Raw genomic sequence first — 110619 nt, forward strand, 5'->3', positions numbered from 1 at the left:
TCGTCGTCGTCGCCCTCGCCCGGCCCGAATGGCTGGTCGAAATCGACGCGACGGCCGTCATCCCGGACTGACGCCGCCGCAAGAACCGAAGTCTTGGGGGCCGGCCGCCCCCCCCTTGGGAGGATACATGACCTTTTCCATCGTCGGACACTGCACGGACACGGACATGTTCGGCATCGCGATTTCCTCGTCGTCCCCCGCCGTCGCCGCGCGATGCTCCTTCGCACGCGCCGGCGTCGGCGCGGTTGCATCGCAGAACGTCACCGATCCCCGGCTCGGCCCGCACGCGCTTGACCTGATGGAGCGCGGCGCGAGCCCGTCGGAAGCGCTGTCGATCATCGAGCGCAGCGGCTCCCACATGGCCTATCGCCAGCTCCTCGCCGTCGGGCGGTCGGGCGAGAGCGCGATCTATTCGGGCGGCCAGGTGCTCGGCCTGTGGTCCGAGGCGGAGGGACGGGACGCGGCTGCCGCCGGGAACCTCCTTGCCGATGCCGGCGTGCCCGAGGTCATGCTACAGAGCTTCGCCGCGAGCACCGGCCACCTCGGAGCCCGCCTGATCGGCGCCCTCCGCGCGGGCCTCGATGCGGGCGGAGAGGCAGGACCCGTCCATTCCGCCGGGCTCCTCGTGGTGGACAAGCAGGCCTGGCCGCTCGCCGAACTGCGTATGGACTGGACGGAAGACTGCCCCATCGCGGCGCTGGAGGCGGCCTATGCCGTCTACGCGCCCCAGATGAACGATTACGTCACACGGGCCCTCGACCCACGCGATGCGCCGTCCTACGGAGTGCCCGGGGACGATTGACCAGATCCACCGCGGGGCTGGCCGCGCGCCGGCCCGACGGGGGGATCACGACCGGTAAAAGGTCTGCCATGCCGCTGCGATTCACCCTCAGGCAACTGGAATATTTCATCGCCGTCGGCGAGGCGGGCAGCATCGCGCTCGCGGCGGAGAAGGTGAATGTCACCGCGCCTTCCATGTCCTCCGCGATCGCCCAGCTCGAAGCGGGGTTCGGCGTTCAGCTCTTCACCCGCCGGCATTCGCAGGGCTCGGTCCTGACCCCCGTCGGCGAGCGCTTCATCGAGCAGGCCCGCGCGGTCCTCGAGGCGGCGGACAAGCTCAACGACATGGCCAACATCTACACCGGCAGCGTGCGCGGCTCGCTGCGGGTCGGCTGTCTGCGAACCTTCGTGCAGTTCATGGTGCCGCAGCTGCGCCGCCGGTTCGAGGACAAGTACGAGAACGTCGATTTCAGCCAGGTCGAGCTCGACCAGGCGCAGATCTTCGACGGCCTGCTCTCCGCCCGCATCGACGTCGCGCTGACCTACGACATGTCGGTGCCGAGCGACATCGACTTCCGGCCGCTCCGCGCCCTGCCTCCCTTCGTGATGGTGGATATCGATCATCCCCTCGCCGGACGACGGGACCTGACCGTCGCGGACCTCGTGGAGCACGACATGGTCCTGCTCGACATGCCCCACAGCTCCGACTACTTCCTGTCGCTCTTTCGCGCCCATGGACACCGGCCGCGCATCGCCGAGCGCACGAGCGAGATCTCCGTGCAGCGCAGCCTCGTGGCGAACGGTTTCGGCTTCGGCATCTCCAACATGCGGACGGTGTCCGAGGGATCGATGGACGGAAAGCTGCTCCAGTTCATCCCGCTGCGAACCGAGATCCCGCCGCTGCAGCTCGGCATCGCCATGTCCCGCGCGGCCCACGTCTCCCGCACGATCCAGGCCTTCATCGACCATTGCCACGAGGCCGCAGATACGGGGAACCTGCCGGGTCTTCTGGTCTGACGGGGCCGCGCGGTTCCGCGCCGGTCGTGCGTGCCCCGCGAAGCCCCGCGCCGCCAAGGGGGCGCTTCCGCCGGTCCGGGGCCCGGCCTCCCGGCGCCGGATCAGGCTTTCACCATCTCATCGAGCGCCCGGCCGATGGTGCCGGCGTCATAGGGCTTCGTGAGGAAGCGGGCGTGCGGGAATTCCTCGACGATCGCCGGCTCCGGGCCGTAGCCGGTAGCGAAGATGAAGGGTATTTTCCGCTCCGACAGCACCCGCGCGACCGCCAGCGACGTGCCGGTGCCGAGGTTCACATCGAGAAGTGCGAAGGTCACGTCCCGGCTCTTGAGTTCGGCCAGCGCGGACTCCACCGAGGGCACCGCGACCACCCCGTCCGCCCCGAGAGACAGCAATGCCTCCTGCGCGTCCATCGAGATGATGAGGTTGTCCTCCAGAAGCAGAACGACCCCGCCGAGGCGCGCAGGCGCGATGCCCTCGGGCAGGTTCCCGGTTGCCGGCAGGGACGCCTCCTCCGTCGCCCTCCCGGCAACGAACCGGCTCGGCACACCGAAATGCGCCTTGAAGCCCGTCAGCGCGTAGTCGACGTCGGCCTTGCCGTGAAGCTCGAACGGGATCGAGCGCTCGATGATGGTGGAGCCGAAGCCCCTCCTGGTCGGCGGCGCGACCGGCGGGCCGTCCCGCTCGGTCCAGTCGAGGGAGAGCGCACCGTCCGCCTCGAGCGTGGCGCGGATCGTGACCGTGCCGTGGCTGTCCGAGAGCGCACCGTACTTGGCGGAGTTCGTCACCAGTTCGTGGAAGACGAGCGCAAGGGTGGAGAAGCCCTGCGGCTCCAGCATCACGTCATCCCCCTGAAACCGGATGCGGCCCGCCTTGTCGCCGATGAAGGCCAGCGTTTCCGTGCGGATGAGCCCGGCGAGGGAAAGCGCGCCCCACGCGCCGACGGTCAGCTGATCGTGGGCCCGGGCCAGGGCCTGGATGCGCCCGCCCAGGACGTCCGTGAACTGCTCCACGGACCCGACGCCGCTGCGGCTCTGGGCCACGAGCCCCTGTATGAGGTTGAGGATATTGCGGACGCGGTGGTTGAGCTCGCTGATCAGCAGGTCCTGCTTGTTGCTCGCGCGCTCCCGCTCCTGCCGCGCATCGTCGCTCATCTTGAGAACGACCTCGAGGAGCGTCACCCGAAGCGATTCCGCCGCCCGCAACTCGCGCTCTCGCCACGGCCTGGAGCGGTCATGCACCACTTCCTGCCATGCCTCGAAGCTCTTGCGCGGCGTGAGGCGGATGCCGTTGGGACCCGTCTCCACCGGTTTTTCGGGGTTGCCGGCCCAGGTCACCGTCTGCGCGATGGGCCGCCGGAAGAGGACGATGTAATCTCTCGGGGACCGCGAGACCGGAAGCGCCAGGATCCCGGCGGCGCGGTCTCCGAAATTCTCCGCCTTGTCGTAGACGCCGGCAACATGATCCGTGGCGAAGACGCGGCTCGCGCCGGCCGTGTTCAGGAACCGGGCGAGCCCGAGGAATTCCTCCCGCGTCGGCGTCGAGCCGAAGGCCTCGAAAGCGCCCTCCGAGTAAAGGACGATGCCGTCGTGGGGGATGACCTCCGAAATATCTCCGGCGAGATCGCTGAAGGTGCTGCTGAGGGAATTGCCGGAGGAGAGGGTGGTCAGGATGACGTCGTGCAGCTCCCGCGCGGTCTCCGCGAGGGACAGCTCCGCGTCCTGCCACCTCTGCGCCAGTTCGTACGAGAAGAGCTGCCCGAAGAGTTCCGCCGCGGTGCGCGTCTCGACGTCGACGGCGCGAGGGTCCTTGCCGTGGCAGGCGATCAGCCCCCAGAGCTTGCCGCGCACGATGATCGAGATCGACATGGAGGCGCAGACGCCCATGTTCTTCAGGTATTCGATATGGATCGGCGAGACCGCGCGCGTCGCGGCCATGGACAGATCGAGCGGCTGTCCGTCGGCGCCGATCCGGGGGACGATCCCGTGCGTCGGCGCATCGACATCCGCGATGAGGCGGATGCGGTTGCGCAGGTAGAGCGCCCGGGCCTGTTTCGGAATGTCGCTCGCGGGGTAGCGCAGTCCCATGAACGGATCCATTCCCCGCGTCGTCGCCTCGCCCACGACCTCACCCGTCTCGTCCTCGTGGAACTGGTAGACCATGACCCGGTCGAACCCGGTGAGCGCCTGAACGCAGCGCGCGGTATCGTTGAAGAAGCGCCGTTCGTCGGTGAGGCCGCTGAGCCGCGCGATCAGCGAGCGCACGGTGGACGCGGTGTCGGTCCGCCGCTTGCTGCCGGCGCGCTCGAACTCCACGATGATCGCCTGCGGGCTGACGTTGACCAACAGGTCGAACAGCTGCCCGTCGCCCAGTGCATCGACGGCGAAGATGCGCGATCCCTCCCCGTGGCGACCGGAGACCTGCACCTCGCCGCGGATGTGGTGAAGCCCCTCCCCGCCCAGAAGCTCCGACAGATGCGTGCCGACGAGATCCTCGGCTTCGCGGCCGAGGAACGTCTCCGTGTTCGCGGAGGCGTGGCGGATCATCCAGTCCGACGACAGGGCGAGAAGGCAGCCGAAATCCTGAACGTGACCGAGGAACTGAATGGGCTCCCGGTCGCAATTCGTAAGATCGACGGTGGTGTAGTCAGGCTGGCTCAAGGCGATCGGTCGTCCCGTGGCTGGCGTGCAAGGCAAAGATGGCGAAGATGGCGCGGGCATCGTCCAGGATCCGCGCCGCGCGAGGGCTTTCTGGATCCAGGGTGGCCAGAACGCCGAGGAGGCCTCTCCACTCCTCCCCCGGCCCGGTTTCGTCGAAAAGCGGCTCGTTTGCGGGTCCACCGGCCTCGATCCACTGCCGCTTCAGAACGCCGAGGCCGAACCGGGCCCCGAGAAAGACATAGCGGATCGCAAGCGGGTCGAATCCGCCCCGGGAAACACGCCCCGAACCGCCGCCTGCAAGCCGCGCGACCATGTCGAGGCACTCCGGCTCGGACCTGGCACCGCGGGCGAGACAGTCCGCCGACGCCCCTCTATGCGCAGCCAGAAAACCGGCGCGCCCCTCGGCGCCGGCGAGGTCGAAGCGGGAGAACGCCTCGTCCACCTGCGCGTGATCTTGCGCGGTGGCGGTCCTCAACAGGTGTCTCATGGTTACGTTCACGGCGACCCAACCTGCCTGCGCTCAGCGCGTTAAACAACAGCATCACGAGGCCCAAAGACCGCCTGAGCAAACCAGTTTAACCCGACGTCGCATGCCGGGCGCATTCGTCCTAGATCCAGACACCGGCGGAAAGAAGTTGCGTCGTGCCTCACGCCGGGTCACTATAGCGTCATTGATTGTAGTTTTAAGTGGGTCGTCAGATGGTGGGCCTGTTCAGACCGGCGACGTTGGTGCTGGTCCTCATTCTTTTTTTCTCCGGGAGTGGTGCGGCTTTGGCTAAGGACTTCATTCTCTGCTCGCCGGTCGACGGCCGCCTGGTCTCCGAAGACGGGGCCCCCGTTTCAGGCGCGGACGTGACCCGCGCATGGACCTGGGGCAAGAAGACCGGCGCGGATACCGTCACCACGGACCCATCCGGCGGCTTCAGCTTCGGCACCGTGACCGGACGGAGCTTCCTTGCCAGCCTGCTGCCCCACGAACCCGTCGTGGAGCAGGTTTTCACCGCGGTGGCGGACGGTTCCGCCACGACGATACTCACGCTCTACAAGCATGACTACAATCTGAACGGCGAGCTCGACGGAGCCCCTCTCCGCATGGAGTGCACCGCTGGAGCAGAGCCGGCTGCCGGAGGCTTTTTCTACGGCACCTGCCGCCCGATGGGCGACTGACCAAGGCCGGATCGGGCCTCTCGCCCGGCCCGGACAGACATATTTCCAGATCAACCCGTTTTTCCTCGGAGTTCAAAGGATGACACTGCTTTCCGGCGCCATGGCCGCGCAACTTTCCCAAGCCGTTTACAACCTCCGCATGAACGAGAACCTCGTTGCATCGATTGCCGGCAACAGCGCCAATAGCTCGATCCTCGACGCGTTCGACATCGACCAGAGCGCGACCCGTCTGACCGGTCGCTCCGGCGCATTCGTCCGGCCCGAAACGGGCTTCGGCATGCTGCTGAAGAAGCGCGGGACCCAAGGAGAATACGCCCTTGTCTGCCGCGGCACGCATTTCTCCTCCGGAGCGGACTGGGCCTCCAACTTCAACATCGCGCTCGACCGGGGGCCCGGGGGCTACCCCGTGCATGCCGGCTTCCACAGGGTCTACAAGTCCATGGCGTTGCAGGTGCGGGAGGCGCTTCGCGGCAAGAACCTCACGACGCTGCATGTCTGCGGACACTCCCTCGGCGGGGCCATCGCGACGATGTTCGCCGCCGAGTACGGCTTCGCCGAGCGGGCGGACGTCAAGCTCTACACCTTCGGCGCGCCGCGGGCGGGAACGGCGTTCTTCACCCGCCCGCTGACCCGCAAGCTCGGCACCCACAATGTCCGCCGTGTCTACGCGCTGGCCGATCCCGTGCCGATGATCCCGGTCTTTCCGTTCTGCCATCCAGAGGATTGCGACTATTCCGTCGACGGCGGGCAGGGCACGATCAGCGTCGACGCGCATTCGATGAAGCAGACCTACATCCCCGGAATGCCGGCCTCGGGCTGGCCGGTGCGGGTGAACGTTCCGAACTTCCACGATGTTAATTACTGGCTGAACAAGGCCGAGGGGCGGAACATGTTCTCCTCTGCCGCCTTCTGGGCGCTCGGCAAGGCGTTGAAGGGCATCATCGCCCTGGCGGAGGTCGTGCTCGGCAGCGTCCTGACCGCCGCGATGACCATTCTCGACCAACTCGCGGCGATGCTCGTCCACGCCGCCCGGCTCTCCGCGAAGATCGGCTCCTACCTCTTGCGCTTCGTGAAGGCGGTGATGAAATTCGTCGGCCGCAGCACGACCACGGCCCTGAACAGCTCGGCCGACGTGACCTCAGCCTTCCTGCGCTACGCGCTGGAGTTGATGATGCGCGGCGTGGGTGCCGCCGCCTCCCGAGCGGTCAACCTGCTGACGTGACCTGAGGCGGGGGCGCGCCGCACTCATTGCGGCGCGCCCCCCGCTTTCCTCACTGCTCGACCAGTTCCCAGGGCCGGGTATAGGCGCTGAGGGCCCGCTGGACATCTTCGGCGCCAGCGCCGTCCCCCACCTTCAGTCGCGCGACGAGACCGCGTTTCTTGTCCTCGACGACCTCGACCACCTCGGCGCCCACCCCGGCCTCGGACAGGGCGGCGTCGTAGACGCGGGCGATGGCCCGCTTGCGCAGCTCCGGCTTGAAGATCTTGCCCACCGCCGTCTTCGGCAGCTCGTCCATGATCTCGAGATACTTCGGCACCGCGGCCCGCTCGGAGATGCGGTCGCGCGCGAAATCCAGCAGCTCCGCTTCCGTCACCGTCGCGCCCTTGACGAGCTCGACATAGGCGCAGGGCAGCTCGCCCGAATGCGCGTCCGGCTGGCCGATGGCACCGCTGAGCGCGACCTCCTCATGGGCGGACAACGCTTCCTCGATCACGGCGGGATCGATGTTGTGACCGCCGCGGATGATGAGGTCCTTCGCGCGCCCGGTGATCCAGAGATAGCCATCCGCGTCGAGGCGCCCCAGATCGCCGGTCCTGAGATACCGATCGTAGTGGAACAGTTCCTTGTTCTTGGCCGCCTCGGTGTAGGTCGAGCCGGGGAAGACGCCCGGATTGGCGACGCAGATCTCGCCCACCACATCCGTCTCGCACTCGGTCACCTCGCCGCCCTTGTGCACCAGGATGCGAACGTCGGTATAGGGGAACGGCACACCCACGGAGCCGATCTTCTTCTCCCCCTCAACCGGGTTGATCGAGACGAGACAGGTCGCCTCCGTCAGGCCGTAACCCTCGCAGATCGTCACCCCCGTCGCCTTCTCGAACCGGCGGAAGAGTTCGACCGGAAGCGGGGAGGAGCCGGAGAAAGCGGTCTTGAGGGTGGACAGATCAGCATCCACCGGGCGCTGCATCAGTGCGGCGAAGGCGGTCGGAACGCCGACGACGAAGGTGACCTTCCAGCGCTCGACCAGCTTCCAGAAATTGTCGAACGTCCCCTCCCCGCGATAGCCGGCGGGTGTCGGGAAGACGACATGCGCGCCGGAGGAGAGCGCTGACATCAGGATCGGATACACCGCGAAGACATGGAAGACCGGCAGCGGGCAGATCACGACGTCCCGGTCGTCGAACAGCAGCTCGGAGCCGAGCCAGCCGTTGTAGATCATGCCCGAATGAAGGTGCTGGGCCACCTTGGGCATCCCGGTCGTACCGCCGGTATGGAAGTAGGCCCCGACACGGTCGCCATCACTTTCGGTGAAATCGAGCGCGCCCGCGTTCTGCGTCGCGATCGCCTTGCGGAACTCCTGGACGGTGGCGTTGTGGGTCGCCTTGTTCTTGGGACGGATCGCCGGGATGATGAGCTTCTTGAGGCCCGTCACGTAGCGCAGCAGATCGACTTCCAGAACGTGCTTCACGTTCGGTGCATGGGCGACGGCCTCGGCGGCCTTCTGGGCGACGTCGGTCTTGGGGAAGGACTTCAGCGTGACCAGAACCTTCGCCCCGGTCTCCCGCAGGATCGATGCGATCTGCTGCGGCTCAAGAAGCGGGTTGATCGGGTTCACGATCCCGGCCGTCGCGCCGGCCAGAAGCGTGACGACGGCCTCGTTGCAATTGGGCAGCAGGAACGCGACGGCGTCCGTTTCCCCGACGCCGAGGGAGCGGAAGAGATTGGCGGCCTGCGTGACCTGCGCCCGCAGCTCCTCCCAGCTGAGCGTCTCGGCCTTCGCGCCGGGATCCGAGAAGAGCTGGTAGCTGATCGCCGGCGCGGCGGCATAGGATCCTGCCGTCCGGGCCAGAAGGGCGTGGACGCTGACGGGGAGGTCGCGCGCCTTCCACGGCATTTCATCGGTGTAACGGCGCGCATCTGCGGCACTGGCGAACGGCATGCTGATCTCTCCTCCCAGAACCCCAGCAGGTGGCCGGGTTCATCCCACAGTCAAGTCTGGAAGGCTTGCGCCGAGCCGGCAACCCTGACGCGGCGACAGACTAGGCCGCGCTCGCGCCGTCGGTGAACTGGAGCCGCGCGAGGCGGGCATAGAGGCCCCCTTCGGCGACGAGCGCGTCATGGGTTCCGGACGCGACGATCCGGCCGCTTTCGAAGACGAGGATCCTGTCCGCCTGCTTCACCGTGGCGAGGCGGTGCGCGACGATGATCGTCGTCCGGCCCTGGGACAGCGCGCCCACCGCATCCTGAACCGCCCGCTCGCTTTCGGCATCGAGCGCGCTCGTCGCCTCGTCGAGCAGCAGGACCGGCGCGTCCCGCAGGATCGCGCGGGCGATGGCAATGCGCTGCTTCTGCCCGCCGGACAGCATCACCCCGCGTTCGCCGACCTCCGTATCGTAGCCCTCGGGCAGATCGAGAACGAAATCGTGCGCCGCGGCGGCCGCGGCGGCCGCCTCGACCTCGGCGTCGCCTGCCTCGGGCCGGCCGAAGCGGATGTTGTCCCGCACGGAGCCGGAGAAGATCACGGGATCCTGCGGCACCAGCGCGATGGCCCGGCGGAAGGCGGCGCGCGTCATGTCCGACAGCGGCACCCCGTCGAGACGGATCCGGCCGGAGGCGGGATCGTAGAACCGCAGGAGAAGCTGGAGCACCGTGCTCTTGCCGGCGCCGGACGGGCCGACCAGCGCGACCGTCTCCCCCGGCGCAATGCTGAAGGAGACCTCGTTCAGCGCCCTCTCGCCCGGGCGGGACGGATAGTGGAAGGAAACGTCCTCGAACGCGATCTCCCCCCTTGGCGCGGCCGTCATGATCTGCGGCACGTCGGGATCGTGCACGCTGTCGGCCGCGGCGAGGAGTTCGATCAACCGCTCGGTTGCGCCGGCTGCGCGCTGGAGTTCGCCCCAGATTTCGGACAGCGCGGCGACGGAGCCGGCCATGATCCCCGAGTAGATCAGGAACTGCACCAGCTCGCCCCCTGTCATGGCGCCCGCGCCGACATCCCGCGCTCCGATCCAGAGCGTGCCGAGGATCCCGGAGAAGACGACGAAGATGATGATGACGGTCAGGAGCGCGCGCACCGTGATCCGCGCCTTGGCGGCGACGAAGCTTTTTTCCGTGACTTCGGCGAAGCGCGCACTGGTCGCGCCTTCCGCGCTGAAGGCCTGGACCGTCTGCGCGGCCTGCAGGGCTTCGGAGGCCCGGCCGGAGCTTTCGGCGATCAGATCCTGGTTGTCGCGGCTGAGATGCCGCAGCCGGCGGCCAAGCGCCACGATCGGCAGCGCGACAAGCGGCACGATGCCGAGCACCATCAGCGTCAGCTTGGGCGACGTGACGAGCATCATCACGAGACCGCCGGCGAACAGAAGGACGTTGCGCAGGAACCAGGAGACGGAAGAGCCGACGACCGAGAGGAGGAGCGTCGTGTCCGTCGTGATCCGGCTCAGCACCTCGCCCGTCATCAACCGCTCGTAGAAGGTCGGGCTCATCCCGATCATCCTGTCGAACACCGCCATGCGGATGTCCGCCACGACCCGCTCGCCGAGGCGTGTGACCACGAGATACCGAAGGCCCGTCCCCATGGCGAAGATTGCGGCGAGCAGGAATGCGGCGAGGAAGTACCGGTCGAGGAGGGCGAAATCCCCGCCGGCAAAGCCGTCCACCACGCGGCGCGCGGCGAGCGGAAGAACAAGCGAGACCCCCGCAGTCAGGCACAGGGCGAAGAGTGCGAGAGCGACCTTGCCGCGATAGGGGGCGAAGAAGGGGGCCAGTCCGCGCAACGCTCCCACCCGGCGCGAGCCCGCGCGTTCTTCCGTCTGACCTGACATGCTGGCTCCTGCTCTTTCGGGCGCGGATAGCCCCCCGGGCGCTTCGAATCAACTCGCCCCCGGACCCTTGCGTCCCTATGGCGCGGGCGAATCGGTTCCCGGCTACCCGAATCGCGGCCCGGATCAGGTCAGAATTCCTGACAGTCTTTTAAACAGGTCTTGCAAGCTTGAATTGCGAAATGCAAATTGGACTTCGGAATTGCAATAACCGTGAAAAAGATCACAGCCAATTTGAAACTACCTTAGGTTGATCGTCTCTGCACTCTGAGAAAGATTGTGTTGAAAATATGTCTCAGCGCACACGTAGGGCGCCGCATTTAAGTTAACCTTACGTTTACCTCTTCCCCGAATGCGGAAGTTGTGGTCAATGACGGTCAGGCCCGGCGGATTTTCGCACATCGCTCGGGCAGTGTTTTTTGACCGAGTTCCAGGGTACCGTGCATGTGTATTTTTGCGCAGCCGCTTCCCGTGTCGTTTTGGGAGGCCGCCTTATGAAACTTCGCGCTTTTACCTATATCCTGTGCGGAGCAATGCCTCTTGTCTCCGCGTGCGACGAAGCCCGCGTCTCCAGGGACGTGAATTCTCCCTTCGCCGCCGTGGACGATGAGGGCCCCCTTTCATGTGACGACCGTGAAACGGCCGTGATGTACACCAAGGAAGGCGCGGCCATTCCGGTCGAGCCCCTGATCGACGGAGACGATTGCGTCGCCGCCGTCGTCGTTGCCGCCTGCCCCGATGGCAGCAGCCCGGGGGCGGGCGGCACCGCAGGCCTCGTGAGCGGCAATTGCGGGTCCGAAGAGGACGACGACGACGACACGTCTCAGAACCCCGAAGACCCGGAAAACCCTGACAATCCAAGCGGTCCGGACGACGAGGAGGAGGAATCCTCCGCCGAAGCCGGTGGCGGCTCGTCTGGCGCAAGTGCCAGCCAGGGGGACGAAAACAGCGCGGCCGAGGCCGGCGGCGGGTCCGCCGGGGCCTCCGCCAGCCAGGGCAACCAGGCCTCCGCGGCCCGGGCCGGCGGCGGGCGGGCCTCCGCCAGCGCAAGCCAGGGCGGCCAGAGATCCGGGTCCCCGAGCTCTCCGACATCCCCCACGGCGCCGACGGCACCGTCCTCCCCCAATACCAGCTCGCTGAATTGATGAGATAGCAAAGACGGGCCCAGGCCCGATTATAATTATCCCGGGCGGAATGGGCGGCATTAAACGACCGCTGGAACCTGGGAAATCGCAACGAGGGTGACAAGATGAATAAGGCATTTAGTGCCGTGGTTCTGCTCGGCCTGATGACAGCCAGTGCAACCGCGACGGCGCAGGAACTTTCGGCAGGCCGGTCGTGGTCCGGAAGCTGGGGCTTCGGAAACAGCAGCGAAAAGAACTACCGCCTGACAGTGGCCGATACGCAGAAGAAGCTCGAAGAGGGCTACTACGACGCAATCGGCCGCAATACGCTCAACACCTATTACGACCATTCCGTCGGCGCGATGTCGGTTGAGGCGGCCGAAGGGTCCTCCGTCACGGTCGAGCAGCGCACCGCGGACGGTACCGGCAACACCACGTCGACCACCACCATCGGCGCCCAGACCAACACCACGACCGACATCAGCATAGACGGCAGCGGAAACACCATCGGCATCGGCTCCTCCGCCGATTCGAATGGCTGCCAGGATGGCTCCATCCAGATGTCGACCTCCGTCGTCGACGGGATCGACATCTCCTCGGGCACGTCCTCGTCGGCATCCAACTCCGGCGGAATGACCTGCTGAGCCCCCCATGATCAGGCCAGCCAAAATAGTCGCCACCCTCGCTCTCTGCGCAGCCACCGCTGCGTGCAGCATGGGTGCGGGAGTGAAGAAGGACATGTCCCTCATCGAGGGGCCTGCCATCGTCGATATCGTGACGCCCTTCGACGACGCGCTCGCCTGCCTCAAGGGGAAGGTCAACGGCTCCCTCACCTTCGCTGTCGGAGGGATTCCGGACCAGACCGGCACCTACCAGAACAACTCCGAAGGGACCGGCAAGTTCGTCACCCAGGGCGCGGGTGACATCGTCCAGTCCGCCCTCTTCAAGACCGGCGTCACGCTGATCAACCGGCGCGACATGGGCACATCCGCCCTCGAGGGACAGTGGGGCCTGATCGACCTTCAGCGCCAGATCCCTGCGACCTTCGTCATCACCGGCTCCATCAACTCGCTGGACTTCATTCCCGGCGGCGGCGCGGGCGTCTCGATCGCCGGCGTCGGCCCGAACTATCGCCAGAACCGCGTCCTCGTCGGCCTCGACCTGGCCGTGACCCATGTCCCGACCGGGCGGATCTACGGCAACGTCGCCCTGCGCAAGCAGATCTTCGCGGACGAGTACAACCTCTTCGGCACCAGGCTGACCGGCGGCAACGTCGTCGATATCGAGGCGGGCTCGTCCCGGCGCGAGGCGGTCAACTATGCCCTCCGGCAGATGCTCCAGCTCGCGACCTTCGAGCTCCTGGCGCAGATGATGCCGCCCGAGAAGTACGAGTTCTGCGTCGACCTGCTGGACGAGGAGGTCGGCTCCGTCACCGGCATCGCAACCACGGGCGAGCAGCTCCGCGACCTCAATGCCAAGCGGCGCGAGCAGTACACGGCCCTGTCCTCCTCCGGCGCCGACGCGCAGATCGCCCCGACGGCGGCGAGCGCCCCTGAGACAGCGGCGGCACCGGCAGCAGCGGCACGGCCGGCGGCGGAGCGCACCGCGGCGCCGGCGGCGGTCCGAACGAGCCCCCTTGCGGCGAAGCTCGAGGATCCCGCCAGGGACAAGACCCGCGCCCATCTCGCGCGGGAGCAGCAGGCACGGGAACTCGCCGAGAAAGCGGAGGCCGAGCGCCGCGACCGGGCGGAGATCGAGGCACGGGCAGCCGCCGCCAAGGCGTCGCCGGCCTGCGTCGGTCCCCGGCTCGACTGCGTGCCGCGGCAGCCGCAACCCGTGAAAGCCGGAGCGGTCAACGCCGCCCCGCAGCAGACATCGCCGGCAACGCCAGAAGAGGCCGAGGCGGCAGCGAACGAGGGACTGTCCGGGGAGGAGATCGCCGGCTGACCACGCGAGAATGCGCGATCCTGAAAGGACCCGCATAGGTGCCGCCGCACCCTTTATCAGTGACCCAACCAGCATGGCGGAAGGCTGGACGGAGCGAAGGGACTTTAAAAAATGACCACGAAACTTCTCCTCAGCGCGGCCACGGCCGCCCTTCTGACCGCCGGCGGCGCCTCCGCCCAGGTCGTCGACGCGTTCAACGGCCTCAGCGATGATGTCCTTGCCAGCGTGCCGGCATCGTTCGCCGCCGTTGCGCTGAACGACATGGCCATCGACGGCTCCATCAACGTCACCGTCGACGGCGTTTCGGGCGGCGCATTCGACTTCTCGGGCTCCACGGCGTCCGAGAACGAAGAAGAGGCGTCCAACTCCTCGAGCGACAACTCGATCGATTTCGACATCACGAGCATCTCGAGCGAACTCAGCGCCGCTACTGATGGCGTGGCGTCCGATACGTTCGGCAACAACGTCGACGGCACCGGCGCGTTCGAAGGCTCCTTCGATGAGGACCTGACCAACGTGACCGACACCGCGAGCGAAGCGGCCAGCTCCGCGAGCAGCGCCTCGAACTCGACCACCGAACTCTCCGGCAACATCAACGCCTCGACCCAGTCGATCGGTGACATCAAGTCGCTGGCCGCCGGCGCCGTCAACACCGGCAACTTCGACCTGACCGAGAACGGTGCGATCATCGACTCCAGCTCGGCCGCCAACACGAGCAACACGATGTCCGAAGCCATGGCTTCCGCCACCTTCGGCTCCGGCATCGGCGTCATCAGCGCCGCGATCAACGACGACAGCGAGAACAACGGCGCCACGATCAACGGCTCGATCACCGCCTCCCTCGGCGCCGGCAACATCGGCGTTGGCGACATCGGCTCCACCGCCGCCGGTGCGATCAACACCTCCGAAGTCAACGCCACGTTCTTCGGCACGGGCTGCGGCGGCACCTGCCTCGACAACGACGACGACGACAACTGATCGAATACCGGGATCCGAGTAAGTCACCACTCGGGGACCACACCTGGGGCCGCGCATCGCGCGGCCCTTTTTTCGTGCCGCCGGACCGGGCGTCGATGCAAGAGCGCCGCCGAACGGGGCGTCGATGCAAGAGCGCCGCGGGGCGTATCGCGGCCGCATTCGGACGGCAGCCGTTTCGCAGCATCTAAAAAAAGGAAGTGGAGCGGGTAGCGGGAATCGAACCCGCACGACTAGCTTGGAAGGCTAGGGCGCTACCATTACACCATACCCGCGCTGACCCTTGGCTTAGGCCATGCCCCGGCCACGGTCAAGCGAGCGACCCCGCTACGACCTGTTCCATTCCCGGGCGCGGTCCTTGAGAAAGCTCGTGAAGGCATGGACGCGGGCGGTGCGGTGCAGATCGACATGGGTGACGAGCCAGATCGGCGTCGCCCAGTCCTCCCGAGGGGCCAGCATCTGGACGATGTCGTCCCGCTCATCGGCATCCCACTGGAACATGAATCCGCAGCCAAGGCCGGCCTCGATCGCGTCGCGGGACACCCGCGTGTCGTTGGCGCGGAAGACGATCTGCTCGACCGGGATCGTCGCATCCATCCAGCGCGCGAAGGGGGCCCTGCTGTCTTCCATGTCGGGCGAGATGAAGCGGTGCTTCGTCCACTCGCCCTCCTTCATCGGCCCGTATCGGTCCACGTAGGCGCGGGAGGCATAGAGGCCGATGGAGGTCTCCCCGATCTTCTGGACGATGTTGTCCGGCTCCTTGGGCTGGGCGCCGAAGCGCAGGGCGACATGCGCCTCGCCGTATTCGAGCCGGAAGAGACGGCTGTCGGTGATGAAGCGGATACGCACGCCCGGATGCTCTTCCATGAAATCCTGGAGGATCGGCGTCAGCCGGGGGGCGAGCGCGAGGATCGTGGTGACGACGAGTTCGCCGGAGACATCCGTCCCCCGCCCCTTCAGCCGCCCGGTGAGCTGTTCGAGCTGATCGTCGAGCGCGGCCGCGACCTTGAGGAGCTCCTCGCCGTTGTCGGTCGGCGTGTAGCCCCGCGCATGGCGCTGGAAGAGCTTGGTCGACAGGCGCGCCTCCAGTGCATCGACATGGCGGATCACCGTCGCATGGTGTACACCGAGGGCCTGCGCCGCACCCGATACGGTGCCCAGGCGGGCCACCTGGTAGGCGGTCCGGATTTCGTCCCAGCTTCCAGGCGTCATGCCGGAGGTCTCCTGAACAGAGGGATGCCGCGGCGGAGCCGCTGGCAGGGGATATGTGCAGATGTGCCCTAATATGTGCATCTGCGCAAGCACGCCGCGCGCGGGCGCACGAATCTGTCAGGAACGTCTTGACTCGACCGCCCCCGGCGGCGTATCGGCCCCGCAAACCCGGAGATCGCCAGATTTCCGGTCCCCCTCATATGGGGGATCGCCGCCGGTCAGCGCGTTGCGCCCACCGGCGTAGCTGGCGTTTGCGGGTCCGATTGAGCCGAGACGGCAAGGAGCCGCGCGATGTTCGAAAGCCTGTCAGACCGCCTGTCCGGCGTGTTCGAGCGCCTGACGAAACAGGGCGCCCTGAGCGAAGACGACGTCAAGACGGCGCTGCGCGAGGTTCGCGTCGCGCTTCTGGAGGCGGACGTGTCGCTGCCGGTCGCCCGGAACTTCGTGAAGGCGGTGCAGGACAAGGCGACGGGCCAGGCCGTCACGAAATCCGTCACGCCCGGCCAGCAGGTCGTGAAGATCGTCCATGACGAGCTGATCGCGGTGCTGACGGGCGAAGGCGAGCCGGGCAGCCTGAAGATCGACAATGCCCCTGCCCCGATCCTGATGGTCGGCCTCCAGGGCTCGGGCAAGACGACGACGACCGCCAAGCTCGCCAAGCGGCTCAAGGAGCGGCAGAACAAGCGGGTCCTCATGGCCTCGCTCGACGTGAACCGCCCCGCCGCCATGGAGCAGCTCGCGATCCTCGGCCAGCAGGTCGGCGTCGATACGCTGGCCATCGTTCCGGGCGAGCGCCCCGAACAGATCGCCCAGCGGGCCAAGACGCAGGCCTCCCTCGGCGGCTATGACGTCTATATGCTCGACACCGCGGGCCGCCTCCATATCGACGAGGCGCTGATCGCCGAGGCCGCCGCGGTCCGGGACATCGTGAAGCCCCGCGAGACGCTGCTCGTGGTGGATGGCCTCACCGGCCAGGACGCGGTGAACGTCGCCGAGGAGTTCGACGGCAAGATCGGTGTCTCGGGCGTCGTGCTGACCCGGATGGACGGCGACGGGCGCGGCGGCGCGGCCCTGTCCATGCGCGCCGTCACCGGCAAGCCCATCAAGTTCGTCGGCCTCGGCGAGAAGATGGACGCCATCGAGGAGTTCCACCCCGAGCGGATCGCCGGCCGGATCCTCGGCATGGGCGACATCGTCTCGCTGGTCGAGAAGGCGCAGCAGACCATCGAGGCCGAACAGGCTGAGAAGATGATGAAGCGGCTCCAGAAGGGCCACTTCTCCATGAACGATCTGCGCATGCAACTCGAACAGATGATGAAGATGGGCGGCATGGAAGGCGTCATGGGAATGATGCCGGGCATGGGCAAGATGAAGGGCAAGATGGGCGAGGCCGGGTTCGACGACCGGATGATCAAGCGCCAGATCGCCCTGATCCAGTCCATGACCAAGAAGGAACGCGCCAACCCCGCCATCCTGCAGGCGAGCCGCAAGAAGCGGATCGCCGCTGGCGCTGGCCTCGAGGTGCAGGAACTCAACCGTCTTCTGAAGATGCACCGCCAGATGGCGGACATGATGAAGAAGATGGGCAAGAAGGGCCTTCTGAAGCAGATGATGGGCGGCATGTTCGGCAAGGGCGAGCAGCCCGATCCGGCCGCGCTTCAGGGCATGGATGCGGCGACGATGCAGAAGGCCGCCCGCCAGCTTCAGGGCGGGATGCCCGGGATGGGCGGCTTCGGCGGCGGCGGGCTGCCCTCCGGTCTCAGCGGACTGGGGAAGAAGCGATGAACCTGCTCTCTCAGTCGCCCCGTCCGGGGACGATCGCGTCATGATGGCCACCGGCATGTCTTCTGGGGGCACGGCGCCCGGCGCCTATGATCACGCCGCCATGCTCGGCGCCGTGATGCCGGTCCTCTTGACCGCGCGCCTGCGCCTGCGCGCGCCGCGTCTCTCCGATTTCGAGGCGTGGCACATCGTGACGGGCGGATCGCGGGATGCGGCTCACGCGCGCTTCGGCTCCATGCTGGCCGGCTGGTCGCTGGACGGCACCGGGTACTGGGTGGCCGAGCGACGTCAGGGCGGCGGCATCGCGGGCTTCGTCCCCGTCGCGGCCGAGAGCGAGGGGCCCGGACCCGTCCGCCTCATGCGCCCGGCGGCCGAGCGCGCCGGCCTCGGCGAGGAAGCGTCCATCGCCGCCGCGGATCATGCCCGCGCCCTCACCGGCCCGCGGAACTACGTCTCGTACCTCGATACCGCGATCCTGCGCTCCGCCCGGCGCGCCGGCGCGGCTGCCCTTCCGTCCGGGAGGCGCGCATGAACGCGGATTCCGCCTCCCGCGCCGCGTCGCTGCTGCGCGAGCATCGCGAGAGCATCGACCGCCTCGATGCGATCCTCGTCTACACGCTCGGCGAGCGGTTCAAGCACACCCAGGCCGTGGGCCGGCTCAAGGCCAGCCACGACCTGCCCCCCTCCGACCCGGCCCGTGAAGAAGCGCAGATCGCACGGCTGGAGGATCTCGCGAAGCAGGCCGATCTCGACCCCGACTTCGCGCGCAAGTTCCTGAACTTCATCATTCAGGAAGTCATCAAGCACCACGAAGCCCACAAGGATTCCGCCGGAGAGACCGGCGCGACCGCCATCAAGGAGTAAACACCATGGCCATGAAGATCCGCCTGTCCCGCGGGGGCAGCAACAAGCGTCCGTTCTACCGCATCGTCGCCGCCGACAGCCGCATGCCCCGCGACGGCCGCTTCATCGAGAAGCTCGGCACCTACAACCCGCTCCTGCCCAAGGACAGCGAGGACCGCGTGAAGATGGACGTCGAGCGCGTGCAGCACTGGATCGCCCAGGGCGCCCAGCCGACCGACCGAATCGCGCGGATGCTCGAGGCCGCCGGCGTGCGCGACAAGGCCGAGCGCAACAACCCCAACAAGGCGAAGCCGGGCAAGAAGGCGCAGGACCGCGCCAGCGAGCGCGCTGCGCGCGACGCCGCGGCCAAGGAAGCGGCCGAGGCGCCCGCCGAGGAAGCCTCCGCGGAGTGATCCGAGCCGCCGGCCCGCGCTGATCATGGCGCGGGCCGGTCCGGGCGCCCGGCCGCCCCTGTCCGGAGGGACCCCCATGACTCATCCCGAGCGCGTCTGCGTCGCGGCAATCGCCGGCTCCTTCGGAGTGCGCGGTGAAGTGCGCCTCAAGAGTTTCACGGCCGATCCCGAGGCCGTCGCGGACTATGCGCCGCTGACCACCGAGGACGGCGCGCGCAGCTTCGATCTCACCCTCGGCAAATCGATCAAGGGTGCCTTTGCGGCGCGCCTCTCCGGCGTGCGCACCAAGGAGGAGGCGGATGCCCTCAAGGGCACGCGGCTCTTCGCGCTGCGCTCGAAGATGCCCGATCTGCCGGATGACGAATTCTATCACGCCGACCTGATCGGCCTCGAGGTCGTCGATACCGGCGGCACGGTGCTCGGACGCATCCGCGCGATCCACGATCACGGCGCCGGGGACCTGCTCGAGATCTACGGGCCGGGCCTCAAATCTACCGTCCTCGTCCCCTTCACCCGCGAGATCGTTCCGACAGTGGACATCGCGGCGGGGAGGATCGTCGCGGATCCGCCCGAGGGACTGTTCTGATCCCTCTGCCTGCCGCGGGGAACTCCGGAATGCGATCTGCCGTTGCCCTTCGGCCCGCGATCCTGCGGGCGGACATCAAAGGCAGGTCCCATGCTGGAAATCATTCTCATCCTTCTCGCCGTGGCCGCGATCGCGGCCTTGCTCGGCTTCAACTCCATTTCCGGCGTGGCCCTGACCGGCGCGAAGTTTCTGATCGGGATCGTCCTTGTCCTCTTCGTCCTGGTCGTCCTTGGAATTATCGCCATCGCGTGATCGCGCGGCGTTTCGCGAGAGCGGGCGGCACGCTATGTTGGGTGCCACCCGCTCTGCCCGAGGATCCGATGCGCCGGCCGCTGACCGTCATAGCAACGCTGCTGTTCTACGCCGCTCCCGTCGCGGCCGGCGCGGGAGGCGCGCCCTACTGGTCCATCGGTGTCTTCGCCGCCCTCGGCGCGGTCTGGCTCGGGGTGTCGCGCCCCGGCCGCCCGGCGGGCGCCCTGCTGCTCGCGTTTCCGGTCGTGGCGCTTGGCGCAGCTGTGCTTCTGGCCGCCGGCATCACCGTGCATGACGTTCTCGATTTGCCGGTCCTGCCCGTTCTTCCCTTTGCGGTGCTCTCCCTTCTTGCCATCGTCCTGATGCGCGCCGCGCGCCGCGGCGATGCAAGGATCGCACCGGTCGACCGGGAGATCGCCGCCCATGTGGACGGGGTGATCGTGAGAGCGGAGGCGGAGGGGCGCCAACCTTCGGAGCCGGTCCTCCGCGCCCTTGCCCGTCTCGACTCGCTGCCCGAAGTGGCTCCGCGCCTCGGTCACGTCGAAGACGCGCTGACCCCTCTGCTGCTCGATCCGGGCGAGGCTCCTGCCGGGATGGATCGCCTTCTTGCGCGCCATGACAGCACCCGTGCTCCGCGTGACCGCCTCGCAGTCGTCCTTCTCGCGACCCACCCCGTCGCCGTGCCGCGTCTGGCCGGCCGGGGTGACGTGCCGCGGGCGTTCGAAACCGTGGTCGGCGCGGCGGACGCGCCGCTTCTGTGGCAGTTCGCCGACTGCTCCGATGCGCTTCTGGACGTCCTGCCCGATGCGGCGGCCGGGATGCCCCGCCCCGCGCGGCTCGACGACATCGCAGGCCAGATCGCGGCCCGGCACCCCGAGGAGGCCGAAGCGCTGACCCGCCTCGCCCGCCGCCTGGAAACCCTGGGCGAGACGGCATGAGCGACATCGACGACCCCCGGAGCGACGGCGACCCGGTCATGCGCTCACACGGGCGGCTCGCGATCTCCGCAAGCGTGCGCCCGCGCGAGTTGATGACGCCCAATCCGCGCCTCAAGGACGCCTGGACGGCGCGGATCATCACGCTCTTTCCCGAGGCCTTCCCCGGCACGCTTGGCCTGTCCCTGACCGGCAAGGCGCTGAACGAGGGGCTCTGGGCGCTCGAGCCTATCGATCTGCGCGCCTTCGGCGTCGGCAAGCATCGCAACGTGGATGACACGCCAGCGGGCGGCGGCGCCGGCATGGTCCTCCGCCCCGACGTGGTGGATCGCGCCCTTGGGGTTGCCGCCGCGGGCACACCTGGGGACCGCGCCCGCTGGCCCGTCCTCTACCTGTCCCCCCGCGGCAAGCCGTTCCGGCAGGCCGATGCGGAGCGCTGGTCGAAAGCGGAGGGCATGACGCTTCTGTGCGGGCGGTTCGAGGGCGTGGACGAGCGCGTTCTGGAGGCGCGCGGGGTCGAGGAAGTCTCCCTCGGGGACTTCGTGCTGACCGGCGGCGAGATCGCCGCGCAGGCCTTGATTGACGCCACGGTCCGCCTTATACCCCGCGTGCTCGGGAATCGTGATTCCATCGAGGAGGAAAGCTTTTCCTCGGGGCTTCTCGAACACCCGCAGTACACGCGGCCGGCTGTCTGGAAGGATCGCGCGGTGCCCGAGGTTCTCCTCTCGGGGCATCACGCAAGGATCGAGACATGGCGGCGCGATGAGGCCGAAAGGCTGACGAAGCAACGACGCCCTGACCTCTGGCGGGCTTATCGCGGCGATGTGGCCGACGATGGGGACCCGGGTGGAGACCGAGAGCTCTGAGGGCGCATACACCTTCGCGGACAAAAACCGCGGGCAACATGAGGAGCGACAGATGAATCTGATCGCAGAACTCGAGGCCGAGCAGATCGCCGGTCTCGAAAAGACCATTCCCGATTTCAAGGCGGGCGACACCATCCGCGTCGGTTACAAGGTGACCGAGGGCACGCGTAGCCGTGTGCAGAACTACGAAGGTGTGTGCATCTCCCGCAAGAACGGCGCCGGCATCGCAGGCAGCTTCACCGTTCGGAAGATCAGCTTCGGCGAGGGCGTCGAGCGCGTCTTCCCGCTGTTCTCCACGAACATCGACAGCATCACCGTGATCCGCCGCGGCCGGGTGCGTCGTTCGAAGCTGTACTACCTGCGGTCGCGCCGTGGCAAATCCGCCCGGATCGCCGAGGACACCGGCTACAAGCCGAAGAAAGAAGCCTGAGGAGAGACGCGATGAAAAAGGAAATCCATCCCGACTACCATCTCATCGACGTCAAGATGACCGATGGCACCGTCGTTCAGATGAAGTCGACCTGGGGCGCCGAGGGCGATCAGCTCACGCTCGACATCGACCCGACGTCCCACCCGGCCTGGACCGGCGGATCGACCCGCCTGATGGACCAGGGCGGCCGCGTCTCCAAGTTCAAGAACAAGTACGCGGGCCTCGGCTTCTGAGAACGCCGTCCCACGTTGCAAGACCAGCGCCCCGGCGGATCTTCCGCCGGGGTGTCTTTTTTTTCGGCACCCCTCTCGCGTGATGCGTGGCCAGGGCCGGATCGATCGGGTATTTCCCGGCACGAAGACGAGCGACGCTGGATCCGGGTGACCGGCAGCGGCGTTGCAGAACGATGCACCACGGGCATGCTGCCGGCATCCCGTGGGCCCAGCCGCCCGGCATATGGCGATGGCCCATGCTTGATTTTCTCCAGACGATCCTGAACGTGCATGCCGACCTGGTGTCGCTCGGTCTACTCGTCGTGCTCTTCGCGGCCTTCATCTGGGAACGCTACCCGCCGGACGTCACGGCGGCGGCGGCCGCTGCGGTGTTCATCACGATCGGCTACGTCTCCGCGGATGACGCGATGGCGGTCTTTTCCAACTCCGCACCGATCACCATCGCGGCGATGTTCGTCCTGTCGGGTGCCCTTGTGCGCACCGGCCTGCTCGACGCGCTGGCCAACATCGTGATCTCGCGGGCCGGCACGCGGCCGATCCTGGCCACGGCGGGTTTTCTGTCCGCCACAATCGTCGCCTCGGCCTTCGTGAACAACACGCCGGTGGTCCTGGTGCTGATCCCGGTGGCGATCAGGCTCGCGACGAATCTCGGCATCGCGCCGACCAAGCTGCTGATCCCGCTCTCCTACGCCGCCATCCTCGGCGGCACCCTGACCCTCATCGGCACGTCGACGAACCTCCTGGTGGACGGGATCGCGCGGGAGGTCGGAATGGAGCCGCTTTCGATCTTCGCCATCGCGCCGGTCGGCATCGTCACGGCGATCGCGGGGACGCTCGTGATGGTCTTCATCGGCGGGCGACTCCTGCCGGACCGGGCCGGCACCGGCGCGTCCGCCATGCCCGAGGAGACCGAATTTCTCTCCGAGGTGCATATCATCGACGGCTCGCCTCTCATCGGCATCCTTTTGGGACAGGCGAAGCCCTTCCAGCCCAAGAACGTGCGCGTGACCGGCGTGCGCCGCGGCAAGACCACGGAGCGAACCAATCTCGAGGAACGTGAGCTGCGCAAGGGCGACGCCGTGATCGTCCGCGCGTCGACCTCGGAACTCCTGACGCTGTCGGAGACGCAGGGCCTGCGCGTCGGTTTTCGGGGTTTGGGTCGGCCGGAACGGTCCGAGGACCTGATGACAGCCGAGGCCATCCTGACGCCGCTTCGGACCAAGACACGTCCCCGGCTTGCCGATATCGCCATCGAGAGCCGGCTCGGCATCCGGATCCTCGGCGCGCACCGGCACCAGCACATCCCCGGCCCGGACCTTCTGACGCTGCGCCTGCGCCCGTCAGACAAGCTGTTGCTCCAGGGGCCTCCCGATGCGTTCGAGCGGCTCGGACAATCGGGGGACATGGTCTCGATCACCACGCCGGCGGGCCGGGCCTATCGCCGGAAGCAGGCGCCGCTGGCACTCCTGGCGCTCGGGGCGGTCGTGATCCTCGCCGCGCTCGGGGTGATGCCGATCGGACTTCTCGCGCTGATCGCGGTGGCCGGCATCCTCGTCATGCGGTGCATCGACAGCGACGAGGCGTGGGGATCCATCGATGCGTCGATCCTCGTCCTCATCTTCTCCATGCTGATCGTCGGCGCGGGCCTCGAGACCACGGGCGCGGTCGAGACGCTGGTGGGCTGGCTGATGCCGCTGATGCAGGGCCTCTCGCCGTTCATGACCCTTGTCGTCGTCTATTTCGTCGCGTCGGTGCTGACGGAGACGGTTACGAACAACGCCGTCGCCGTGATCCTGACGCCCCTCGTGATCTCCCTTGCGGCAGGTCTCGGCCTCGATCCCCGGCCCTTCGTCATCGCGGTGATGTTCGCGGCCTCCGCCAGCTTCGCGACGCCCATCGGCTACCAGACGAACACGCTGGTCTACGGCGCCGGCGGGTATCGCTTCACCGACTTCCTCAGGATCGGTGTCCCGATGAACATCATCGTGGGGTTTGCATCGCTTCTGGCCATCTCCATCTTCTTCCCGCTCCAGCCGGGCTGACGCGCCATCGCTGCAACGGGAGCGATTTTGGTTGCGGGTGCCCCCTTGCAGCCCCCGCCCGGCCGGCCGAAAACCGCTGAAAATCGCGGGGGACCATCTGGCCGTGGCGCATATCATCGTCGTCGGAAACGAGAAGGGCGGGTCGGGCAAATCGACCACGTCGATGCATGTCGCGACGGCGCTCGCACGCATGGGGCGCAAGGTCGGCACGCTGGACCTCGACCTGCGTCAGCGCAGCCTCGGGCGCTACATGGACAACCGGGCCGCCTTCGTGGCCTCGAGGTCGCTCGACCTCGCGATGCCGCTCCATGCCGATCTGCCCGAGGCCGAAGCCGCCCGGGAGGGAGAGAACCCCTCTGATCGCCGCCTCTCTGCCGCGGTGCAGGCGCTCGAAGGCGAGATGGAGTTCATCCTCATCGACTGCCCCGGCAGCCATACGCGGCTGAGCCAGGTCGCGCATTCGCTGGCCGATACACTGATCACCCCGCTCAATGACAGCTTCGTCGACTTCGACCTGCTCGCGCGGACCGGTCCGGATGGAAAGATCCTCGGCCCGTCGGTCTATTCGGAAATGGTCTGGTCGGCGCGGCAGGTGCGGGCGCAGGCGGGGCTGCCCCCCATCGACTGGGTGGTGACGCGCAACCGGCTCGGCGCGCAGCAGATGCACAACAAGAAGAAGGTCGGCGAGGCGCTGGAGCGTCTGTCCAAGCGGATCGGCTTCCGCGTGGCACCCGGCTTCTCGGAGCGGGTGATCTTCCGCGAGCTGTTTCCGCGGGGCCTGACCCTGCTCGATCTAAAGGATGTGGGTGTCGAAAAGCTCAACATGAGCAATGTCGCCGCTCGTCAGGAGCTGCGGGACCTGATCACCGCGCTCGATCTGCCTGACATCACGCCCGACTTCTGACTTACGTCATCCGCGCCAGGCGCTGAACGAAGGGGTCCTTGTCGAGCTTCGCACTTGCCCGGCGGGACAGCTTCGGCTCCGGCTCCGCCGGGGCGAGGCGCGCTGAGGAGAGGAACGCTCCGTCCACCTTGCGGCAGGGCTGCGGTTCGAAAGGGCCGGTCCGCGGCGTCGTCGCCCCGGATTTCGCGAGGCAGGCTGCCTCGGCCATGACCTCCGACGCGGCCGCCGTTCGGGGATGAGCGGCTGCGGGCGCGGCGGCGAGGCCGGCCGCGCCTGACTTCGGCTCCAGCATGGCCCGAACGAGGCCCGCGCCATCGGTCCCGGCCGCCATCTGGGGAACGTAGGGCGCGATCCTCTCGACGGGGATCTCCTCCTCGACTGCGGTCGTCCGGCCCGGCCGCGCGATGAGACCGACGAGCATCATGAGACCGGCAATCCCGAAGGCGGTCCCTGCAAGCCGCGTCCACACGGGAAAGCCGCCGGGCAGGATGGCGCGCGCGATCACGTGGGGCCCCGCTGCCGCGGCCAGCTCCGACGGCGCCGGAACAAGGCGCCCCATGGGACGCTGCACGACCGGGCCGCGCGGACCCGTGGCCCGAATGCCGCCGAGAAGCTGCCCGAGGGCCGCGTCCATCACGGGCTCGTCGAAGAGAAGCGCCCCCACGGCAGCGTCGGCCGCCGTGTCGTCCGGAGGGAGGAGGAGAAGCGCGGTCCGCCCGCCGGGCAAGGGCACCGGCGCGGACAGGTCAACCTGCACGACCTCTCGAGGCGCCATGCCCGCCGCCAGCCATGGCGCGACCTTCTGCGGAACCGGCACGTTCAGAACCGCAAGCACCGCAAGCGCGAGGGCGGACAGACCCGCCAGTCCCGCGATCGCGAACATCGTGCGGCGCAGACGTCCCCCAACGACCCTGCTCGACATGATCTCACCCTCGGAGTTGACCTATCGTCACCGTCTCTAGACCCAGAACCGGGCTCCTTTGTGGCAAATGCAGGGAGGGAATGAAGCGCTCGCTCCGCCGGAGCGATTGAAGCCGAGGGCCTGCACGGTCTATATGCCGTTCGACCACGGAGGATGCCGCATGACGAACTACCTCGAATTCGAGAAGGGCCTCGCCGAGATCGAAGGCAAGGCCGAGGAGCTGCGCGCGCTCGCCAGGTCCAACGAGGGCATGGATGTCGAAGCCGAAGCCAAGGGCCTCGACACCAAGGCCGCGACGATCAAGAAGGACCTCTATTCGTCCCTCACGCCCTGGCAGAAATGCCAGGTCGCGCGCCATCCGGAACGGCCTCATTGCCGGGTCTACGTCGACCGGCTGTTCGAGGAATTCACCCCCCTCGCCGGCGACCGGACCTTTGCCGACGATTATGCGGTCATGGGCGGCCTCGCGCGGTTCAGGGGCACGCCGGTCGTGGTTCTGGGCCATGAGAAGGGCCACGATACCCGCACCCGAATCGAGCACAATTTCGGCATGGCGCGGCCTGAGGGCTACCGCAAGGCGATCCGCCTGATGGACCTCGCCGACCGCTTCGACCTGCCCCTCATCACGCTGGTGGACACCCCCGGCGCCTATCCCGGCAAGGGTGCGGAGGAACGCGGCCAGTCCGAGGCGATCGCCCGGTCGACCCAGAAATGCCTCTCCCTCGGCGTGCCGCTGGCATCCGTGATCATCGGCGAGGGCGGCTCCGGCGGAGCCGTCGCCTTCGCCACGGCGAACCGCATCGCGATGCTGGAGCACTCGATCTACTCGGTCATCTCCCCCGAGGGCTGCGCGTCAATCCTGTGGAAGGATGCGGAAAAGATGCGCGAGGCGGCCGGCGCGCTTCGGCTCACCGCGCAGGATCTGCAGAAGCTCGGCGTCATCGACCGTATCGTGAAGGAGCCGCTCGGCGGCGCCCATCGCCACATCAAAGACGCCGTAAATGCCGTCGGCGATGCCATCGAGGCGATGCTGGAGGAGATGTCCGGCATGGATCGCAAGGCCCTGATCGCCGACCGCCGCCAGAAGTTCATCGGCATGGGGTCGAAGGGCCTCGCAGCCTGACGCCAGAAGGCGGCTCCGCTCAGGCGGTGGCCGCCTCGCGCGGGAAGGCGTCGATCGCGTCTAGGATCTGGAGCGCCAGTTCAGACGCGGAAGCCGCATTCTGCCCCGTGATCAGCCGCCCGTCGGACACGACGTAGGGCTCTCCCGGTGGGCCGTGGGTGCATGTCATCGTGGACTCCGCAAGGCTTCCCGGCAGGTTCACGGCGGCATCCGACTGCGCCGCGCCCATCTCGGTCAATTCGGCGGCCACCGGCCCGGTGAGGCTCTTGCCCGCGAGGAGAGGCAACCCGTCATGCCGGCGCGCTCCCAGCAGGCCCGCAATGCCGCAACCGATCCCGCTGACGATCGCGCCGCGGTCCCAGAGCGTCCCGGCAAGCCGCGCAAGGGTGCTGTCGCTTGCAAAATCGTGCAGCGCGCCCGGACCGCCGGCAAGGATCAGGGCGTCGAACCGCGTCGCGTCCACGTCCCCGAGGGTCGCCGTGTCGCTGAGGGCAGCAACCGCCCGCGCGTCACCGAGAAAAAGATCGACGGCGCCGGATCGTTCGAATGAATCTGTGCTGGAGCTGTTGGCCGACGGCTTGCCCCCCTTGGGGGATGCGAAGCGGACGGCCAGTCCGGCCTCGCGGAGCCGGATGTAAATGGCGGCGACTTCCTGGAAGTCGAAGCCGGTCTCGTGCCCGGACTCGCTCGTCTCGTCATGCGACGTGACCACGAGCAGGGCGGTATGTTTCATGAAGCGGCGTCCACCTGTTCCGGTTGTCGGTTCAGCGCACTCCTTCGGCGCCTTTCGGGGGGCCAAATGCCCATTCGCCCTTAAGGTTCCGACTCTCGTGAAAAAAGCGCGAGAAGTTCGGGCACCGTTTGATCAAGGATGCGCTGGACCTCGCCGCGGCGCTCGCGATACGCAGGTGAAAATACCTCAGGGGATCGTTCCATGATCGAAACACCGTACCTGCTGTTCCTCGGCGATGCTCCCGATCCGCTCGCCGCCAAGGTCGCCCAGGGCATTCGCGACTGGCGGCCCGACTACTCCATCGGCCAGCTTCGCCTCGATGGCTGCAAGGCGGACATGCGCCTGCCGGACATGACCCTCGAAGAAGCGCGCGATGCCGGCGCGAAGACGCTGGTGATCGGCGTGGCGAACCGTGGCGGGATCATCTCGGAGACGTGGCGCTCGGTTCTGGGCGACGCCCTGCGCGCCGGGTTCGACATCGCCAGCGGCCTGCACAACCTCCTGCGCGACGAACCCGAGCTGGTCCGCATCGCGAGGGAAGAGGGCCGCACCCTCCATGACGTGCGCGTGCCGACCGTGAAGTACCCGATCGCCAACGGCGAGAAGCGCAAGGGCAAGCGCGTCCTCGCGGTCGGAACCGACTGCTCCGTCGGCAAGATGTATACCGGCCTCGCCCTCGAGAAGGCGATGTCCGAGAAGGGGATGAAGGCAACCTTCCGCGCCACCGGTCAGACCGGCATCCTCATCACCGGCGAGGGCGTCCCGCTCGATGCAGTGATCGCGGACTTCATGGCCGGCTCCGTCGAGTGGCTGACGCCCGACAACGACGACGACCACTGGGATGTGATCGAGGGGCAAGGCAGCCTCTTCCACGCCTCCTATTCTGGCGTGACGCTGGCGCTGATCCATGGCGGTCAGCCGGATGCGCTCGTGCTCTGCCACGAACCGACGCGGACCCACATGCGCGGTCTGCCGGGATATGGCCTCCCCACTCTCGAAGAGGTGCGGGACCTGTCGCTCCAGATGGCCCGCCGGGTGAACGAGGGCTGCGAGGTCGTCGGCATCTCGATCAACACCTACGGAATGGACCAGGCCGCGGCGGACGCCTATCTCGCCGAGGTCGAGGACCGCATGGGCCTGCCCACCGTCGATCCGTTCCGGCAGGGCGCCGGACGGCTGGCGGACGCGCTGAAGGCCCTCGGCTGATGGCCATCACCGTCACCGAGGACACGTTCCGCCTCGCGGAGACCTTCACGATCAGCCGCGGCTCCCGGACGGAGGCGCGCGTCCTGACCGTGACGGTCGAGGAGGGCGGCCATCGCGGGCGAGGGGAATGCGTGCCCTACGCCCGGTACGACGAGACGCTGGAAAGCGTGCGCGCCGAGATCGAGGGCCTGCCGGCCGGCATCGACCGGGCCGCGCTGCAGCAGGCCCTGCCGGCCGGCGCCGCGCGCAACGCGGTCGATTGCGCGCTGTGGGATCTGGAAGCGAAGCGCGCGGGTCAGCCGGCATGGCAGATCGCCGGGCTCGCCGTCCCCCTTCCCGAGATCACGGCCTTCACCCTGTCCCTCGACACGCCTCAGAAGATGCAGGCGGCGGCGGCGAGACATGCCCATCGTCCGCTTCTGAAGATCAAGCTCGGCACACCCGACGACATGCCCCGCCTCGAGGCGGTGCGCGCCGGCGCGCCGGAGGCCCGCATCGTGGTCGATGCCAACGAGGGATGGAGCCCGGAGGTCTACAGGGACCTTGCGCCGCATCTGGTGCGGCTCGGCGTGACCCTCGTGGAGCAACCCGTGCCCGCGGGCGAGGACGAGGCACTGCGCGGGCTGGAGCGGCCCGTTCCGCTCTGCGCCGACGAGAGCGTGCACGACCGCGCCACGCTCGGCCGGCTCGAGGGCCTCTATGACCTCGTGAACATCAAGCTCGACAAGACCGGCGGCCTGACCGAGGCGCTCGCGCTTCGGGCCGAGGCGGAGCGGCTGGGCTTCGGCATCATGGTCGGCTGCATGGTCGGCTCCTCGCTCGCGATGGCCCCCGCGGTCCTTCTCGCGCAGGGCGCGGCCGTCACCGATCTTGACGGCCCGCTCCTCCTCGCAGAAGACCGCGACACCCCGCTGACATTCGATGTGGCGGGCGTCCATCCGCCCTCGCCCGAACTCTGGGGATAATGCACATGAGCCGCATCTGTTACGTCAATGGCGATTACGTCGCCGAGGAAGACGCGAAGATCTCCGTCTTCGACCGGGGCTTCCTCTTCGCCGATGGCGTCTACGAGGTGACGAGTGTTCTCGGCGGCAAGCTGATCGACTTCGACGGTCATGCCACGCGCCTGTCCCGCTCCCTCTCCGAGCTGGCGATGCCCTCCCCCGTCACGAGGGACGAGCTGCTCGATATCCACCGCGAGTTGGTGACGCGCAACGGCATCGAGGAGGGGCTGGTCTATCTTCAGATCACCCGCGGCGCGGCGGACCGGGATTTTGCCTATCCCACGGATGCCGCACCCGGCATCGTCCTCTTCACGCAAACGAAGACGCTGATCGAGAGCCCGGCGGCCAGGGCGGGCATCCGCATCGTCTCCCTTCCCGACGCCCGCTGGGGCCGGCGGGACATCAAGACGGTCCAGCTCCTCTACCCCTCCATGGCCAAGATGGAGGCGAAGGCCCAGGGCGCGGACGATGCCTGGATGGTCGAGGACGGCCACGTCACCGAGGGCACGTCCAACAACGCCTACATCGTCAAGGGCAGCACCATCGTGACCCGGCAACTGGGGACCGAGATCCTTGCCGGTATCACCCGCAATGCCGTCCTGCGATTCGCCCGCGAGGCGCAGATGAAGGTGGAGGAGCGCGCCTTCACTGTCGAAGAGGCCGAAAGCGCCGACGAGGCCTTCGTGACCTCCGCGACGACCTTCGTGCAGCCCGTGGTCTCGATCAACGGCAGCGAGATCGGGGATGGCACGCCCGGCCCCGTCGCCCGGCGCCTGCGGGAGATCTACATCGAGGAGAGCCGGAAGGCCGGCATCTGATGGCGCGCGGCAAGCTCCGTTTCGAGGGGGCTGGCGGGGATCTTCCGTTCTCCGAGCTCTTCGACGGAGCCGAGCCGCCCGCCCCCGACTTGCCGGACGGCCCCGTCGCCGTCACGCCGGCTTACAACGAGATGCTGCGTCTGCCGGACTGGTTCCGGCACCACCGAGCGCTCGGCATCGTCCACTTCATCATGATCGACAACGGCTCGACGGACGGCACGTCGGACTTCCTCGATGCCCAGCCGGACGTGACCCGGCTCGTCACGACCCAAGCATGGGAACGGGTGAAGCGGCCGGTGAGGCTATGGCCGTCGGACCGCTGGCTGACGGGCCGGTGGGTGCTTCACTGCGATTCCGACGAATTCCTGATCCCGCCCGGCTGGCCGGACATGTCCCTGCCCCGCCTGCTGGAGCACTGGGACCGGACCGGGATCGACGGCGCCTTCGCCCCGATGATCGACATGTACGCGGGCGGCCCTGCCTCGGAGGTCGAGGTCTCGCCCGGCATGCCCCTCCTGCCGGCCTTCCCGATGTTCGACGCAGAGGGCTACTGGGTCGCTCCGCCGCTGAGGGACAGGAAAGCCTACCCCTGCCCGCCCTACCTGCTCTTCGGCGGGCCGCGGGAGCGGCTCTTCAGGGAGCTTCGTGGCGGCGGCCTCCTGCCGGCGCCCCTGGAGCGACTGGCGATCCGCGCTGCGATGGCGCCCGCCCGGCCATCCCATCCCCGGCCCGGAGCGCGCAGGCTCCACAAGCTCATCGCAGGACGCACGCGGCCCGGTGTGCATTCCAAGGTCGCCCTCATGCGCTGGCGGCACGGGACCCGCTTCACCAGCGCGAATCACAGGATCAGTGAAGCCTACAAGCTCGCCGCGGACTGGACGCCGCTCCTCCATTTCCGCCTCATCCCCGACTTCGCCCAGCGGCAGGCGGAGCAGTCGCTTCGCAAGTCCGGCGAAGACGCCGCAGAGGGGGCTCGGGCCTTCGGCGAAGAGGTCACCCGCCGCGATCTGGTCTGGTCAGGCTCCCGGCGGATGACCGGCTGGCGGGACCTCTACGATGCCGGCCTCATGCGGCTGTCGAAGGAAACGCGGGACGCGCTCGGGCTCTGAGGCGTCAGTCGCGCTTGCCGACATTCGTGGCGTAGGCGCGGCCGAAATCCTCCCGGGTCTTCTCGTCCGCCGGGGCCTGATGCCGCGCGGTCCATTCCCCGTAAGGCATGCCGTAGAAGCTTTCACGCGCCTCCTCCTTGTCCATCTCGATCCCGCGCGCATTGGCGGCTTCCATGTACCAGCGGCTGAGACAGTTGCGGCAGAAGCCGGCGAGATTCATCAGATCGATGTTCTGCACGTCCGTCCGTTCCTGCAGGTGCTCGCGCAGGGCGCGGAACGCGGCGGCTTCGAGTTCGACTTGGGTCTGCGCGTCCATCGCGGATCTCCTGGATGATTGGGGGTGGCGCCTAGGTCAGACCTGTGCCTGAGCGACCGCTGCGTCAAGCGCGAGAGCGAGACGCTCGGCCCACTCCCGCTGCGCCGTCTCGTCCTCGATCAGATCCTGCCGCAGCTCGATCAGCGCGTTGGGGCGCCCGTGGGACAGCGCGTGCCGGTCCATGGAATCGCCCGGCAGATGCCCGCCATAGGGCTGGTTGTCCCCCACCGTCAGGCCTCCCTGCTCCTCCAGCGCATGAAGCAGAGGCATCGCAAGGCGCGTATCGCGGTGCGAATGCAGCACCCCCACCTGCCACGGCCGGAGCCCACGCCCCCGCAGCTGCGGCGTGAAGGAGTGGACGGAAACCATGACCGGATCCTCCCGCAGGACCGCCACGCGCTCCACCGCGTCGTGATACGGCAGGTAGCACAGGGACTTGCGTCGCTCGATCTCCTCCGGTCCCGCCTCCCGATTGGCGGGAATGATCGTCCCGTCATACAGCCGCATCACCAGCGTCGGATCGTCCTCGCCGCGGTTGGGGTCGATGACGAGGCGGGAGAAGTTGGACAGCACGGCCGGAGCGCCGAGGACCTCCGCGAGCGCGAGCGACACCGCCGCCGCGCCCGGATCGTAGGCGATGTGCCGCTGCATGTCCTCGTTCCGGAGGCCGAGGGATCCGCCGCCGACCGCATCAGGAACCGTGTTCGCGGCATGGTCGCAGATCACCACGAAACGCTTCGGAAGATCCTCGCCAACGATGCTGTAAGGCGCATATGTCATGGAGCGGTGACCTTGCCGTGAACAGAAGAGCCTCGGTTGGTGATAGGGCCGCGGACGCCAAAGAGCCAGCACCGGGCTTTAAAGCGCGCCTGTTTGGCGCTAACACCACTGGCAAGCAACCGATGGGACAGCGCCATGCGACGGATGAGAAACGTAAAGATCGTGGCCACGCTCGGCCCTGCCTCCAATGATTACGAGATGATCCGGGCACTGTTCGAGGCGGGAGCGGACGTGTTCCGTCTCAACATGAGCCACGGCGACCACGAGGAAATCCGCGCCCGGCACGAGATCATCCGCAAGATCGAGAAGGATACCGGCCGGCCGATCGCCATCCTCGCCGACCTGCAGGGACCGAAGCTGCGCTGCGGGGTCTTCGCCAGCGACGAGGGCGAGGATCTCGAGGAGGGCGCGAAGTTCCGCCTCGATCTCGACGAGACCGAGGGCGATTCGACCCGCGTCCAGCTCCCCCATCCCGAGATCTTCCAGGCCCTGGAGCCCGGTGCGCGCCTTCTCGTCAATGACGGCAAGATCCGCCTCAAGGTGGATGAGTGCGGGTCCGATTTCGCCGACTGCACGGTGATGGCCGGCGGCCGGATCTCCAACCGCAAGGGCGTCAACGTGCCCGACGTGGTCCTGCCCCTCGCCGCGCTGTCCGCGAAGGACAAGCGGGACCTCGAATTCGTCTGCGAGCTCGGCGTCGACTGGATCGCGCTGTCCTTCGTTCAGCGGGCCGCGGATGTCGAGGAAGCGCGCGGGCTGATCATGGGCCGCGCCGCCGTTCTGTCGAAGATCGAGAAGCCCGCCGCCGTCACCGCCTTCGAGGACATCCTGCGCGCCTCCGACGGGATCATGGTCGCGCGCGGCGACCTTGGAGTCGAGCTTCCGGTGCAGAACGTGCCGCCGATCCAGAAGCGCCTGACGCGGCTCACCCGCGCGGCCGCCAAGCCCGTCATCGTCGCCACGCAGATGCTCGAGAGCATGATCGAGAGCCCGATGCCGACCCGCGCCGAGGTCTCCGACGTCGCCACCGCGATCTACGAAGGCGCGGATGCAATCATGCTGTCGGCCGAAAGCGCCGCCGGTCAGTATCCCCTCGAGGCGGTCAAGACGATGGACAACGTCGCGCAGGAGGTGGAGGGCGACCCCACCTACCGCGACATCATCAACGCCTCCCGCAACGTACAGCGCCGCACCATCGCCGATGGCATCGTCGCCGCCGCGCGGGAGATCGCCGAATCGAGCGACGTGAAGGCGATCTGCTGCTTCACCCAGTCGGGCACCACCGCCGAGCTGACCGCGCGGGAACGTCCGCAGGTTCCGATCATCGGCCTGACGCCCCTCATCGGCACGGCGCGCCGGCTCTGCCTCTCCTGGGGCGTGACCTGCTACATCGCGGGCTCGGTGAACCGCTTCAAGATGGCCGTCGTCGGCGCCGCGCGCGCGGCCCGGACCGGCGGCTTCGCCGGGCCCGAGGACTTCATCGTCGTGACCGCGGGCGTGCCCTTCAACGTGACCGGCACCACCAACATCCTGCGCGTCGCGCCCTGCGACGAGCGCCTGATCTTCAACACCGACCCCGAATGAGGGCGCGCGGCCCGTCCCGTTCGGACGGGCCGCGTTAGGAGAACCCGAATGGGACCGGACCTTTGCCTGACGCTGGGGATCCTGCTCGGCCTGATCTCCGTGCCGTCCCTAGTGTCGGCCTTCTCGGACAGCCGCCCGCCCCGCGCGGCCGTGCTCCTGATCGTGGCGGCCACGGCCCTCATCGCCACCGCGACGACCCGGAAGCCCGGCGGATACCGGATCGAACAGATCCCCGACGTGATCCTGGAGACGATCGGAGCCGTGCTGACCTGACAGCCGCGAGACCCCTGCCTCCTGCAGCGCGCTCAGCGTCCGTCCGGCACGCTCCGCGCTTGCCAACGCCACCGCGATCCTCTATGCGGCCCACTCCACCAGCGCCAGCGGGCCGAATGGCATGCCTTCCGGCGCTTCATAACCGACCCCACACAAGCGGGAGCAACGGCAAAATGCCCAAGATGAAGACGAAGTCAGGCGCCAAGAAGCGCTTCAAGATGACCGCCAGCGGCAAGGTCAAATCTGCCCAAGCCGGCAAGCGGCACGGGATGATCAAGCGCTCGAACAAGTTCATTCGCGACGCGCGCGGCACCATGGTTCTCTCCGAGCCGGATGCCAAGATCGTCAAGAAATACATGCCCTACGCGCGCTGAGGAGAGCTGATCCATGTCCCGAGTTACCAGCGGCAAAGTCACCCACGCGCGTCACAAGAAGGTCATCAAGGCAGCGAAGGGCTATTACGGCCGCCGCTCCACCGCCTTCCGCACCGCGACCCAGGCCGTCGACAAGGCCAACCAGTACGCCACGCGCGACCGGAAGAACCGCAAGCGGCAGTTCCGTGCCCTGTGGATCCAGCGGATCAACGCCGCCGTCCGCGCGCATGACGAAGGCCTGACCTACAGCCGGTTCATCAACGGCCTCGCCCTCGCCGGGATCGAAGTGGACCGCAAGGTCCTCGCCGATCTCGCGGTGCACGAGCCCGACGCGTTCGGCTCCATCGTCGACCAGGCGAAAGCCGCGCTGAACTGAGGTTCACCGCGACACCAGAAGATCAGAAGGCCCGCCCGACCCGGCGGGCCTTTTTCGTGGGAGGCGCCAAGATCCGGGCCGCCCGTCTGGCCGTTGCCGCTGAGGACACCGGGCTGGCACCTTCGACGGCGCCACGCGCGCCTGTCGAACGTCGAGCGAAAGCGACCTGAAGCTACGGTTCTCTCGGGTCGTGACAGCGTGCCGTGGCACGCAATCCCCAACCAACCGCCGAGTATTCCGACCCAGACCTGACCTTGGACGCGGGACAGGCGAAGATTCACGATGCGGGACGAAGTGTGATTTCGCGGGACTTGCGCCACTGTCCGTTTTTGGAGACAACTTACGGACAATGACCCTTAAACAATTTCGCGTTTTCATTTGCGCCTTTTGCTTGCCCTTGGCGCTGTCTGGTTGTGCTTCACGGTACAACGCAGTCGTCAACCTTCCCGGCGGCGCGATTGCCAGAATGACCGTGACGCCCTTATTCGGTTTTCATAGTGACTGGGCCAGAGTATTTACCGTTGACGACGATGACACGGCGGCTTCCATCGACCTTTATAAAGATACGGGATGGTGGCGAGGCTCTCATTTATATCTCCACTCTTCAGGTACTTATGTTGTCCACGAAGGGCAAATGGGGTGCTTTGGCTTCACCCTCGAGCCTGTTTCGTTTGAAGTTGCCACCTCAATATCGTGCGTCAAGATGGCCGACACGGCGATCCGGCTCCCGGCAGACAGCCCCGAACTGAACGGATATCCAGCATCGAAATATTACGTCGGGCTGTTCTATGTCGGCAGGTTCGTTGAGGCGAGTAGGATACCAGAGTTGCTGGGCGCACGTGCCAAGACGCCAGTCGTCTTCCAAACATACGAGCAACAAGCCGAGCCAGAACTTCCAGAAATTCTCTGAACAGCCATTCATGCACCGCGCAGCATCGTTCAACTGGGCTCGCAGCCGACCTCCGCTGCATGGGACACGAACGGCAGCTCTTCCTTTGCACATGCGATCCGGGTCAGCCACCTGACAGGAAACTCGCTTTTGTCTGACAGCTGACAGCGCCCCTGCCCCGTCTCCGCTCCCCTCGCCGCCATCCGCATTTGCGCTCGGGCGCGGCTCCGTGATACCTCCCGCGCGCGGCGGCCAAGGGGGTCGCCCGAGGGCAGCGGACGGGACGCGAGAAGCATGGACGATCTTCGGCACAAATACCTCGCCGCCATCGCCGAGGCGAAGGGCGAGGGGCAACTCGAGGAGATCCGCATCGCGGCGCTCGGCAAGAAGGGTGAGATTGCCCTCGAGATGCGCAAGCTCGGGCAGATGAGCCCGGAGGAGCGCCAGACGGCCGGCCCCGCTCTCAACGCGCTGAAGGCCGAGGTGAACGACGCGATCCTCGCCAGGCGCTCCGGTCTCGCCGATGCCGCCCTCGACGAGCGCCTCAAGGCCGAATGGCTGGACGTCACGCTGCCGTCGCGGCCAGTGCGCTCGGGCACCGTACACCCCGTCAGCCAGGTGACCGAGGAGGTGACCGCGCTCTTCGCCGATATGGGCTTCTCCGTCGCCGAGGGACCGCAGGTCGAGACCGACTGGTACAATTTCGACGCCCTCAACATCGCGTCCCACCATCCCGCCCGTGCGGAAATGGACACGTTCTACATGGCCCGCGCCGAGGGGGACGATCGCCCGCCCCACGTCCTGCGCACGCACACGAGTCCGGTGCAGATCCGGTCCATGCTGGCGCAGGGGGCGCCCTTGCGCGTCATCGCGCCGGGCCGCGTCTACCGCGCCGACTTCGACCAGACGCACACGCCGATGTTCCACCAGGTCGAGGGCCTCGCTCTCGACACGGACATCTCGATGGCGAATCTGAAATGGGTCCTGGAGGAGTTCTGCCGCGCCTTCTTCGAGGTGGACGATGTCGAACTGCGCTTCCGCGCCTCGCATTTCCCGTTCACCGAACCTTCCGCCGAGGTCGACATCCGCTGCTCCTGGCAGGACGGTGCGCTGAAGCTCGGCGAGGGCGACGACTGGCTGGAGATCCTCGGCTCGGGCATGGTGCATCCCAACGTGCTGAAGGCCGGGGGGATCGACCCCGAGGTCTACCAGGGCTTCGCGTTCGGCATGGGGATCGATCGGATCGCGATGCTGAAATACGGCATTCCGGACCTTCGCGCCTTCTTCGAAAGCGACCTGCGCTGGCTGCGCCACTACGGATTCTCCAGCACCGCCGTTCCGACCATGCGCGGCGGCCTGACCGCCTGACCTAGAGCCCCATCCACCGTCCCAGGGGAATCTCGGCGCGCAGCAGTCGCGCCGGGTTCAATCGGCAGATGGACCGATTGAGCCCGGGATCGCCGAAGATCTGGATGCAGGTGGAGGAGCCGGCACGTCCGACAGGGCTGCCGGAGGCGGACACGACGCCAAGCCCGACAAGCACGATCAGTGCCACGATGATCGGTCGACCGAGACCGCAAAAGAAATCGTCAATTCTGTCCATAACAAGGCACCGATAGCGGGCCCCCACCCGATACGGGCATGTATGCGGCTCAATTGTGGCGGGATTTGGGCAAGCGCGGCGAAATGAGGGCGACAATCGCTCTCGTTCAAGGCGCATTCTTTCCCCTGCGAGACCAAAGCCGCCAGTCGCGACCTTCCGGCCCGGCAACGGCGCCCCACCTTTCGCCCCGTGTGCGATTCGGATATGTCCGGCTCGACCTGACACCACCGATGCGGACACACCGATGAAGTTCACCCTCGCCTGGCTCAAGGAGCATCTCGACACCGCGGCCACGCTCGTCGAGATCACCTTCGCGCTCAGCGACCTCGGCCTCGAGGTCGAAAACGTGACGGATCCCGCGGCGGCGCTTTCCTCGTTTTCCATCGGCAAGGTCGTCGCCTCCGAGAAGCACCCTGATGCGGACCGCCTGAAGGTCTGCCGCGTGGAGACGGGAAGCGGCGAGACGCAGATCATCTGTGGCGCGCCGAATGCCCGCGAAGGGATCACCGTGGTCGTCGCCGCCCCCGGTACCTACGTGCCCGGCATCGACACGACGATCCAGGTCGGCAAGATCCGCGGCATCGAGAGCCACGGCATGATGTGTTCCGAGCGGGAGCTGGAGCTCGGCGAGGGACATGACGGGATCATCGAGCTGCCCTCGGGCACCGCCGGTCAGCCGTTCTCCGACTGGCTCGAACAGAACGACCCCGGCCGGACCGATCCGGTGATCGAGATCGGCATCACGCCGAACCGGCCCGATGCGCTCGGCGTGCGCGGCATCGCGCGCGATCTCGCGGCGCGGGGCCTCGGCACACTGAAGCCGGCGCCCGTCCGGGAGGTTCCCGGGACCTTCCCCTCCCCCGTCTCCGTGACCATCGCCGAGGACGCGCGGGATGTGGCCCCGGTCTTCTGCGGGCGGCTGATCCGCGGCGTCCGGAACGGCCCCTCCCCCGACTGGCTTCAGGCGCGGCTGAAGGCGATCGGCCTGCGCCCCATCTCCGCCCTCGTCGACATCACCAACTTCTTCACCCATGACCGCGCGCGGCCGCTCCACGTCTTCGATGCGGGCAAGCTCGCGGGCGGGCTGACCGTTCATCCCGCGCAGGGCGGTGAGACGATGATGGGCCTCGACGACAAGGAGTACACCTTCGAGCCGGGCATGACGGTGATCTCCGACGAGGCCGGCATCCAGTCCATCGGCGGGGTGATGGGCGGTCTCGAGACCGGCTGCACGACGGAGACAACGGACGTCTTCGTCGAGAGCGCTTGGTTCGATCCCGTCCGCACCGCGTTCACCGGCCGCGCCCTCAAGATCAACTCCGATGCACGCTACCGCTTCGAGCGCGGCGTGGACCCCGCCTCCGCACGCGACGGCCTCGAGCTGGCGACGCGGATGATCCTCGATCTCTGCGGCGGCGAGGCGTCGGAGGCCGTGATTGCCGGCGCCGCGCCGGACACGACCCGCGCCTATCCGTTCGACCCGGGCCGCGTCGTCAGCCTCGTCGGGATGGACATCCCCGAAGCCGAGCAGCGCGGGACGCTCGAGGCCCTCGGGTTCCGGCTCGAGGCCGGCATGGCGCACCCGCCGAGCTGGCGACCCGACATCCAGGGCAGCGCCGACCTCGTCGAGGAGGTCGCCCGCATCGCCTCGCTCACCAAGCTAGAGGGAAAGCCGATGCCGCGGCCGCGGCCCGGCCTGCCCGCGCCCGTCCTGACCCCGCTGCAGCGGCGCGAGCGCACCCTGCGCCGGACAGTCGCCGGCGCCGGCTACAACGAATGCGTCAGCTATAGTTTCGTGGATCAGGCCTCCGCGGCGCTCTTCGGCGGCGGCGGCCCCGAAACGAAACTCGAGAACCCCATCTCCTCCGAGATGAGCCACATGCGACCGGCGCTCCTGCCCGGTCTCTTGCAGGCCGCGGCGCGGAACCAGGCGCGCGGCCAGGGCGAGCTGGCCCTCTTCGAGATCGGCGCGGTGTTCTCGGGCGGCGAGCCGGAGGACCAGTCCCTCGTCGCGAGCGGCATTCTCGTCGGAGACGCCACTCCCCGCGGCGTTCACGGTGCGCGCCGCGGCGTTGACCTGTTCGACGCGAAGGCGGACCTCGAACTGGCGCTCGCCTCCATCGGCGCGCCCGCGAAGGCGCAGATCAGGCGCGATGCGCCCGGCTGGTTTCACCCCGGCCGCTCCGGTGCGATCTGCCTTGGCAAGACCGTCCTCGGCGTCTTCGGCGAGTTCCATCCCAAGGCGCTCTCCGCGCTCGATGTGAAAGGCCCGGCCGTCGGCTGGACGCTCTCCCCGGGTGCCGTGCCCTACCCCCGCGCCAGCGGAACGGGCCGGCCGGCACTCCGGATCTCCGGGCTGCAGGCCGTCGAGCGCGACTTCGCCTTCGTCCTCGATCGTCAGGTCGCCGCGCTCGACGTGGTGAACGCGGCCGGCGGTGCGGACAAGGCGCTGATCGAAAGCGTTCGTGTCTTCGACGAGTTCACCGGCGAGGCCGCCGAGGCACAGATGGGCGAAGGGAAGAAGAGCCTCGCCATCGCCGTCCGCCTCCAGCCGATGGAGCGCACCCTGACCGACGAGGAGATCGACGCGGTCTCCAAGAAGGTCATCGAGAAGGTGACGAAGGCGACGGGCGGCACTCTGAGGGGGTGAGCCCCCACTCGCCGCGCCCGCTCACGGTCCGGCCAATGTAAAAAAAGGCGGCGCCCTTTCGAAGGCGCCGCCTTTCTTTTTTAACGGGACAGGCCCGTCAGAACGGCAGTGGCGAGCCGTTCGCGAGCACCTGACCATCTTCCGTGATCGTGATCTCCGAGATGAGACTGTCGGGCGTGTCGCCCGGTTTCGCGATCATCCCGGACATCATCCGCGCCATCATCGCCTGGTCCGACGGCAGGACCCCGAGCTCTACCAGCCGGTCGAGCAGGGCGTTGCCGCCCGTCATCGCGAGGTTCATCGTGCCCTCGGGGATAGGCATGGCCGCGAACGCATCCTCCTCGGAATTGTCGAAGGTGAAGGTTCCGCTGCCCAGAAGCTCGGCGCCGAGCGCGGAGACGACGAGTTCGTTCACCTCGAGGGATTCGACCCGGCCGGGGTCCTCGTTCTCGGCCATGTCTTCGCTCTCGGCGGGTTCGGCGAAGATGTCCTGCATCCACATGCCCATGCCGGACAGGTCGACGACGAGGTTGGCAGGATCGCGGGGCAGGATGCCGGCGGGATCGAACATCGACCAGAGGCTCTCGTCGAGCTCCAGCCCGCCGAGGCGCAGGGCGAAGTCGAACGGCTGCGCCTCTTCGGATTGAAGGACCGGCATCAGGAAGTCGATCCCGGCCTCCGCGAGGCTGACGGATATGCTGCCGCCCATGACGCCCTCACCGGCCACGTCGACATCCACGTCGGTATAGTCGATGCCGTAGGATATCCCGTCGCCGGACAGGCCGAATGCGATGCTGCCGGGGCCGGATGCGCCGGAGATATCGCTGTCGTCGCTTTCGCCGCCGGTCGTCACGACGGAGAAGGTGCTGGTGTCGTAGGCTGCGTCGAAATTCATCGACAGACCGCTCGCGAGGGCGTCCGAGGCCATCTCCTCATCGGCGAAGCGTGCGAAATCCCCGGTGCCCGCGGTCGTGCCGGACACGCCCGTCATGGAGAAGGAGGACTCGATCTCGCCCTTCTCCTCGTCGTCGCCCGACATCGTTCCGCGCAGCGCGGCCGCCGTGAAGGTGGAGGTGGAGGTGGTTTTCTCGCCGGAGCCGTTGAGCGCGCTGGCCGTTATGTCCTCGGCCACCAGTTCGAGACGGAACTCGTCCGGCACGTCCTCCCCCTCCAGGTCGTCGACGACGACGGAGATTTCGGGAGAGGCCAGATCGAATCGCAGGTCGTCGCCCGCTTCGTTGATCGTGATGTCCGCGTCTTCCTGGGAGACGGTCACGACGATGCTCGTCCGTTCATCTTCGTCATCGACCGTCGAGACAGTCACGTCGTAGCTGTCCGGCATCGAGACGGAGACGCTTCCATCGTCCTCTTCCGTCAGCGTGACCGTGCCGATCTCCGCGACGGCGGAGAACTCGTCTTCGTCCGGCGCATAATTCGCGACCATACCGGTCAGGGTCAGGGTGCCGCCGGAATACTCCTCGCTCTCGGTCGTGATCTCCTGGCCAAAGCTGTCGACGTACTCCTGGTAGCGGTCCCAGGCGTCTTCGGCGGTCAGGGAGAAGGAGGCGGTGGCCGAGACGGCAAGCGCCGCCGCAGAGGCACCGGCAGTGCGAAAGAGGGTCATATCAAGTCCTTTCATGCTGAAATACGCATCGATTGCCGAGACTCTCTGCCACCTCTCGCGGCACGGTCAAGTGACATGTCCGGGGCCGATGCGTGATGTCGCACCCCGCCGGGGAGGGCGATCAGATCGTATCCACGACACCGCCGTCGACGCGGAGCGACGCGCCCGAGGTCGCGCTCGAGAGTGGCGAGGCGACGTAGGCGATCATGTTCGCGACCTCCTCGACCGAGGCCGCACGACGGATCACGGAGGAGGGACGATTGGCCTTCACGAAATCCGCAGCGGCGTCCTCGATGGTCTGGCCCTCGGCGGGATCGAGGCCGGACGTCATCCCGTCGGACAGGGTCGGCCCGGGAAGGACGGCATTCACGGTTACTCCCGTCCCCGCCATGCGCTTGGCCAGACCGCGGGAGAGGGCGAGATAGGCGGTCTTCGTGACGCCGTAATGGATCATGTCGGGCGGGATGTTGATCGCGCTTTCGGAACTGAGAAAGATCACCCGGCCCCAGCCGCGCTCCGCCATCGCCGGGATGAGCGCGCGGGAGAGGCGCACGCCGCTCATCACGTTCGTCGACCAGTAGCCGTCCCAGTCCGCATCGTTCGTGTCGAAGAAGTCCTGCCCGCCGAACTTCCCGGCATTGTTCACGAGGATATCCACCCGGCCAGCCTCACGCGCGAGGCGGTCGCAATCCTCCGGCCGGGTCAGGTCCGCCGCGATACCGGTCGCGCCAGCGCCCAAGCGCTGCACGGCGGAATCCACATCGTCCTGCGCGCGGCCCGTGACGATGACTTCGGCGCCGCACTCCAGAAGCGCCGCCGCGGCGCCATGACCGATGCCCTTGGTGGAGCCCGTCACGAGGGCGCGTTTTCCGCTCAGGTCGAAGTTCATGGCAAATCCCTTTCCTGCATTCTTGCGGGGGAAACGGAAGGTCTCGCGGATCGGTTCATTCACGCAGGCGCGACATCCCGGCGCGTCAGCCGATTTCACCCGCGACGAGGAGACCGGAGCCGCCGGCGAGGCCCGGTCCGGGATGCGTCGAGGCGCCGATATGCCAGAGATTCCTGACGCCCGTGTCGTGGCGCTTGCTGTCCGCGAAGGGGCGGAAGGTGAAGAACTGGTCGATGGTGCAGGCCCCGCCATAGGGATCGCCGCCGACGAGGTTCGCGTTCATGCCCTCGAGATCGGCGGGAGAGATGGCGCGCCGGGCGACGATGTTCTCCCGCAGGTCCGGCATGTGCTGGACGAGGATGTCCTCCACCCGGTCCGCGAAGGCCTCCCTCAGCGCCTCGGTCCAGACCCCGTCCTGCGGCGTTTCGATCGCGCCCGCCGCATCGCCTTTGACGTGACGCGGGGCGTCGGGCATCTGGAGCCAGAGCACCGCGCCGCCCTCGGGCGCGCGGGTGGGATCGGCCGCCGACGGCTGGCCGACGCAGATCGTCGGCACGGCGGGCAGCAGCCCCCGCTCCGCTTCGTTGGACGCGCGGCTGACGCCATCGAGACCGGGGGTGAGGTGCAGGAGCTGAACGTTCTTCAGCCCCTCGGTCGCCCATCCGGGGGAGGTCTTCAGCGCGTAGTGGAGCTGGAAGTTACCGCGACCGTAGCGATAGCGGCGGAGGTCCTCCCCGCGATCCGGCGCGGCGCCCGGCTCCTGCAGGAGCGAGCCGTAGAGCTGGTGGGGCGTGGTGGAGGCCAGAACGCCGGCCGCCTCGATCTCCTCGCCGCTTTCGAGGCGGATCCCGGTCGCGGTGCCCTTGTGCGTCAGGATCCTCGCGACCGGCGCGCTCGTGCGGACCTCGCCGCCGTTCTCCTCGATGATTTCGGTCAGCGCGCGCACCATGTTCGCCGCGCCGCCCTTCACGATCGGTGCGCCGGCCGCCTCGAGGGCGAAGCCGATGATCTGGCCCATCTGGCCCGAGAAGGCGGCTTCGGGCGGAAGTCCGGCATGCAGCCCCCACGGCGCCCAGATCGCCTGGTTCAGATCTCCGGAGAAGGATGTCTCCAGCCAGCTACGCATCGGCTGAAGCGCCTTGCCCATGCGGGCGACGAGGCCGCGGGGGCCGCGCGACCACGCCTCCTTGCCGATCATCCTCGCGGTCTTGTTGGACCAGGGATCGCCACCCATCAGGCCGAAGATCAGCGAGGCGTCTGCGGCGAAGGCATCGAGATCGGCCGCGAGACGGTCCCCGTCCCCCGGCGCCACCTCGTTGAAGGCGGCAACATTCGCGGCCCTGTCCATCCGGTAGACCTGTGCGCTGCCGTCGGGCCGGAGAACGCCGGTGGGGGTGTCCGTCGTGCAGAACTCGACGCCGTGACGCGCCAGGTCCTCTCCGAGCTTTTCATGGGCGCCGCCGGTGACCCAGAGGACGAACGTGGTCGCGAGAGGGTCGTAGGTATAGCCCTCCGCCAGGGTCTCCGTGCGCATGCAGCCGCCGGCCACCGCCTCCCGCTCGAAGACGGCAACCGGCTTGCCCGCCTTGGCCAGAAGCGCGCCAGCGACGAGCGCATTGATACCGGATCCGACGATTGCATAGGGGCGAGACGACATCGGTGACCTCGTGATCTGGTGCAGGGGCCGGTCGCGCGCCGGCGTCGGGGAGCATGTGATCGCATGGGCCGCGATCGGTGCAAGCTTAAAATAGTTTTCAGTCGCGTCAGCCTCGATCCCGAGGCCCTTTGCGGTCTGCCTCGTTTCGAGGCATCGCGCGTCTCCGTGGCGGCGCACGCGCCGAGCGAGCGCTTGAAGCCTCAAACAAGATTGACAGCTCCGCCCGACTTGCCCGAACGTAATCTCTCGGACCGCCTCGGGGCCTCCTGCCGACGAGACTGTCACGGATGCGGCGCCGGGTCTGTCCGGAAGGCGCGGCGCCTGTCCGGAAGGCGCGCGGAATGTTCGAAAAGCGGAAGGACACGATGATGGAGCTCGCCACCGATCGCCTGCCCCTTGCCGGGTATCCCCTGTTCGAAACACGGGACCTCGACGCCGCGCGCCATGCGGTCGCCCAGGTCTATTGCGATCATCGGCTCGAGCGGCTCGGCAAGGGGCCCATTCATGCAAGGCAGAACCGTCTTCAGGGCCGGCGCCTGTCGATCAACACGATCCGCTACGGCGCCGCGGCCTCGATCGTGCCGGGCGCGCTCGGGTCCTTCTACCTGTTCCAGTTTCCCCTTCGTGGCAGCGCGGACATCCGCTGCGGCAAAGCCGGCTACCGGATCGGCGGTGGCACCTCGGGCATTCTCAATCCAAGCGATCCCATCGAGATGGAGTGGAGCGCCGATTGCGCGCAGCTCATGGTGCAGATCGACCGGGACGCGATGGACGCCGCCGCCCGCGATCACTGCGACATGGCAAGCGGCGCTCAGGTGACCTTCTCCGGCCCCGCGGATCTTACTCGCGGGCCGGGGCTGAGGCTGGCGGAGTTGCTGCGGTTCCTCGTCGCGCAGGCCGAAGGTGCACGGTCGCTCATCGGCGCGGAGGATCTCGTCGGCGCGCAGATCGAACAGGCGCTGCTTCTGGCGCTGATCGAGGCGCACCCCCACCAGTTCGAGATCGCCCTGCCCGCAGCCGCTACCGCGCCGCGCACGATGCGGCGGGCCGAAGCCTTCATCGATGCGCATCTGGGCGAGCCGATCACGCTCGATGAGATCGCCGCCGCCTCCGGCATCGGCCCGCGCGCGCTTCAGGAGGCCTTCCGACTGCACCGCGGCACCTCCCCGATGCAGTTCCTGCGGGACAGGCGGCTGGAGCGCGCCGATGCAGCCCTTCGCACCGGCGATCCGGACGTCACCGTGACGGATATCGCCATGACCTGGGGCTTCTTCCACCTCGGGCGGTTCTCCGAGCAGTATCGCCGCCGCTACGGCTGCACACCCGTCGAAACGCTGCGCCGGGCTCTCTAAAGCCGGGGGCGTCGCCTCGCGTATCGGCTTCCGGCCGCGCGGAGCGGATAGCGGGGGGCCGCGGCTCGTCTCACCATCGGCTGAACAAAAGCGACAGGGAGACGGACATGCGTGGATTGAAGGACAAGGTCGCCATCGTCCCGGGCGGCGTGACGAAGATCGGCCAGGCGGTCGTGGACGCGTTCCGGGAGCATGGCGTTCGCGTCATGATCGCGGATATCGATGCCGAAGGAGGCGCGGCCCTGAAGGCCGACGGCACGAGCTTCACCAGAACGGACCTGCGAAAGGACGAGGACATCGCCGCGCTGGTCGCCGCGACCCGGGAAGAGTTCGGCCGGATCGACTTCATCGTCAACGTCGCCTGCTCCTACGGCGACAACGGCGAGGCGTCGAGCCGGGCGGAGTGGCTGGATGCGCTTGACGTCAACCTCGTGGGCTCCGTCATGCTGATGCAGGCGGCGCGCGAGGAGCTGGCGAAGACCAAGGGCGCCATCGTCAATTTCGGCTCCATCTCCTCACGCGTGGCGCAGACCGGCCGCTGGCTCTACCCGGTCAGCAAGGCGGCGATCCTGCAACTGACCCGCAACCAGGCGATGGATCTCGCCCCTGACGGCATCCGTGTGAACGCGGTCTCCCCCGGCTGGACGTGGTCCAACATCATGGACCAGCTCTCCGGTGGCGACCGTGAGAAGACGGACCGCGTCGCCGGGACGTTCCACCTGATGGGCCGGGCGGGCGATCCCGAGGAAGTCGCGAGCGCGGTCATGTTCCTCTGCTCGGACGAGGCCTCGTTCATCACCGGGACCGATATCCGCGTCGACGGTGGGTACACCGCGATGGGCCCCGAGCGTGCCGCCCCCGCAATCCCGCTTCTGGAGGAGTGAGGTCATGAAAGTCGGTATCATCGGCGCCGGGTTCGCGGGACTGACCACGGCGAAGCATCTCATGGAGTTCGGCCACGACGTGACCGTGTTCGAGAAGGTCGGGGATGTCGGCGGCGTCTGGTCCGCGTCCCGAACCTATCCCGGCGTCTCGACGCAGAACGGCAAGGACACCTACTGCCTGTCCGATTTCCCCATGCCGCAATCCTATCCCGAATGGCCGAGCGGTCCCCAGGTGCAGGCGTATCTCGAGGCCTATGCAGAGCGGTTCGGCCTCATGGAGCACGTGCACCTGAATACGGAGGTGACCTCGGCCCGGCAGGAGGAGGACGGTGGCTGGACGCTGGAGACGAGCGCCGGCACCCACCGGTTCGACTTCCTCGTGGTGGCCAACGGCATCTTCTCCGAACCGGCCGTTCCGCGCTTCGAGGGGGCCGATGCCTTCGAGGCCGCGGGCGGACGGATCTGTCACTCCTCCCGGTTCACCCATCTCAACGATGCGGCGGGCAAACGTGTTCTGGTGATCGGCTACGGCAAGTCCTCCTGCGACGTGGCCGCGGCGGTCGCGGACAGCGCGAAATCCCTCGACGTCATCGCCCGGGAGCTCATCTGGAAAGCGCCGAAGAAGTTCGGCGGGGTGCTGAACTACAAGTATCTTTTGCTGACGCGCATGGGCGAAGGCCTCTTCAAGTACCGCAGGACGCGCGGCGTCGAGGCCTTCCTCCATGGCCGCGGCGCGCCGGTCCGCAACAGCATGGTGGGTTCGGTGCAGGCGCTGACCACGAAACAGCTCAAGCTGGCGGAACTGGACCTCGTGCCCCGCGGCCAGTTCGAGCGGATCGCCCGCTCCACCGTCTCCCTCGTGACGGACGGGTTCTACGACCATGTCCGCTCCGGCAAGATCGTCGTGCACCGCGACACGCAGATCGAGCGTTTCGAGGTGGAGGGAGGCGAGCGGATCGCCGTTCTTGCGGACGGCACGCGCCTGCCGGCGGATATCGTGATTTGCGGCACGGGGTGGACGCAGTCGGTGCCGTTTCTCGGTGAGGACATCCAGGACAGGCTCATGGACGCTAGCGGCAACTTCATGCTCTACAACTGCGTGAAACCCATCGGCGTCGAGAACCTTGCCTTCAACGGCTACAATTCGAGCTTCTTCAGCCCGCTCTCCGCGGAGATGGGCGCGCTCTGGATCGCCTCTTACCTGGCGGGGGACATGGTTCTGCCGGACGAGGCCGAACAACGTCGCATGACCCGCGAGCGGATCGACTGGATGGCCGAGCGGACCGAGGGGAAGCATGCAAGGGGCACCAACATCATCCCCTTCTCCATGCACCAGATCGACGAGCTTCTGAGCGATCTGCGGCTGGAGATCCCGAAGAGCCAGCGTTTCATGGAATGGCAGATGCCGGTGAAGCCGGCAAATTATGCAAAGGTTCGGCAACGCCTCAAGAACAGGCTCGGCGTCGCGTAAGGGCGGCGGCGTCGTGGACAGCCGGTCCATGCTGATGCATGTTTCTCCCGAGACCTCAGCCTGGAGTGAGCATGACTGACGCAATCATCATCGGCGCTGGCCACAATGGCCTGGCCGCCGCGGCGCACCTAGCCAGCAAGGGCTGGTCCGTCGAGGTGTTCGAGGCCTCGGGCACGCCCGGCGGCGCGGTGAAGACCATGGAGTTGACCGAGCCCGGGTTCCGCCACGACTGGGGCGCGATGAACCTGTCGCTCTTCGCCGGGTCGGACTTCGCTAAGACCCATGGCGATGCACTCGCGAAGCACGGCTTCGAGCCGGTCGCGGCCGCGGAGTGCTTCGCCAGCGTCTTTCCGGATGGGCGCTGGTGCGGCGTCTCGACCGATGCCGAGGCGACGGCGGCGCGCATCGCGGCGTTCTCCCCTCGGGATGCCGAAACGTGGCGTCGCCTCTCGGCCGAGTTTCCGGACATCGCGCCGCGTATCTTCTCCGTCCTCGGAGCCCCGATGAAGGTGAAGGACCTGATGCGCACGGCGTGGTCCACCTGGCGCAGTGCCGGCACAGCGAAACTCTACGAGCTGGTGCGCCTCATGCTGCTCTCCCCCCGCGCATGGGCCGCGGAGACGTTTCAAGATCCCCGCGTCCGCGCCATGTGCTGCGCTTGGGGGATGCATCTGGACTTCCCGCCCGATCAGTCGGGCGGCGCCGTTTTCCCGTATCTCGAGAGCATGGCAAGTCAGGCCTTCGGGCTCGTCATCGGCAAGGGCGGAGCGGATACGATGGTCGGCGCTCTCGTCGGCATGATCGAGGAGGCGGGCGGACGTGTCACGTGCAACGCCCCCGTGGCCGAGGTGCTGCGAAAGAGCGGGCGAGCGACCGGCGTGCGGCTGGCGGACGGGCGCGAGATCGAGGCCAAACGTGCGGTGATCGCCAACGTCGCGCCCTCCGGTCTGGCGCGGCTCCTGCCCGGCGGCAGCGGAACCGGGCGCTACGACGACGGGATCAAGCGGTTCCGCCACGCGCCGGGGACGTTCATGCTGCACCTCGCCCTCGACGGCCTGCCCGATTGGGCCGCGGGCGAGGAGTTGAAGCGTTTCGCCTATGTCCACCTCGCGCCGGATCTGAGGACCATGGCGAACGCCCATACAGAGGCGGTCGACGGGCTGTTGCCGCGCGCGCCGGTTCTCGTGGTCGGCCAGCCGACCGCGGTCGATCCCTCCCGTGCGCCGGACGGCAAGCACATCCTCTGGGTCCAGGCCCGCATGGTGCCGGGCGAGATCCTCGGCGATGCCGCCGGCGAGATCGACGCGACGGACTGGGCAAATGCCGCCGAACCGATGGCGGAGCGCGTGCTGGACATCATCGAAAGCTATGCCCCGGGCCTGCGTGCGCGCATCACCGGCAAGCGGATCGTGACCCCGGCCGATCTGGAAGCGGACAACGCCAACCTCGTCGGCGGAGACCAGATCGGCGGATCCCACCATCCGGCGCAGAATTTCCTCTTCCGTCCCGTGGCCGGCTATTCGGACTGGTCGACGCCGGTCAGGAACCTGCACATCGTCGGCGCCTCGACATGGCCCGGTGCAGGGGTCGGCGCGGGATCGGGCACGATGCTCGCCAAGAAGCTTGCCCGATAGGCAATGCGCGTCGCAAGCAGTCATATGCATTGACATGTTTCAAGCTTGAAGTAGCCTGAACATCCCAGAGGCCGCAAAGGTCCGGGTTCTGCGGCGGGGGAGCGCTTCCCCCACCGCTCACCGACAGGAGGTTCAGGAATGACGATTACCCGACGCACATTGCTCGGCACCGCAACCGCAGGGCTCGGCCTCGCCGTCGCCGGCATTCCCGGCCGGCTCCGCGCGCAAGAGAGCGGCGAGCTCACGATCGCCTACAACGTGAACCTGCCGTCCTTCGACCCGACGGTCGGACCCTCGGCGGTGAACCCGACGATCCAGGGCATCTACCAGACGATCTTCGACCAGTTCATCGCGCAGGACCCGGACCTCAGCTTCAAGCCGGGCCTCCTGACCGACTGGGGCTGGACGGACGACAACAGCAAGATCCGCATGGTCGTCCGCGAGGGCGCCGTCTGGCACAACGGCGATCCGGTCACGGCGGAGGACGTCGTGTGGTCGCTGGAGCGCGCCGCCGATCCCGAAGGCGGCAATCCGATCCAGTTCGTCTGGGCCAAGATCGGCAATTTCGAGATCGACGGAAACGTCATCACGGCGGACGTGCTCGAGTACGAGCCCACGCTCTTCAAGTGGATGGGCTTCCTGACCGGTTACGTCCTGCCCAAGAAATATTTCGAGGAGGTCGGCCCCGAGGGCTTCGAACAGAACCCGATCGGCTCCGGCCCCTACATGGTCGACCGGTTCGAGCGGAACGCGTTCCTGCGGCTGAAGGCACACCCCGACTACTGGGGCGAAAAGCCTGATTTCGAGACCGTGACGATCAAGTTCATCCCCGATTCCTCCGCCCGCGTGGCCGAGGTGGAATCCGGCGCGTCGGACATCACGCTCGAGATCCCCTACGAGGAATACGATCGCCTGCGCGCGAAGGACGGCCTCGAGGGTACCATCGCGCCGGTCTCCGATATCGGCATGATCTTCATCAACGACATCGACGTGATGACCGACCCGAACGTCCGCAAGGCAGCCGCGCTCGCCATCGACAAGCAGCTGATCATCGACCGGCTGCTGTCGGGTTACGGCGTTCCGATCTCCACCCTTCAGACCCCCGAATACGACGCTTACGACGCCTCCATCGAGGTGCCCTACGATCCCGAGGAGGCAAAACGCCTGCTCGCCGAGTCCGGCTACGGGCCGGACAACCCCGTGCGCTTCACGATCCAGACCACCCGCGGCTTCAAGCCGAAGGATTACGAGATGATCCAGGCCATCGTCGGGCTCTGGCGCCGGGTCGGCATCGAGGCGGAGATCGAGGTCTACGAGATCGCCAAGCACTACGAGCTGCGCGCCGCGGACACGCTGGCCCCGGCCGCGTTCTACAACTGGGGCAACGCCGTCGGCGATCCCTCGACCTCCACCGGCTTCACGCTCTTCGGCCCGTCGCCGCACTCGGTCTGGGACGGTCAGGAGATGATCGACATGATCGGCCCGCTCTGGGCCGAAGCCGACGAGGAGACGCGCATCGAAGGCTACAAGGCGGTGGATCGCAAGGCCGCCGAGGAGGCGCTGGTGATCCCGCTTCTGCAGTACATGCAGCCGATCATCTACCGCTCCGGCCTGTCGGTCACGCAAAACACGTCCGGCGCGCTCGTGCCGCAGAACGTGTCGCGCACCTGAGGCGAGATTTTCGGACGCCCCTCCGCTTGTTGTGGAGGGGCGACCGGGCTGACCCATGCAAGCTGCATTCATCCGTCTTCTGACCACGGCCCTCACGCTCTTCGGCGTGGCCATCGTGGTGTTCGTCGTCATCCGGGTCGCGCCCGGTGATCCCATCGCCATGATGCTTCCGCCCGGTGCCACCGAGGCGGATATCGACCGCCTGCGCGCCGCCTACGGTCTAGATCGAAGCCTGGCCGAGCAGTTCTTCATATGGATCGGCGGTGTCCTCCAGGGCGATTTCGGCACCTCCATCTCGCTGCGCCAGAATGTCGGTCGCATCGTCCTCGGACGCCTGCCCGCCACGCTCGAACTGGCGTTCTACGCGCTTTTCCTCGCCGTCCTTCTCGGCGGAGCCCTGGCGGTCATCGGAACGCTGCGCCGGCGTGGCACCGCGGAGGGCGCCGTCGATCTCTGGAACGGGATGACGCTGTCGATCCCGGATTTTCTCTGGGGCCTGATCTTCATCCTGTGCCTCGGGGTGCTCTGGCCCCTGCTTCCCATTTCCGGCCGGATCTCCCCCGCCCTGAACCCGGATTACGCGACCGGCTTCCTGCTGCTCGAATCCCTCCTGCGATTCGATTTCCGGGTGACGGGCGATCTTCTTGCCCACATGACCCTGCCGGCGCTGGCCCTCGCGCTGCCGCTCTCGGCGGTCATCGCGCAGGTGCTGAAACAATCGTTGAAGGAAGTGATGGAGCTCGACTACGTGAACCTCGCCCGCGCCCGCGGCTTCTCGGAGGTCGCCGTCCTCTTCCGGGAGGCGCTGCGCAACGCCGCCCTGCCGACGCTGACGCTGGTGGGCGTGCAGTTCACCTTCCTGATCGGCGGGACGGTGATCGTGGAGAAGCTCTTTTCCTACGAGGGCCTCGGCAACCTCGCCATCGACGCGGTGGTGAACCGGGACCTGCCGTTGATCCAGGGAATCGTGCTTCTGTTCGCGGTGCTCTTCATCGCAACGAACCTGATCGTGGACCTCGCCTATGCCGCCCTCAATCCGAGGCTGCGTCATGGCTAGACTCTGGCTCTCGGGCGGCTGGCTCGTCCTTCTCGCCCTCGCCGCGATCTTCGCGCCCCTCATCGCGCCGCATGATCCGCTGGCGCAAGATCTCTTCCTCGAGAAACTGCCCCCCTTCTGGATGGAGGGCGCCGAACCCGGCTACTATCTCGGCACCGATTCACTCGGGAGGGACGTGCTCTCCCGGCTGATCTACGGAGCCCGCGTCGCGCTCATCGTCGCCGTGCTCGCCGGGGGCTCGGCCGCGATCCTCGGCTCGGTCCTCGGCCTGCTCGCGGGCTATCTCGGGGGCTGGACGGATCGGGCCGTGGGCCGGCTCATCGACATCTGGATGAGCTTCCCGCCCGTCCTTTTCGCGATCCTCCTCGTCGCCGTCCTCGGCACCGGCCTTTCCTCCGTCATCATCGCCATCGCGGTGATCGACTGGACGCGCTTCGCCCGGGTGGTCCGGGCGGAAACCATGGCGCAGTCCCGCATGGATTACGTCGCCAGCGCCACCGTCGTCGGCCGCTCCCCCCTCGGCACGCTCTGGCACGAGGTGGTGCCGAACGTGCTGCCGACGATCCTCGTCCTTCTGTCCCTCGAAATGGGCATCACCGTCATCGTGGAGGCGATCCTGAGCTTCGTGAACCTGTCCGTCTCGTCGGACGATCCGACCTGGGGCGGCATGATCGCCGAGGGCCGGACGCAGATCCATTTCGCGCTCTGGATCCTCGTTGGACCCATGGTGGCGCTCTTCCTCACGGTCCTTGCCTTCTCGCAGTTCGGCGAAGGGCTGAAGGACAGGCTGGACCCGGCGGCGTCATGACGGGGATCCTTGAAATCGACAGGCTTTCAGTCCGCATCGGTCCGCGAGGGCCGCGGATCCTGAAGGATGTCAGCCTGTCCGTAGCGCCCGGCGAGATCCACGGTTTGATCGGGGAATCGGGCGCCGGGAAGAGCATGATCGGCAAGACCGTCGCCGGGCTCCTGCCGCGTGGGCTGAACGTGTCGGACGGGTCCGTCCGCTTCGACGGGCAGGAGCTGACCGCGCTTCCCCGAAGCAGGCTGCGCAAGCTGGTGGGAGAGCGTATCGCGATCATCCCGCAGGACCCGCTGACCGCGCTCAACCCCAGCCGCCGCATCGCGGGGCAGATCACGGACCGGCTCGTCCACACCCTGGGATGGGACCGGCGCCGGGCCCTCCTTCGCGCCGAGGAGACGCTGGACGAGGTGTCGATCCGCAACCCTTCGCAGACGCTCCGCAGCTATCCGCACGAGCTGTCGGGGGGCATGCGGCAGCGCGTCCTGATCGCCGCCGCCTTCGCCGCGGCGCCGGATTTCGTCATCGCCGACGAGCCGACCACCGCGCTCGACGTCACGGTGCAGCGACAGATCCTTCAGCTCATCCGCGCGATGCAGGCGCGGCACGGCACCGCCATGCTCTTCGTCACCCATGACATGGGCGTCGTCGCCAAGCTCTGCACCCGCGCGACGGTGCTCTACGCGGGACAAGTGGTGGAGACGGGCACGGCGGAGCATCTCTTCGGCCCGAACCCGCATCCCTACACGGAAGCCCTGATCGGGGCGACGCCGCGCTACGACCGGCCGGAGGAGTCGCTCCGCCCGGTTCCAGAGCACGTGATCGAGGCCCTGCGCGCCGAACAGGAGGCCACCCTTGGCTGAGCCATTGATCGAAGTGAGGGACCTCGGTCTCTCCCTGCCCGACATGAACGCCGGCCCCCGCCTCGGCCGCCGCCCCCGTCTGGAAATCCTGCGCGGCCTCTCGTTCGACGTCCCCCGCAGGGGCGTGGTCGGAATCGTTGGCGAATCGGGGTCGGGCAAGTCCACGCTGGGCCGCTGCATGGTGAGGCTCCTCGAACCGACCGCGGGCCGCATCCTGTTCGACGGGCACGACATCACGCACATGGCGCCGTCGGAGCTCACCGGGCACCGGCGCGACCTTCAGATGGTGTTCCAGGACCCGATGTCCTCCCTCAACCCGCGCCACACGATCCTGCGGCTGATCGCGGGACCGCTGAAGCTGCACGGGGTGGAGCAGGCCGAGGACAGGGCGCGGGACGCGCTCGACCGGGTGCATCTTGGCCGTGCCTTCGCGGATCGCTACCCGCACCAGCTCTCAGGCGGCCAGCGCCAGCGCGTCGGCATCGCCCGCGCCATCGCCCTCGGCCCCCGCTTCATCCTCGCCGACGAGATCACCTCGGGCCTCGACGTCTCGACACAGGCGCAGATCGTGGCCCTTCTGGAGGAGCTGGTCGAGGACATGCACCTCACCCTTGCCTTCATCAGCCACGATCTGTCGCTGATCCGCCGGCTGGCGGACACGATCGTCGTGCTCAAGGCGGGAGAGATCGTGGAGCAGGGCCGCATCGCGGACGTGTTCGACGCCCCGACGCACCCCTATACCGCAGCCCTCAAGGCCGCGATTCCGCTGCCGACGCTCGACGACGCATGGCTCGAGGATGTGCAGGAGGCCTGAGCGTCAGCCTCCCGCAACCTTCAGCGATATCTTCCCGATATGCTCGGAGCTCTCCATCCGGCGATGCGCGTCCGCCGCGGCTTCGAGATCGTACTCGCTGTCGAGAACCGGGGCCACGCGGCCGGCATCGAGCAGCGGCCAGACCCGCTCCCGCAGCTCCCGCGCGATCTTCGCCTTCGCCTCCACCGATTGGGGCCTCAGGGTCGACCCGGTGATGGTCTGGCGATTCACCATGAGGGGGGCGAAGTTGATCTCCGCCTTCGCACCGCCGAGGAACGCGATGATCACCAGCCGGGCATCCTGCGCCATCGCCTTGAGGTTTCGCGCGATATAGTCGCCAGCGACCATGTCGAGAACGACGTCGGCGCCGCCTTCGCCCTTGAGGATCGAGACGAAGTCCTCCTCGCGGTAGTTGATCGCGCGCTCGGCGCCGAGCTTCTCGCAGGCGGCGCATTTGTCGGCGCTGCCGGCGGTCGCGAAGACCCGCGCGCCGAAGGCGGAGGCGAGCTGGATCGCCGTCGTGCCGATCCCGGAGGAGCCGCCGTGAACCAGAAAGCGCTCCCCGCCTTCCAGGTGAGCGCGCATGAAGACATTGGACCAGACGGTGAAGAACGTCTCCGGCAGGCAGGCGGCCGCCCGCAGGGACATGTCCGTGGGCACGGGAAGGCAATGGCTCGCGGGACAGACGACATATTCGGCATATCCGCCGCCCGGCAGGAGCGCGCAGACCGCATCCCCCACGGACCATTCCCCGACACTCTCCCCCGTCGCCGCGACATGCCCGGAGGCTTCGAGCCCCGGCAAGTCGCTGGCACCCGGAGGCGGCGCGTAGGTGCCGCCGCGCTGCGCCGCATCCGGGCGGTTCACCCCCGCATGGGCGACGCGGATCAAAACCTCACCCGCCCCGGGTTTCGGCACGGGCCGCTCGGTGAGGCGAAGGACATCCGGGCCGCCGTGTTCGCTGATCTCGACGGCGCGCATGGTCTCGGGCAGATCGACGGTCATCATGCTGGCCCCACCGGGCCGGGGCGGGGGCCGCTACCGGCATCGCCGGACGCCTGAGCGGGCCCCACCGGGCCGGGACGCGGACCCGCGGCAGGGTCGGGATGCGACCCCGCGGCAGCGTCGTCAGTGCTGGCCTCCGGTCCTGCCGGAGGCATACCGGCGCCCGGTGCGGGCGGCGGGCTCCAGCGGCCCGGCATCATTTCCTCCATGTTCCGCATCGGCGCCCGCACCCGTCCGAAGAGCCATTCGGGACCGGCCGTGAGGGGCTTCAGGATGCGCGCCTCGCGCAGGCGGGACTTCACCTTCTCGAACTGCATCACGTTGCCGATACGGCGATCGAGAAAGGCCCAGGTATCCGACGAGCCGAGCGAATCGTCCCCGAGCCACATCAGCAGCGTCGAGCCGTAGACCCCGGAGAGGGTCGTGCGTTTGGTGTACCAATTCAGATCGTCCGACGTATCGCCGAGCGCCGTCCAGATCGCATCCGCCGTCGACCAGAGCGCCTTTGCGCCGTCGGGGGCGTATTGCGGCAGGGAGAAGAGCGTCGCGCCGCGGCGTACCGCTTCCTTGCTGCCGGCGACCTCGAGACGGATGCGCACGGCGGCGCTGATCTTGTCGCGGAAGCGCAGGCCCGTCATGTCGGTCGTCCGCAGACGCTCGACCATCTGCGCGTCGCCCCTTTTGTGGAAGGCGATCGCAAGGTCGACCGCGCCGCGCGGGAAGATCGACCGGGCGAGGCTCTCGGAAATGCCGGTCTCGCGGCAGGCGGCCCTCAGTGTCCGTTCCGACCACCCGTCGAAGGCAACATGACGAAGCGCGGCGTCGAGCAGCTGCGTCTCGGTCGGGTCGGCATGTCCGGTGGTGGCTGGGTCGGCAATCATGGAGGGCCCTTTCGTCGGTCTTCGTTCAACGCGCAGTGGACAAGCTAAAGCGGCATTGCTATATGGCCACCTCCTGCAAGAATGAAACGCAAACTGGAAAGGTGGTGACACCCACATGCAGGTCAGTGTCCGCGACAACAACGTTGATCAGGCTCTCCGTGCCCTGAAGAAGAAGCTTCAGCGCGAAGGCGTCTTTCGCGAGATGAAATTGCGCCAGCACTTCGAGAAACCCTCGGAGAAGAAGGCGCGTGAGAAGGCCGAGGCGATTCGCCGCGCCCGCAAGCTCGCCCGGAAGAAGGCTCAGCGCGAAGGGATGCTCTGATCCCTGGCTGAGGCCAGTCCGCGGCTCGAGCAATTGGTCGCGACGTTCGAATCGAAGCCCCCGCCGGGACATCCGGGCGGGGGTTTTGCTTGTTCGGCGGAGCGCCTTGCATGCTCCCTCAGGGTCGTCAGGCCCTCGGCCGCTCCAGAAGCGCGTCCCGGATCTCGATCAGGAGCTGCCGCTCGGTCGGGCCGGGATCGGCAGGCGGGACGCTCGGTTCGGCCTCCACCTCTTCGCGCATCGCGGCGTCCTTCACCCGGTTCACCAGCTTCACCAGCAGGAACACCACGAAGGCGACGATCAGGAAGTTGATCACCGCCATCACGAAGGCCCCGTAGGCGAAGACCGGATCGCCCGAGGCGCGGGCTTCCTCGAGGCTGGCATAGTCGGTCGCTCCGAGCACGTAGAACATGCCCGTGAAATCGATCCCCCCGGTGAAGAGGCTGATGAACGGATTGATCAGATCCCCCACGAGCGACGTCACGATCGCGGTGAAGGCCGCGCCGACGATGATGCCCACGGCCATGTCCATCACGTTGCCGCGGGCGATAAAATTGCGAAATTCTGTCAGCATGTCCCTGCCTTGTCTGTCTCTCGGGAGCCTTTGCCCCCCGGTGTGTGCGCCAGAGCGCTCCGCTCGCGCGCCTCGGGGGGTTTCCTCCGCCGCGACCGCATTATCTTGGCCGCAAAGAGACAGTAAACGGAAAGCACCCGACGATGGCAGACCTCAGCTCATTCCCGATCACCACCCGCTGGCCCGCGAAGGATCCGAGCGTCATCCAGCTCTATTCCTTCCCCACGCCGAACGGACAGAAGGCCTCGATCGCGCTCGAGGAATTGTCCCTGCCCTATGAGGCGCACCGGGTCACTCTGAAGGACGAGGACGTCAAGAGCGACGCCTTCCTGTCCCTCAACCCCAACAACAAGATCCCGGCGATCATCGATCCCGATGGCCCGCACGGCGAGCCGATCGGCCTCTTCGAAAGCGGCGCGATCCTCCTTTATCTGGCGGAAAAGACGAATAAGCTCCTCGGCACGACCGAGGCGGACCGCTATCACACGATGCAGTGGCTGATGTTCCAGATGGGCGGCGTCGGCCCGATGTTCGGCCAGCTCGGCTACTTCTATGCCCACGGCGGCAAGGAGATCGAGGATCCCCGCCCCCGCGAGCGCTACATCAACGAGTCACGGCGCCTCCTGAACGTGGTCGAGGGGCAGCTCGATGGCCGCGACTGGATCGTCGGCCCCTACACCATCGCCGATATCGCCCTCGCGCCGTGGCTGAACGTGTTCGGGTTCTACGAGGCCAAGGACGCCGTGGGCTGGGACGAGTTTCCGAACGTGGAGGACTACGTCGAACGCTTCTTCAACCGTCCGGCCGTCGAGCGCGGCCGGAACACCCCGCCCGCCGAGGGCTGAGCCGAAGGAGCGGGGTCGCGCCCGTGGCCCCGCTTGCCCTCGGACGCCGCGGCGCTTAGCTCGGCAGTCATCGCCAGAACGATCCCGGAGAGCTTCATGGACCAGCCCCTCGAGCCGCTGACGGCCGCGCTTCTCGATGCCGCCCGCAAGGCCGGCGCGGACGACGCGGACGCGATCGCCGTCGCAGGCACTTCGCTGGATGTGGACGTGCGCGGCGGCACGCTGGAGCATGCCGAGCGCTCGGAGGCCATCGACCTTGGCCTCCGCGTGATCCTCGGCCAGCGGCAAGCAACCGTGGCCGCCTCCGATACCCGCGCCGAAACGCTCGAGGAGATGGCGACCCGCGCGGTTGCCATGGCCCGCGAAGCGCCGGAGGATCCCGGCGTCGGCCTCGCGCCCTCCGAGCAGCTGTCGGAGCGACGGGATGCGGCGGGCCTCGACCTCGACGATCCGGGCGACGATCCGGACCCCGCCGCGCTGGAGCGGGATGCGCTGGAGACCGAGGCCGCCGCCCTCGCCCATGACGGCATCTCGATGATGGACAGCGTCGGCGCGGGATATGCCCGCCGCCGTCTCCACCTCGCCGCCACGAACGGCTTCTCCGGCGGCTACACCCGCAGCGATTACAGCCTCTACGCCGTCGCGATCACCGGCGAGGGCACGAAGATGGAGCGTGACTATTACGGGGAGAGCCGCACGCACCGCGCGGACATGCCGAGCCCCGCGGAGGTCGGCCGCATCGCGGCCGAGCGCACGCTGGCCCGTGCCGGCGCCCGCCGCCCGAAGACCGGCGCCTACCCCGTGCTTTACGACGAACGCATCTCGTCGGGGCTGATCGGGCATCTCCTTTCGGCGATCAACGGCACCGCCATCGTGCGCGGGGCAAGCTGGCTGTCGGACGCGATGGGCAAGCAGGTCCTGCCCGCCGGCCTCACCCTCACCGAGGAGCCGCATCGCCCCCGGACCGGCGGCGCGCGGCTCTTCGACGCCGAGGGACTGCCCACACGGAACCGGGAGCTCGTCTCGGACGGGATCCTCCAGAGCTGGATCCTCGACCTCGCAAGCGCCCGCAAGCTCGGACTGGAGAGCACCGCCAGCGCCTCCCGATCCCCTGCCGGCGCCCCCGCCCCTTCAGTCGGCAACGTGACCCTGACGCAGGGCACGAAGAGCCGCGAGGAGCTGATGCGGGACATGGGGACGGGATTTCTCGTCACCTCGCTGCTCGGCTCCACCATCAATCCCAACAACGGCGATTATTCCCGCGGGGCCTCCGGCTTCTGGATCGAGAACGGCGAGATCGCCTATCCGGTCAACGAATGCACCATCGCGGGCAATCTGAAGGACATGCTCCTCGGCCTCACACCGGCGAACGACGCCCGCCCCTGGCTCTCCCGCGTGGTACCGTCGCTCCTCGTGGAAGGGATGACGCTTGCCGGTGAGTGACCTCGATTTCATCACGGACGCCGCGCGGGAGGCCGGGCGCATCGCGCTCATGCATTTCCGCGGCGACCCGCAGGTCTGGGAAAAGGACGAGGGTCAGGGCCCCGTGACGGAGGCCGACCTTGCCGTCGACGCGTTCCTCAAGGAGCGCCTGCTCGGCGGCCGCAAGGGATACGGCTGGCTGTCCGAAGAGACCGCGGACGACGAGGACCGACTGGCCCGAAGCCGCATCTTCATCGTCGATCCCATCGACGGCACGCGCGCTTTCATGAAGGGCGAAATGGCGTGGTCCATCTCCATCGCCGTGATCGAGGACGGCACTCCGGTGGCCGGTGTCGTCTATCTTCCCGCCCAGAAAGCGCTCTACAGCGCCAGCCTCGGAGACGGCGCGACCCTGGACGGTCGGCCCATCCGCGTCAGCCGCCGCGAGGCCCTCGACGGGGCGCATGTCCTGGCTGCGGGCCAGGCCCTGAAGGATGACATCTGGAGCGGCGAGGTCCCCGCCATGCGGCGGCACTTCCGGACCTCGCTGGCCTACCGGATGTCCCTCGTCGGCGAGGGGCGGTTCGATGCGATGATGACGCTGCGCGAGACGTGGGAGTGGGACATTGCCGCGGGCACGCTCATCGCCTCGGAAGCAGGGGCCCTGGTGACCGACCGATCCGGGCGGCCCCTTCGCTTCAACACGCCGCAGAGGTTCACGGATGGCGTCGTCGCCGCGCCGCCCGCCCTTCACGCCGAGGCCCTCGCGCGGCTTCGCTGATAACGGGGGAGGTTGCGAGGAGCCTTACTCCTCCTTCTCCATCGTGCATTGCAGCGGATGCTGATGGCGGCGGGCGAAGTCCATCACCTGTGCGACCTTCGTCTCCGCGATCTCGTGACTGAAGACACCCACCACGGCGACGCCGCGCTTGTGGACCACCAGCATGATCTCGAAGGACTGGGCGTGGGTCATGCCGAAGAACCGCTCCAGCACGTGAACGACGAATTCCATCGGCGTGTAATCGTCATTCAGCAGCAGCACCTTGTAGAGCGGCGGCTTCTGCGTCTTCGGCCTGGTCTTCGTCACCACGGCGGCATCGCCCTCGGGGGGGCCGTCGTCGGGATCCGTCATCGTCCAATCTGTCACGTCGACTGAGCTCCGGTCGGGTGGCGGGTGGTTCGGGGGGTCAGGGGCGGTTATATAAGCGTCCCGCCCGCCCTGAAAAGGGCAAGAACCGGAACGAGAGGCTGCCACCCTTGCCCGAGATCACGACTGTCGGCTTCGACGCCGACGACACGCTTTGGCACAACGAGCGATTCTTTGCGATCACGCAGGACCGGTTCGCCGAGCTTCTGGTCGATTATGCCGGTCGCGAGCATCTCGACGAGCGCCTTCTCGCCGCGGAATACCGCAATCTCGGGCGCTACGGCTACGGCATCAAGGCATTCCTGCTGACGATGGTCGAAACCGCCATCGAGGTTACAGACGCCAAACTCCCCGCCAGCGTCATCCGCCAGATCCTCGAGATCGGTCACGATATGCTGGAACACCCGATCGAGCTGCTGCCGCATGCCCGAACCGCGGTAGAAGAGGTCGCCGGCACCCGCCGCGCCATCCTCGTGACCAAGGGCGATCTTCTCGACCAGGAACGCAAGCTGGCGCAATCGGGCCTCGGAGACCTCTTCGCCGGTGTGGAGATCGTGTCCGAGAAGACGCCGCAGGTCTACGCCCGGATCTTCGACGAACGGGGCGATGGGGCCGCCCGCTCGATCATGGTCGGCAACTCGGTCAAGTCGGACGTCCTCCCCGCCCTCGCGGCGGGCGCCCATGCCGCCCATGTCCCCTTCGATCTGAAATGGGCGCTGGAACATGCCGAGCACCCCGAGCCGCAGCCCCGATTCCATGAACTGGACGATCTCGGCGGCCTTCCGGCGCTCCTCGAGCGGCTGGATGACGGGACCCGTTCGAGCGTCTGAATGCCTCCCGCGGGGCGGCTCCCTCAAGCGAAGCATTTGCAGCGCTTCGGTTTTTGTCCACATCAACTCTTTCTGCGACGACCATGAAAAAGCTGGCTTTTCGCGTTATCGATTACGTGTTAGCTTCATGTAAATCATAAGAGTCGACACTCGGAACATAACCGGGGCGACGCGAGGCAGATGAGGCAGTACCGTGGCGAAATACCGCGAACGGGGGCATAACGCCCTCACTCTCCCCTTTGTGGCTGCACTGATCCTGTTGGTGACCTTCGGTGCCACGCTCCGGGCCGGCGCAGCACCCTACGCGGATTTCGTGATCGATGCGCGGACAGGTCAGGTCCTCCATCAGGAGAATGCCGATACGAGACTGCACCCGGCGTCGCTCACCAAGATGATGACGCTCTACATCGCCTTCGAGGCGATCACGCGGGGCGAAATCGGGCTGGATTCGCAGGTCCTCATCTCGAAGAAGGCGGCATCCGAGGAGCCCTCGAAGCTCGGTCTCGTGGCCGGGCAGAAGATCGAACTTCGCTACCTGATCCGCGCCGCGGCCGTGAAATCCGCCAACGACGCCGCGACGGCGATCGGGGAGGCGATCGAGGGGTCCGAAGCGGCCTTTGCCCGCCGGATGAACCGCACCGCCCAGGCCCTCGGGATGACCCGGACGACGTTCAAGAACGCCCACGGCCTGACCGAGGAGGGCCACCTCTCGACCGCGCGGGACATGACCACGCTGGGGCGGCACGTGTTCTACGACTATCCGCAATACTACAACCTGTTCTCCCGCATCACCGCGGATGCGAAGGTTCGCACGGTGGCCCATACGAACCGCCGCTTCCTGCGCGACTATGCCGGGGCCGACGGGATCAAGACGGGCTATACCCGCGCCGCCGGCTTCAACCTCGTCGCCTCCGCCGAGCGGGACGGCAAGCGCATCATCACCACCGTCTTCGGCGGTCGCTCCACGGCGACGCGGAACGATCGGGTGGCCGAACTGATGAACCTCGGCTTCAACCAGGCTCCCGGCGCCGTCCAGCTCGCGCGGCCGTCCGCCCCCGATTACGAGAGCCTGCCCGGAACGCCCGGCTCCACCGCGGGCAAGACGCTGCGGGTCAGCGGTCTCGTGAACCGTTCGCCCCGCCCGACCGGACGACCGAGACCCCAGGTGCCCGAAGGCATGATCGTCGCTTTGCAGGACGGCGTGGCGGAAGCCGTCGCCCTCGCGACGGATGATCAGGCAGAACAGATCGCCTCTCTCGTCGCCGGTGCGGAGAAGCTCGAGGACACCAGCGCCGAGGCGCCCCTGCCCGGCGGCGTCTCCCTCGCGGGCATCCGGCCGGAGCCGACCCCTGTCGAGGTCCGCGAGGAGATGGAGGACGCCATCGCCGTGGCCGATACCGCCTCCACCGAAGAGGTGGCGGGCATGATCGCAGGTGCAGGCGCAGCGACGCCCCAGGACGGGGCGGACATCGCGCTCGCCGCCTCCGGCAAGCCCGCACCCGGGGCGGAGGCTCCCGATATCGGCGCCAATGTCGAGGATCTGGTCGTCGCGGCGATGGGCGGCGGGGCCGCAAGCGATGCGAACGATACCGACATGGCGCCAGCGGCCGCCACCGTCGTTCCGAAATCCCGCCCCCGCGTTCTGGACTTCGCCGTCGCGGAGGCGGCGGAGCCGCAGCAGGCTTCCATTCCCGCTCCCGCGCCGCGCCCCGAAGTCGTGGTGCGCGCCTCCACCTCAGGAGGGCGCCACTGGGGCATCTCCGTCGGGCAGTACAATTCGCGCTTCGAGGCGGAAAAGGTCCTGCTGAAGACCGCGCTTCGTGAAGTGGAGACGCTCGATGGGTCCCTGCGCAAGGTGAACCAGCGCGCGACGGGCTATGACGCCACCTTCATGGGACTCACGCAGGACCAGGCCGCCGCCGCCTGCGCCCGCCTCCAGGCCCGCGGCTCCGATTGCTCGACCGTCAGTCCGGGCTGAGACAGAGACATCCCGCGACATGAAAGGGCGCCCCTGCGGGCGCCTTTTTCATGTCTGCCCGACGGGACCCGACGTGGCTCGAAGCGGTTTCGAGGCCGGGACGCCCCGCGCCCGCCGCGGGGCGCGGGGAGGATCTCAAGCGTCGTTCAGGTTGAGCGCAGCGGCCATCAGCGCGCGGGTGTAATCGGATTGCGGCGCGGCGAAGACCTGTTCGGCCGGCCCCGATTCCACCACGTCCCCCTGCTTCATGACCATCACGTGGTGGCTGAGGGCACGAATGACGCGGAGGTCGTGGCTAATGAAGAGATAGGCCAGCTTGTATTTCATCTGCAGCCGCCGCAGCAGGTCAACGATCTGCACCTGGACCGTCATGTCGAGGGCGCTCGTCGGCTCATCGAGAACGACGAGGCGCGGGCGCAGGATCATGGCGCGGGCAATGGCGATGCGCTGACGCTGGCCGCCTGAGAATTCATGCGGGTAGCGATGCATCGTCGCCGGATCGAGACCGACCTCGGCAAGCATCTCTGCCACCATCTCGCGCCGGTCACGACGCTCGTGCATGTCGTGGACACCGAGGCCCTCCGCCACGATCTGCTCCACCGTCATGCGCGGGGAGAGGGAGCCGTAGGGATCCTGGAAGACGATCTGCATGTCCCGCCGGAGCCGCCGGATTTCTTTCGTTTTCCAGCCCTGCACGTCCTGCCCCAGGAAGAGGATCGGCCCGTCCGACGAGATCAGCCGCATGATCGCGAGCGCCAGCGTCGTCTTGCCGGAGCCACTCTCACCGACGACGCCGACCGTCTGCCCCTCCCGGATGGACAGCGTCGCGTCGTTCACCGCCTTCACATGGCCGACGGTCTTCTTCAAGAAGCCCCGCTGGATCGGAAACCAGACCCGGAGCCCGTCCGTCTCCACGATGGTCTCGCCGTCCTCCGGCATGGCGGGCGCACGACCCGAGGGCTCCGCGTTCAACAGCTTCCGGGTATAGGGGTGCTTTGGATCGGCGAAGATCTCCTCCGTGCGTCCCGTCTCGACGATCTCCCCGTCCTTCATCACGCAGACCCGGTCGGCGATGCGGCGGACGATGCCGAGGTCGTGCGTGATGAACAGAAGGGACATCCCCTCCGCATCCTTCAGCTCTGCGAGAAGCTCGAGGATCTGCGCCTGGATCGTCACGTCGAGCGCCGTTGTCGGCTCGTCGGCGATGAGCAGGTCCGGACCGTTCGCCAGGGCCATGGCGATCATCACGCGCTGTCGCTGACCGCCCGAGAGCTGGTGCGGATAGGCTCCCAGTCGCTCTTCGACATCGCGGATACCGACCCTCTTCAGAAGATCGATCACCCGTGCCTTCGCCTTCTCTCCCGTCAGGCCCTGATGGAGCGCGAGCGATTCGAGAAGCTGTTTCTCCAGCGTGTGCAGCGGGTTCAGGGAGGTCATCGGCTCCTGGAAGATGAAGCTGATGTCATTGCCACGGACCCGGCGCAGGTCCTTCTCGGGCGCGCCGATCATCTCGGTGCCTTCGTAGCTCACCGAGCCGCTGACGGACGCGTTCTCTCCCAGGAGCGCGACCGTCGAAAGCGCCGTGACGGACTTGCCCGAGCCGCTTTCGCCCACGAGCGCGACGGTCTCGCCCCGGCGCACCTCGAAGGAGACGCCCTTTACCGCGTCGATCTGCCGGCCGTCCTGCGAGAACGCGATGCGCAGATCCCGAACCGTGAGGACGGCGCGCTCTGCCCCGTGATCGCTCATGAGAAGGTCTTCCTGGGGTCGAAGGCGTCCCGCACCCCCTCGAAGATGAACACGAGGAGGGAGAGCATGATGGCGAAGGTGAAGAAGGCGGTGAAGCCGAGCCACGGCGCCTGAAGGTTCTGCTTGGCCTGGAGCGTGAGCTCGCCGAGCGAGGGCGAGGATGCGGGAAGGCCGAACCCGAGGAAGTCCAGCGAGGCGAGCGTGCCGATGGTGGCCGTGATCAGGAACGGCATCATCGTCAGTGTCGCCACCATCGCATTCGGCAGCATGTGCCGGAACATGATCGTCACGTCCGACACCCCGAGCGCGCGGGCCGCGCGGACGTATTCGAAGTTCCGTGCCCTGAGGAATTCCGCCCGCACGACGCCGACGAGGGCGGGCCAGCCGAAGAGGACGGTCAGGAAGACCAGGAGCCAGAAGCCGCGACCGAAGATCGCGAACATGATGATGATGATGTAGAGCGAGGGCGTCGAACTCCAGATCTCGATGATACGCTGGAAGATCAGGTCCACCTTCCCGCCGAAGAAGCCCTGCACGGCGCCCGCCGCGATGCCGATCACTGAGGCGGAGGCGGTCACGATCAGGGTGAAGACGATGGAGAGGCGGAAGCCGTAGATGACCCGTGCGAGCACGTCCCGCGTCGCATCGTCGGTGCCGAGCCAATGGTCCGCATCGGGGGGCGACGGCGCCGGGCGCCCGAGATTGTTCGGCGTGTTGTAACTGTAGGGAATGAGCGGCCAGATCGACCAGCCCGCCTCGATGGCTTCCCCGTTCACCATGCCGTCGCCCGCATCCTCGATCAGCCCCTCGGGGTCGTCGAAGCACTCCACGAGCCCGCCCGTGGCAATGAGGCACTTCACCTCGACGTCGCGGTAGGCCGCTTCGGTCGGGAAATCGCCTCCGAACGTGGTTTCGGGATAGACGTTGGTCAGCGGGAAAAAGAGGTCCCCGCGATACTGGATGAGGAGCGGCTTGTCGTTGGCGATGAGTTCGGCGCAGAGCGACAGCGCGAAGAGCACGGCGAAGACCCAGAGGGACCAGAAGGCGCGCTGGTTGCGCGTGAAGTTCCGCCAGCGGCGCTGGTTCAGCGGAGACAGGAAGCCGCGGCGGCTCGGCGGCATGGCATACCCGTCATGCGCCTTCACGTCCTCGACTTCGGCATCGACCGCCTTGGGGAGATCCTCGAGCTGGGCCATCTCAGGTCTCCCTGCTCTCGAAATCGATCCTGGGATCGACGAAGACGTAGCACAAGTCGCTGACGATATTCACGAGCAGTCCGATCAGACCGAAGACGTAGAGGGTGCCGAAGACCACCGGGTAATCCCGCGCCACGGCCGCTTCGAAGCCGAGCCGCCCCAGCCCGTCCAGCGAGAAGATCGTCTCGATGATGATCGATGCGCCGAAGAAGACCGAGAGGAACGCGCCCGGAAAGCCCGCGATCACGATCAGCATCGCGTTGCGGAAGACGTGACCGTAGAGCACCTGCCGTTCATCCAGCCCCTTGGCCTTCGCGGTGATCACGTACTGCTTCTTGATCTCGTCGAGGAACGAGTTCTTCGTCAGCAGTGTCAGGGTGGCGAAGCTGGAGATGGTCGTCGCGATCACCGGCAGCGTGATGTGCCAGAAATAGTCGGCGATTTTCTCGAGCGGTCCGAGCTGGTCGAAGTTCTCGGACACCAGCCCCCTGAGCGGGAAGATCTGCCAGTAGGACCCGCCGGCGAACAGCACCAGCAGCAGGATCGCGAAGAGAAAGCCCGGGATCGCATAGGCCACGATGATGCCGGCGGAGGTCCAGGTGTCGAAGGGGGTGCCGTCCCTGACGGCCTTGCGGATGCCCAGCGGGATGGAGATGAGGTAGGCGATCAGTGTGGACCACAGGCCCAGCGTGATCGACACCGGCATCTTCTCCAGAACGAGATCGACCACGGAGATGGAGCGGAAATAGCTCTCGCCGAAGTCAAAGCGCAGGTAGTTGCCCATCAGGATCGCGAACCGTTCGAAGACTCCGATGGGCTCCGTCACGCATTCCTCGGCATCGAGATCCGGGACCCCGTCATACCCCGCCTCGCAGACGAGGCGGGAGAACCCCATCTCGATCTCCAGCTCGTCGAGGAAGTCCTGCGGCAGGCCGCGGGCGCCCAGATAGCCGTTCTCCCCGCCGTCGGGGGCGCCGCCGTCACCGCCGCCGGCGATGCCGGCAAACACGTCACCCTCGCCCTGGACCTGCGCAACGATCTGCTCGATCGGTCCGCCGGGCACGAACTGGGTCAGGAAGAAATTGACGACCATGATCCCGAACAGAGTCGGAATGATCAGCAGAAGCCGCCGGAGAATGTAGGCGCCCATAGGGTCTTTCTATCGTCCTTCGGGGTAGGTTCGGTCGTCCAGGGCGGGTGTCAGAGCGGTGCTCCCGCCGCGCTCAGCTCTTCGGCGCGCTCGGCGTCGTACCACCAGAAGTCCATGCTGCCGAGCGCATAGGGCGGCAGCGGGTCGGGATGGCGGAAGATGTCGTAATACGCGACGAGATAGGCCGGGTTGTGCCATTGCGGCACCCAGACATGCATGTGCCGCAGCACGCGGTCGAGGGCGCGCGCCGCCACGTTCAGCTCTTCCTGCGACTCCGCCTCCATGATGGTCCGGATCAGGCTATCGATCGCCGGGGACTGGATGCCGGCCTTGTTGAAGACCGAGGTATCCACGCTTTCGGAGCCGAAATACTGCTTGAGACCCGCGCCGGGGATATTGTCCTGCCCCAGCATCTGCGTCGTGATGTCGAAATCGAAGGGCGGGCGCTCCCGCTCCGTCGCCTGCGCCTGGTCGACACGCTCCATCGAGGCGTCGATGCCGGCGGAGCGGAGGTTCTGGACATAGGGGTTCACGATCCGCTCGAAGGTCTGGCTGTCGTTAAGGATCTCGACGGACAGGGTCCGCCCGTCCTTGCGGCGGAGGCCATCGCTGCCGACCTCCCAGCCCGCCTCGTCCAGAAGCGCATTCGCGGCCCGGATATTGGTCCTGTCCATCTGCCTGGCGCCGGAGGTGGGCGCTACCGGCACCTCCTCGGTCAGGACACCTTCCGGAAGATCGGCCGAGAGGGGCTCCAGGATCGCCAGCTCCTCCTCGGACGGCAGCCCCGTCGCCTCCAGCTCGGAGTTCTCGAAGAACGAATCGACGCGCTGGTAGAGGCCGTAGAACAGCTGTTCGTTGGTCCATTCGAAGTTGAAGAGCAGGTTCATCGCCTGCCGGACGCGCGGATCCTGGAATTGCGGCTCGCGCAGGTTCATCACCCAGCCCTGGCCGGTGGCGATGGAACCGTCCTCCAGTTCCTCCCGCACGATCCAGCCGCGATCGATGGCGGGAAAGTCGTACCCCGTGGCCCAGTCCCGGCTGCTGAATTCCTGACGGAACGTGTAGGCCCCGCCCTTCAGACCCTCGAGCGCGACGGAGTAGTCGGCAAAGTATTCGAGGCGGAGCGTATCGAAATTGTTGCGGCCGACATTGATTGGCAGATCCTCGCCCCAATACTCCGGGTTGCGCTCGTAGCTGGAGGATTGACCGACATCGATCCGGCCCGGAACATAAGGCCCAGACCCCAGGAAGGGCGTCATGGAGTTCTCGGCCAGATCGAGGCCGTTCTCCTCGTAATGGGCCTTGGAGAAAACCGGCAGACCGCCCACCGTCTGGATCACGTCCCGCTTCGGCGCATCTTCGGTGAATGTGAAATGAATCGTCCGCTCGTCGATGACCTCGGCGACGTCGACCTGCTCCCGCAGCACCGAGCGGAAGGAGGGCAGACCGCTCTCCCGGAACACCTCGTAGGAGAAGAGAACGTCCTCCGCCGTGAGCGGGCTGCCATCGGAGAAGGCGGCGTTCTCGCGGAGGGTGAAGGTCACCTCGGAGCGGTCCGCCGGGAAGGTCAGGCTCTCGGCAAGAAGACCGTAGGCGGAGCCGATCTCGTCCGCCGTCCCCGTCAGGAGGCTCTCATAGGGGGTCGAGGACAGGCGATCCGCCCGTCCCTTCACCGAGTAGGGGTTCATCGAATCGTAACCGCCGAACGCCCAGGTGGACATCTCGCCGCCCTTCGGCGCATCGGGGTTCACGTAGTCCAGATGCTCGAAGTCCGGCCCGTATTTCAGCGAGCCCGGAAATGTCGCGATGCCGTGCTGGGTGACCATTTCCGCCCCGGCCTCGGCCTCTGCGGATGTCGACGACCCTTCAGACGTTTCCTGCGCCCGGACGGCCCCCGCCGCGGCAAGGGCCGCAAGCGCGGCCACCGAGAAGGCCATCGCCCTGAAACCGAGGAGCGGCGTCTCCGCGGCACGGGAAAGGGTCGCGGCTCTGGCGGAACGACGGGTCGGTATCATGGATGGCCTCCGGGTCGTACGTCATGGGTCACGGGTACCCGGCGAGGCTAGAAGCGGGCCGAACCGGAAACAAGGCGAGATTGCGTGAGCGGCGCGCGAGCGGGCCAGCGTCGGACCGCCCCGGCCGAGCAGAGGCACGGCCCGCGGGACTGACGCCTCCGCCCCTTCTCGCCGATTCGGATATGCAAAGGCCCGACACGCGCCATTTCGGCGCCGCCGGGCCTTCGACAGGGAAGGGGAAGACGGTGCGCGCTCAGCCGCCCGGATTGGTTTCGAGCCAGGCGATCAGGTTCGCGCGGTCCTCGACATCCGGCAGGCCGGCGAAGGACATCTTGGTGCCGGGCGCATAGCCCCGCGGGTTTTCCAGGAAGCCGTTGAGGTGACCGGGGTCCCAGACGTCCGCAACTTCCTCGAGGGCGCCCGAATAGGAGTAGCCGTCGACGCTGTCGACCGGGCGGCCGACGACGTCGTAGAGGGTCGGACCGGTGGCGTTCGCGCCGGGCTCGAGCTGGTGGCAGGCGCGGCACTTGGCGAAGACGCGTTCGCCGGCACCGGGATCGGCCGCGGCGAACACTTCCTCGAAGGGCACGGCGTCCTCCTCGGGTGCGGCTTCGCCATCTTCCGGTACGGGAATCGTGTAGGCTTGGTGGACTTCCTCGTCCCCATGCGCGACTTCGCCGACGTGATAGAGTTCTTCGGCCGCCCAGGCGCCAAGGAGGAACACGAGTAACGTGCCGCAGAAGCCGCCGATAAGCTTGACCCCGGTCATTGTGTCGAACATGTCGCTTCCCGTCAGATCGTCGTTTGGCGGTCATCTATTATGTTCGCGCCCTTCGGCGCAAGACAGAGAGGGCGCGACAGAACGCCCTTTCGTCACTTGAGCCGCTCAGAGGAACGACCGGAAACCATGACAACACCCAGAATCGCCTACCAGGGGGAACCCGGCGCCTATTCTCACCAGGCCTGCGTCGAGGCCCGCCCGGATCACGAGCCCATGCCCTGCAGCACCTTCGAGGATGCGATCGAGGCCGTCCGCACCGGAGCGGCGGAGCTCGCGATGCTGCCGGTGGAAAATTCCACCTATGGCCGGGTCGCAGATATCCACCGGCTGCTGCCGGAAAGCGGGCTCCACATCGTCGGCGAGGCGTTCGTGCGGGTTCACATCAGCCTACTCGGCGTGCCCGGAACGCGGATCGAGGACGTGACGCGCGCGCAGAGCCATACCGTCCTTCTCGGCCAGTGCAGGACGTTCCTTCGCGGCAACGGGATCGAGCCGGTCACCGGGGCGGATACGGCGGGCTCGGCGGCCCACGTCGCCAGGGTGGCGGACCCGTCCCTCGCCGCGCTCGCCAGCGAGCTTGCCGGCGAGATCTACGGCCTCGTTCCGCTCGCGCGCGAAATCGAGGATCAGACGACGAACACGACGCGGTTTCTCGTGATGTCCCGTCAGGCCGACCTGAGCCGCCGCGGCGCCGGCCCGATGATGACGACCTTCGTCTTCCGCGTACGCAACATTCCGGCCGCGCTCTACAAGGCGCTCGGCGGCTTTGCGACGAATGGCGTCAACATGACGAAGCTCGAGAGCTACATGGCCGGCGGCAACTTCACGGCAACGCAGTTCCACGCCGATATCGAGGGGCATCCGGACGATCGTTCGGTTCGGCTCGCGCTCGAGGAGCTGGACTACTTCACCTCGAAGATCACGCTTCTCGGGGTCTACCCGGCCGATCCGCGGCGCGCCAAAGAGGGCTGAGCGCCGACGCGATCCTCGATGTCCCGCGCGAAGGACGAGACGCGGGACTTGAACCGCTGGCTCATGTTCGACCTGGCGAGGCGCATCGTCTGGATCAGCACCCGCGCGGCGATCGTCTTGGGCACGAAGTCCACCTCGACGAAGAGCCGGGTGCGCTGCTTGGCGAGGGGGAGGACCTCGGCGGTGACCGTGCCTTCCATTCCGCTCCCCGTACAGGCGAGTTCGAGCGCTGTCTCCGGCTCGAAGCGGGTGATCAGGGCCTTCATCTTGCGCTCTTTGCCGCGGAAGTCGAATCGCAGGTGCCACTCGTTGCCGACCCCCGGCATCGGCCCCGCATCGAGACGCTCGACATCCGCTCCGCGCCTCAGGACCTGACGCTCGAACCGGCCGAAATCGGTGATCGCGGGCCAGACATCGGCCAGCGGTGCCTCGATGTCCTCGCGTGCGGAAAACTTCATGCCGGTCGACGATGCCTCTTCGTGATCACTGAATTTCGCGCGGAAGCGATCTGAAGTGTCCCCTCAATCCAGCCTGTCCGCAAGCCAGTTCCAGAGCAGGAACTGCGCGATGGAGCCGGCACGGGCGGGGGCGACCCGGGGATGGGCGTCCGCGAAGGCGTCCCGCAGCTCCTCCCGCGTGAGCCACATCGCCTCCTCGATCTCGACGGGGTCGATGGTGATCTCCTCGCTCGTCGCCTCGCCCCGGCAGCCGATCATCAGCGAGGACGGGAACGGCCACGGCTGCGATGCGAGGTAGGAGACCGGGCCGACGCGGACCTGCGTCTCCTCCATCACCTCGCGGCGCACGGCCGCCTCGATGGTCTCCCCGGGCTCGACGAAGCCTGCGAGGAGAGAGAACATGCCGTCGGGCCAATGCGGCGATCGGCCGAGCAGCACGCTGTTGCCGCGCGTGATCAACATGATGACGACCGGGTCGGTCCGCGGAAAATGCTGCGCGCCGCAGGACGGGCAGTCCCGCCGCCAGCCGGCCTCCACCACGCGCGAGGGAGATCCGCAAGCCGCGCAGAAGGCGTGGCTCCGGTGCCAACCGAAGATCGCGCGGGACATGGCCGCGCATTCGGCGTCCGCCGGGGTGAGGCGCGTCATCACCGCACGAATCTCGCTGAAAGCGAGGCCCGTCCGGCCAGGCAGCGCCTCGGAGCCCGCGGGAAGGGCGCCGGCGCCGATCTCGACCGCAAAGCGCGTGATGCCGGCATCGCGGCACAGAAGCACAGGCTCGCCGCAGCCATCCGGCAACTCGTCCTTTGGCATCCATCCAAGGCCCGTCTCGGCCACGAGGGGGCGGCCCTCGAAGAGCGGCAGGTAGCGGGAACCGGCGTCCGCGTCGGCGGCGGCGAGCGCGGCGGCGTCCTTGCGAAGGTCCGCGGCGCGGTCGATGCCGCCTCCGCCGAATGTCACGGTCTCGGCGATCCGCATTCCCCGTACTCCCAGCCCTGTCCGGTCCATGTCCACGTCGCATAGCCCGGCGGGTGACGCAATTGACCGGGCGGGCCGCCGGGTCGGGGGGCGAGCGGGCCGCTCCCGCGCACCCAGCAAGGCGTCGCCTGTCGTCGCGTCCGCCCCGGCAGGGAAATCAAAAGTGTCTTCGGGATGTGATCTCGGGGGGGTTAACCTGACCGCGAATCAATTGAAGCGGAGCTCCGCCATGACACGTTCCACCCGCCCTGCCCTGACGCGCCGGGGATTTCTTGCCTCCACCGCGGCCGGAGCCTCCCTCGTCGTCCTGCACCCCTATTCCGCCCGCGCGCAGGAGAATCAGGCCCACCTGCGGCTGATGGAAACGACGGACCTGCACGTCCACGTCTATCCCTACGATTACTACAGCGACAAACCCGTGGACACGGTCGGCCTTGCCCGCGCCGCCTCGATCATCGACGAGATCCGGGCCGAAGCGACCAATACCATGCTGCTCGACAACGGTGATTTCCTGCAGGGCAACCCGATGGGCGACTACATCGCCTATGAGCGCGGCATGGCGGACGGCCAGATGCACCCGGTCATCGAAGCGATGAACACGGTCGGGATCGACGCCTCCACCCTCGGAAACCACGAATTCAACTACGGGCTCGGCTTCCTCGAGAATTCCATCGCCGGGGCGGACTTCCCGGTGGTCTCGGCAAACGTCGCGACCGAACTCGGCGACACGCCGACCGAGGACCGCACGCTGGTGCCGCCCTACGTGATCCTCGATCGCGAGATCACTCTGGGCAGCGGTGAGACGCATCCGATCCGCGTCGGCATCATCGGCTTCGTGCCGCCGCAGATCATGAACTGGGATCGCAAGCATCTCGAGGGCCGCGTCGAGGTGCGGGACATCGTCGAGGCCGCCGAGGCCTGGGTGCCGAAGATGAAGGAGGAGGGCGCCGACATCGTCGTCGCGCTCAGCCATTCCGGCATCGGCTCCGCGGAGCACGAGCCGATGATGGAGAACGCCTCCGTCCCCCTCGCCCGCGTCGACGGGATCGATGCCGTGATGACGGGCCACAGCCACCTCGTCTTCCCCTCCGCCGATTACGAGGGCTTCGAGGGCGTGGACATCGAGGCCGGTACGATCGAGGGCAAGCCGGGCGTCATGGCCGGGTTCTGGGGCAGCCATCTCGGCCTGATCGACCTTCTGCTCGAGCGCGACGGCGAGGGCTGGCGCGTGGCCTCCGCCGATGTCGAGGCGCGGCCGATCTATCGCCGCGAGGAAGACCGCACCATCACCGCGCTGGTGGAGAGCGACGAGGCCGTCCTCGAGTCGGTCGCCGAGGAGCATCAGGCGACGCTCGACTACGTCCGCACCGCCGTCGGCCAGACCGCGGCACCGCTTTACTCCTACTTCGCCCTCGTGGCGGACGACCCCTCGGTGCAGATCGTCTCGAACGCGCAGACCTGGTATATCGGCCAGATGATGGAAGGCACGCCGAACGAGGGCCTGCCGATCCTGTCCGCGGCTGCGCCCTTCAAGGCGGGCGGCCGTGGCGGCCCGGACTACTACACCGATGTGCCGGCGGGGGATGTGGCGATCAAGAACGTCGCCGATCTCTACCTTTATCCCAACACGATCCGTGCGGTGAAGATCACCGGCGCCGAGGTGAAGGACTGGCTGGAGCGCTCTGCGGGCATGTTCAACCAGATCGAGCCCGGCGCCACGGACGCAACCCTGCTGAACCCCGACTTCCCGTCCTACAACTTCGACGTGATCGACGGGGTGACCTACCAGATCGACCTCAGCCAACCCTCCCGCTTCGACAGCGAAGGCGCTCTGCAGAACCCCGATGCGAGCCGGATCGTGAACCTCTCCTTCGAGGGCGAGCCGATCGATCCGGAGCAGGAGTTCATCGTCGCCACCAACAACTACCGCGCCGGCGGCGGCGGCACGTTCCCTGGCGCCGACGGGACCACGGTGGTCTTCGAGGGACCGGACACCAACCGCGACGTGATCGTGCGCTACATCGTGGAGCAGGGCACGATCCAGCCCTCGGCGGACGCGAACTGGTCCTTCGCACCGATGGAGGACACGACGGTCATGTTCGACAGCGGGCCGAATGCGCTGGCCTATGTCAGCGACGTCAAGGGTGTGGAGATCGAGGATTCGGGCGACGTCGTCGAGGGCTTCACCCGCTTCCGCATTCGCCTCTGAAGCGCGCAAATCGCCTAAAGGGCGGGCACCTGTACCGGTGCCCGCCCGTCCCCCCGCCACGCGGAATTGACCGCGCCGGAGACGTCCCCGCACCGTTCCGCGGGTCCGTACCAAAGGGGAGACACGGGAATGCTCGATCGTATCTGGGCCGCCGGCAGCGCGCTCTTGCTCATCGCGGGGCCTGCCGCCGCGCAGGACCTGATGGACGCGCCCTTCGCGCTCGACTGGAAGTTCGAAGGCCCTGCCGCGCCTTACTTCCTCGCCATCGACAACGGTCATTTCGAGGAGGCCGGGCTGGACGTCGAGATCACCGCGGGCCAGGGCTCCCTCGACGCGATCCCGAAGGTCGCCACAGGCGCATTTCCCTTCGGCTTCGCCGACATCAACTCCCTCGCCAAGTTCCTCGACGAGAACCCCGAGGCGCCGGTGCGCGCCGTCATGATGGTCTACGACAAGCCGCCCTTCGCCGTCGTCGGCCGGGTGAGCCAGGGCGTCGAGACGCCCGCCGACCTCAACGGCAAGATCCTCGGCGCGCCGCCGCCGGACGGGGCCTGGGCCCAGTTCCCGGCCTTCGCCGCGGCCAACGATCTCGACATGGACAGCATCACCGTCGAACCTGTCGGCTTTCCGACGCGCGAGCCCATGCTGGCCGAGGGGGAGGTGGACGCCATCACCGGCTTCTCCTTCTCATCCGTTCTGAACCTTTTGCGCCTCGGAGTGCCCGAGGATGACATCTCCTCGATCCTCATGGCCGATCACGGACTGGAGCTCTACGGCAACGCGATCATCGTCAACACCGACTGGGCCGAGGAGAACCCCGAGGCGGTGACTGGTTTCCTGACGGCCATCGCCGCGGGCTGGCAGGACGCGATCGATGATCCGGCGGCCGGCATCGAGGCGCTGGCCGAGCGCAATCCGGCCATCGACACGGAGCTCGAGGAGCGTCGCCTGTCCATGTCGATCGAGGACACCGTGCTGACGGAGTACGTCGTCCAGAACGGCTTCGGCGGGATCGACGCGGAGCGCATGGAAGCCGCGCTCGAGCAGCTTCAGACCAACATGGAGTTCGGCGCCGCGCCGACCTCGGACGGCATCTTCGACGGCGCCTACCTGCCCGAGCCCCTGCCCACTCTGGAGTGAGCCCCTCCCCGCGCCCGCGCCCCGACCCGGCTGCGCGGGCGCCTTTCGGTGCGGGATCCCCGCGGCGGAAGTATCGAGCGCCGACGAAAGAAAAAGGACGAAGAGCCGATGAGCGCCGAGGCCCTGATTGAGATCCGCCATGTCTCGCACACCTTCGACACCGCGAGCGGACCGCTGCAGGTGCTGAACGATCTGTCCCTCGACGTGCCCGAGGGCGGCTTCGTCGCCGTGGTCGGGCCGTCCGGCTGCGGAAAATCTACCCTCACGCGGCTGATATCGGGGCTGATGCGGCCGCAATTCGGCGAGGTGCGGATCGCTGGCGAGCGGGTGAAGGGACCGCGCTCCTCGGTCGGGATGGCGTTCCAGAACCCCGTTCTGCTCGAATGGCGCTCGATCCTGAGAAACGTGATGCTGCCGCTCGAGATCGTCCGCAGCGGGCTGTCGCGAAAGGAGCAGGAGGACCGGGCGCGGTTCCTTCTGTCGCTCGTCGGTCTCGAGGGGTTCGAGGACAAGCGGCCCTCGGAGCTGTCGGGCGGGATGCGGCAACGGGCGTCGCTCTGCCGGGCGCTGGTCCACAAGCCGGACGTGCTGATCCTCGACGAGCCGTTCGGGGCGCTCGATGCGTTCACCCGCGAGGATCTGTGGCAGACGATGCACAAGGTTAAGGCCGAGGAGCCCTTTACCGCCGTCCTGATCACCCACGACCTGCGCGAATCGATCTTTCTCGCCGACCGGGTGGTGGTGCTGTCCGGCCGTCCCGCCCATGCGCAATACGTGCTCGACGTGCCGCGGGAGGGACCGCGCACGCTGGACGACCTCTACACCCCGCGCGCTGCCGAAATGCTGGCGATCCTGCGTCACCAGATCGAGATCGCGCAAGGTCGCGCACCGGCCGACGAGGCGAGCGCGCGCCCGGCTCCCCCGCCGCCGGCTCCCGCCCCCTCGCCACCGGCCCCCGCCCCCGGCGAGCGCGCCACGCCGGAGACGCAAGCATGACCGCCCGCAGGATCGCCGTTCCCGTCCTCGCCGTGATCGTATTCCTGGCGCTCTGGGAGCTTCTCGTCTGGGCCAACGGCTGGCCCACCTACAAGATGGCGGCCCCGTCGGACCTCGGGCCGGCCTTCGTGGAGTATCTCGACCTGTTCCTCATCTACGGCTGGCAAACGCTCTGGCGCACCGTCGCGGGCCTTGCGCTCGCGGTGGTGTTCGGCGTCGCGGTCGGGATGGTGATGGGCTTCTCGCGGACCATGCGGGACGCGCTCTATCCCCTGCTCGTCGGCTTCAACGCGGTGCCGAAGGCGACGGTGGTGCCCATCGTGGCCCTGATGTTCGTGGGCTGGCACGATTTCAACACCGTGCTCATCGCCTTCATGATCTCGTTCTTTCCCATCGCCGTGTCGGTCTCCATCGGCCTGTCGACGCTGGAGCCCGAATATCGCGACATCCTGCGATCGCTCGGCGCGTCGCAATCGACCATCTTCTGGAAGATCGCCCTTCCGAAGACGCTGCCGGAATTCTTCGGTGCGCTGAAGGTGGCGGTGACGCTGGCCTTCATCGGCACGAACCTGATGGAGATCGTCTCCCCCCACGGCCGCGGCCTCGGCGCGCTCTTCGACAGCGGCAAGACCAACAGCGACTACCCCCTGATGTTCGCGGTCCTGATCGCGCTCGCCGTGCTGGGGATCGTGCTCTACTACATCGTCGTCATTTTGGAGAAGACGTTCGCCGGCTGGGCGGAGCGACCCGCGGGATGAGCTGAACCGGGGCCCGAGGTCAGCCAGGGCACCGCGCAGCCGCCCCCTTGCGAATCCGGGCGCTTTTTCCTAAATGAGGCCTCGAGAGGTTGGCGCGGGCAGGCGCCTCGCCAACCCGGTCAGGTCCGGAAGGAAGCAGCCGAAACGAGCCCCGCTTGGGTCGTTGTCAGCCTCTCACCCAATTCCCCTGTTCCCACCCTCGCCCTGCGCCTCTATCCTGACACCATGCAGGATGGCGCTCCAGACGATCCCTCCGACGCCAAGACGGTCTGGGCCGAGCAGCGGACGGACTGGGCCGAGGACCGAACGGTTCTCGCCAACGAACGCACGTTCGCCGGATGGCTGCGCACCGGGCTTGCCTCGGTCGCGGTGGCGATCGGCCTGAAGGCGCTGTTCAGGGAGGCCGAGATCGACTGGCTGCCGCGGGCGATGGCCACGCTCTTCCTCGTCGCCGCCATCTGGATCTACTGGATCGCGCGGAACGCCGCGAGGCGGACGCAGTCCCGGCTCGACGCCCATGGCGCCGAGGCGCAGCCGACCCGGACCTACACGCTGACGGCAGGCATCCTCACGGTGGCGACGGTCGGCGTTGCGGTGGTGCTCTGGCGGCTCTGACGCGGAGGGTCCGGTGGACCTTGCCGCCCAGCCCCCGTACTCTCCGGCCCGAGCCGGACATCCCGGCCATACCGATCCGGGAGGACAGACGATGAGCGAGCCCGGCTACCAGGTTCTGGCGCGCAAGTACCGACCGCAGACCTTCGCCGATCTCGTCGGCCAGGAGGCGATGGTTCGCACGCTGAAGAACGCCTTCGCCGCGGACCGCATCGCGCAGGCCTTCATCCTCACCGGCATCCGCGGCACCGGCAAGACGACGACGGCCCGGATCATCGCGAAGGGGATGAACTGCACTGGCCCCGGCGGCGACGGCGGGCCGACGACGGATCCCTGCGGGACGTGCGAGAATTGCCGCGCCATCGCCGAGGGGCGGCACGTCGATGTCCTGGAGATGGATGCGGCGAGCAATACGGGCGTCGGCGATATCCGGACGCAGGTGCTCGACAGTGTCGCCTATGCGCCGAGTTCGGCGCGCTACAAGATCTACATCATCGACGAGGTCCACATGCTCTCGACCAGCGCCTTCAACGCGCTGCTCAAGACGCTGGAGGAGCCGCCGGCGCATGTGAAGTTCATCTTCGCGACGACGGAGATCCGGAAGGTGCCGGTCACGGTGCTCTCGCGCTGCCAGAGGTTCGACCTGCGCCGGATCGAGCCCGAGGACATGATTGCGCTGCTGCGGCGGATCTCCGATTCGGAAGGGGGAAAGATCACCGACGGGGCGCTGGCCCTCCTGGCGCGGGCCTCCGAAGGGTCGGCGCGCGACGCGACCTCGCTGCTCGACCAGGCGATCGGGCAGACGGATGCCGAGACCGATGCGGATGCGGTGCGCGCGATGCTGGGGCTGGCGGATCGCGGCCGCGTGCTCGACCTGTTCGATCTGATCATGCGCGGCGATCCGGCCGGGGCGCTCGAGGAGTTGTCCGGGCAGTATGCCGCCGGGGCCGACCCGCTCGCGGTCCTGCGCGACCTGGCGGAGGTCTGTCACTGGATTTCCGTGGCGAAGATCACGCCCGATTCCGCCGAGGACCCCACGATCACGCCCGATGCGCGGGACCGGGGCCGCCGGATGGCCGGTGAGCTTCCGATGCGTGTCCTGACCCGGATGTGGCAGATGCTGCTCAAGGCGCTGGACGAGGTGGCCAAGGCGCCGAACGCGATGATGGCCGCCGAGATGGCCGTGATCCGCATGACCCATGTCGCCGATCTGCCGGCCCCGGATGAGCTCGTCCGCAAGCTCCAGGGCGGTCCGGATGCGCCCGGCCCGAATGGCGGCGGCGGGCGGCCCGCGGCGTCTCAGGGTGCCCCCGCGCAAGGCGGTCCCTCCCAGAGCGCTCCGGCCCCGTCGGCGCAGTCCGGACCGGAGGCCCCCCGGGGCGCCGCACCGCCCCCCTCCGCCCCCCGCGGGACGGCCTACGGCGCCGCGACGGCGGTCAAGGCCCAGTCCGAGGATGCTCTCGCGCGGTACACGAGCTTCGAGCAGGTGGTCGAGCTGATCCGGCGGCACAGGGATGTGCAACTCCTCCTGGAGGTCGAGAGCGGTGTGCGCCTCGCCCGGTACTCGCCCGGGCGTATCGAGTTCGAACCGGCGGACGGTGCGAGCGTGGATCTCGCCCAGCGTCTCGGCCAGCGGCTCCAGGGCTATACCGGCGCACGCTGGGGCGTGTCCGTCGTCTCGGAGGGCGGCGCGCCGACCATCGCCGAGGAGCGGGGCCGCCAGGAAGCGGAGCTGCAACAGGCCGCGCTGGAGCGCCCCGAGGTCCGCGCCGTGCTGGCCGCCTTTCCGGGCGCGAAGATCCATCAGATCCGCCCGCCCGAGGAAATCGCCGCGGAAGCGGCGGAAGCCGCGTTGCCCGAGGTCGAGGACGAATGGGATCCCTTCGAGGATTGAGGCCCCGCGCGCCGATGCCCTTGCACTGACGCCGGGCAACACGCATTTCAGGGCGAACGCCAACAGGAGACGATGAATGTTCAAGGGACTCGGCCAATTCGGCGACATGGCCAAGATGATGAAACAGGCTCAGGAAATGCAGGGCCGCGTCACCGAGGTTCAGGAGAGGCTCGAGGAGATGGAGGTCACGGGCGAGAGCGGCGCGGGCCTCGTCAAGGCGACCTGCACCGCCAAGGGCAAGCTCACCGGGCTGGACATCGACCCCTCGATCTTCAATCCCGACGAGAAGGAAGTCGTCGAGGACCTCATCCTAGCCGCGATCAAGGACGCCCAGTCCCGCGCCAAGGAAACGTCGAAGGAGGAGATGGAGAAGGTCACCTCCGAGCTCGGCCTGCCGCCCGGCATGAACCTTCCCTTCTGAGACCGGATTGGACCGCCCGCCCTCCGATATCGAGGCGCTGATCGAGTTGATGGCGCGCCTGCCCGGCCTCGGGCCGAGGTCGGCGCGCCGTGCCGTTCTGCGCATGATCAAGAAGCGCGGCCAGCTTCTCCAGCCGCTCTCGGAGGCGATGGTGAAGGTCGCCGCGACGGCACGGGAATGCGTCAATTGCGGTAATGTCGGCACGTCCGAACTCTGCGCCATCTGCGCGGATCCGCGGCGGGAGACGGGTGAGATCTGCGTCGTCGAGGATGTTGCGGATCTCTGGGCGATGGAACGCTCGCAGGTCTTCAAGGGGCGGTATCACGTCCTTGGCGGGACGCTGTCCGCGCTGGACGCGGTCGGCCCCGACGAGCTGCGCATTCCCCGCCTCGTCGACAGGGCGAAGACCGAGGAGGCGCGGGAGGTCATCCTCGCCCTCAACGCGACGATCGACGGGCAGACCACCGCGCATTACATCGCCGGCGAACTCGAGGCCCTCGGCGTGCGGGTCACGTCGCTGGCGCAGGGCGTTCCCATCGGCGGTGAGCTCGATTACCTCGACGACGGAACGATCACGGCCGCGCTCAACGCCCGGAAATCCCTGTAGCCGCTACCACATCGACGCCTCGGCCCGCTTCGGCCAGGCCGCGTCGTAGGCCGCCCCGCCGACCTCCCCGTCCGAGGCGGCCGCAAGCATGTCTCCGGCGCTCGGCAGGTCCTCTGGGGCCGCCGTCTCGCCCCAGAGACCGGACCGCCGGATGGCGCGCGCGCACTGGAAGTAGACCTCGCCTATCGTCACGACGATGACCGAGCGCGGCCGCTTGCCGTCCCTCTCGAACCGCGCCGCAAGGTCCTCATCCAGCGTGACGATCGCGGTTCCGTTCACCCGGACGACATTCTCCGAGCCCGGCACCATGAAGGTGAGGGAGACGCGGCCGTCCCGCGCGATGTTCCTTAAGGAATCGATCCGGTTGTTCCCGTGCCAGTCAGGCAATGCGAGCGTTCCGGCATCCAGCGCCCGAACCACGGGGCCGTCATCGCCGCGAGGGCTCGCGTCGGTGCCTTCGGGGCCGATCGTCGCGAGGATGCAGAAGCGTGAAGCGTCGATCCAGTCGCGGTAGGGGCCGGTCAGCCGGCCGGTAACCTTCTTCGTGGCCGCCGCGACGGGGGCGCCATAAAGCGTCTCAAGGTCCTCGATCCGGGCTGCGGCATAGCTCATACGACACGTCCTCTCAGCTCCGGCACACCGCCGGCCTCCTTCATCAGCGCATCGGATGCGCCCTCGATTCGCGCCTCGAGCGCGGCCATGAAATCGGAAACCTCCTGCCCGGGCGCGATCGGCTCCAGGAACTCGACCACGCCGAGCCCCTTTCTGCGCAGAATGCCGGCACGGGGCCAGAACAGGCCCACATTCGTCGCGGCGGGCACGCAGGTCTGGTTCAGCTCGGCATAGAGCACGCCGGTTCCGATCTTGTAGGGCATCCGCGCGCCCGGTGCGACGCGGGTCCCCTCGGGATAGATGATGAGCTGGCCGGGATCGACGCGCCCGCTCTGCACCCCGTCCTTCATCTGCCGGATCGCGGCCGCGCGGCGCCCCCTGTCGACGGGAACGCAGCCGATGCGCATGGCGAACCAGCCGAGGACGGGCGCGTGCCGGAGCGAGGCCTTCATGATGAATTTCGGTCGCGGCAGAACAGAGCAGAGCACGATGATGTCGAGGAAGGACTGGTGCTTCGAGGCAATCAGAACTTCTCCCTGCGGCACCTTCCCGCGAACCTCCGTCCGGAGGCCGACCATCCAGCGCGCGGACCAGCGGACATAGCGGCAATAGGTGCGGATCCCGGCGGAGGCCCATTTGCGATCCCACGCGGCGAGCGGGAAGTAGTAAAGTCCCATCAATGCCATCGCGGCATACATCTGGATCACGAAGATCAGCGAACGGGCATATTGCATCAGGTGGCCTCCGAAAGGGCGCGGCGGGCGGCAAGGCGTGTCGCGCCATAGGCGACGGCGGCGGTGGCAGGCGGAACGAGCAGCAGGAGAGCCCATTGCGCCCCGCCGATGGAGAGCGACAGCCAGGCGGCCTCTCCGCTCCCCGCCCCGGCGGAGGGCAGCATAGCAAGAACGACGGCGGCCGCGAGGGTCCCCGCGCCGGCCCCTGCAAGGCCGCGCAGGGTGAAGCGGCGAACGAAGGCGCGGGCGATGAACGCATCCTCCGCCCCGACGAGGCGCAGCGTGGCGATCACGCGGGCATTGGCGGCGAGTGCGGCCTGCGCGGCAAGGGCCACCATGGCCGCGACGGTCAGCGAGATGAGGAGCAGGCAGCCGAAGCCCAGAAGCCGCATCCGCCCGGCCGCCGCCACGAGCGGCGCGCGCCAGGCGGCGTGATCGTCGAGCACGGCCCCCGGCGCTTCGCCCGCCAGCCGCGCCGACAGGCCGTCCGAATCGAAGCCGTCGGCCGTCGCGACGACCTCGATCAGGACGGGCACCGGGAGGCTCTCAATCGGCAGGTCGGGCCCGAACCACGGCTCCAGCAAGGCGCGCTGCTCATCGGCGCCGAGCCTGCGTGCCGAGGCGACGCCGGGTGTCGTGTCGAGGACGGCAAGAGCGGCCACCGCCTGCGCCTCGACCTGACCGGAGGGGGCCGAGATGCGCACAGTCGCCGTCCGTGCCAGCGCGTCCGACCATGTCGAGGCCACCCGCCCGGCGGAGAGCGACAGGGCAAGCGCGAAGACCGCGAGGAAGGCCATGGCGGCGGATGCGCCGAGCGTGAGGCGCGCGGTGAACCCGGTCGGCGGCACCACGCGGTCCGCCACGCCGGACGGCCTGAAAAGACGCTTGAATGGCGCTGTCACAGCTCCGCCCCCGCCGGAACCATCGTGCCGCCGCCGACGCGCAGGACGCGGGCGGAGACCTGCGCCTTGGCCTGCCGGATCAGCGTGAGGTCATGGGTGGCGACGAGGATCGTCTTTCCCATCCGGTTGAGCTCGACAAGGAGCGTGAGCAGCCGCAGGGACATCTCCCAGTCGACGTTCCCCGTCGGTTCGTCCGCGATGACGATCTCGGGATCGCTCATCACCGCCCGCGCCAGCGCCGCCCGCTGCCGCTCCCCGCCCGACAGTTCGGGAGGCAGCGCCCCCGCGCGGCGGGAGAGGCCGACCCAGCTCAAGAGGTCCTTGAGGTCCGCCCCGGAAGCCTCCCGCCCGGAGACGAGGAGCGGCAGCGCGACGTTCTCCGCGATGGGCAGATGGTCGAGGAACTGGCAATCCTGATGGACGAACCCGATCCGCCGCCGCATGCGCGCGACCTGGTCCCGCTCGATCCCGGTGACGTCCTTGCCGAAGAGGGAGAGGCGCCCGGCCGTCGGCCGGAGCTGAAGGTAGGCGAGCTTGAGCAGCGTCGTCTTGCCGGCGCCGGATGGACCGGTCAGGAAATGGAACGTCCCCGGCGCGATCCGGGCCGACACGCCGGACAGCAGCGCCTCTCCGCCGTAGCTGTAGGCCACATCGTCGAACTCAATCACGCCAAGCGCCGTCCTTGCCCCCGCGGGCCGGGGGATCGTCCCCGAGGTGCCGCATCAGGCCTCTTCTGCACGGGACTTGTCTCTCTTTCAACGGCAGCCGGAGGGCGACGGTGCCTTTCGGCACTATTCCAAGGACTTCCGCGGCGCGCCGTGTTTGAAACCTCGCGCCGCGCTGATAGGTTCGAGTTCGAAACAAAGGTGAGCGGCGAACCGCGCCGCCGGCAAGGGTGCTTGAAGATGCGGCTCATCTGCCCGAATTGCGGGGCGCAATACGTTGTGGACGACGCAGCGATCCCCGACGAGGGGCGCGACGTCCAGTGTTCGAGCTGCGGTCACAGCTGGTTCCAGCTGCATCCGTCGCGGGACAGGGGGCTGGCCGAGGAGCTGGGCGAGGCGATCCGCGAGCCGGAAACCCCGGAGCCCGCAGTGCCGGATGCCCCGCCGGACGCAGAACCTGAGCCTGACCGATACACGTCCGAATACGACGACGAGGACGATCTCCCCCCGGTTCAGCCCGAGCGCCCGCGCCGGCGGGAAATCGACCCCAAGGTCCTCGCGGTCCTGCGCGAGGAAGCCGCCCGGGAGCAAGCCGCCCGCCGCGCCGAGGCCGCCGCGCCTCTCGAGATGCAGGACGAGTTCGCAATGGACCCGCCGGAGATCGTCCGGACGCCGGAGCCTGATCCGGAGCCGGAACCGGAACCGGAGCCTGTCGCGCAGCCGGATCCCTTTTCAGAACCCGAACCGTTGCCCGATCAGCCGGCCGGAACACCGCCGGACCCGGAGCCTGCCCTGGAGCGACCGGACGACGAGGTTCGCGCCCGCCGCGTCGCCCCCAGGCGGACGCTTCTTCCCGACATCGAAGAGATCAACACCGCGCTCGATCCGGCGGACAGTGGGCGTGCCGTCGGCGAGGAAGCCGAGGAGGCCGCCCGCAGCGACCGCGCCCATCGCCGCGCGCGGTCCGCAGGCGGCCGCCGCATCGGGCTCGCCATCGCCATCGTGATATTCGGCCTCGCGCTCATGGCCTATCTCGAGGCCCCGCGCATCGCGATGACCGCCCCTGCCCTCGAAGAACCCGTCGCTGCCTACGTGGACCGGATCGACGACGCGCGGCTCTGGCTCGACGACACGCTTCGAAGCGTGGCCGGGGCCGACTGACGCGCGGAAGAAGACCTCAGGTCAGCCGGGCCACGACGTAGCGGGCAAGGTCCGTCATGCAGGCCTTGATCTCGCCCTCGGGCAGGTCCGACAGGGATGCGACCGCCTTGTCCGCCCAGCCCTCGGCTTCCCGGCGCGTCGCATCGAGGGCGCCGTGTTTCCCGAGGATACGCTGGGCCTCGTCGAGGTCGCCGTCCTGCTGCTGCCCCTTCGCGATGGTGCGGGCCCAGAATGCCCGCTCGGTCTCGTCCGCCGCCGCGATGGCGCGGATCACCGGCAGGGTCAGCTTCCGCTCCCGGAAATCGTCGCCCACGTTCTTGCCGATGGCACCGCCCTCGCCCTGCCAGTCGAGCAGATCGTCGGCCATCTGGAACGCGATGCCGAGCGCATCTCCATAGGCGTGGAGCGCATTCGAGACCGTCTCGTCCCGCCCGGCGATAACGCCGCCGACCTCGCAGGCCGCCGCGAAAAGCGCCGCGGTCTTGCCCCGGATCACCTGCAGGTAGGTCTCTTCCGTGGTGGCGATGTCCTGCGCGGCGGTGAGTTGCAGCACCTCGCCCTCGGCGATGGTCGCCGCCGCGCCCGACAGGATATCGAGCACGCGAAGGTTCCCCGGCTCCACCATGAGCTGGAAGGCACGGGCGAAGAGGTAATCCCCAACGAGCACGGACGACTTGTTGTCCCACAAGAGGTTCGCCGTCGGCCGCCCGCGGCGCTGGCCGCTCTCGTCGACGACGTCGTCATGCAGGAGCGTCGCGGTATGGATGAACTCCACCGTTGCCGCGAGGCGCAGGTGATCCTCGCCGTCGTAGCCGCAGAGCCGCGCCGAGGCGAGCGTCAGCAGGGGACGCAACCGCTTGCCGCCGGCCTCGACCAGATGAGCCGTCACCTCGGGAATGCGCGGCGCGTGACGGGAGGCCATGCGAGCACGGATCAGCTCGCCCACGCCTTCCATGTCCTTCGCCATCAGCTCGGCGAGGCGATCATGGGGCTTGCGGGAAAAATCGTCAAAACTCATGTCAATCGCGGTACCGCAGCCTCGACAGCGGCGCAAGACAGGCCAATGGTGCACGCGATGAAAGAGATACTCAGAACCACCGACCCGACGGTCATCGCCTATGCCACCGCGATTCTCGAGGGCGAGGGAATCGACGTTTTCTCCATGGACCAGCACATGAGCGTTCTGGAGGGATCGGTCGGCGTTCTCCCGCGTCGCCTCATGGTGCGCGATGGCGACGCCTTCCTCGCCCGCGCGGCACTCAGGGACAACGGGATCGACGATGGCGGCGCCCGCTGAGTCCCTGACGCGGGACGCCTTCCTCGGCGGCCGCCTGACCCTCCTGCAACCGGCGAAGGGATTCCGCGCCGGGATCGACGCGGTCCTGCTCGCCAGCGCCTGCCCGGCAAAACCGGGGCAATCGGTGCTCGACCTCGGATGCGGTGTCGGCACCGCGGCCCTCTGTCTCGCCACGCGGGTGGCGGGACTGGAGCTGACCGGGCTGGAGCGGGACGCGGCCATCGCGGATCTTGCCCGCCGCAACGCGGACGCCGCGGGCATCGCGATGGAGATCCTGACGGGGGACATCACCGCCCCGCCGCCGGCCCTCAAGGCGATGTCCTTCGACCATGTCATCGCCAATCCGCCCTATTTCGACGCCGCCCGCGCGACCGCCGCCGCCGATGCCTACCGCGACAGCGCCATGCGGGAGGACGTCCCCCTCGCGGCCTGGACGCACCTTGCCGCGAAGCGCCTGAGACCCGGCGGCTGGGCCACGTTCATTCAGCGGGCGGACCGGCTTGGGGATCTTTTAGGGGCCGCTGAGCATGCCGGCTTCGGCAGCCTGCGCGTTCAGCCCATCGCGGGCCGCGCGGGGAACCTCGCGCGCCTCATCCTGCTCATCGCGCGCAAGGGCGGCCGCGGCGCCCTCGAACTGGCCGCGCCGTTCATCCTCCACGACGGGCCCGCCCATATAAGCGACGGTGACGATTTTACATCGGCCGCCTCGGCGATCCTGAGGGACGGCGCGCAATTTATCGCCCCCGATCTTAAGGTATCGGTAATAAATTGCCGTCACGCTGAGGATACAGGACGGAATGTATCAGGCGCGTGACAAGATCCGGGAAACGTGCTGCAATCTTCGGAGCCGGATTGTCCGGCCTTATCGAGAAGGAGAGAGACCGATGTCAGTCAGTTCCCACGTTCAGGAGCTCCGGCGCAAGCATCAGGCCCTTTCGGCTGAGGTGGAGCAAGCACAGCGCGCCCCCGCCTCCGATCCGCTCGAGATCGCGCGCCTCAAGAAGCGCAAGCTGGCCCTGAAGGAAGAGATCAGCCGCCTCTCGTAGCCCCCACCAGTATCGGCGCGCGAGCCGTGGCTCGCGCGCTTTTTGCTGTCAGGCCCAGGGTCAGTCCCGGATCGTCGGCAGGACACCCGCCTCCAGTTGATCCCTCAGGTGAGCGTGCTGCTCAGGCAGCTTGAGAGCCGTTCCAAGCGTGGCCACGTCTTCATCCCTCGTGAACCCGGGCTCGTCGGTCGCGACCTCGAAGAGGACGCCGCCGGGGCTGCGGAAGTAGATCGCGCGGAAGTAATCGCGATCGATGGACGGCGTGACCTTCATTCCGATCTCGCTCATCGCATCGCGTACCTCGTCCTGCGCGGCCCGATCCGCCACGCGGAACGCGACATGGTGAACCGAGCCGGCACTTTGCCGCGCGGCAGGAAGATCCGGGCGCGCTTCGAGGTCGACAAGATAGCCGGGTCCGCCATCGCCCGCGGCCATGCGGACGATGCCGTTTTCCTCCGCCAAGGCCAAAAAGCCGAGCGCCTCCAGCACCTTCCGGGTCGGTTCCGTTTCGGTCAGGACGAGCCGAACCGAATGGAAGCCCCGGATCGCCAGATCCGCGGAGAGCTGTCCGGTCCATGGCGCGCGATCGTCCTCGGCTTCCACCAGCGCCAGCCCGTCGCCGTCGGGGCCGGTGAACGCCAGCTTGCCGGCGCCGAACGCAGTGCTGCGCACCAAAGAATGATCCGCGAGCCGCGTCTCCCATTCCCCGAGCGAGCCGGGCGGCACCGAGAAGGAGATCTCGCCTGCCTCACCCGTTCCGCGCGTGCCGGGGGCGGCATTCTGGAAGGGAAAGTGGGTCATGACCGTACCCGGCGTGCCGATCTCATCCCCGTAATAGAGGTGGTACACATCCGGCGCGTCGAAGTTCACCGTCTTCTTGACCCGGCGAAGTCCGAGCGTCTTGGTGAAAAAATCGTTGTTTCGCTGGGCATCCCCGGCCAGCGACGTCACGTGGTGCAATCCGTTCACGGGCAACATGGCAACCTCCTGCATTAAGCTGAATGAGGAGGTAGAGCCGCGACGCCCGTGCGAAAATACGCAAGGCGCCGCAGACGTCGTGCGCTGAGGCACAGATCAGACGAAGAACTGGGCTCCGTTCGCGGTGATCGTCGAACCGGTAATGAAGCCCGCGTCGTCCGAGGCGAGGAACGTGACGCAGCGCGCGATCTCCTCGGGCTCGCCGAGGCGACCGACCGGGATCTGCGGGATGATCCGCTCGTTCAACACCTTCTCGTCGATGGCTTTGACCATCTCGGTCGCGATGTAGCCCGGGCAGATCGCGTTCACCGTGATCCCGGCGCGCGCGCCCTCCTGAGCAAGCGACTTGGTGAACCCGAGATCCCCGGCCTTGGCTGCGGAATAGTTCGCCTGTCCGGCCTGCCCCTTTTGACCGTTGATCGAGCTGATGTTGACCACCCGCCCGAACTTCCGCTCGCGCATCCCCGGCCAGACGACATGCGTCATGTTGAAGACGCCGGTGAGATTGGTGTCGATCACCTCGCGCCACTGCTCCGGCGTCATTTTGTGAAACATCGCATCGCGCGTGATCCCGGCATTGTTGACCAGCACCTCGACCGGTCCGTCGAGATCAGCCTCGATCCCGGCGATCCCCGCCTTGCAGGCGTCGTAATCCGCAACGGACCACTTGTATGTCCGGATCCCCGTTTCCTCGGTGAAGGCACTCGCGGCGGATTCATTGCCCCCATAGGTTGCGGCGACGGTATATCCCTCTGCCATCAAGGCCTTGGATATGGCGGCCCCGATGCCGCGCGAGCCCCCCGTGACTACGGCAATGCGTCCCATGAAATCCTCCCAAGTATTGTGCGCCGGCGGTCCGCCGGTCCTTTCGATGACTATGCCGTCGCGCCCGACTGCCTGTCTACCTCTGCGAGATAGTGTTCCGCATCGCGCTCGCCCTGGTTCCAGGTCTCCATCAGCTTGTCGCCATCGGTGAAATCGATCTTGTCGGCCGGGGTCTCGCCGCGAGGTACGACGTAGTGCCGCCCCGGCGCGTCCGGCACATTGGGATATTCGCGCGTCAGCAACACCAGGGTGGTTCCCTCGTCCGGATCGGGCATCGGCGCCTGATCGGCCATCCCGCCATCGATCGTGGGCCTGCCGTTCCAGTCCGGAGGGATGAAGACGGGCGGAATAACCGCCGCCGCGCAGACCAGATCGGCAAGTTTTCCCTGCCGGGCCGCTTCGTTGGCATCCACCAGTTCCGAGGTCAGCCCCATCTTCTCGGCCCAGCCGAAATGGGGGGACCCTTTCACGTGGAGCTCCGCTTCGTAGGCCGCCGACATAGCCACCCCGCCGAGCGCGGGTGCGGCGTCGAGCGGCGGATGGGCGATGAGGATCTGCAGGGACGGCCCCGCGGCGACGCGAGCCTCCGCCTCGGGGTCGAGAACGTCCTTCACCACGCGGCAGTAGATCTCCTGATGGGGCGTGATGCGGCCGCTCTTCCGGTCGAACAGATCGACGTTGCGATCCTGACGGGCAAAAGCCTCGCACATCCGATCGAGGAGGTCGCTCTCCCGCCCGCCGAGAAAGACTGCGGCAGATAGCGCGCCCCCCGATACCCCGCAGACCCGGCTCGGCGCCACGCGCCGTTCCCGGCCCAGGACGGACATAAAGCCGCCCTGCCAGAAGCATCTCAGCCCCCCGCCCGAGAACACGATCTGATCCGGACGGGAGGGTAGCGTGTCTACGCTCATGGGGCGATCAGGGGCGTTCGAGACACATCGCAACGCCCATCCCGCCGCCGATGCACAGGGTTGCGAGTCCCTTTTTCGCCCCGCGCCGCTTCATTTCGAAGAGCAGAGTATTCAGCACGCGCGCCCCGGACGCGCCGATCGGATGGCCGATGGCAATGGCGCCGCCGTTCACGTTCACGATCGACGGATCCCAGCCCATTTCCTTATTGACCGCGCAGGCCTGCGCCGCAAAAGCCTCGTTCGCCTCGACAAGATCGAGATCTTCGACGGACCATCCGGCCTTGTCCAGGGCTTTGCGACTCGCATGAATGGGCCCGGCGCCCATGATCGCGGGATCGAGGCCGGCGGTGGCGTAGCTGGCGATACGCGCGAGCGGCTCGATGCCGCGCTTCTCCGCCTCGTCGGCCGCCATCAGGAGCGCGCCCGCAGCGCCGTCGTTCAGACCCGACGCGTTCGCCGCGGTGACCGAGCCATCCTTGGCAAAGGCGGGACGCAGCTTCTGCATCGCCTCGATCGTCGCGCCGTGGCGGATATATTCGTCCTTGTCGACGACGATATCGCCCTTGCGGGTCTTGATGGTGAAGGCAACGATCTCGTCCTGGAACTTGCCCTCGTTCTGCGCGGCTTCAGCCTTGTTCTGGCTGGCTACGGCGAACTCATCCTGCTGCTCCCTGCCGATCTGCCACTTCTCGGCAACGTTCTCGGCGGTCTGACCCATGTGGTAACCGTTGAAGGCATCCCAGAGACCGTCGCGGATCATCGTGTCGATATATTGCAGGTCGCCCATCTTCTGCCCCTGGCGGATCGAGGCGGCGTGGGGCGCGAGGGACATGTTCTCCTGACCACCGGCGGCAACGATCGCCGCGTCGCCGAGCTGGATATGCTGCGCTGCCAACGCGACCGCACGAAGACCGGACCCGCACACCTGGTTGATGCCCCAGGCGGAACTTTCCTGCGGAAGGCCGGCATTGATATGCGCCTGCCGGGCAGGGTTCTGCCCCTGCGCCGCGGTGAGGACCTGACCAAGGATCGTCTCGCTCACCTCGGACTTGTCGATGCCGGCGCGGGCAACCAGTTCCTGAAGAACGGCAGCGCCGAGATCGTGCGCCGGCGTGTTCGCGAACGATCCCAGAAAGCTGCCGACCGGGGTGCGCGCGGCGGACGCGATGACGACGTTGGTCATGGGGGTCTCCTCTCAAGTCTGCAGCCGACGGGGACGTCTGCCTCCCGGCGGCCTGTCGAGACCATGCGTAGGCGCTGGCGCGACGTCACGCAACTGCAGGCTTGGCGCGCAGACCCTCCGAACGCTCAGCCGGCGAGCGTTGCCATGGCGGGAACCCCGGGCTGCGGCGGCCACGTCGTCGGCATGCCGAAGTAGTAGCCCTGCATGCAGTCGACACCGATTTCCTGAAGGACCTTTGCATCGACTTCGGTTTCCACTGCCTCGGCCACGGTGAACATCTCGAAGTGGTGGGCAATGCCGACCAGCGCCTGAGCGAGAACGCGATTGTCGGGATTCGTGCTGATCCCGCCGATGAACTCTCCCGCGATCTTGATGATGTCGAAGTCGAAATCCCGCAGGTACCGGAAAGAAGTGTACCCCGCCCCGAAGTCATCGAGCGCAAAGCAGACGCCCTTTTGCTGAAGGTCCTGCATGAAGATCGTAGTGATGTCGGGCATCAGCATCGCGGACGATTCCGTGATTTCGATGATGAGCCTCTCTGCAACCGTGGGATCGAGCGCGAGACCTCGTTCGAGCTCCCGGATCCAGGGGCGGTACCCGATCGAACGCGCCGACATGTTGATCGCAAGGCGGAGGGACGGCGTCTCGTTCAGCGCCCGGAGACCGAGGCGAAGGGCCTCCGTATCGAGCTGTCTGCCGATCCTGTTCGTTTCGCATGCACCGATGAAATCCCGCGCGGGAATGATGCGTCCGGTCTCGTCCATGACGCGAATCAGGCCTTCATGGAAAGCGATCTGACCCGTTCGTTTCGCATTCACGATGGGCTGGAAGGCCAGCAGCGCGTCGCCCCGCGCAAGAGCCGTCTCCACCATGCGAAGGACGCCCAGGTCCCTCTGCGCGATCGCCGCTGCAAGCGGGCTCGAATCGTGCGCCGCCACATACGTTTCCGCACCGTTTCCCATGACCGTCCCCATTCTCCGCCTCTGCACCCGAACCGTTCTGGGGCCGAAATCTGAACGGTGGGTAAAGGTCGGCATTTTACCGATCCCGGGCGCCTCGCGGCGATCCGGCGGGCAGCCGGTAAGACAATTTTAGGAGCTCATGCTGCATGAGGGGCCCAGCCGGAGAAACCGGAATGGTCCGGCCTCAAAAAGAGGATGAACATGCAAGCGACGTCTATTCTGATCACCGGAGGCGCCGGCTTCATCGGCTCCCGGTTGGCCGAGCAGCTGGCGGCGGATGCCTGCGTTACGGTCCTCGATAATTTCCTGCCCCAGGTTCACGCAGACGGCGGCGCACTGGTCCGCGAGCGGCTTATGGATGCCGGCGTCAGTATCATCGAGGGCGACATCGCGGATCCGGCCGCCGTCTCGAGGGCAATGCAGGTCAGCTCGCCGGACCTCGTGTATCACCTTGCCGCCGAGACGGGCACGGGCCAGAGCCACGACGAGCCCACGCGCTACGTCACCGTCAATGTCACAGGCACTGCCCACCTGCTCGAAGCGATCCGGGCTGAGGGGAGCGTCGCCCGGGTGGTGCTCGCGGGAACCCGCGCTGTCTATGGCGAGGGGGCCGCGTGCGATTCGGACGGGCGCCCTGCAATCGCCGAAACACGGGACCCGGCGCGCCTCGCGCGCGGGCAGTTCGATCTCCAAGACGCCGCCGGTCGCACGCTGACCCCTCTGGCGACGGATGCCGCCACGGCCCCGCGGCCCACCTCGATCTATGCGTCCTCGAAGCTCATGCAGGAATATCTTCTGCGGCAGGGTCTCTGGGGGTCCGGGACCGATGTTTCCGTCCTCAGGCTCCAGAATGTCTACGGGGCGGGGCAATCGTTGCACAATCCCTACACGGGCGTCCTCTCGATCTTCTGCCGCCTGATCTGTGATGGCCAGGGAATCGAGATCTACGAAGACGGAACGATCACGCGTGACTTCGTCCACGTGGACGATGTCGTGCAGGCTTTCATCGCCGCCGGACGCGCAGAGACGGTGCCGGAGCGGCCGGTCGACATCGGCTCCGGCGAGGGGACGACGATCCTCGACGCGGCCCGCTCCCTGCTCGGTCTCTGGGAGGCAGAGGGCCGCCCTCTATGGATCAGCGGCGCTTATAGGCCAGGAGATGTCCGCCACGCGGTCGCAGATATCAGCGCTGCGCAGGCCGCGCTGGGCTGGACGCCGCAGGTCACGCTGGATGAAGGCCTCGCGGAACTTGTCGACTGGTCCCGCATCACCCTGGCGGAGGTTGCCTGATGCAGATCGTTGCATTCGGCCACAGCCATCTTTCCGCACTGTCACGTGCCTGGAAAGAGGCGCCGATCGACGGCGTGGACGTGAGCTTTCACCGCCTGAACGGCAGCGCCTTTCAGCCGAATTTCGAGGATGACCGCCAGGATCGCCGCCTCTCGGGGGCGGCGGCCGACAAGATCGCGAAAATCATAGGAACGGCCGAGCCCGACCTGTGCATCTGCGCGGCAATGGGCAACGAATACAACGCCCTGGCAATGCTGGAGCACCCCCGCCCCTTCGACGTGGACTGGCCGGAAAGCGGACTGCCGGCGCGCGAGGACGCCGAGCTGATCCCGGTCGATCTGATGCGGGCCACGATCAAGCGCCGCGCCGAGCGAGGCGCCCTTCTGTTCTGGGACGCGATCGCGGCCGCCGCGCCGGGGCGCGCCGTTCTCGTCGCCCCGCCGCCGCCTGTCGCGGACGAAGCTCATATTCGCGCCAATCGCGGGGCCTTCGGAGAGCGGATCGACAGGTACGGCATCGCTCCCGCGGCGACCAGGCTCAAGATATGGGCGCTCTACAGCGACATCCTCGCCGACGCCGCAGAGCGAAAGGGGGGCCTGATCGTGCATCCTCCGGCCGAATGCCTCGACGACGGCTACCTCGGCGCCGGATATCGCGCGGACGATCCGACCCACGCGAACCCCGCCTACGGACTGAAGCTCCTCACCGACATACTCGATCGCACCGCTCGCGACCGGAGGGCCGCCTGATGCGCAACCACCCCTATTCCGATCTCCCGGGCCACTGTTTCTGGTCCCGTACGCATCGTGCCGCGGACCTTCCCGATCCCGAGGTCACGCCGGGCCTGGACATCAGCCCGGAGGACAGGATCGCAACGGCGGGAAGCTGCTTTGCCCAGCATATCGCCCAGCGCCTTCAGCGGTCGGGGTATGACTACCTCGTCACCGAAGAGGCGCATCCCGTGATCGATCCTCCGGTCGCCAAGGCCTTCAACTACGGCACCTTTTCCGCGCGGTTCGGCAATATCTACACGGCCCGCCAGCTCCATCAGCTCGCCTTGCGCGCCTATGGCCTGTTCACGCCGAAGGAAGATGTCTGGGAACAACCGGACGGCACCCTGGTCGATCCGTTCCGCCCGGCGATCCAGCCCGGCGGCTTCTCCTGCCGCGCGGCATTCCTGAAGGATCGGGAGCGCCATTTCGCGGCCGTGCGCCGGATGATCGAAGACGCCAGCGTCTTCGTGTTCACCTTCGGCTTGACCGAAGGCTGGATGTCCAAAGAAGACGGGGCGGTCTTCGGCCTCGCACCGGGCGTTGCCGGCGGTAAATTCGATCCGGCGCGGCATGCCTTCGCCAACTTCACCGCCTCCGAGACGGCCGCCGATTTCGCAGCCTTCGCCGCCTTTGCACGGGAACGGAACCCAGACCTGCGCTTCGTCGTGACCGTGTCCCCCGTGCCCCTCGCGGCCACGGCGCGAAAGGACGCGGGCGTCCTCGTCGCCAACACCTATTCCAAGGCCGCCCTGAGGGTCGCGGCCGAGGAGGTCAGCCGGACGGTGGAGCGCTGCTGGTATTTCCCGTCCTACGAGATCATCACGTCCGCCGCCTCGAAGGGCGCCCACTTCGCCCGTGACCTGCGCAGCGTCGAGCCTGCGGGGGTCGACCGGGTGATGCGCCTCTTCCTGCGGACCTGCACGCGCTCTGGCGGACCGGCCACCGATGTGGATGCCGCCGCACGCCGCGCCGCCAAGGCCGCGAGCAAAGCCGCCGGCGTATCTTCGGATGAAGATGCCTTCACCGCAGAGGTTGGCCGGACGCTCGACGTAATCTGCGAAGAAACCCTGATCGAGGAAGCCGCCCGATGACCATCCAGACCAACGTCGCGCCCGAGAGCGCCACCGTCGACACCGCCGTTGACCTCTGGGGCGGCCACCCGCCGGGCCCCGTGGTCGGCCTCTATTCTTTCCCGAAAAGCGGGAACACCTGGCTGCGCGCCATCGTCGCTGCGATCACGGGAATGCCGACGGGTCCCCACATTCTTCAACGCTACGTGACAGACACGCATTACGGACCGGTCATCGCCTCTCCCTGGGAGTTCGAGGGCAAGCACTGGTACTTCTACAAATCCCACCGCAAGGCCGTTCTTCATCAGCACCGGGGCCAGAAATTCGCGACCGACAAGGTAATCCACATCCACCGTCACCCGCTCGACGTGCTGATGTCCTACCTCAACTTCGTGTCCGAGAACGTCTCCCCGAATGCCGGCAAGTCCCTTCCGGTCCGGTTCGCGAAAGTCGAGGACCTGACGGCGGAGGAGATGGAGGCGCTGTTCTCGATCTTTCTCGAACACGGCACGCTCTTTCCGCAGAACAGGGTCTTCGGCTCGGTGTTCAGCCACGCCAAGGCCTTCCGGGACGCGCGAGCGCGCGGGGAAGACGTGTTGATCCTGTCCTACGAGGGGCTCGCGCAGAATTTCTCGGACGAGGTCACCCGGATCGCGACCTTCCTCGGCATCGAGACCTGCGACCCCGAACGCGTGTTCAGCGGCGCAGATTCCCGCACGAAACAGAACGGCAAGTTCTTCTGGAAGCGGCGCACCGGGACATATGCCGAGTTTCTGACCGAGGATCAGATCGGCCGGTTCAAAGCCCGCTGGGGCGCCGAAATGGCCGAGCTCGGCTATGACTGAGGCATCCGGACTGGCCGTCATCTACGCCTTGCCGCCGGGCAGCGAGGATGCGGCCCACGTCGCCCTCGCCCTCGGACGCCTGTCCGGCCGTGCGGAGCGGCTGCTGATCGTCGTGCGATCGCAAGCGGTTCTGCCCGAGATCGATGGCGGGGCGGCCATCGATCTCATCGCATCGGACGCCATGCCGCCGGTGCCCGAAGCGGGCTACAAGGCGGGCCTGCTTCAACTCTGGAGCGAAGGTTGGCCCGGGCAGGTCCTGCTGACGGGGGCTCACGTCATGGGGCCCATTGCGGGCCAGCCCGTCCCGGCGCCGTGGCCCGGCGGGCTCGCCGCGCCCTACTGGCATGACAGCGATGCCGATCCGCGGCTTCTGGGGCGCGGCTTGCCGGACCGGGTGCCGTATCTCGATCATACCGTCCTCTCGGCGGAGCTGATGGGGCAGCAGTGGTTCCAGACGTTCTGGAATACTCTCGAGCCCACCGGCCAGCATTGGGATGACTTCCTCGCCTGCGCCGCGGAGCTGTCCCGTGACCTGGAACGGAACGGAGCGCCGGTGGCGTTTCCCGACGGATCGGAGATCCTCCGCAGCGCCGACCCGCGCCTGCTGGAATGCCATTGTCTGATCGAGGCCGGGGCGCCCTGCCTGCCGGTCGCGACCCTGACCCTCGATCCGCTTCTGGCCGACCTGAATGCGATGAACCTTTCATCGAGCCTCGAGACGCTCCGAGAGGTGGACCCGGAGCTCCATTCCGCGACCATGGCGTTCGCAGCCCGCACCGTCCGTGCGCGCGATTTCGCGGCCGTGGCGGATCGCGTGTGGATCCTGCCCCGCGAGGCGCAGCATGAAGCGGACGACGTGGAGATCGGGGTCTTCATCCACGCCTACTACGCGACGATGATGCCGGAATTCTGGGAGCTGATCTCGAAGCTCGACGTGCCCTTCCGTCTCTACCTGACCACCGCGACAGACGAGAACCGGGACGGGATCGAGGCTTTCCTCGCCGCCCGCGGATTGCAGCCGGATCGGTTCGAGGTTCGCGTGGTGGAGCAGAACCGGGGGCGGGACATGTCCTCCCTCTTCATCACCTGGCGGGACGTGGCTCTCTCCGGACGGCACGAGATCGCCCTGCGCCTCCATTCCAAGCGCACGCCGCAAGTCCCGTCGCAGGTCGGCGAGAGCTTCAAGGCGCATCTGTTCGGAAACCTCGTGGCGTCCCCCGGCTATGTGCGCAACGTGATCCGGCGCATGAAGGCGGAGCCCGAAGTCGGCGTTGTGACGCCGCCCGTGATCCACTCGGGCTTCGGCACGCTGGGACATTCCTGGTTCAACAACCGCCGCCCTCTGATCAGCTGGCTGACACGGATGGGGATCGACGTGCCGCTCGATGCGGACACGCCCGTCGCGCCCTACGGTACGATGTACTGGTTTCGGCCCGACGCATTGCGTCCGATCTTCGAATGGCCGTGGGACTGGTCGGACTACAACCCCGAACCGCATCACATCGATGGCGGGCTGGCGCATGTGCAGGAGCGGATGATCTCCTATGTCGCGCAATCGCGCGGCTACGGAACGGTGTCCGTCATGACACCGGAAGCCGCCGCACGCAGTTACGCGAAGCTGGAATACAAGCTCCAACGCCTCGCCGCCCTGCTTCCTGCACCGGACATCCTCGGCCAGGTTCACGAGCTGGAACGCCGCCGCTCCACGATCCGCTGGCGGTGTTACAGGCGCGCGGAACAGGCTTACGGCACGATCCTGCGCCGCTGGCCTGGTGCGAAGCGTCCGCTGCGTCCCGTCAAATCCCTCGTCGTGGCAGCGCTCGGCATGCGCGGCGCGACGGGATGACATACGGGGGCGGGCGTCGGCCAAGGCAGCGCCCGCCCCGAAATGTCCCCTGGATCACAGGAGGAAGTCTCCATCGCCCAGCGTATGGAGGCCCAGCAGCTTCAACTCGAACTCGGCGAGTCCATCCCCATCCATGTCAGCGAGGACGTGGGTATCGCCGTCGATGTAGTCATACCGCAATTCGGCGGCGGTACCGGAAAAGGCCGAACGCCCGATGAGGTCGAACGCCTGATTTCCGGCAACGCCCGTATCTGCGTCGAAGCGGCTGATCTCAATCCTGTCGATGCCTGACACGAAATCCGTGATCGTGTCGCTCTGCCCCGGCCGGCTGTCGGTGGCGGCGAAAAAGATGAAACGGTCGCGCTGGCCCGCATCCCCGCCACCGGTGAGGATATCCGCACCGGAGTTGCCGAAGAGAGCATCAACCCCCTGCCCGCCATCGAGCACATCGTCGCCGCCCCGTCCGTAGAGCCGGTCGGAGCGCTTGCCGCCGCGGAAGACATCGTCACCGTTCCCGCCGCGGAGCTGGTCGCTCCAGTCGCCGGCCTCCCAGATCTCGATACTCTGGAACGTGTCGCCAACCGCGTCGCCGGTCGCGAAGGCATCGTTCTGCAGGTCGACAATCACCCGGGTCGTCGCGCTTTCATATGTGGCGGTGTCCGTGCCATCGCCACCGATCAGGATATCCGCGCCGGCCCCGCCATCGAGAATGTCGTCCCCACCCGCGCCGACGAGCCGATCGTCGCCGGGGGTTCCCGTGAGGATGCGGGGCGGATCCGCCCAGATGACGGGCATGTGCGTGGCGCCGAGAACGCGATCGTCGGGAAAGTCGCTCGGCTGCAGTGGGCCACCATCGGCGCTGATCAGGACCAGCTCTTCGCCGCCGAAGAGAAGGCGCGCACCGGTCGCGGTCGGAATGATGTCGAGTTGTCCGGCGCTGCGCAGAAGTCCGAGAGCGGACAGATCGAGGCTGTCCTCATCAGGATCGAAGTCGAGGATGCGATCGATCTCTCCGTCCTTGGACAGCACGAAGATATCCGCGCCGGTCCCGCCCCTGAGCGTATCGAGGCCTGCGCCGTCCATCAGGATGTCGTCGCCGGCGCCGCCCGTGAGCTCGTCCGCCCCGTCGCCTCCGGTGATCAGGTCCGCACCAGCGCCGCCCGTCAGCGCCTCGCCGCCATGCCCAGCGACAAGCGGCGCATTGGGGGAGCCGAGGGGGATGCGCAGCTCCGCGATCCCCGGCTCCGAGCCGGCGGCGAAGAGGCGCAGGACGCCGCCGTCGAGCGTTCCGGCCAGCGAGCCGATATCGGCCAATGCCGTGCCTGCCTCGTCCACGACCGTCGCGCGCAAGAGAAGGCGACCGCCCGGCAGGAGGGAGAACACGCTTAGCCCGTCATCCCCGCCCCCCGCGACCACGAAGATCTGACCGTTCGCCGTGATCACGTCGAGGGACTGGACGCCGGCGAACCGCGTACCGAGGTCGTCGATGACGTGATCGACCGGAACCATGCCTCCGGGATCGAGCCGGATGACGCTCAGGGAAGACGAATTGGCCGCGGCGACGAGGGCGAAGCTCTGGCCGCCGATCTCGACGATCTCCAAGGCGGTCGGCCCCGAAATGCCGAGGCCGTCCGCCGCGCCGATGCTGCCGATCAGACTCGTTCGGGCGAAGTCGCCGATGCTCCAGAGGTTCAGTGCATTGCTCTCCGAGGAGAGCGACAAGATCATGTCCGCGCCGCCGATCGTGACCACTTCGACCGCGTCAACGCTCGCCCCCTGGATCTCTCCGTCCGGGGGCTGCTGACGCCCCTGCCAGGTCCCGTCCGGCCTCTGCCGATAGGTGAAGATCCCGTCCGATCCGGAATGGCCGGCGAAAAGATAATGGTCCCCGTCCACCTGGGTCGTGGCAACGGACGTCAGCGCGCCGTTGAGCGGCAGCGGATCGAGGTTCGTCAGCTGTCCGGCTTGGGTAACACCATAGACAGGTGCGTCGTCCAGCCAGTTTCCCGTCCCCATCGCGATCCGCTCACCACCGATATCGAGGACGGCGAGCCCCGTGGGGCGCCCGCCCTCCACCTGCGACAGGGTATGCGTGCGCTGCCAGGACAGGGTCGTCTCCCCCCCGAGAGACCAACCCGAGATGGTGCCGTTGATCCCGTCCACGGCGTAAAGCGTGCCATCCGAGAGCGTCAGCCCCGTGACCCGATCGGTCAACGACCCCGACGCGGGCATCAGCGTCGCGTGATAGGTAATCTGCATCGGGCTTGCCTCCAAGATCCGCCGACCCTGTAGAGCACGTGTGGCGCGGATCGGATCGGGATCGGGGCATCGGCGTGACACACCGCTCCGATTCGCTGAAACTCGAATCGACCGGTCGAACGAACCTTTGCCAATCGTTCATTCCTGTCTGTGCACCGTCGTCACCGGGTGAGAACTGACGAGGGAGCCACACGATGTGCGGCATGTGCGACAAGATGGTGATTGCCATCGCCGAAGGTGATGATCTGTCCGGCGCGGAACCGCCGCCCTGTGCAGAGCCGCCAAACGAGGGGTCCGGCAGCGCGACGCCCGGCGCCGGCAAGCCGTTCTACAACGTCGATCAGATCGCGGACTATTTGACCGAAGGCTACTGGCGGGATTCGAGCGGATACGGCAAGCGGGCGTTCGATGTCGATCCGGGCGGCTCCCTGTCGGTGAACATCACCAGCCTTCCGACCGAGCAGAAGGACCTGGCGCGGATGGCGCTCGAATCGTGGTCGGACACGATCGGAATCAACTTTGTGGAGGTCTCGAAGAACGCGCAGATCACCTTCTCGAACGAGAATTCGGGCGCCTGGGGCGGGCAATCGAGCTACTATCCCTCGTCGGGCCGCATCGTGACGTCGGTGGTGAACGTCGCGGACAGCTGGGTAGACAGCTACGGCACCGCTTTCGACCGGCACACCTTCCAGACCTACCTGCACGAGATCGGGCATGCCCTCGGCCTCGGCCACGCGGGGGATTACAATGGCTCGGCCAGCTTCTCGTCGGATGCGCATTACGCGAATGACAGCATCCAGATGACGGTCATGTCCTACTTCCACCAGACCGAGAATTCCTACGTGGACGCGGCCAAGGCCAAGGCCGTAACCCCCATGGCGGCGGATATCGCTGCCATTCAGGATCTCTACGGCGTCACGACGATCCGTGGCGGAGACACGATCTACGGCAATGGATCGGATGGCTACCTTGGCCTGCTGTTCCGCCAGATGTCCGGCGCGGACGCGCGGGATTCGGACCTCTACCGCGGCAACGACATCACGCTCACGCTGTTCGACACCGGCGGCCGGGACCTTCTCGACCTGTCCTACGTGACCGAGGATCAGGTGGTGGACCTCACGCCGGGCGCGATTTCGGATGCCTGGGGAGTGACCGGTTCCCTCGTTGTCGAACGCTCCACCGTGATCGAGAACCTGCGCGGCGGATCGGGGAACGACCGACTGATCGGCAACGCCGCCAACAACTCCATCACGGGCGGCGGCGGGGCCGACGAGATCATCGGGGGAAGTGGTTTCGACACGGCGAGCTATTCCACGGCGACAAGCAGCGTCGGCCTCGACCTCGGCGGCGGTCAGTTCGTCTGGGGCGATGCCATCGGCGACACGTTCGACGGGATCGAGGCATTCCGCGGCTCAAGATGGTCGGACGTTTTCCGAGGCGATAGCGGCGACAACCGCTTCTTCGGCGGCCACAGGTCGGACCGGCTCTACGGACGCGCGGGCGATGATACGCTCAATGGCGATACCGGCGTGGATGCACTCTACGGCAATGCCGGGGCGGACACGCTGACCGGCGGCGGCGACGCGGGGCAGCGCGACCGATTCATCTACTTCCAGGAGAGCGACAGCCGGGTGAACGCGTTCGACACGATCACCGACTTCGTCTCGGGCGTGGATCGGATCGAGATCAGCCGACTGGACGCCGATACCGGCACCGGCGGCAACCAGGCCTTTACCCTGATCGGCAGCGCGGGCTTCTCCGGGACGGCCGGTGAATTGCGCTACGAACAGACCGGCGGGACCACCCGCATCCTCGCCGATACGGACGGAGACGGCGCGGCCGACTTCCGGATCGACCTGACCGGGGCGCATACGCTGCTCGAAGGAGACTTCCTGCTCTGAGTAAAAGGGCGCGCGGCCGGGCTTTCCCGGCGCGCGCCCGGCTCCGGATCGATCGCGGCAGGTCTCAGGTCGGTTTGCGCGGGTTCGGTTTCGGGGAAGACTGCGGCGGCGCGGACAGCGTCTCGACCTCCCTCGTCGAAAGATCCAGGCGGTGGACCGCGCCGCTTTCATCCATGATCCTGAGCGCTTCGCCGCCTTCCACGAGATCCATTCGCGTGATGAAACGATCGTATTTCTGGGGCGATTTCGGCCCATACTCGATCTCGTAGATCACCGCGGTCCACAGCTCTTCGCCGCTTCCCTCATCGCGCGCGGCGACGATGCCGCCGTTCTGCGCGAAGCCGCGCTCCTTTCCCCAGTGCACCGCCTCGTAGCGCACGCCGTCCTCGATCACCGGTTCGACATCTCCGGGTCCGCTCATTGCCGCCTCCACGCCCGTTTGCGCCTGTGCATCCTCAGGCCACGCCGGCCACGGTAGTGCGAGTCCCAGCAGCAAGGCCACCATTGAGATCGGTCGCGAAGTAGCCCCAGTTGTCTGCGTTATCGAGCGCCTTTGCAGGCGTGAGCTTCCCTGCGGAGGGAGAAAGCTTGCCGCTCGTGTCGTACCTGTGGTCATCGGTATTGATCTCCCGATGGGACAGCTCGTGGATGATGGTCAGGGCCGCGAGCCACATCTTTCCGTTCACCGCCGCATCCAGCGTCGCCTTCTGAATGTAGACGACGTTCATCTTCTCCGACGAGATCACGAAGGCGAAGTCCTTCCAGCCGCCGCCGTTTCTGTCGACCGGCTCGTCCGAGAAGATCAGCTTGTTGCTGTTGAGGACGGCGCTGATCTTCTTGAACCCGGCCAGAAGCGAGGCGGCGATCTTCTTCACGTCCTCGTCGCTCGCGGTGCCGTCGGTGAACCAGCGTTCGATGACGGCCCGTGTCTTCGCATCCGGCACGGCCAACTTGGCGACGCAGCTTTGCGACCAGCGCAGCGCCTGCGACGTCGCGGTCGCCATCTTGCCCTTGTGATCGGAGGTGTAGACCTCTTCGGCTTCGTTCGCCCAGATGCGGAGGTTCTTCTCCGTCACCCCGGTATATTCGTCGAACAGCCATTCGGTATAGGCCTTGGGCGGCGAGAACATCCACAGCTCCTGCCCGCCGCGCAGGTGCACCATGTAGAGATGCCGGAGTTTCTTGAGCGTGGCGACGGCATCGCCGAGCGATTTCGGTTTCGAGCCGAGCGCGTCGTCGACGAGGATGTCCCCCTCCTTGCTGCCGTCCCGCATCCGGCGAATGCTCAGGAACAGGCGATAGACGTCGAGGGCGGGGCCGTACTTGCGATCCGGCCCGTCGGAGGCCAGAACACCCGCGACGGGCTTGTCGAAGTAATCCGCAGTCGCATCCTTGAAGGTCGAACTGTTGATGGTGCGGCGGGCGCGAGAGTAGCTTTGGGTGAATGTTCTCATCGGCATTGGACTTGTTCCTGAATGATTTGTAGTCGGTAAATGCCGAAAGGGTGCCCCAGGGGAACGCGAGTCGTCAATATTTTATGGCCGCAAAGGAGGCTCGAATGACCGACGCCCTGATCGTGATCGACGTCCAGAACGACTTTTGCCCGGGCGGCGCGCTGGCCGTGGCTGGCGGAGACGAGGTCGTGCCGCGGATCAATGCGATGATGGATGCGTACCCGATCCGCGTCCTGACGCAGGACTGGCACCCCGCCGGGCATTCCTCCTTCGCCTCGGAGCATCCCGCAAAGGCGCCGATGGAAACGGTCGAGATGCCCTACGGCCCGCAGGTTCTCTGGCCGGATCACTGTGTGCAGGGATCTGACGGCGCGGCGTTTCACGTGGATCTTCGCACCGATCCCGCCGACCTGATCGTACGGAAAGGCTTCCGCAAGGCCGTGGACAGCTATTCTGCATTCTTCGAGAATGATCACGTCACCCCCACCGGGCTCGAGGGCTACCTGCGCAGCCGCGGGGCCGAGCGGCTCGTGGTGGTCGGCCTCGCGACGGATTTCTGCGTCAATTATTCCGCGCTGGATGCCGCCAGGCTCGGCTTCGACGTGACGGTGGAGCTTTCGGCCTGCCGCGGGATCGACCTGGGCGGCTCTCTGGATGCAGCTTTGGAGGGATTGCGAGCGGCGGGTGTACGCCTCGAGGGCGGCTGACCATTTCAAAGCGCCGCAGGGTGCGCTAGCGTCGCCGCCGGCTTGAAAGAAGGAACCGGCGGATGGTCGATATCGCCACGCGCGTGTGGAACCACAAATGGAAGATCGACCCGATCGTCCGCTCGCTTCTGGACAACGACTTCTACAAGCTCTTGATGTGTCAGTCGGTGTTCCGCAACCATCCGGACACGCGGGTCACGTTCAGCCTGATCAACCGCACGAAGGACGTGCCGCTCGCCAGGCTGATCGACGAGGGGGAACTGCGCGAGCAGCTGGACCACATCCGCTCCCTGTCGCTGACCCGCGGGGAGAGCACCTGGCTCCGCGGCAACACGTTCTACGGCAAGCGCCAGATGTTCCGGCCGGACTTCATGGAATGGTTCGAGAACCTGCGCCTTCCGCCCTACACGCTGGAGCGCCGGGGCGACCAGTACGAGCTGACCTTCGAAGGGTCTTGGCCCGAGGTGACGATGTGGGAGATCCCCGCGCTCGCCGTCCTGATGGAGCTGCGCGGGCGCGCCGTGATCGCCGATATGGGGCGCTTCGAGCTCGAGGTGCTCTATGCGCGGGCGATGACGCGGGTCTGGGAGAAGGTGGAGGTGCTGCGGGATCTGCCGGACCTCCTGATCGCCGATTTCGGCACACGGCGGCGGCATTCGTTCCTGTGGCAGGATTGGTGCGTGCAGGCGATGATGGAAGGGCTGGGGCCGAAATTCACCGGCACGTCCAACTGCCTCATCGCCATGCGGCGGGACATCGAGGCCATCGGCACCAATGCGCACGAACTGCCCATGGTCTATTCCGCGCTTGCCGAGGACGATCGCGCGCTGGCGACGGCGCCCTACAGCGTTCTGGCCGACTGGCAGGAGGAGCACGAGGGCAACCTGCGCATGATCCTGCCGGACACCTACGGCACGGCGGGCTTCCTCGAGCGCGCGCCGGACTGGCTCGCCGGCTGGACCGGGATCCGCGTCGACAGCGGCGATCCAGCGACCGGCGCCGAGACAGCGATCCGCTGGTGGAAAGAGCGCGGCGAGGATCCGCGTGAGAAGCTGGTGATCTTCTCGGACGGCCTCGACGTGGACAAGATCAGGGCGCTGCACCAGCAGTTCCACGGCCGCGTCCGCGTCTCGTTCGGTTGGGGCACGCTTCTGACCAACGACTTCCGCGGCCTCGTTCCGGGCGACCGGCTCGCCCCGTTCTCGCTGGTCTGCAAGGCCATCGAGGCGGACGGACGTCCGACGGTCAAGCTGTCGGACAACCCGAACAAGGCGATGGGCCCCGAGGCCGAGATCGCACGGTACAAGCGGGTCTTCGATGTCGGTGCACAGGAGCGGATGGACGTGCTCGTCTGACGCTAATCGACCTTGCCGCGCAGCGCCTTTACCTCGCTCCGCCGCTTCTTGGCGTCCACGCGCTTGCGCTTCTGATTGAGGGAGACGCGGGTCGCTACGCGCTTCTTCGGGCGTTGGAGCGCGCTGCGGATCATGTCCGCGAGCCGTTCCCGGGCGATCTCCCTGTTTCGGGTCTGGCTACGCTCGGAACTGACCTGAAGGACGACGGCGCCCTCCTTCGTCCAGCGGCGTCCGGCGATCCGGCGGAGCCGCGCCTTGACCGGGCCCGGCAGGTTCGGCGAGCGCTCCGCCTCGAAGCGAAGCTCCACCGCGGAGGACACCTTGTTGACGTTCTGCCCACCGGGGCCGCCGGCGCGGATGAACTGTTCGGTGAGCTCCCAATCCTCGATGGACACCTGGTCGGTAATGCGGAGGGACATCGTCTTCTCTTGGCTCTCGGGACACGCCGTGCCCCTTTCATGCGGAAAGGGCGGCCCGCAAACGGGGCCGCCCTCCGAGTCTTGATTGGAGGCGGGTCGGTTAGGACCTACGCCAGATCGGATGGCTCAAGCCACCTCGGGTTGCCTCAGCAGCAAACCTCCCGATCTGTCCCGACACCTCGCTCCAGTACAACTCTCGACACTGGACCACCTCCTTTCGCTTGTTGAACCAATACGATCAAGGTGGGCGAGCGATGTCGTTCTGTCAATGGGCAAGAACTCCCGAGCCCGTGACCCGCCGCACGATGAGCCGGAAGGGGATGAGCGCGACGATCGCGAGACCGAGCTTCACGCCCCAGTCGGCCAGCGCGAGGGAGACCCAGAGCGGCAGGGCTGGACCCGCGCCGAGGAGCGGAACGCCCTCCTGCGACCAGGCCGGAGCGTTGCCGGGTTCGACGCCGTTCAGGAATGCCGCGAAGGCAATGGTGAAGAAGATCGCAGTGTCGAGCGCGGAGCCGACGAGGGTCGAGGCAAGCGGCGCGCGCCACCAGCGCCCGCCCCGGAGACGATCGAAGATCGCGACGTCGCAGAGCTGCGCCGCGAGGAACGCGGTGCCCGAGGCGATGGCGACGCGCCAGGTGACCAGCGGGCCGAACTCGCCCGTGATCTGAGTCCCGATCAGCGAGCAGGCGACGCCCACCGCGAAGCCCGTGGCGACGACGCGGCGCGCGGCGGCGGGCCCGTGGATGCGGTTCATCAGGTCGGTGACGAGAAAGGCTATGGGATAGGTCAGCGCCCCCCAGGTCAGCCAGTCCCCGAGGAGATGCTGGACGAGGATGTTGGAGGCGACGACGACGATGGCCATCGCCACCACGCCGGCGAGGAAGGAGCGGTTCATGATTTGGTGCCCGTTTTTACAAGGTTGCGGCGACTTGTGTCCCGGGGATCGCCCGAGGCGGCTCCCGGTACTCCTCCCGCAGGGTCACCGCAAGTCCCGGGGCAGGACGATCTCGACGAACTCGGACCGTGCGACGCCGGCGTGATTGTTGTCAGAGACCATGAGCGCGCGGAGCGTGGCGCCATCCTGCCAGAGGGAAAGGCCTTCGAGGTTGCCGTGAACGCCGAAGGAAGAGGACCAGACGAGCTCCCCCGGATCGTGGCCCGTGGTGGCGAAGCGGCGGATGCGGCTGGCGAAGCCGAGGCCGAGAAACGCCCGCTCGAGGATGTAGATCTGCCCGTCCGGCCCGATATCGGCACCGGCGGCGAGCCAGGCCCGGTCCCGCGGGATCTGCCTCGAGACGCGCCAAGCCCCGTCCCAGGCCCAGAGCGGGACTGGACCGGTCTCGTCCACGTTGCCTTCGCGAAGGGTGTAGAGCGTGCCGTCCGGGCTTGATGCGAGCCCTTCGTAACCGCGGTTCGGATCAAGCGTCTCCGCCTCCGGCACGGCCAGACGCTCGGGCGAGCCGCCATCCGCCGGGTAGATCAGGATCCGGCTTTCGCGCTCGAAGGAAACCGCGACGCGCCCGTCCGGCAGGGTGGCGATACCCTCGCTATCCTCGCCTGCCCCCTCCAGCGCGCGTCCGTCCGGCCCGGCAAGCGGCGCACGCGAGATGAGGCCCGCGCCCGTGAGCCGCCCGCCCTCCCGCCGCAACCGAAGGTCCGCGCGCAAACCGTTATCGGCAATCGCGATGGCGCGCGCCCCGTCCGGCGAGACGTGCACCGCGGACCAGCCCCCCGGATCAGGTTCGGGGAAGGCGACCACCGCTGCCGCCTCCGGCGCCACCGCCTCATCGGCAGCGACGCAGGACGCCAGGGCGACGAGCGCGAGGATCAGGGCGCGGAGAGGACTTGCGCGCATTGTCTCGGAAGATCGGCCATCGTGTAATCACGCGCGCCACGCTTGCGGGGAGCGGGCTTGGACGGCTTGGCAGGCGCCGTGCGCTTCGGCGGATCGAGGTAATCCGTCACCCACCACATCAGCGTCTCGTCGCAGCCGGACCCTCCATTCGACAGATCGTCGACGGTCGGTCGCTGCGTCTCGCAGGCGCGGTCGCCGCGCGGACATTTGAGACGGACGTGGAAATGCGTGTTGTGACCCGAGAGCGGACGCACCTTCTGCAGCCACTTCCGGTCCTTGCGGTTCGCACGCTTGCACAGCTCGATCTTGACCGGCGGCGTGACGAAGATGCGGTCCACCCGGGGATCGAGGGCGGCGATCTGGATCACCTGGCCGACGTCGGGGGAATAGTTGGCGCTGACCGTGCGCTGGTTGGCCGAACGCATGTTGGTAGACCCGATCCTCTCCCGTTCCGCGCGGGACAGGGTCAGGCTTTGCGGCTTGCGCATCCAGACATCCGCATCGAGGCCCATCTGATGGCTTGCGTGGCCGGACAGCATCGGCCCGCCCCGCGCCTGGGAAATGTCACCGATATAGAGCCCCGGCCAGCCGATCCGCTGCACGCGGTGGCTGAGGTCCCCGAGAAAGTCGATCATTTCCGGATGGCCCCAGTTACGGTTGCGGGACAGGCGCATGGCCTGCCATGTCCGCCCCGTTTCGGGCATCTGGACGCCGCCGGCGAGGCAGCCCTTGGAATACTCTCCGTAAGCGGCGGGGGCCTGCCGGGAGGGGGAGCCCTTGGCTCCGAAAAGCTGGTTTGCCTTGGTCTGTGCGGCGGCGGGAATTGCCAGCGCGAAGGTCAGAGCAAAGGTGGTGAAGAAGGTGCGGATGGCGCCCATGTGTCCTCTCGCTCTCCGTGGGGGTTCACCCAGCGTAGCAGGAAAAGTCCCAGCAGGAAGAGGGC

Annotated in this window: 111 protein-coding genes, 1 tRNA gene and 1 other RNA gene (2 of these 113 only partly in view); 70 read left to right on the forward strand and 43 right to left on the reverse strand. The window is 67.2% G+C overall.

Features of this window, described 5'->3' with window-relative positions; genetic code table 11:
* From RM543_RS00270 to RM543_RS00280, 3 genes are all read left to right on the forward strand, one after another.
* Window positions 1–71: the 3' end of a RidA family protein gene (locus tag RM543_RS00270; RefSeq protein WP_311688515.1), read on the forward strand. Its footprint begins 346 nt before the window's first position; 71 of the gene's 417 nt are visible here — the last part of the coding sequence; its start codon lies off the left edge, out of view; it ends in the stop codon at window positions 69–71.
* Window positions 72–127: 56 nt separating this feature from the next.
* Window positions 128–802, forward strand: a complete 675-nt coding sequence (locus RM543_RS00275) for a DUF1028 domain-containing protein (RefSeq protein WP_311688517.1) — start codon at window positions 128–130, stop codon at window positions 800–802.
* 68 nt (window positions 803–870) lie between these two features.
* Window positions 871–1797, forward strand: coding sequence for a LysR family transcriptional regulator (locus tag RM543_RS00280; RefSeq protein ID WP_311688519.1), 927 nt, complete (start codon window positions 871–873; stop codon window positions 1795–1797).
* A 101-nt stretch (window positions 1798–1898) separates the two neighbouring features.
* On the opposite strand, the gene RM543_RS00285 is transcribed toward RM543_RS00280, so the two are convergent.
* Together RM543_RS00285 and RM543_RS00290 are read right to left on the reverse strand one after the other, a co-directional pair.
* Window positions 1899–4454, reverse strand: a complete 2556-nt coding sequence (locus tag RM543_RS00285; RefSeq protein ID WP_311688521.1) for an HWE histidine kinase domain-containing protein — start codon at window positions 4452–4454, stop codon at window positions 1899–1901.
* The gene (locus tag RM543_RS00290; protein ID WP_311688523.1) at window positions 4441–4941 is read right to left on the reverse strand and encodes a heme oxygenase-like domain-containing protein; all 501 of its coding nucleotides are present in this window, start codon (window positions 4939–4941) and stop codon (window positions 4441–4443) included. The genes RM543_RS00285 and RM543_RS00290 overlap by 14 nt, the downstream gene beginning before the upstream one ends.
* 212 nt (window positions 4942–5153) lie before the next feature.
* On the opposite strand from RM543_RS00290, the gene RM543_RS00295 reads away from it, so the two are divergent.
* Both RM543_RS00295 and RM543_RS00300 read left to right on the forward strand, forming a co-directional pair.
* On the forward strand, window positions 5154–5621 hold the full coding sequence (locus RM543_RS00295; protein ID WP_311688525.1) for a DUF6795 domain-containing protein: 468 nt from the start codon (window positions 5154–5156) through the stop codon (window positions 5619–5621).
* A gap of 79 nt (window positions 5622–5700) precedes the next feature.
* Entirely contained in the window at window positions 5701–6843 is a 1143-nt protein-coding gene (locus RM543_RS00300) for a lipase family protein (protein ID WP_311688527.1), read from the forward strand.
* Window positions 6844–6892: 49 nt separating this feature from the next.
* Here RM543_RS00300 and RM543_RS00305 read toward each other — a convergent pair whose 3' ends face one another.
* Window positions 6893–8782: an acyl-CoA synthetase gene (locus RM543_RS00305; protein WP_311688529.1), complete on the reverse strand. Its 1890-nt coding sequence runs from the start codon at window positions 8780–8782 to the stop codon at window positions 6893–6895.
* Between the two features lie 100 nt (window positions 8783–8882).
* The gene (locus RM543_RS00310) at window positions 8883–10664 is read right to left on the reverse strand and encodes an ABC transporter transmembrane domain-containing protein (protein WP_311688531.1); all 1782 of its coding nucleotides are present in this window, start codon (window positions 10662–10664) and stop codon (window positions 8883–8885) included.
* A 491-nt stretch (window positions 10665–11155) separates the two neighbouring features.
* Between RM543_RS00310 and RM543_RS00315 the strand changes: the two genes are divergently transcribed.
* The 4 genes from RM543_RS00315 to RM543_RS00330 all read left to right on the forward strand — a co-directional run bounded on the left by RM543_RS00315 (window position 11156) and on the right by RM543_RS00330 (window position 14710).
* Window positions 11156–11806 carry a hypothetical protein gene (locus RM543_RS00315; protein WP_311688532.1) on the forward strand — a complete coding sequence of 217 codons (651 nt, stop codon included), beginning with the start codon at window positions 11156–11158 and terminating at the stop codon, window positions 11804–11806.
* A 104-nt stretch (window positions 11807–11910) separates the two neighbouring features.
* Window positions 11911–12429, forward strand: coding sequence for a hypothetical protein (locus RM543_RS00320; protein WP_311688534.1), 519 nt, complete (start codon window positions 11911–11913; stop codon window positions 12427–12429).
* 94 nt (window positions 12430–12523) lie between these two features.
* Complete coding sequence (locus RM543_RS00325; RefSeq protein WP_311688536.1) at window positions 12524–13732, forward strand: CsgG/HfaB family protein; 1209 nt, start codon at window positions 12524–12526, stop codon at window positions 13730–13732.
* 111 nt (window positions 13733–13843) lie between these two features.
* Window positions 13844–14710, forward strand: a complete 867-nt coding sequence (locus RM543_RS00330) for a hypothetical protein (RefSeq protein WP_311688538.1) — start codon at window positions 13844–13846, stop codon at window positions 14708–14710.
* A 198-nt stretch (window positions 14711–14908) separates the two neighbouring features.
* Here the strand turns inward: RM543_RS00330 and RM543_RS00335 are convergent.
* Both RM543_RS00335 and RM543_RS00340 read right to left on the reverse strand, forming a co-directional pair.
* A tRNA-Gly gene (locus RM543_RS00335) sits at window positions 14909–14982 on the reverse strand.
* 52 nt (window positions 14983–15034) lie between these two features.
* Window positions 15035–15919 (reverse strand): LysR family transcriptional regulator, encoded by an 885-nt coding sequence (locus RM543_RS00340; RefSeq protein ID WP_311688540.1) that lies wholly within the window; start codon window positions 15917–15919, stop codon window positions 15035–15037.
* A 291-nt stretch (window positions 15920–16210) separates the two neighbouring features.
* Between RM543_RS00340 and ffh the strand changes: the two genes are divergently transcribed.
* The 12 genes from ffh to RM543_RS00400 all read left to right on the forward strand — a co-directional run bounded on the left by ffh (window position 16211) and on the right by RM543_RS00400 (window position 25205).
* Window positions 16211–17704 carry a signal recognition particle protein gene (gene ffh / locus RM543_RS00345; protein ID WP_311688542.1) on the forward strand — a complete coding sequence of 498 codons (1494 nt, stop codon included), beginning with the start codon at window positions 16211–16213 and terminating at the stop codon, window positions 17702–17704.
* 55 nt (window positions 17705–17759) lie between these two features.
* Entirely contained in the window at window positions 17760–18233 is a 474-nt protein-coding gene (locus RM543_RS00350; protein WP_311688544.1) for a GNAT family N-acetyltransferase, read from the forward strand.
* Complete coding sequence (locus tag RM543_RS00355; RefSeq protein WP_311688546.1) at window positions 18230–18565, forward strand: chorismate mutase; 336 nt, start codon at window positions 18230–18232, stop codon at window positions 18563–18565. The genes RM543_RS00350 and RM543_RS00355 overlap by 4 nt, the downstream gene beginning before the upstream one ends.
* A gap of 5 nt (window positions 18566–18570) precedes the next feature.
* A complete protein-coding gene (gene rpsP / locus RM543_RS00360; protein ID WP_311688548.1) occupies window positions 18571–18957 on the forward strand; it encodes a 30S ribosomal protein S16 in 387 nt (128 codons plus the stop codon).
* A 76-nt stretch (window positions 18958–19033) separates the two neighbouring features.
* Window positions 19034–19543, forward strand: a complete 510-nt coding sequence (gene rimM, locus RM543_RS00365; RefSeq protein WP_311688551.1) for a ribosome maturation factor RimM — start codon at window positions 19034–19036, stop codon at window positions 19541–19543.
* Between the two features lie 90 nt (window positions 19544–19633).
* On the forward strand, window positions 19634–19795 hold the full coding sequence (locus RM543_RS00370) for a DUF1328 family protein (protein WP_116085441.1): 162 nt from the start codon (window positions 19634–19636) through the stop codon (window positions 19793–19795).
* A gap of 68 nt (window positions 19796–19863) precedes the next feature.
* Window positions 19864–20733 (forward strand): hypothetical protein, encoded by an 870-nt coding sequence (locus RM543_RS00375; protein WP_311688554.1) that lies wholly within the window; start codon window positions 19864–19866, stop codon window positions 20731–20733.
* Window positions 20730–21596 carry a tRNA (guanosine(37)-N1)-methyltransferase TrmD gene (gene trmD, locus RM543_RS00380; protein ID WP_311688556.1) on the forward strand — a complete coding sequence of 289 codons (867 nt, stop codon included), beginning with the start codon at window positions 20730–20732 and terminating at the stop codon, window positions 21594–21596. The genes RM543_RS00375 and trmD overlap by 4 nt, the downstream gene beginning before the upstream one ends.
* Window positions 21597–21648: 52 nt before the next feature.
* Complete coding sequence (gene rplS, locus RM543_RS00385) at window positions 21649–22026, forward strand: 50S ribosomal protein L19 (protein ID WP_311688558.1); 378 nt, start codon at window positions 21649–21651, stop codon at window positions 22024–22026.
* Window positions 22027–22037: 11 nt separating this feature from the next.
* On the forward strand, window positions 22038–22259 hold the full coding sequence (gene rpmE, locus RM543_RS00390) for a 50S ribosomal protein L31 (RefSeq protein WP_116085436.1): 222 nt from the start codon (window positions 22038–22040) through the stop codon (window positions 22257–22259).
* Between the two features lie 236 nt (window positions 22260–22495).
* Window positions 22496–24301: a sodium:proton antiporter gene (locus tag RM543_RS00395; RefSeq protein WP_311688561.1), complete on the forward strand. Its 1806-nt coding sequence runs from the start codon at window positions 22496–22498 to the stop codon at window positions 24299–24301.
* Window positions 24302–24404: 103 nt separating this feature from the next.
* Window positions 24405–25205: a division plane positioning ATPase MipZ gene (locus RM543_RS00400; RefSeq protein ID WP_311688563.1), complete on the forward strand. Its 801-nt coding sequence runs from the start codon at window positions 24405–24407 to the stop codon at window positions 25203–25205.
* Between the two features lies 1 nt (window position 25206).
* On the opposite strand, the gene RM543_RS00405 is transcribed toward RM543_RS00400, so the two are convergent.
* Window positions 25207–26127, reverse strand: a complete 921-nt coding sequence (locus RM543_RS00405) for a hypothetical protein (RefSeq protein ID WP_311688565.1) — start codon at window positions 26125–26127, stop codon at window positions 25207–25209.
* A 160-nt stretch (window positions 26128–26287) separates the two neighbouring features.
* On the opposite strand from RM543_RS00405, the gene RM543_RS00410 reads away from it, so the two are divergent.
* On the forward strand, window positions 26288–27250 hold the full coding sequence (locus tag RM543_RS00410; RefSeq protein ID WP_311688566.1) for an acetyl-CoA carboxylase carboxyltransferase subunit alpha: 963 nt from the start codon (window positions 26288–26290) through the stop codon (window positions 27248–27250).
* A gap of 19 nt (window positions 27251–27269) precedes the next feature.
* Here the strand turns inward: RM543_RS00410 and RM543_RS00415 are convergent, their stop codons facing one another.
* Window positions 27270–27983: a type 1 glutamine amidotransferase domain-containing protein gene (locus tag RM543_RS00415; RefSeq protein ID WP_311688568.1), complete on the reverse strand. Its 714-nt coding sequence runs from the start codon at window positions 27981–27983 to the stop codon at window positions 27270–27272.
* Between the two features lie 201 nt (window positions 27984–28184).
* Between RM543_RS00415 and dgcN the strand changes: the two genes are divergently transcribed.
* From dgcN to RM543_RS00435, 4 genes are read left to right on the forward strand one after another with little or no spacing between them, the layout of a single operon-like run.
* The gene (dgcN, locus tag RM543_RS00420; protein WP_311688570.1) at window positions 28185–29189 is read left to right on the forward strand and encodes an N-acetyltransferase DgcN; all 1005 of its coding nucleotides are present in this window, start codon (window positions 28185–28187) and stop codon (window positions 29187–29189) included.
* Window positions 29189–30154: an N-acetyl-D-Glu racemase DgcA gene (dgcA, locus tag RM543_RS00425; RefSeq protein WP_311688572.1), complete on the forward strand. Its 966-nt coding sequence runs from the start codon at window positions 29189–29191 to the stop codon at window positions 30152–30154. Before dgcN ends, dgcA begins: the two co-directional genes overlap by 1 nt.
* A gap of 5 nt (window positions 30155–30159) precedes the next feature.
* Window positions 30160–31011 (forward strand): D-amino-acid transaminase, encoded by an 852-nt coding sequence (locus RM543_RS00430; RefSeq protein ID WP_311688573.1) that lies wholly within the window; start codon window positions 30160–30162, stop codon window positions 31009–31011.
* Window positions 31011–32120 carry a glycosyltransferase family 2 protein gene (locus tag RM543_RS00435; RefSeq protein WP_311688575.1) on the forward strand — a complete coding sequence of 370 codons (1110 nt, stop codon included), beginning with the start codon at window positions 31011–31013 and terminating at the stop codon, window positions 32118–32120. Before RM543_RS00430 ends, RM543_RS00435 begins: the two co-directional genes overlap by 1 nt.
* 4 nt (window positions 32121–32124) lie before the next feature.
* Here the strand turns inward: RM543_RS00435 and RM543_RS00440 are convergent, their stop codons facing one another.
* Together RM543_RS00440 and RM543_RS00445 are read right to left on the reverse strand one after the other, a co-directional pair.
* Window positions 32125–32436 (reverse strand): DUF1244 domain-containing protein, encoded by a 312-nt coding sequence (locus RM543_RS00440; RefSeq protein ID WP_311688577.1) that lies wholly within the window; start codon window positions 32434–32436, stop codon window positions 32125–32127.
* A gap of 36 nt (window positions 32437–32472) precedes the next feature.
* A complete protein-coding gene (locus RM543_RS00445) occupies window positions 32473–33216 on the reverse strand; it encodes an N-formylglutamate amidohydrolase (protein WP_311688579.1) in 744 nt (247 codons plus the stop codon).
* Window positions 33217–33351: 135 nt separating this feature from the next.
* Between RM543_RS00445 and pyk the strand changes: the two genes are divergently transcribed.
* The 6 genes from pyk to pheS all read left to right on the forward strand — a co-directional run bounded on the left by pyk (window position 33352) and on the right by pheS (window position 38080).
* The gene (gene pyk, locus RM543_RS00450; protein ID WP_311688581.1) at window positions 33352–34800 is read left to right on the forward strand and encodes a pyruvate kinase; all 1449 of its coding nucleotides are present in this window, start codon (window positions 33352–33354) and stop codon (window positions 34798–34800) included.
* Window positions 34801–34848: 48 nt separating this feature from the next.
* Window positions 34849–35073, forward strand: coding sequence for a hypothetical protein (locus RM543_RS00455; protein ID WP_311688583.1), 225 nt, complete (start codon window positions 34849–34851; stop codon window positions 35071–35073).
* Window positions 35074–35246: 173 nt separating this feature from the next.
* Entirely contained in the window at window positions 35247–35447 is a 201-nt protein-coding gene (rpmI, locus tag RM543_RS00460; RefSeq protein ID WP_311688585.1) for a 50S ribosomal protein L35, read from the forward strand.
* 13 nt (window positions 35448–35460) lie between these two features.
* A complete protein-coding gene (gene rplT, locus RM543_RS00465; RefSeq protein ID WP_116085411.1) occupies window positions 35461–35823 on the forward strand; it encodes a 50S ribosomal protein L20 in 363 nt (120 codons plus the stop codon).
* Between the two features lie 349 nt (window positions 35824–36172).
* A complete protein-coding gene (locus RM543_RS00470; RefSeq protein ID WP_311688587.1) occupies window positions 36173–36733 on the forward strand; it encodes a hypothetical protein in 561 nt (186 codons plus the stop codon).
* A 273-nt stretch (window positions 36734–37006) separates the two neighbouring features.
* Window positions 37007–38080 carry a phenylalanine--tRNA ligase subunit alpha gene (gene pheS / locus RM543_RS00475; protein ID WP_311688588.1) on the forward strand — a complete coding sequence of 358 codons (1074 nt, stop codon included), beginning with the start codon at window positions 37007–37009 and terminating at the stop codon, window positions 38078–38080.
* 1 nt (window position 38081) lies between these two features.
* On the opposite strand, the gene RM543_RS00480 is transcribed toward pheS, so the two are convergent.
* Window positions 38082–38267 carry a hypothetical protein gene (locus RM543_RS00480; protein ID WP_311688589.1) on the reverse strand — a complete coding sequence of 62 codons (186 nt, stop codon included), beginning with the start codon at window positions 38265–38267 and terminating at the stop codon, window positions 38082–38084.
* A gap of 292 nt (window positions 38268–38559) precedes the next feature.
* Here RM543_RS00480 and pheT point away from each other — a divergent pair, with 292 nt between their 5' ends.
* Window positions 38560–40965: a phenylalanine--tRNA ligase subunit beta gene (gene pheT, locus RM543_RS00485; protein ID WP_311688591.1), complete on the forward strand. Its 2406-nt coding sequence runs from the start codon at window positions 38560–38562 to the stop codon at window positions 40963–40965.
* A gap of 97 nt (window positions 40966–41062) precedes the next feature.
* On the opposite strand, the gene RM543_RS00490 is transcribed toward pheT, so the two are convergent.
* The 3 genes from RM543_RS00490 to RM543_RS00500 all read right to left on the reverse strand — a co-directional run bounded on the left by RM543_RS00490 (window position 41063) and on the right by RM543_RS00500 (window position 45135).
* Window positions 41063–42589, reverse strand: a complete 1527-nt coding sequence (locus RM543_RS00490) for a DUF2125 domain-containing protein (protein WP_311688593.1) — start codon at window positions 42587–42589, stop codon at window positions 41063–41065.
* Window positions 42590–42710: 121 nt separating this feature from the next.
* A complete protein-coding gene (locus tag RM543_RS00495; protein WP_311688595.1) occupies window positions 42711–43478 on the reverse strand; it encodes an SDR family NAD(P)-dependent oxidoreductase in 768 nt (255 codons plus the stop codon).
* Between the two features lie 85 nt (window positions 43479–43563).
* Window positions 43564–45135 carry a phytoene desaturase family protein gene (locus RM543_RS00500; RefSeq protein WP_311688596.1) on the reverse strand — a complete coding sequence of 524 codons (1572 nt, stop codon included), beginning with the start codon at window positions 45133–45135 and terminating at the stop codon, window positions 43564–43566.
* Window positions 45136–45476: 341 nt separating this feature from the next.
* Here RM543_RS00500 and RM543_RS00505 point away from each other — a divergent pair, with 341 nt between their 5' ends.
* The 9 genes from RM543_RS00505 to RM543_RS00545 all read left to right on the forward strand — a co-directional run bounded on the left by RM543_RS00505 (window position 45477) and on the right by RM543_RS00545 (window position 55683).
* The gene (locus RM543_RS00505; protein WP_311688598.1) at window positions 45477–46487 is read left to right on the forward strand and encodes an AraC family transcriptional regulator; all 1011 of its coding nucleotides are present in this window, start codon (window positions 45477–45479) and stop codon (window positions 46485–46487) included.
* A gap of 107 nt (window positions 46488–46594) precedes the next feature.
* Entirely contained in the window at window positions 46595–47371 is a 777-nt protein-coding gene (locus tag RM543_RS00510; protein ID WP_311688600.1) for an SDR family oxidoreductase, read from the forward strand.
* Window positions 47372–47375: 4 nt separating this feature from the next.
* Complete coding sequence (locus RM543_RS00515) at window positions 47376–48842, forward strand: flavin-containing monooxygenase (protein ID WP_311688602.1); 1467 nt, start codon at window positions 47376–47378, stop codon at window positions 48840–48842.
* Between the two features lie 71 nt (window positions 48843–48913).
* Complete coding sequence (locus RM543_RS00520; protein ID WP_311688604.1) at window positions 48914–50476, forward strand: phytoene desaturase family protein; 1563 nt, start codon at window positions 48914–48916, stop codon at window positions 50474–50476.
* A gap of 138 nt (window positions 50477–50614) precedes the next feature.
* Window positions 50615–52147, forward strand: coding sequence for an ABC transporter substrate-binding protein (locus RM543_RS00525; RefSeq protein ID WP_311688606.1), 1533 nt, complete (start codon window positions 50615–50617; stop codon window positions 52145–52147).
* Window positions 52148–52202: 55 nt separating this feature from the next.
* On the forward strand, window positions 52203–53204 hold the full coding sequence (locus RM543_RS00530) for an ABC transporter permease (protein WP_311688608.1): 1002 nt from the start codon (window positions 52203–52205) through the stop codon (window positions 53202–53204).
* A complete protein-coding gene (locus RM543_RS00535) occupies window positions 53197–54012 on the forward strand; it encodes an ABC transporter permease (RefSeq protein WP_311688610.1) in 816 nt (271 codons plus the stop codon). The genes RM543_RS00530 and RM543_RS00535 overlap by 8 nt, the downstream gene beginning before the upstream one ends.
* Window positions 54009–54869: an ABC transporter ATP-binding protein gene (locus RM543_RS00540; RefSeq protein WP_311688612.1), complete on the forward strand. Its 861-nt coding sequence runs from the start codon at window positions 54009–54011 to the stop codon at window positions 54867–54869. Before RM543_RS00535 ends, RM543_RS00540 begins: the two co-directional genes overlap by 4 nt.
* On the forward strand, window positions 54862–55683 hold the full coding sequence (locus RM543_RS00545; protein ID WP_311688614.1) for an ATP-binding cassette domain-containing protein: 822 nt from the start codon (window positions 54862–54864) through the stop codon (window positions 55681–55683). Before RM543_RS00540 ends, RM543_RS00545 begins: the two co-directional genes overlap by 8 nt.
* Window positions 55684–55686: 3 nt before the next feature.
* Here the strand turns inward: RM543_RS00545 and RM543_RS00550 are convergent, their stop codons facing one another.
* Complete coding sequence (locus tag RM543_RS00550; RefSeq protein ID WP_311688616.1) at window positions 55687–56691, reverse strand: NAD(P)H-quinone oxidoreductase; 1005 nt, start codon at window positions 56689–56691, stop codon at window positions 55687–55689.
* Window positions 56688–57569: a COQ9 family protein gene (locus RM543_RS00555; protein ID WP_432280420.1), complete on the reverse strand. Its 882-nt coding sequence runs from the start codon at window positions 57567–57569 to the stop codon at window positions 56688–56690. Before RM543_RS00555 ends, RM543_RS00550 begins: the two co-directional genes overlap by 4 nt.
* Window positions 57570–57684: 115 nt before the next feature.
* Here RM543_RS00555 and rpsU point away from each other — a divergent pair, with 115 nt between their 5' ends.
* A complete protein-coding gene (gene rpsU / locus RM543_RS00560) occupies window positions 57685–57891 on the forward strand; it encodes a 30S ribosomal protein S21 (protein WP_036556662.1) in 207 nt (68 codons plus the stop codon).
* 127 nt (window positions 57892–58018) lie between these two features.
* Here the strand turns inward: rpsU and mscL are convergent, their stop codons facing one another.
* Window positions 58019–58465, reverse strand: coding sequence for a large conductance mechanosensitive channel protein MscL (mscL, locus tag RM543_RS00565; protein ID WP_311688621.1), 447 nt, complete (start codon window positions 58463–58465; stop codon window positions 58019–58021).
* 143 nt (window positions 58466–58608) lie between these two features.
* Between mscL and RM543_RS00570 the strand changes: the two genes are divergently transcribed.
* The 3 genes from RM543_RS00570 to RM543_RS00580 all read left to right on the forward strand — a co-directional run bounded on the left by RM543_RS00570 (window position 58609) and on the right by RM543_RS00580 (window position 61513).
* Entirely contained in the window at window positions 58609–59310 is a 702-nt protein-coding gene (locus RM543_RS00570) for a glutathione S-transferase family protein (protein WP_311688623.1), read from the forward strand.
* Between the two features lie 96 nt (window positions 59311–59406).
* Window positions 59407–60753: a TldD/PmbA family protein gene (locus RM543_RS00575; protein ID WP_311688625.1), complete on the forward strand. Its 1347-nt coding sequence runs from the start codon at window positions 59407–59409 to the stop codon at window positions 60751–60753.
* Entirely contained in the window at window positions 60746–61513 is a 768-nt protein-coding gene (locus RM543_RS00580; protein WP_311688627.1) for an inositol monophosphatase family protein, read from the forward strand. The genes RM543_RS00575 and RM543_RS00580 overlap by 8 nt, the downstream gene beginning before the upstream one ends.
* A gap of 24 nt (window positions 61514–61537) precedes the next feature.
* On the opposite strand, the gene clpS is transcribed toward RM543_RS00580, so the two are convergent.
* Window positions 61538–61864, reverse strand: a complete 327-nt coding sequence (gene clpS, locus RM543_RS00585) for an ATP-dependent Clp protease adapter ClpS (RefSeq protein WP_311688629.1) — start codon at window positions 61862–61864, stop codon at window positions 61538–61540.
* Window positions 61865–61989: 125 nt separating this feature from the next.
* On the opposite strand from clpS, the gene RM543_RS00590 reads away from it, so the two are divergent.
* Entirely contained in the window at window positions 61990–62709 is a 720-nt protein-coding gene (locus RM543_RS00590) for an HAD family hydrolase (protein ID WP_311688631.1), read from the forward strand.
* Window positions 62710–62950: 241 nt separating this feature from the next.
* Window positions 62951–64687 (forward strand): serine hydrolase, encoded by a 1737-nt coding sequence (locus RM543_RS00595; RefSeq protein ID WP_311688633.1) that lies wholly within the window; start codon window positions 62951–62953, stop codon window positions 64685–64687.
* A gap of 135 nt (window positions 64688–64822) precedes the next feature.
* On the opposite strand, the gene RM543_RS00600 is transcribed toward RM543_RS00595, so the two are convergent.
* The 5 genes from RM543_RS00600 to RM543_RS00620 form a co-directional block, all read right to left on the reverse strand.
* Window positions 64823–66436 (reverse strand): ABC transporter ATP-binding protein, encoded by a 1614-nt coding sequence (locus tag RM543_RS00600; protein WP_311688634.1) that lies wholly within the window; start codon window positions 66434–66436, stop codon window positions 64823–64825.
* Complete coding sequence (locus tag RM543_RS00605; RefSeq protein ID WP_311689834.1) at window positions 66433–67557, reverse strand: ABC transporter permease; 1125 nt, start codon at window positions 67555–67557, stop codon at window positions 66433–66435. Before RM543_RS00605 ends, RM543_RS00600 begins: the two co-directional genes overlap by 4 nt.
* A 76-nt stretch (window positions 67558–67633) precedes the next feature.
* A complete protein-coding gene (locus tag RM543_RS00610; RefSeq protein ID WP_311688635.1) occupies window positions 67634–68782 on the reverse strand; it encodes a microcin C ABC transporter permease YejB in 1149 nt (382 codons plus the stop codon).
* A 50-nt stretch (window positions 68783–68832) separates the two neighbouring features.
* Window positions 68833–70797 (reverse strand): extracellular solute-binding protein, encoded by a 1965-nt coding sequence (locus RM543_RS00615; protein ID WP_311688637.1) that lies wholly within the window; start codon window positions 70795–70797, stop codon window positions 68833–68835.
* Window positions 70798–71050: 253 nt separating this feature from the next.
* Window positions 71051–71578 (reverse strand): c-type cytochrome, encoded by a 528-nt coding sequence (locus RM543_RS00620; protein ID WP_311688639.1) that lies wholly within the window; start codon window positions 71576–71578, stop codon window positions 71051–71053.
* Window positions 71579–71704: 126 nt separating this feature from the next.
* On the opposite strand from RM543_RS00620, the gene RM543_RS00625 reads away from it, so the two are divergent.
* The gene (locus tag RM543_RS00625; RefSeq protein ID WP_311688641.1) at window positions 71705–72550 is read left to right on the forward strand and encodes a prephenate dehydratase; all 846 of its coding nucleotides are present in this window, start codon (window positions 71705–71707) and stop codon (window positions 72548–72550) included.
* On the opposite strand, the gene RM543_RS00630 is transcribed toward RM543_RS00625, so the two are convergent.
* Together RM543_RS00630 and nudC are read right to left on the reverse strand one after the other, a co-directional pair.
* Window positions 72514–73008, reverse strand: a complete 495-nt coding sequence (locus RM543_RS00630) for an SRPBCC family protein (RefSeq protein ID WP_311688643.1) — start codon at window positions 73006–73008, stop codon at window positions 72514–72516. The two genes, RM543_RS00625 and RM543_RS00630, sit on opposite strands and share 37 nt — an antisense overlap.
* Before the next feature lie 63 nt (window positions 73009–73071).
* Window positions 73072–73986, reverse strand: a complete 915-nt coding sequence (gene nudC / locus RM543_RS00635; RefSeq protein WP_311688644.1) for an NAD(+) diphosphatase — start codon at window positions 73984–73986, stop codon at window positions 73072–73074.
* Window positions 73987–74215: 229 nt separating this feature from the next.
* Here nudC and RM543_RS00640 point away from each other — a divergent pair, with 229 nt between their 5' ends.
* From RM543_RS00640 to recR, 9 genes are all read left to right on the forward strand, one after another.
* The gene (locus RM543_RS00640; protein WP_311688646.1) at window positions 74216–76195 is read left to right on the forward strand and encodes a bifunctional 2',3'-cyclic-nucleotide 2'-phosphodiesterase/3'-nucleotidase; all 1980 of its coding nucleotides are present in this window, start codon (window positions 74216–74218) and stop codon (window positions 76193–76195) included.
* Window positions 76196–76324: 129 nt separating this feature from the next.
* A complete protein-coding gene (locus RM543_RS00645; RefSeq protein WP_311688648.1) occupies window positions 76325–77335 on the forward strand; it encodes an ABC transporter substrate-binding protein in 1011 nt (336 codons plus the stop codon).
* 108 nt (window positions 77336–77443) lie between these two features.
* Entirely contained in the window at window positions 77444–78331 is an 888-nt protein-coding gene (locus RM543_RS00650) for an ABC transporter ATP-binding protein (protein WP_311688649.1), read from the forward strand.
* Window positions 78328–79089 (forward strand): ABC transporter permease, encoded by a 762-nt coding sequence (locus RM543_RS00655; protein ID WP_311688651.1) that lies wholly within the window; start codon window positions 78328–78330, stop codon window positions 79087–79089. Before RM543_RS00650 ends, RM543_RS00655 begins: the two co-directional genes overlap by 4 nt.
* Before the next feature lie 82 nt (window positions 79090–79171).
* Window positions 79172–79269: signal recognition particle sRNA small type (ffs, locus tag RM543_RS00660), an RNA gene on the forward strand.
* Window positions 79270–79314: 45 nt separating this feature from the next.
* The gene (locus tag RM543_RS00665; RefSeq protein WP_311688653.1) at window positions 79315–79704 is read left to right on the forward strand and encodes a YidH family protein; all 390 of its coding nucleotides are present in this window, start codon (window positions 79315–79317) and stop codon (window positions 79702–79704) included.
* 91 nt (window positions 79705–79795) lie between these two features.
* Window positions 79796–81595: a DNA polymerase III subunit gamma/tau gene (locus RM543_RS00670; protein ID WP_311688656.1), complete on the forward strand. Its 1800-nt coding sequence runs from the start codon at window positions 79796–79798 to the stop codon at window positions 81593–81595.
* Window positions 81596–81671: 76 nt separating this feature from the next.
* Window positions 81672–82016 carry a YbaB/EbfC family nucleoid-associated protein gene (locus RM543_RS00675; protein ID WP_311688658.1) on the forward strand — a complete coding sequence of 115 codons (345 nt, stop codon included), beginning with the start codon at window positions 81672–81674 and terminating at the stop codon, window positions 82014–82016.
* A gap of 7 nt (window positions 82017–82023) precedes the next feature.
* A complete protein-coding gene (gene recR, locus RM543_RS00680) occupies window positions 82024–82623 on the forward strand; it encodes a recombination mediator RecR (RefSeq protein ID WP_116085351.1) in 600 nt (199 codons plus the stop codon).
* A 3-nt stretch (window positions 82624–82626) separates the two neighbouring features.
* On the opposite strand, the gene RM543_RS00685 is transcribed toward recR, so the two are convergent.
* From RM543_RS00685 to RM543_RS00700, 4 genes are read right to left on the reverse strand one after another with little or no spacing between them, the layout of a single operon-like run.
* Entirely contained in the window at window positions 82627–83235 is a 609-nt protein-coding gene (locus RM543_RS00685) for a pyridoxamine 5'-phosphate oxidase family protein (protein WP_311688661.1), read from the reverse strand.
* Window positions 83232–83969, reverse strand: coding sequence for a lysophospholipid acyltransferase family protein (locus RM543_RS00690; protein ID WP_311688663.1), 738 nt, complete (start codon window positions 83967–83969; stop codon window positions 83232–83234). The genes RM543_RS00685 and RM543_RS00690 overlap by 4 nt, the downstream gene beginning before the upstream one ends.
* Complete coding sequence (locus RM543_RS00695) at window positions 83969–84871, reverse strand: cell division protein FtsX (RefSeq protein ID WP_311688665.1); 903 nt, start codon at window positions 84869–84871, stop codon at window positions 83969–83971. Before RM543_RS00695 ends, RM543_RS00690 begins: the two co-directional genes overlap by 1 nt.
* Window positions 84868–85539, reverse strand: a complete 672-nt coding sequence (locus RM543_RS00700) for a cell division ATP-binding protein FtsE (protein ID WP_311688667.1) — start codon at window positions 85537–85539, stop codon at window positions 84868–84870. The genes RM543_RS00695 and RM543_RS00700 overlap by 4 nt, the downstream gene beginning before the upstream one ends.
* A gap of 237 nt (window positions 85540–85776) precedes the next feature.
* Here RM543_RS00700 and RM543_RS00705 point away from each other — a divergent pair, with 237 nt between their 5' ends.
* Entirely contained in the window at window positions 85777–86697 is a 921-nt protein-coding gene (locus tag RM543_RS00705) for a zinc-ribbon domain-containing protein (protein ID WP_311688669.1), read from the forward strand.
* Between the two features lie 16 nt (window positions 86698–86713).
* Here RM543_RS00705 and RM543_RS00710 read toward each other — a convergent pair whose 3' ends face one another.
* Window positions 86714–87715 (reverse strand): polyprenyl synthetase family protein, encoded by a 1002-nt coding sequence (locus RM543_RS00710; protein ID WP_311688671.1) that lies wholly within the window; start codon window positions 87713–87715, stop codon window positions 86714–86716.
* A gap of 57 nt (window positions 87716–87772) precedes the next feature.
* Between RM543_RS00710 and RM543_RS00715 the strand changes: the two genes are divergently transcribed.
* From RM543_RS00715 to RM543_RS00725, 3 genes are all read left to right on the forward strand, one after another.
* Complete coding sequence (locus RM543_RS00715) at window positions 87773–87994, forward strand: putative signal transducing protein (RefSeq protein ID WP_116085607.1); 222 nt, start codon at window positions 87773–87775, stop codon at window positions 87992–87994.
* Window positions 87978–88808, forward strand: a complete 831-nt coding sequence (locus tag RM543_RS00720) for a tRNA1(Val) (adenine(37)-N6)-methyltransferase (RefSeq protein WP_311688674.1) — start codon at window positions 87978–87980, stop codon at window positions 88806–88808. Before RM543_RS00715 ends, RM543_RS00720 begins: the two co-directional genes overlap by 17 nt.
* Before the next feature lie 70 nt (window positions 88809–88878).
* Window positions 88879–89040, forward strand: a complete 162-nt coding sequence (locus tag RM543_RS00725) for a YdcH family protein (protein ID WP_311688675.1) — start codon at window positions 88879–88881, stop codon at window positions 89038–89040.
* A 60-nt stretch (window positions 89041–89100) separates the two neighbouring features.
* Here RM543_RS00725 and RM543_RS00730 read toward each other — a convergent pair whose 3' ends face one another.
* From RM543_RS00730 to RM543_RS00750, 5 genes are all read right to left on the reverse strand, one after another.
* On the reverse strand, window positions 89101–90018 hold the full coding sequence (locus RM543_RS00730) for a ring-cleaving dioxygenase (protein ID WP_311688677.1): 918 nt from the start codon (window positions 90016–90018) through the stop codon (window positions 89101–89103).
* A 96-nt stretch (window positions 90019–90114) separates the two neighbouring features.
* On the reverse strand, window positions 90115–90843 hold the full coding sequence (gene phbB, locus RM543_RS00735; RefSeq protein WP_311688679.1) for an acetoacetyl-CoA reductase: 729 nt from the start codon (window positions 90841–90843) through the stop codon (window positions 90115–90117).
* Window positions 90844–90893: 50 nt separating this feature from the next.
* A complete protein-coding gene (locus RM543_RS00740) occupies window positions 90894–91754 on the reverse strand; it encodes a patatin-like phospholipase family protein (RefSeq protein WP_311688680.1) in 861 nt (286 codons plus the stop codon).
* Window positions 91755–91761: 7 nt separating this feature from the next.
* Window positions 91762–92937, reverse strand: coding sequence for an acetyl-CoA C-acetyltransferase (locus RM543_RS00745; protein WP_311688682.1), 1176 nt, complete (start codon window positions 92935–92937; stop codon window positions 91762–91764).
* A 125-nt stretch (window positions 92938–93062) separates the two neighbouring features.
* On the reverse strand, window positions 93063–93899 hold the full coding sequence (locus RM543_RS00750) for an EAL domain-containing protein (RefSeq protein ID WP_311688684.1): 837 nt from the start codon (window positions 93897–93899) through the stop codon (window positions 93063–93065).
* A 201-nt stretch (window positions 93900–94100) separates the two neighbouring features.
* Here RM543_RS00750 and RM543_RS00755 point away from each other — a divergent pair, with 201 nt between their 5' ends.
* From RM543_RS00755 to RM543_RS00775, 5 genes are read left to right on the forward strand one after another with little or no spacing between them, the layout of a single operon-like run.
* Window positions 94101–95189, forward strand: a complete 1089-nt coding sequence (locus tag RM543_RS00755; RefSeq protein WP_311688686.1) for an NAD-dependent epimerase/dehydratase family protein — start codon at window positions 94101–94103, stop codon at window positions 95187–95189.
* Window positions 95189–95938 (forward strand): hypothetical protein, encoded by a 750-nt coding sequence (locus tag RM543_RS00760; protein ID WP_311688688.1) that lies wholly within the window; start codon window positions 95189–95191, stop codon window positions 95936–95938. The genes RM543_RS00755 and RM543_RS00760 overlap by 1 nt, the downstream gene beginning before the upstream one ends.
* Window positions 95938–97053, forward strand: a complete 1116-nt coding sequence (locus RM543_RS00765; protein ID WP_311688690.1) for a GSCFA domain-containing protein — start codon at window positions 95938–95940, stop codon at window positions 97051–97053. The genes RM543_RS00760 and RM543_RS00765 overlap by 1 nt, the downstream gene beginning before the upstream one ends.
* Window positions 97050–97877: a sulfotransferase domain-containing protein gene (locus RM543_RS00770; protein ID WP_311688692.1), complete on the forward strand. Its 828-nt coding sequence runs from the start codon at window positions 97050–97052 to the stop codon at window positions 97875–97877. The genes RM543_RS00765 and RM543_RS00770 overlap by 4 nt, the downstream gene beginning before the upstream one ends.
* On the forward strand, window positions 97870–99723 hold the full coding sequence (locus RM543_RS00775; protein WP_311688694.1) for a rhamnan synthesis F family protein: 1854 nt from the start codon (window positions 97870–97872) through the stop codon (window positions 99721–99723). The genes RM543_RS00770 and RM543_RS00775 overlap by 8 nt, the downstream gene beginning before the upstream one ends.
* Window positions 99724–99777: 54 nt before the next feature.
* On the opposite strand, the gene RM543_RS00780 is transcribed toward RM543_RS00775, so the two are convergent.
* Complete coding sequence (locus RM543_RS00780; protein ID WP_311688696.1) at window positions 99778–101982, reverse strand: calcium-binding protein; 2205 nt, start codon at window positions 101980–101982, stop codon at window positions 99778–99780.
* Window positions 101983–102176: 194 nt separating this feature from the next.
* Between RM543_RS00780 and RM543_RS00785 the strand changes: the two genes are divergently transcribed.
* Window positions 102177–103883: a M10 family metallopeptidase gene (locus tag RM543_RS00785; protein WP_311688698.1), complete on the forward strand. Its 1707-nt coding sequence runs from the start codon at window positions 102177–102179 to the stop codon at window positions 103881–103883.
* Between the two features lie 64 nt (window positions 103884–103947).
* Here the strand turns inward: RM543_RS00785 and RM543_RS00790 are convergent, their stop codons facing one another.
* Window positions 103948–104304, reverse strand: coding sequence for a hypothetical protein (locus RM543_RS00790; RefSeq protein WP_311688700.1), 357 nt, complete (start codon window positions 104302–104304; stop codon window positions 103948–103950).
* Between the two features lie 34 nt (window positions 104305–104338).
* Window positions 104339–105343 (reverse strand): M35 family metalloendopeptidase, encoded by a 1005-nt coding sequence (locus RM543_RS00795; RefSeq protein WP_311688702.1) that lies wholly within the window; start codon window positions 105341–105343, stop codon window positions 104339–104341.
* A gap of 98 nt (window positions 105344–105441) precedes the next feature.
* On the opposite strand from RM543_RS00795, the gene pncA reads away from it, so the two are divergent.
* Both pncA and pncB read left to right on the forward strand, forming a co-directional pair.
* Complete coding sequence (gene pncA, locus RM543_RS00800; protein WP_311688704.1) at window positions 105442–106044, forward strand: bifunctional nicotinamidase/pyrazinamidase; 603 nt, start codon at window positions 105442–105444, stop codon at window positions 106042–106044.
* A 62-nt stretch (window positions 106045–106106) separates the two neighbouring features.
* Window positions 106107–107399, forward strand: coding sequence for a nicotinate phosphoribosyltransferase (gene pncB, locus RM543_RS00805; protein WP_311688706.1), 1293 nt, complete (start codon window positions 106107–106109; stop codon window positions 107397–107399).
* Between the two features lie 2 nt (window positions 107400–107401).
* On the opposite strand, the gene arfB is transcribed toward pncB, so the two are convergent.
* From arfB to RM543_RS00830, 5 genes are all read right to left on the reverse strand, one after another.
* Window positions 107402–107818 carry an alternative ribosome rescue aminoacyl-tRNA hydrolase ArfB gene (gene arfB, locus RM543_RS00810; protein WP_311688708.1) on the reverse strand — a complete coding sequence of 139 codons (417 nt, stop codon included), beginning with the start codon at window positions 107816–107818 and terminating at the stop codon, window positions 107402–107404.
* A 265-nt stretch (window positions 107819–108083) separates the two neighbouring features.
* The gene (locus RM543_RS00815) at window positions 108084–108716 is read right to left on the reverse strand and encodes a queuosine precursor transporter (protein WP_311688710.1); all 633 of its coding nucleotides are present in this window, start codon (window positions 108714–108716) and stop codon (window positions 108084–108086) included.
* A gap of 84 nt (window positions 108717–108800) precedes the next feature.
* The gene (locus RM543_RS00820; protein WP_311688712.1) at window positions 108801–109676 is read right to left on the reverse strand and encodes an esterase-like activity of phytase family protein; all 876 of its coding nucleotides are present in this window, start codon (window positions 109674–109676) and stop codon (window positions 108801–108803) included.
* Window positions 109649–110554 carry a penicillin-insensitive murein endopeptidase gene (gene mepA, locus RM543_RS00825; RefSeq protein WP_311688714.1) on the reverse strand — a complete coding sequence of 302 codons (906 nt, stop codon included), beginning with the start codon at window positions 110552–110554 and terminating at the stop codon, window positions 109649–109651. Before mepA ends, RM543_RS00820 begins: the two co-directional genes overlap by 28 nt.
* A protein-coding gene (locus RM543_RS00830) for an MFS transporter (protein ID WP_311688716.1) crosses the window boundary here: on the reverse strand, window positions 110515–110619 show its 3' portion. Its footprint extends 1269 nt past the window's final position; only the last 105 of its 1374 coding nucleotides appear in the window; the start codon falls outside the window, past its right edge; its stop codon occupies window positions 110515–110517. The genes mepA and RM543_RS00830 overlap by 40 nt, the downstream gene beginning before the upstream one ends.

The organism is Tropicimonas omnivorans (assembly GCF_031846565.1).
GTDB lineage: Bacteria > Pseudomonadota > Alphaproteobacteria > Rhodobacterales > Rhodobacteraceae > Tropicimonas_B > Tropicimonas_B omnivorans.

Excerpts from the sequence above, each read along its gene's own strand:
- RM543_RS00760 (WP_311688688.1), top strand. The coding sequence starts at position 95,189 with ATGCAGATCGTTGCATTCGGCCACAGCCATCTTTCCGCACTGTCACGT.
- RM543_RS00440 (WP_311688577.1), bottom strand. The coding sequence starts at position 32,436 with ATGGACGCGCAGACCCAAGTCGAACTCGAAGCCGCCGCGTTCCGCGCC.
- RM543_RS00455 (WP_311688583.1), top strand. The coding sequence starts at position 34,849 with ATGGGACCGGACCTTTGCCTGACGCTGGGGATCCTGCTCGGCCTGATC.
- pheT (WP_311688591.1), top strand. The coding sequence starts at position 38,560 with ATGAAGTTCACCCTCGCCTGGCTCAAGGAGCATCTCGACACCGCGGCC.
- RM543_RS00575 (WP_311688625.1), top strand. The coding sequence starts at position 59,407 with ATGGACCAGCCCCTCGAGCCGCTGACGGCCGCGCTTCTCGATGCCGCC.
- RM543_RS00645 (WP_311688648.1), top strand. The coding sequence starts at position 76,325 with ATGCTCGATCGTATCTGGGCCGCCGGCAGCGCGCTCTTGCTCATCGCG.
- RM543_RS00550 (WP_311688616.1), bottom strand. The coding sequence starts at position 56,691 with ATGATGACCGTCGATCTGCCCGAGACCATGCGCGCCGTCGAGATCAGC.
- rpsP (WP_311688548.1), top strand. The coding sequence starts at position 18,571 with ATGGCCATGAAGATCCGCCTGTCCCGCGGGGGCAGCAACAAGCGTCCG.
- RM543_RS00500 (WP_311688596.1), bottom strand. The coding sequence starts at position 45,135 with ATGTCGTCTCGCCCCTATGCAATCGTCGGATCCGGTATCAATGCGCTC.
- RM543_RS00650 (WP_311688649.1), top strand. The coding sequence starts at position 77,444 with ATGAGCGCCGAGGCCCTGATTGAGATCCGCCATGTCTCGCACACCTTC.
- RM543_RS00490 (WP_311688593.1), bottom strand. The coding sequence starts at position 42,589 with ATGACCCTCTTTCGCACTGCCGGTGCCTCTGCGGCGGCGCTTGCCGTC.
- RM543_RS00330 (WP_311688538.1), top strand. The coding sequence starts at position 13,844 with ATGACCACGAAACTTCTCCTCAGCGCGGCCACGGCCGCCCTTCTGACC.
- trmD (WP_311688556.1), top strand. The coding sequence starts at position 20,730 with ATGAGCGACATCGACGACCCCCGGAGCGACGGCGACCCGGTCATGCGC.
- pyk (WP_311688581.1), top strand. The coding sequence starts at position 33,352 with ATGCGACGGATGAGAAACGTAAAGATCGTGGCCACGCTCGGCCCTGCC.
- RM543_RS00775 (WP_311688694.1), top strand. The coding sequence starts at position 97,870 with ATGACTGAGGCATCCGGACTGGCCGTCATCTACGCCTTGCCGCCGGGC.
- RM543_RS00290 (WP_311688523.1), bottom strand. The coding sequence starts at position 4,941 with ATGAGACACCTGTTGAGGACCGCCACCGCGCAAGATCACGCGCAGGTG.
- RM543_RS00495 (WP_311688595.1), bottom strand. The coding sequence starts at position 43,478 with ATGAACTTCGACCTGAGCGGAAAACGCGCCCTCGTGACGGGCTCCACC.
- RM543_RS00350 (WP_311688544.1), top strand. The coding sequence starts at position 17,760 with ATGTCTTCTGGGGGCACGGCGCCCGGCGCCTATGATCACGCCGCCATG.
- RM543_RS00325 (WP_311688536.1), top strand. The coding sequence starts at position 12,524 with ATGTCCCTCATCGAGGGGCCTGCCATCGTCGATATCGTGACGCCCTTC.
- RM543_RS00750 (WP_311688684.1), bottom strand. The coding sequence starts at position 93,899 with ATGGGAAACGGTGCGGAAACGTATGTGGCGGCGCACGATTCGAGCCCG.
- RM543_RS00720 (WP_311688674.1), top strand. The coding sequence starts at position 87,978 with ATGGCGGCGCCCGCTGAGTCCCTGACGCGGGACGCCTTCCTCGGCGGC.
- RM543_RS00730 (WP_311688677.1), bottom strand. The coding sequence starts at position 90,018 with ATGTTGCCCGTGAACGGATTGCACCACGTGACGTCGCTGGCCGGGGAT.
- RM543_RS00715 (WP_116085607.1), top strand. The coding sequence starts at position 87,773 with ATGAAAGAGATACTCAGAACCACCGACCCGACGGTCATCGCCTATGCC.
- RM543_RS00610 (WP_311688635.1), bottom strand. The coding sequence starts at position 68,782 with ATGGGCGCCTACATTCTCCGGCGGCTTCTGCTGATCATTCCGACTCTG.
- rpmI (WP_311688585.1), top strand. The coding sequence starts at position 35,247 with ATGCCCAAGATGAAGACGAAGTCAGGCGCCAAGAAGCGCTTCAAGATG.
- RM543_RS00820 (WP_311688712.1), bottom strand. The coding sequence starts at position 109,676 with ATGCGCGCAAGTCCTCTCCGCGCCCTGATCCTCGCGCTCGTCGCCCTG.
- rpmE (WP_116085436.1), top strand. The coding sequence starts at position 22,038 with ATGAAAAAGGAAATCCATCCCGACTACCATCTCATCGACGTCAAGATG.
- RM543_RS00535 (WP_311688610.1), top strand. The coding sequence starts at position 53,197 with ATGGCTAGACTCTGGCTCTCGGGCGGCTGGCTCGTCCTTCTCGCCCTC.
- RM543_RS00340 (WP_311688540.1), bottom strand. The coding sequence starts at position 15,919 with ATGACGCCTGGAAGCTGGGACGAAATCCGGACCGCCTACCAGGTGGCC.
- RM543_RS00435 (WP_311688575.1), top strand. The coding sequence starts at position 31,011 with ATGGCGCGCGGCAAGCTCCGTTTCGAGGGGGCTGGCGGGGATCTTCCG.
- RM543_RS00510 (WP_311688600.1), top strand. The coding sequence starts at position 46,595 with ATGCGTGGATTGAAGGACAAGGTCGCCATCGTCCCGGGCGGCGTGACG.
- RM543_RS00430 (WP_311688573.1), top strand. The coding sequence starts at position 30,160 with ATGAGCCGCATCTGTTACGTCAATGGCGATTACGTCGCCGAGGAAGAC.
- RM543_RS00705 (WP_311688669.1), top strand. The coding sequence starts at position 85,777 with ATGCGGCTCATCTGCCCGAATTGCGGGGCGCAATACGTTGTGGACGAC.
- RM543_RS00725 (WP_311688675.1), top strand. The coding sequence starts at position 88,879 with ATGTCAGTCAGTTCCCACGTTCAGGAGCTCCGGCGCAAGCATCAGGCC.
- RM543_RS00685 (WP_311688661.1), bottom strand. The coding sequence starts at position 83,235 with ATGAGCTATGCCGCAGCCCGGATCGAGGACCTTGAGACGCTTTATGGC.
- RM543_RS00520 (WP_311688604.1), top strand. The coding sequence starts at position 48,914 with ATGACTGACGCAATCATCATCGGCGCTGGCCACAATGGCCTGGCCGCC.
- RM543_RS00280 (WP_311688519.1), top strand. The coding sequence starts at position 871 with ATGCCGCTGCGATTCACCCTCAGGCAACTGGAATATTTCATCGCCGTC.
- RM543_RS00515 (WP_311688602.1), top strand. The coding sequence starts at position 47,376 with ATGAAAGTCGGTATCATCGGCGCCGGGTTCGCGGGACTGACCACGGCG.
- RM543_RS00375 (WP_311688554.1), top strand. The coding sequence starts at position 19,864 with ATGCGCCGGCCGCTGACCGTCATAGCAACGCTGCTGTTCTACGCCGCT.
- RM543_RS00795 (WP_311688702.1), bottom strand. The coding sequence starts at position 105,343 with ATGCCGATGAGAACATTCACCCAAAGCTACTCTCGCGCCCGCCGCACC.
- RM543_RS00755 (WP_311688686.1), top strand. The coding sequence starts at position 94,101 with ATGCAAGCGACGTCTATTCTGATCACCGGAGGCGCCGGCTTCATCGGC.
- rplS (WP_311688558.1), top strand. The coding sequence starts at position 21,649 with ATGAATCTGATCGCAGAACTCGAGGCCGAGCAGATCGCCGGTCTCGAA.
- dgcA (WP_311688572.1), top strand. The coding sequence starts at position 29,189 with ATGGCCATCACCGTCACCGAGGACACGTTCCGCCTCGCGGAGACCTTC.
- RM543_RS00675 (WP_311688658.1), top strand. The coding sequence starts at position 81,672 with ATGTTCAAGGGACTCGGCCAATTCGGCGACATGGCCAAGATGATGAAA.
- ffh (WP_311688542.1), top strand. The coding sequence starts at position 16,211 with ATGTTCGAAAGCCTGTCAGACCGCCTGTCCGGCGTGTTCGAGCGCCTG.
- RM543_RS00655 (WP_311688651.1), top strand. The coding sequence starts at position 78,328 with ATGACCGCCCGCAGGATCGCCGTTCCCGTCCTCGCCGTGATCGTATTC.
- RM543_RS00445 (WP_311688579.1), bottom strand. The coding sequence starts at position 33,216 with ATGACATATGCGCCTTACAGCATCGTTGGCGAGGATCTTCCGAAGCGT.
- clpS (WP_311688629.1), bottom strand. The coding sequence starts at position 61,864 with ATGACGGATCCCGACGACGGCCCCCCCGAGGGCGATGCCGCCGTGGTG.
- mepA (WP_311688714.1), bottom strand. The coding sequence starts at position 110,554 with ATGGGCGCCATCCGCACCTTCTTCACCACCTTTGCTCTGACCTTCGCG.
- nudC (WP_311688644.1), bottom strand. The coding sequence starts at position 73,986 with ATGCGGATCGCCGAGACCGTGACATTCGGCGGAGGCGGCATCGACCGC.
- RM543_RS00395 (WP_311688561.1), top strand. The coding sequence starts at position 22,496 with ATGCTTGATTTTCTCCAGACGATCCTGAACGTGCATGCCGACCTGGTG.
- RM543_RS00405 (WP_311688565.1), bottom strand. The coding sequence starts at position 26,127 with ATGTCGAGCAGGGTCGTTGGGGGACGTCTGCGCCGCACGATGTTCGCG.
- rpsU (WP_036556662.1), top strand. The coding sequence starts at position 57,685 with ATGCAGGTCAGTGTCCGCGACAACAACGTTGATCAGGCTCTCCGTGCC.
- RM543_RS00505 (WP_311688598.1), top strand. The coding sequence starts at position 45,477 with ATGTTCGAAAAGCGGAAGGACACGATGATGGAGCTCGCCACCGATCGC.
- dgcN (WP_311688570.1), top strand. The coding sequence starts at position 28,185 with ATGATCGAAACACCGTACCTGCTGTTCCTCGGCGATGCTCCCGATCCG.
- RM543_RS00315 (WP_311688532.1), top strand. The coding sequence starts at position 11,156 with ATGAAACTTCGCGCTTTTACCTATATCCTGTGCGGAGCAATGCCTCTT.
- RM543_RS00770 (WP_311688692.1), top strand. The coding sequence starts at position 97,050 with ATGACCATCCAGACCAACGTCGCGCCCGAGAGCGCCACCGTCGACACC.
- RM543_RS00370 (WP_116085441.1), top strand. The coding sequence starts at position 19,634 with ATGCTGGAAATCATTCTCATCCTTCTCGCCGTGGCCGCGATCGCGGCC.
- arfB (WP_311688708.1), bottom strand. The coding sequence starts at position 107,818 with ATGTCCCTCCGCATTACCGACCAGGTGTCCATCGAGGATTGGGAGCTC.
- RM543_RS00300 (WP_311688527.1), top strand. The coding sequence starts at position 5,701 with ATGACACTGCTTTCCGGCGCCATGGCCGCGCAACTTTCCCAAGCCGTT.
- RM543_RS00410 (WP_311688566.1), top strand. The coding sequence starts at position 26,288 with ATGACGAACTACCTCGAATTCGAGAAGGGCCTCGCCGAGATCGAAGGC.
- RM543_RS00355 (WP_311688546.1), top strand. The coding sequence starts at position 18,230 with ATGAACGCGGATTCCGCCTCCCGCGCCGCGTCGCTGCTGCGCGAGCAT.
- pncA (WP_311688704.1), top strand. The coding sequence starts at position 105,442 with ATGACCGACGCCCTGATCGTGATCGACGTCCAGAACGACTTTTGCCCG.
- RM543_RS00780 (WP_311688696.1), bottom strand. The coding sequence starts at position 101,982 with ATGCAGATTACCTATCACGCGACGCTGATGCCCGCGTCGGGGTCGTTG.
- RM543_RS00530 (WP_311688608.1), top strand. The coding sequence starts at position 52,203 with ATGCAAGCTGCATTCATCCGTCTTCTGACCACGGCCCTCACGCTCTTC.
- pheS (WP_311688588.1), top strand. The coding sequence starts at position 37,007 with ATGGACGATCTTCGGCACAAATACCTCGCCGCCATCGCCGAGGCGAAG.
- rimM (WP_311688551.1), top strand. The coding sequence starts at position 19,034 with ATGACTCATCCCGAGCGCGTCTGCGTCGCGGCAATCGCCGGCTCCTTC.
- RM543_RS00570 (WP_311688623.1), top strand. The coding sequence starts at position 58,609 with ATGGCAGACCTCAGCTCATTCCCGATCACCACCCGCTGGCCCGCGAAG.
- RM543_RS00555 (WP_432280420.1), bottom strand. The coding sequence starts at position 57,569 with ATGATTGCCGACCCAGCCACCACCGGACATGCCGACCCGACCGAGACG.
- RM543_RS00320 (WP_311688534.1), top strand. The coding sequence starts at position 11,911 with ATGAATAAGGCATTTAGTGCCGTGGTTCTGCTCGGCCTGATGACAGCC.
- RM543_RS00310 (WP_311688531.1), bottom strand. The coding sequence starts at position 10,664 with ATGTCAGGTCAGACGGAAGAACGCGCGGGCTCGCGCCGGGTGGGAGCG.
- RM543_RS00640 (WP_311688646.1), top strand. The coding sequence starts at position 74,216 with ATGACACGTTCCACCCGCCCTGCCCTGACGCGCCGGGGATTTCTTGCC.
- RM543_RS00605 (WP_311689834.1), bottom strand. The coding sequence starts at position 67,557 with ATGCCGCCGAGCCGCCGCGGCTTCCTGTCTCCGCTGAACCAGCGCCGC.
- RM543_RS00305 (WP_311688529.1), bottom strand. The coding sequence starts at position 8,782 with ATGCCGTTCGCCAGTGCCGCAGATGCGCGCCGTTACACCGATGAAATG.
- RM543_RS00295 (WP_311688525.1), top strand. The coding sequence starts at position 5,154 with ATGGTGGGCCTGTTCAGACCGGCGACGTTGGTGCTGGTCCTCATTCTT.
- RM543_RS00765 (WP_311688690.1), top strand. The coding sequence starts at position 95,938 with ATGCGCAACCACCCCTATTCCGATCTCCCGGGCCACTGTTTCTGGTCC.
- RM543_RS00670 (WP_311688656.1), top strand. The coding sequence starts at position 79,796 with ATGAGCGAGCCCGGCTACCAGGTTCTGGCGCGCAAGTACCGACCGCAG.
- RM543_RS00630 (WP_311688643.1), bottom strand. The coding sequence starts at position 73,008 with ATGAAGTTTTCCGCACGCGAGGACATCGAGGCACCGCTGGCCGATGTC.
- RM543_RS00620 (WP_311688639.1), bottom strand. The coding sequence starts at position 71,578 with ATGTTCGACACAATGACCGGGGTCAAGCTTATCGGCGGCTTCTGCGGC.
- RM543_RS00275 (WP_311688517.1), top strand. The coding sequence starts at position 128 with ATGACCTTTTCCATCGTCGGACACTGCACGGACACGGACATGTTCGGC.
- RM543_RS00785 (WP_311688698.1), top strand. The coding sequence starts at position 102,177 with ATGTGCGGCATGTGCGACAAGATGGTGATTGCCATCGCCGAAGGTGAT.
- RM543_RS00625 (WP_311688641.1), top strand. The coding sequence starts at position 71,705 with ATGACAACACCCAGAATCGCCTACCAGGGGGAACCCGGCGCCTATTCT.
- RM543_RS00710 (WP_311688671.1), bottom strand. The coding sequence starts at position 87,715 with ATGAGTTTTGACGATTTTTCCCGCAAGCCCCATGATCGCCTCGCCGAG.
- RM543_RS00745 (WP_311688682.1), bottom strand. The coding sequence starts at position 92,937 with ATGACCAACGTCGTCATCGCGTCCGCCGCGCGCACCCCGGTCGGCAGC.
- phbB (WP_311688679.1), bottom strand. The coding sequence starts at position 90,843 with ATGGGACGCATTGCCGTAGTCACGGGGGGCTCGCGCGGCATCGGGGCC.
- pncB (WP_311688706.1), top strand. The coding sequence starts at position 106,107 with ATGGTCGATATCGCCACGCGCGTGTGGAACCACAAATGGAAGATCGAC.
- RM543_RS00540 (WP_311688612.1), top strand. The coding sequence starts at position 54,009 with ATGACGGGGATCCTTGAAATCGACAGGCTTTCAGTCCGCATCGGTCCG.
- RM543_RS00665 (WP_311688653.1), top strand. The coding sequence starts at position 79,315 with ATGCAGGATGGCGCTCCAGACGATCCCTCCGACGCCAAGACGGTCTGG.
- RM543_RS00470 (WP_311688587.1), top strand. The coding sequence starts at position 36,173 with ATGACCCTTAAACAATTTCGCGTTTTCATTTGCGCCTTTTGCTTGCCC.
- RM543_RS00615 (WP_311688637.1), bottom strand. The coding sequence starts at position 70,797 with ATGATACCGACCCGTCGTTCCGCCAGAGCCGCGACCCTTTCCCGTGCC.
- RM543_RS00790 (WP_311688700.1), bottom strand. The coding sequence starts at position 104,304 with ATGAGCGGACCCGGAGATGTCGAACCGGTGATCGAGGACGGCGTGCGC.
- RM543_RS00525 (WP_311688606.1), top strand. The coding sequence starts at position 50,615 with ATGACGATTACCCGACGCACATTGCTCGGCACCGCAACCGCAGGGCTC.
- mscL (WP_311688621.1), bottom strand. The coding sequence starts at position 58,465 with ATGCTGACAGAATTTCGCAATTTTATCGCCCGCGGCAACGTGATGGAC.
- RM543_RS00740 (WP_311688680.1), bottom strand. The coding sequence starts at position 91,754 with ATGAGCGTAGACACGCTACCCTCCCGTCCGGATCAGATCGTGTTCTCG.
- RM543_RS00690 (WP_311688663.1), bottom strand. The coding sequence starts at position 83,969 with ATGCAATATGCCCGTTCGCTGATCTTCGTGATCCAGATGTATGCCGCG.
- RM543_RS00600 (WP_311688634.1), bottom strand. The coding sequence starts at position 66,436 with ATGAGCGATCACGGGGCAGAGCGCGCCGTCCTCACGGTTCGGGATCTG.
- rplT (WP_116085411.1), top strand. The coding sequence starts at position 35,461 with ATGTCCCGAGTTACCAGCGGCAAAGTCACCCACGCGCGTCACAAGAAG.
- RM543_RS00815 (WP_311688710.1), bottom strand. The coding sequence starts at position 108,716 with ATGAACCGCTCCTTCCTCGCCGGCGTGGTGGCGATGGCCATCGTCGTC.
- RM543_RS00415 (WP_311688568.1), bottom strand. The coding sequence starts at position 27,983 with ATGAAACATACCGCCCTGCTCGTGGTCACGTCGCATGACGAGACGAGC.